At 44.7% G+C, this 115,343-nt stretch carries 102 protein-coding genes and 1 pseudogene (2 of these 103 only partly in view); 49 read left to right on the top strand and 54 right to left on the bottom strand.

Going from position 1 to position 115,343, the window contains the following annotated elements:
- The 4 genes from DRW07_RS11145 to DRW07_RS11130 form a co-directional block, all read right to left on the bottom strand.
- Positions 1-571, bottom strand: partial view of a CobW family GTP-binding protein gene (locus DRW07_RS11145; RefSeq protein ID WP_124027990.1) — the 5' portion only. It extends 446 nt beyond the left edge of the window; only the first 571 of its 1,017 coding nucleotides appear in the window; its start codon is at positions 569-571; the stop codon falls past the left edge of the window.
- Between the two features lie 14 nt (positions 572-585).
- The gene (locus tag DRW07_RS11140; RefSeq protein WP_165870478.1) at positions 586-1,503 is read right to left on the bottom strand and encodes an endonuclease/exonuclease/phosphatase family protein; all 918 of its coding nucleotides are present in this window, start codon (positions 1,501-1,503) and stop codon (positions 586-588) included.
- A gap of 201 nt (positions 1,504-1,704) precedes the next feature.
- Positions 1,705-3,255, bottom strand: coding sequence for an AbgT family transporter (locus DRW07_RS11135; protein WP_124027988.1), 1,551 nt, complete (start codon positions 3,253-3,255; stop codon positions 1,705-1,707).
- Complete coding sequence (locus tag DRW07_RS11130) at positions 3,252-4,802, bottom strand: serine hydrolase (RefSeq protein WP_124027987.1); 1,551 nt, start codon at positions 4,800-4,802, stop codon at positions 3,252-3,254. The genes DRW07_RS11135 and DRW07_RS11130 overlap by 4 nt, the downstream gene beginning before the upstream one ends.
- 103 nt (positions 4,803-4,905) lie before the next feature.
- On the opposite strand from DRW07_RS11130, the gene DRW07_RS11125 reads away from it, so the two are divergent.
- Positions 4,906-5,409, top strand: a complete 504-nt coding sequence (locus tag DRW07_RS11125; RefSeq protein ID WP_124027986.1) for a hypothetical protein — start codon at positions 4,906-4,908, stop codon at positions 5,407-5,409.
- Between the two features lie 5 nt (positions 5,410-5,414).
- On the opposite strand, the gene DRW07_RS11120 is transcribed toward DRW07_RS11125, so the two are convergent.
- Together DRW07_RS11120 and DRW07_RS11115 are read right to left on the bottom strand one after the other, a co-directional pair.
- Positions 5,415-5,609 (bottom strand): hypothetical protein, encoded by a 195-nt coding sequence (locus tag DRW07_RS11120; RefSeq protein WP_124027985.1) that lies wholly within the window; start codon positions 5,607-5,609, stop codon positions 5,415-5,417.
- Between the two features lie 156 nt (positions 5,610-5,765).
- Entirely contained in the window at positions 5,766-7,379 is a 1,614-nt protein-coding gene (locus DRW07_RS11115) for a methyl-accepting chemotaxis protein (protein ID WP_124027984.1), read from the bottom strand.
- Between the two features lie 200 nt (positions 7,380-7,579).
- On the opposite strand from DRW07_RS11115, the gene DRW07_RS11110 reads away from it, so the two are divergent.
- Entirely contained in the window at positions 7,580-8,428 is an 849-nt protein-coding gene (locus DRW07_RS11110) for a DUF3667 domain-containing protein (protein WP_124027983.1), read from the top strand.
- Positions 8,429-8,461: 33 nt separating this feature from the next.
- Here the strand turns inward: DRW07_RS11110 and DRW07_RS11105 are convergent, their stop codons facing one another.
- Positions 8,462-10,756 carry an FdhF/YdeP family oxidoreductase gene (locus tag DRW07_RS11105; RefSeq protein ID WP_124027982.1) on the bottom strand — a complete coding sequence of 765 codons (2,295 nt, stop codon included), beginning with the start codon at positions 10,754-10,756 and terminating at the stop codon, positions 8,462-8,464.
- The gene (fdhD, locus tag DRW07_RS11100) at positions 10,757-11,470 is read right to left on the bottom strand and encodes a formate dehydrogenase accessory sulfurtransferase FdhD (RefSeq protein WP_276310716.1); all 714 of its coding nucleotides are present in this window, start codon (positions 11,468-11,470) and stop codon (positions 10,757-10,759) included.
- A 259-nt stretch (positions 11,471-11,729) separates the two neighbouring features.
- Between fdhD and DRW07_RS11095 the strand changes: the two genes are divergently transcribed.
- The 14 genes from DRW07_RS11095 (at position 11,730) to DRW07_RS11030 (ending at position 22,402) form a co-directional block, all read left to right on the top strand.
- On the top strand, positions 11,730-12,518 hold the full coding sequence (locus DRW07_RS11095) for a substrate-binding periplasmic protein (protein ID WP_124027980.1): 789 nt from the start codon (positions 11,730-11,732) through the stop codon (positions 12,516-12,518).
- 246 nt (positions 12,519-12,764) lie between these two features.
- Positions 12,765-13,052 (top strand): hypothetical protein, encoded by a 288-nt coding sequence (locus tag DRW07_RS11090; RefSeq protein WP_124027979.1) that lies wholly within the window; start codon positions 12,765-12,767, stop codon positions 13,050-13,052.
- Positions 13,053-13,071: 19 nt separating this feature from the next.
- Entirely contained in the window at positions 13,072-13,629 is a 558-nt protein-coding gene (locus tag DRW07_RS11085; protein ID WP_124027978.1) for a CBS domain-containing protein, read from the top strand.
- A gap of 108 nt (positions 13,630-13,737) precedes the next feature.
- The gene (locus DRW07_RS11080; protein ID WP_124027977.1) at positions 13,738-14,034 is read left to right on the top strand and encodes a hypothetical protein; all 297 of its coding nucleotides are present in this window, start codon (positions 13,738-13,740) and stop codon (positions 14,032-14,034) included.
- Positions 14,035-14,242: 208 nt separating this feature from the next.
- Positions 14,243-14,980: a thermostable hemolysin gene (locus tag DRW07_RS11075; RefSeq protein ID WP_124027976.1), complete on the top strand. Its 738-nt coding sequence runs from the start codon at positions 14,243-14,245 to the stop codon at positions 14,978-14,980.
- Positions 14,977-16,416 carry an AMP-binding protein gene (locus DRW07_RS11070; protein ID WP_124027975.1) on the top strand — a complete coding sequence of 480 codons (1,440 nt, stop codon included), beginning with the start codon at positions 14,977-14,979 and terminating at the stop codon, positions 16,414-16,416. The genes DRW07_RS11075 and DRW07_RS11070 overlap by 4 nt, the downstream gene beginning before the upstream one ends.
- Positions 16,417-16,437: 21 nt before the next feature.
- A complete protein-coding gene (locus DRW07_RS11065; RefSeq protein WP_124027974.1) occupies positions 16,438-17,109 on the top strand; it encodes an iron-containing redox enzyme family protein in 672 nt (223 codons plus the stop codon).
- Positions 17,110-17,116: 7 nt separating this feature from the next.
- Positions 17,117-17,920 (top strand): SDR family oxidoreductase, encoded by an 804-nt coding sequence (locus tag DRW07_RS11060; protein WP_124027973.1) that lies wholly within the window; start codon positions 17,117-17,119, stop codon positions 17,918-17,920.
- A 10-nt stretch (positions 17,921-17,930) separates the two neighbouring features.
- Positions 17,931-18,599: a tetratricopeptide repeat protein gene (locus DRW07_RS11055; protein ID WP_124027972.1), complete on the top strand. Its 669-nt coding sequence runs from the start codon at positions 17,931-17,933 to the stop codon at positions 18,597-18,599.
- The gene (locus DRW07_RS11050) at positions 18,599-19,267 is read left to right on the top strand and encodes a response regulator (RefSeq protein ID WP_124027971.1); all 669 of its coding nucleotides are present in this window, start codon (positions 18,599-18,601) and stop codon (positions 19,265-19,267) included. Before DRW07_RS11055 ends, DRW07_RS11050 begins: the two co-directional genes overlap by 1 nt.
- Complete coding sequence (locus DRW07_RS11045) at positions 19,258-20,559, top strand: sensor histidine kinase (RefSeq protein WP_124027970.1); 1,302 nt, start codon at positions 19,258-19,260, stop codon at positions 20,557-20,559. The genes DRW07_RS11050 and DRW07_RS11045 overlap by 10 nt, the downstream gene beginning before the upstream one ends.
- A 39-nt stretch (positions 20,560-20,598) precedes the next feature.
- Positions 20,599-20,922 (top strand): cupredoxin domain-containing protein, encoded by a 324-nt coding sequence (locus tag DRW07_RS11040; protein WP_124028184.1) that lies wholly within the window; start codon positions 20,599-20,601, stop codon positions 20,920-20,922.
- Complete coding sequence (locus tag DRW07_RS11035) at positions 20,919-21,713, top strand: hypothetical protein (protein WP_124027969.1); 795 nt, start codon at positions 20,919-20,921, stop codon at positions 21,711-21,713. The genes DRW07_RS11040 and DRW07_RS11035 overlap by 4 nt, the downstream gene beginning before the upstream one ends.
- Positions 21,710-22,402, top strand: coding sequence for a hypothetical protein (locus tag DRW07_RS11030; RefSeq protein ID WP_124027968.1), 693 nt, complete (start codon positions 21,710-21,712; stop codon positions 22,400-22,402). Before DRW07_RS11035 ends, DRW07_RS11030 begins: the two co-directional genes overlap by 4 nt.
- 20 nt (positions 22,403-22,422) lie before the next feature.
- Here DRW07_RS11030 and DRW07_RS11025 read toward each other — a convergent pair whose 3' ends face one another.
- The 5 genes from DRW07_RS11025 to ggt form a co-directional block, all read right to left on the bottom strand.
- Entirely contained in the window at positions 22,423-23,682 is a 1,260-nt protein-coding gene (locus DRW07_RS11025; RefSeq protein WP_124027967.1) for an NADH:flavin oxidoreductase/NADH oxidase family protein, read from the bottom strand.
- A 196-nt stretch (positions 23,683-23,878) separates the two neighbouring features.
- The gene (locus DRW07_RS11020) at positions 23,879-24,904 is read right to left on the bottom strand and encodes a phytase (protein WP_124027966.1); all 1,026 of its coding nucleotides are present in this window, start codon (positions 24,902-24,904) and stop codon (positions 23,879-23,881) included.
- 1 nt (position 24,905) lies between these two features.
- A complete protein-coding gene (locus tag DRW07_RS11015; RefSeq protein ID WP_124027965.1) occupies positions 24,906-27,419 on the bottom strand; it encodes a TonB-dependent receptor in 2,514 nt (837 codons plus the stop codon).
- Positions 27,420-27,564: 145 nt separating this feature from the next.
- Complete coding sequence (locus DRW07_RS11010; RefSeq protein WP_240630581.1) at positions 27,565-28,458, bottom strand: MipA/OmpV family protein; 894 nt, start codon at positions 28,456-28,458, stop codon at positions 27,565-27,567.
- 42 nt (positions 28,459-28,500) lie between these two features.
- Positions 28,501-30,246, bottom strand: a complete 1,746-nt coding sequence (gene ggt, locus DRW07_RS11005) for a gamma-glutamyltransferase (protein ID WP_124027963.1) — start codon at positions 30,244-30,246, stop codon at positions 28,501-28,503.
- A 253-nt stretch (positions 30,247-30,499) separates the two neighbouring features.
- Between ggt and DRW07_RS11000 the strand changes: the two genes are divergently transcribed.
- Positions 30,500-31,225 carry a CPBP family intramembrane glutamic endopeptidase gene (locus DRW07_RS11000; protein WP_124027962.1) on the top strand — a complete coding sequence of 242 codons (726 nt, stop codon included), beginning with the start codon at positions 30,500-30,502 and terminating at the stop codon, positions 31,223-31,225.
- 100 nt (positions 31,226-31,325) lie between these two features.
- Positions 31,326-31,763: a hypothetical protein gene (locus DRW07_RS10995; protein WP_124027961.1), complete on the top strand. Its 438-nt coding sequence runs from the start codon at positions 31,326-31,328 to the stop codon at positions 31,761-31,763.
- Positions 31,764-31,999: 236 nt separating this feature from the next.
- Here the strand turns inward: DRW07_RS10995 and DRW07_RS10990 are convergent, their stop codons facing one another.
- Entirely contained in the window at positions 32,000-33,169 is a 1,170-nt protein-coding gene (locus tag DRW07_RS10990) for a MerR family transcriptional regulator (protein ID WP_205665391.1), read from the bottom strand.
- Between the two features lie 481 nt (positions 33,170-33,650).
- On the opposite strand from DRW07_RS10990, the gene DRW07_RS18335 reads away from it, so the two are divergent.
- Positions 33,651-33,932 (top strand): hypothetical protein, encoded by a 282-nt coding sequence (locus DRW07_RS18335; RefSeq protein ID WP_165870477.1) that lies wholly within the window; start codon positions 33,651-33,653, stop codon positions 33,930-33,932.
- Positions 33,933-34,152: 220 nt separating this feature from the next.
- On the opposite strand, the gene DRW07_RS10985 is transcribed toward DRW07_RS18335, so the two are convergent.
- The 7 genes and pseudogenes from DRW07_RS10985 to glmU form a co-directional block, all read right to left on the bottom strand.
- Complete coding sequence (locus DRW07_RS10985) at positions 34,153-35,505, bottom strand: alpha/beta fold hydrolase (RefSeq protein WP_124027959.1); 1,353 nt, start codon at positions 35,503-35,505, stop codon at positions 34,153-34,155.
- A 248-nt stretch (positions 35,506-35,753) separates the two neighbouring features.
- Positions 35,754-35,909, bottom strand: a pseudogene (locus DRW07_RS10980) (IS66 family transposase); the annotation flags it as partial.
- A gap of 18 nt (positions 35,910-35,927) precedes the next feature.
- Positions 35,928-37,208, bottom strand: coding sequence for a serine hydrolase domain-containing protein (locus DRW07_RS10975; RefSeq protein WP_124027958.1), 1,281 nt, complete (start codon positions 37,206-37,208; stop codon positions 35,928-35,930).
- Between the two features lie 89 nt (positions 37,209-37,297).
- The gene (locus DRW07_RS10970) at positions 37,298-38,356 is read right to left on the bottom strand and encodes a helix-turn-helix domain-containing protein (RefSeq protein WP_124027957.1); all 1,059 of its coding nucleotides are present in this window, start codon (positions 38,354-38,356) and stop codon (positions 37,298-37,300) included.
- Positions 38,357-39,011: 655 nt separating this feature from the next.
- Positions 39,012-40,844: a glutamine--fructose-6-phosphate transaminase (isomerizing) gene (gene glmS / locus DRW07_RS10965; protein ID WP_124027956.1), complete on the bottom strand. Its 1,833-nt coding sequence runs from the start codon at positions 40,842-40,844 to the stop codon at positions 39,012-39,014.
- A gap of 9 nt (positions 40,845-40,853) precedes the next feature.
- Complete coding sequence (locus DRW07_RS10960; RefSeq protein ID WP_124027955.1) at positions 40,854-41,627, bottom strand: DeoR/GlpR family DNA-binding transcription regulator; 774 nt, start codon at positions 41,625-41,627, stop codon at positions 40,854-40,856.
- A gap of 90 nt (positions 41,628-41,717) precedes the next feature.
- On the bottom strand, positions 41,718-43,076 hold the full coding sequence (gene glmU / locus DRW07_RS10955; RefSeq protein ID WP_124027954.1) for a bifunctional UDP-N-acetylglucosamine diphosphorylase/glucosamine-1-phosphate N-acetyltransferase GlmU: 1,359 nt from the start codon (positions 43,074-43,076) through the stop codon (positions 41,718-41,720).
- Between the two features lie 138 nt (positions 43,077-43,214).
- Here glmU and DRW07_RS10950 point away from each other — a divergent pair, with 138 nt between their 5' ends.
- Entirely contained in the window at positions 43,215-44,678 is a 1,464-nt protein-coding gene (locus DRW07_RS10950) for a sensor domain-containing diguanylate cyclase (protein WP_240630579.1), read from the top strand.
- Here DRW07_RS10950 and DRW07_RS10945 read toward each other — a convergent pair.
- The 3 genes from DRW07_RS10945 to DRW07_RS10935 are packed head-to-tail and all read right to left on the bottom strand — an operon-like array spanning position 44,675 to position 46,825.
- Positions 44,675-45,544, bottom strand: coding sequence for a DMT family transporter (locus DRW07_RS10945; protein ID WP_124027952.1), 870 nt, complete (start codon positions 45,542-45,544; stop codon positions 44,675-44,677). The two genes, DRW07_RS10950 and DRW07_RS10945, sit on opposite strands and share 4 nt — an antisense overlap.
- Before the next feature lie 4 nt (positions 45,545-45,548).
- Positions 45,549-46,013 (bottom strand): methylated-DNA--[protein]-cysteine S-methyltransferase, encoded by a 465-nt coding sequence (locus DRW07_RS10940; RefSeq protein WP_124027951.1) that lies wholly within the window; start codon positions 46,011-46,013, stop codon positions 45,549-45,551.
- Complete coding sequence (locus tag DRW07_RS10935; RefSeq protein ID WP_124027950.1) at positions 46,010-46,825, bottom strand: DNA-3-methyladenine glycosylase 2; 816 nt, start codon at positions 46,823-46,825, stop codon at positions 46,010-46,012. The genes DRW07_RS10940 and DRW07_RS10935 overlap by 4 nt, the downstream gene beginning before the upstream one ends.
- Before the next feature lie 181 nt (positions 46,826-47,006).
- Here DRW07_RS10935 and DRW07_RS10930 point away from each other — a divergent pair, with 181 nt between their 5' ends.
- On the top strand, positions 47,007-48,098 hold the full coding sequence (locus DRW07_RS10930) for a serine hydrolase domain-containing protein (RefSeq protein ID WP_124028183.1): 1,092 nt from the start codon (positions 47,007-47,009) through the stop codon (positions 48,096-48,098).
- Here DRW07_RS10930 and speA read toward each other — a convergent pair.
- The 3 genes from speA to DRW07_RS10915 form a co-directional block, all read right to left on the bottom strand.
- Entirely contained in the window at positions 48,095-50,020 is a 1,926-nt protein-coding gene (gene speA, locus DRW07_RS10925) for a biosynthetic arginine decarboxylase (RefSeq protein WP_124027949.1), read from the bottom strand. The two genes, DRW07_RS10930 and speA, sit on opposite strands and share 4 nt — an antisense overlap.
- A 142-nt stretch (positions 50,021-50,162) precedes the next feature.
- Positions 50,163-50,582: a hypothetical protein gene (locus tag DRW07_RS10920; protein WP_124027948.1), complete on the bottom strand. Its 420-nt coding sequence runs from the start codon at positions 50,580-50,582 to the stop codon at positions 50,163-50,165.
- A gap of 170 nt (positions 50,583-50,752) precedes the next feature.
- The gene (locus tag DRW07_RS10915; RefSeq protein WP_124027947.1) at positions 50,753-51,400 is read right to left on the bottom strand and encodes a pyridoxamine 5'-phosphate oxidase family protein; all 648 of its coding nucleotides are present in this window, start codon (positions 51,398-51,400) and stop codon (positions 50,753-50,755) included.
- Between the two features lie 106 nt (positions 51,401-51,506).
- On the opposite strand from DRW07_RS10915, the gene pdxR reads away from it, so the two are divergent.
- On the top strand, positions 51,507-52,934 hold the full coding sequence (gene pdxR, locus DRW07_RS10910; protein WP_124027946.1) for a MocR-like pyridoxine biosynthesis transcription factor PdxR: 1,428 nt from the start codon (positions 51,507-51,509) through the stop codon (positions 52,932-52,934).
- 123 nt (positions 52,935-53,057) lie between these two features.
- Complete coding sequence (locus DRW07_RS10905) at positions 53,058-54,674, top strand: methyl-accepting chemotaxis protein (RefSeq protein WP_124027945.1); 1,617 nt, start codon at positions 53,058-53,060, stop codon at positions 54,672-54,674.
- 9 nt (positions 54,675-54,683) lie between these two features.
- On the opposite strand, the gene DRW07_RS10900 is transcribed toward DRW07_RS10905, so the two are convergent.
- The 4 genes from DRW07_RS10900 to DRW07_RS10885 all read right to left on the bottom strand — a co-directional run bounded on the left by DRW07_RS10900 (position 54,684) and on the right by DRW07_RS10885 (position 59,349).
- Positions 54,684-56,279, bottom strand: coding sequence for a response regulator (locus tag DRW07_RS10900; protein ID WP_165870476.1), 1,596 nt, complete (start codon positions 56,277-56,279; stop codon positions 54,684-54,686).
- A 484-nt stretch (positions 56,280-56,763) separates the two neighbouring features.
- Positions 56,764-58,410, bottom strand: coding sequence for a chaperonin GroEL (gene groL / locus DRW07_RS10895; protein ID WP_124027943.1), 1,647 nt, complete (start codon positions 58,408-58,410; stop codon positions 56,764-56,766).
- 32 nt (positions 58,411-58,442) lie between these two features.
- Entirely contained in the window at positions 58,443-58,733 is a 291-nt protein-coding gene (locus DRW07_RS10890) for a co-chaperone GroES (protein ID WP_124027942.1), read from the bottom strand.
- A 133-nt stretch (positions 58,734-58,866) separates the two neighbouring features.
- The gene (locus DRW07_RS10885; protein ID WP_124027941.1) at positions 58,867-59,349 is read right to left on the bottom strand and encodes an FxsA family protein; all 483 of its coding nucleotides are present in this window, start codon (positions 59,347-59,349) and stop codon (positions 58,867-58,869) included.
- 259 nt (positions 59,350-59,608) lie between these two features.
- Here DRW07_RS10885 and DRW07_RS10880 point away from each other — a divergent pair, with 259 nt between their 5' ends.
- Positions 59,609-61,411 (top strand): protein-disulfide reductase DsbD, encoded by a 1,803-nt coding sequence (locus DRW07_RS10880; RefSeq protein ID WP_124027940.1) that lies wholly within the window; start codon positions 59,609-59,611, stop codon positions 61,409-61,411.
- A gap of 1 nt (position 61,412) precedes the next feature.
- On the opposite strand, the gene DRW07_RS10875 is transcribed toward DRW07_RS10880, so the two are convergent.
- Positions 61,413-64,220, bottom strand: a complete 2,808-nt coding sequence (locus DRW07_RS10875; protein WP_124027939.1) for a M16 family metallopeptidase — start codon at positions 64,218-64,220, stop codon at positions 61,413-61,415.
- A 151-nt stretch (positions 64,221-64,371) separates the two neighbouring features.
- Here DRW07_RS10875 and DRW07_RS10870 point away from each other — a divergent pair, with 151 nt between their 5' ends.
- From DRW07_RS10870 to DRW07_RS10835, 8 genes are all read left to right on the top strand, one after another.
- On the top strand, positions 64,372-64,794 hold the full coding sequence (locus DRW07_RS10870) for a glycine-rich domain-containing protein (protein ID WP_124027938.1): 423 nt from the start codon (positions 64,372-64,374) through the stop codon (positions 64,792-64,794).
- Between the two features lie 12 nt (positions 64,795-64,806).
- Positions 64,807-65,739, top strand: a complete 933-nt coding sequence (locus DRW07_RS10865; protein WP_124027937.1) for a hypothetical protein — start codon at positions 64,807-64,809, stop codon at positions 65,737-65,739.
- Positions 65,740-65,917: 178 nt separating this feature from the next.
- The gene (gene aroQ, locus DRW07_RS10860) at positions 65,918-66,364 is read left to right on the top strand and encodes a type II 3-dehydroquinate dehydratase (protein WP_124027936.1); all 447 of its coding nucleotides are present in this window, start codon (positions 65,918-65,920) and stop codon (positions 66,362-66,364) included.
- 8 nt (positions 66,365-66,372) lie between these two features.
- Positions 66,373-66,840, top strand: a complete 468-nt coding sequence (gene accB, locus DRW07_RS10855) for an acetyl-CoA carboxylase biotin carboxyl carrier protein (RefSeq protein WP_124027935.1) — start codon at positions 66,373-66,375, stop codon at positions 66,838-66,840.
- An 11-nt stretch (positions 66,841-66,851) separates the two neighbouring features.
- Positions 66,852-68,198 (top strand): acetyl-CoA carboxylase biotin carboxylase subunit, encoded by a 1,347-nt coding sequence (gene accC, locus DRW07_RS10850; RefSeq protein WP_124027934.1) that lies wholly within the window; start codon positions 66,852-66,854, stop codon positions 68,196-68,198.
- A gap of 188 nt (positions 68,199-68,386) precedes the next feature.
- Positions 68,387-69,274, top strand: coding sequence for a glucosamine kinase nucleotide-binding domain-containing protein (locus tag DRW07_RS10845; protein ID WP_124027933.1), 888 nt, complete (start codon positions 68,387-68,389; stop codon positions 69,272-69,274).
- A 22-nt stretch (positions 69,275-69,296) separates the two neighbouring features.
- The gene (ybaK, locus tag DRW07_RS10840; RefSeq protein WP_124027932.1) at positions 69,297-69,770 is read left to right on the top strand and encodes a Cys-tRNA(Pro) deacylase; all 474 of its coding nucleotides are present in this window, start codon (positions 69,297-69,299) and stop codon (positions 69,768-69,770) included.
- Positions 69,771-69,818: 48 nt separating this feature from the next.
- On the top strand, positions 69,819-71,177 hold the full coding sequence (locus DRW07_RS10835) for a M48 family metalloprotease (protein WP_124027931.1): 1,359 nt from the start codon (positions 69,819-69,821) through the stop codon (positions 71,175-71,177).
- 24 nt (positions 71,178-71,201) lie between these two features.
- Here DRW07_RS10835 and DRW07_RS10830 read toward each other — a convergent pair whose 3' ends face one another.
- Together DRW07_RS10830 and DRW07_RS10825 are read right to left on the bottom strand one after the other, a co-directional pair.
- Positions 71,202-74,870, bottom strand: coding sequence for a translocation/assembly module TamB domain-containing protein (locus tag DRW07_RS10830; protein ID WP_124027930.1), 3,669 nt, complete (start codon positions 74,868-74,870; stop codon positions 71,202-71,204).
- Entirely contained in the window at positions 74,867-76,609 is a 1,743-nt protein-coding gene (locus DRW07_RS10825) for an autotransporter assembly complex protein TamA (protein ID WP_240630569.1), read from the bottom strand. The genes DRW07_RS10830 and DRW07_RS10825 overlap by 4 nt, the downstream gene beginning before the upstream one ends.
- Positions 76,610-76,801: 192 nt before the next feature.
- On the opposite strand from DRW07_RS10825, the gene DRW07_RS10820 reads away from it, so the two are divergent.
- A complete protein-coding gene (locus DRW07_RS10820; protein WP_124027929.1) occupies positions 76,802-78,037 on the top strand; it encodes a multidrug effflux MFS transporter in 1,236 nt (411 codons plus the stop codon).
- Positions 78,038-78,165: 128 nt separating this feature from the next.
- A complete protein-coding gene (locus tag DRW07_RS10815) occupies positions 78,166-79,425 on the top strand; it encodes a hypothetical protein (RefSeq protein ID WP_165870475.1) in 1,260 nt (419 codons plus the stop codon).
- 213 nt (positions 79,426-79,638) lie between these two features.
- Here DRW07_RS10815 and DRW07_RS10805 read toward each other — a convergent pair whose 3' ends face one another.
- Both DRW07_RS10805 and DRW07_RS10800 read right to left on the bottom strand, forming a co-directional pair.
- On the bottom strand, positions 79,639-80,322 hold the full coding sequence (locus tag DRW07_RS10805) for a LytR/AlgR family response regulator transcription factor (protein ID WP_124027927.1): 684 nt from the start codon (positions 80,320-80,322) through the stop codon (positions 79,639-79,641).
- Positions 80,316-81,818: a sensor histidine kinase gene (locus tag DRW07_RS10800; protein WP_124027926.1), complete on the bottom strand. Its 1,503-nt coding sequence runs from the start codon at positions 81,816-81,818 to the stop codon at positions 80,316-80,318. The genes DRW07_RS10805 and DRW07_RS10800 overlap by 7 nt, the downstream gene beginning before the upstream one ends.
- Before the next feature lie 222 nt (positions 81,819-82,040).
- Here DRW07_RS10800 and DRW07_RS10795 point away from each other — a divergent pair, with 222 nt between their 5' ends.
- A complete protein-coding gene (locus tag DRW07_RS10795; RefSeq protein WP_124027925.1) occupies positions 82,041-82,901 on the top strand; it encodes an ABC transporter ATP-binding protein in 861 nt (286 codons plus the stop codon).
- Entirely contained in the window at positions 82,898-86,071 is a 3,174-nt protein-coding gene (locus DRW07_RS10790) for a M1 family aminopeptidase (protein WP_124027924.1), read from the top strand. The genes DRW07_RS10795 and DRW07_RS10790 overlap by 4 nt, the downstream gene beginning before the upstream one ends.
- A gap of 376 nt (positions 86,072-86,447) precedes the next feature.
- Here DRW07_RS10790 and DRW07_RS10785 read toward each other — a convergent pair whose 3' ends face one another.
- From DRW07_RS10785 to DRW07_RS10745, 9 genes are all read right to left on the bottom strand, one after another.
- Entirely contained in the window at positions 86,448-86,960 is a 513-nt protein-coding gene (locus tag DRW07_RS10785; RefSeq protein WP_124027923.1) for a sigma-70 family RNA polymerase sigma factor, read from the bottom strand.
- A 188-nt stretch (positions 86,961-87,148) separates the two neighbouring features.
- Positions 87,149-87,703: an acyloxyacyl hydrolase gene (locus tag DRW07_RS10780; RefSeq protein WP_124027922.1), complete on the bottom strand. Its 555-nt coding sequence runs from the start codon at positions 87,701-87,703 to the stop codon at positions 87,149-87,151.
- Between the two features lie 142 nt (positions 87,704-87,845).
- Positions 87,846-88,619 (bottom strand): HvfC/BufC family peptide modification chaperone, encoded by a 774-nt coding sequence (locus tag DRW07_RS10775; protein WP_165870474.1) that lies wholly within the window; start codon positions 88,617-88,619, stop codon positions 87,846-87,848.
- Between the two features lie 11 nt (positions 88,620-88,630).
- Positions 88,631-89,530 carry an MbnB/TglH/ChrH family RiPP precursor modification enzyme gene (locus DRW07_RS10770; RefSeq protein ID WP_124027920.1) on the bottom strand — a complete coding sequence of 300 codons (900 nt, stop codon included), beginning with the start codon at positions 89,528-89,530 and terminating at the stop codon, positions 88,631-88,633.
- Between the two features lie 75 nt (positions 89,531-89,605).
- Positions 89,606-89,893 (bottom strand): BufA1 family periplasmic bufferin-type metallophore, encoded by a 288-nt coding sequence (locus DRW07_RS10765; RefSeq protein WP_124027919.1) that lies wholly within the window; start codon positions 89,891-89,893, stop codon positions 89,606-89,608.
- 2 nt (positions 89,894-89,895) lie between these two features.
- The gene (locus DRW07_RS10760; RefSeq protein WP_124027918.1) at positions 89,896-90,225 is read right to left on the bottom strand and encodes a thioredoxin family protein; all 330 of its coding nucleotides are present in this window, start codon (positions 90,223-90,225) and stop codon (positions 89,896-89,898) included.
- 6 nt (positions 90,226-90,231) lie between these two features.
- Positions 90,232-90,708, bottom strand: coding sequence for a YHS domain-containing (seleno)protein (locus tag DRW07_RS10755; RefSeq protein ID WP_124027917.1), 477 nt, complete (start codon positions 90,706-90,708; stop codon positions 90,232-90,234).
- A gap of 674 nt (positions 90,709-91,382) precedes the next feature.
- Entirely contained in the window at positions 91,383-92,870 is a 1,488-nt protein-coding gene (gene ltrA / locus DRW07_RS10750) for a group II intron reverse transcriptase/maturase (protein ID WP_124027916.1), read from the bottom strand.
- A 607-nt stretch (positions 92,871-93,477) separates the two neighbouring features.
- Entirely contained in the window at positions 93,478-94,158 is a 681-nt protein-coding gene (locus tag DRW07_RS10745; RefSeq protein ID WP_124027915.1) for an FMN-dependent NADH-azoreductase, read from the bottom strand.
- A 130-nt stretch (positions 94,159-94,288) separates the two neighbouring features.
- On the opposite strand from DRW07_RS10745, the gene DRW07_RS10740 reads away from it, so the two are divergent.
- The 3 genes from DRW07_RS10740 (at position 94,289) to DRW07_RS10730 (ending at position 97,130) form a co-directional block, all read left to right on the top strand.
- Complete coding sequence (locus tag DRW07_RS10740) at positions 94,289-95,155, top strand: LysR family transcriptional regulator (protein ID WP_124027914.1); 867 nt, start codon at positions 94,289-94,291, stop codon at positions 95,153-95,155.
- Positions 95,156-95,400: 245 nt separating this feature from the next.
- Entirely contained in the window at positions 95,401-95,694 is a 294-nt protein-coding gene (locus DRW07_RS10735; RefSeq protein ID WP_124027913.1) for a hypothetical protein, read from the top strand.
- Positions 95,695-95,972: 278 nt separating this feature from the next.
- A complete protein-coding gene (locus tag DRW07_RS10730) occupies positions 95,973-97,130 on the top strand; it encodes a serine hydrolase domain-containing protein (protein WP_124027912.1) in 1,158 nt (385 codons plus the stop codon).
- Between the two features lie 140 nt (positions 97,131-97,270).
- Here the strand turns inward: DRW07_RS10730 and DRW07_RS10725 are convergent, their stop codons facing one another.
- Entirely contained in the window at positions 97,271-98,194 is a 924-nt protein-coding gene (locus tag DRW07_RS10725; RefSeq protein ID WP_124027911.1) for a LysR family transcriptional regulator, read from the bottom strand.
- Between the two features lie 109 nt (positions 98,195-98,303).
- On the opposite strand from DRW07_RS10725, the gene DRW07_RS10720 reads away from it, so the two are divergent.
- The 6 genes from DRW07_RS10720 to DRW07_RS10695 all read left to right on the top strand — a co-directional run bounded on the left by DRW07_RS10720 (position 98,304) and on the right by DRW07_RS10695 (position 103,688).
- Positions 98,304-98,846 carry a carboxymuconolactone decarboxylase family protein gene (locus tag DRW07_RS10720; protein ID WP_124027910.1) on the top strand — a complete coding sequence of 181 codons (543 nt, stop codon included), beginning with the start codon at positions 98,304-98,306 and terminating at the stop codon, positions 98,844-98,846.
- A 36-nt stretch (positions 98,847-98,882) separates the two neighbouring features.
- Positions 98,883-99,362 carry a nuclear transport factor 2 family protein gene (locus DRW07_RS10715; RefSeq protein ID WP_124027909.1) on the top strand — a complete coding sequence of 160 codons (480 nt, stop codon included), beginning with the start codon at positions 98,883-98,885 and terminating at the stop codon, positions 99,360-99,362.
- Positions 99,363-100,029: 667 nt separating this feature from the next.
- Positions 100,030-100,887, top strand: a complete 858-nt coding sequence (locus tag DRW07_RS10710) for a helix-turn-helix domain-containing protein (RefSeq protein ID WP_124027908.1) — start codon at positions 100,030-100,032, stop codon at positions 100,885-100,887.
- Between the two features lie 324 nt (positions 100,888-101,211).
- A complete protein-coding gene (locus DRW07_RS10705) occupies positions 101,212-102,084 on the top strand; it encodes an AraC family transcriptional regulator (protein WP_124027907.1) in 873 nt (290 codons plus the stop codon).
- A 112-nt stretch (positions 102,085-102,196) separates the two neighbouring features.
- A complete protein-coding gene (locus tag DRW07_RS10700; RefSeq protein ID WP_124027906.1) occupies positions 102,197-102,670 on the top strand; it encodes a DoxX family protein in 474 nt (157 codons plus the stop codon).
- 19 nt (positions 102,671-102,689) lie between these two features.
- Entirely contained in the window at positions 102,690-103,688 is a 999-nt protein-coding gene (locus DRW07_RS10695; protein WP_124027905.1) for a hypothetical protein, read from the top strand.
- A 65-nt stretch (positions 103,689-103,753) separates the two neighbouring features.
- On the opposite strand, the gene DRW07_RS10690 is transcribed toward DRW07_RS10695, so the two are convergent.
- From DRW07_RS10690 to DRW07_RS10665, 6 genes are all read right to left on the bottom strand, one after another.
- On the bottom strand, positions 103,754-104,347 hold the full coding sequence (locus DRW07_RS10690; RefSeq protein ID WP_124027904.1) for a TetR/AcrR family transcriptional regulator: 594 nt from the start codon (positions 104,345-104,347) through the stop codon (positions 103,754-103,756).
- Positions 104,348-104,578: 231 nt separating this feature from the next.
- The gene (locus DRW07_RS10680) at positions 104,579-105,202 is read right to left on the bottom strand and encodes a TlpA family protein disulfide reductase (RefSeq protein ID WP_124027902.1); all 624 of its coding nucleotides are present in this window, start codon (positions 105,200-105,202) and stop codon (positions 104,579-104,581) included.
- A gap of 451 nt (positions 105,203-105,653) precedes the next feature.
- Complete coding sequence (locus tag DRW07_RS18330; protein ID WP_165870473.1) at positions 105,654-105,830, bottom strand: DUF692 domain-containing protein; 177 nt, start codon at positions 105,828-105,830, stop codon at positions 105,654-105,656.
- 24 nt (positions 105,831-105,854) lie between these two features.
- Complete coding sequence (locus tag DRW07_RS10675; protein ID WP_124027901.1) at positions 105,855-106,142, bottom strand: BufA1 family periplasmic bufferin-type metallophore; 288 nt, start codon at positions 106,140-106,142, stop codon at positions 105,855-105,857.
- A 14-nt stretch (positions 106,143-106,156) separates the two neighbouring features.
- Positions 106,157-106,483, bottom strand: a complete 327-nt coding sequence (locus DRW07_RS10670) for a thioredoxin family protein (RefSeq protein ID WP_124027900.1) — start codon at positions 106,481-106,483, stop codon at positions 106,157-106,159.
- 6 nt (positions 106,484-106,489) lie between these two features.
- A complete protein-coding gene (locus DRW07_RS10665; protein ID WP_124027899.1) occupies positions 106,490-106,966 on the bottom strand; it encodes a YHS domain-containing (seleno)protein in 477 nt (158 codons plus the stop codon).
- 288 nt (positions 106,967-107,254) lie between these two features.
- Between DRW07_RS10665 and DRW07_RS10660 the strand changes: the two genes are divergently transcribed.
- Positions 107,255-108,097: a DMT family transporter gene (locus DRW07_RS10660; protein ID WP_124027898.1), complete on the top strand. Its 843-nt coding sequence runs from the start codon at positions 107,255-107,257 to the stop codon at positions 108,095-108,097.
- 38 nt (positions 108,098-108,135) lie between these two features.
- Here the strand turns inward: DRW07_RS10660 and ccoG are convergent, their stop codons facing one another.
- Complete coding sequence (gene ccoG / locus DRW07_RS10655; RefSeq protein WP_240630567.1) at positions 108,136-109,527, bottom strand: cytochrome c oxidase accessory protein CcoG; 1,392 nt, start codon at positions 109,525-109,527, stop codon at positions 108,136-108,138.
- A 108-nt stretch (positions 109,528-109,635) separates the two neighbouring features.
- Here ccoG and DRW07_RS10650 point away from each other — a divergent pair, with 108 nt between their 5' ends.
- Both DRW07_RS10650 and DRW07_RS10645 read left to right on the top strand, forming a co-directional pair.
- Complete coding sequence (locus tag DRW07_RS10650) at positions 109,636-111,063, top strand: aminotransferase-like domain-containing protein (RefSeq protein ID WP_240630565.1); 1,428 nt, start codon at positions 109,636-109,638, stop codon at positions 111,061-111,063.
- A gap of 259 nt (positions 111,064-111,322) precedes the next feature.
- A complete protein-coding gene (locus DRW07_RS10645; RefSeq protein ID WP_124027896.1) occupies positions 111,323-113,317 on the top strand; it encodes an amidohydrolase family protein in 1,995 nt (664 codons plus the stop codon).
- 49 nt (positions 113,318-113,366) lie between these two features.
- Here DRW07_RS10645 and DRW07_RS10640 read toward each other — a convergent pair whose 3' ends face one another.
- A complete protein-coding gene (locus DRW07_RS10640; protein WP_124028180.1) occupies positions 113,367-115,034 on the bottom strand; it encodes an acyl-CoA dehydrogenase family protein in 1,668 nt (555 codons plus the stop codon).
- 273 nt (positions 115,035-115,307) lie between these two features.
- Between DRW07_RS10640 and DRW07_RS10635 the strand changes: the two genes are divergently transcribed.
- Positions 115,308-115,343 carry the start of a zinc-dependent metalloprotease gene (locus DRW07_RS10635; RefSeq protein ID WP_124028179.1) on the top strand. 2,283 nt of this gene lie beyond the right edge of the window, so 36 of the gene's 2,319 nt are visible here — the first part of the coding sequence; its start codon is at positions 115,308-115,310; the stop codon falls past the right edge of the window.

The raw sequence follows: 115,343 nt of genomic DNA, 5'->3' as shown, positions 1-115,343 counted from the left end.
CGGCCCGTTTTAATGGGGTAGACCGAACACCCTGCTCATCGAGATAAGTACTGATTTCTAGGTCCAAATCATGAAGGTACAAGTCTGATTTAGTTAGGACAATACAATCAGCAATTTGGATTTGTTCAGCAAAGACAGGGTGCTGACGCCATTTAGTGTCATTGAGCTTCCTGGCATCCAACAAGGTTAGGGTTGCTTGGATATCTAACACTCCCTTATATTCATCACGGCAAAGGGTTTGCAATACCTCAGTGGGATGTCCCAGTCCAGTTGGTTCAATGATAAGGCGATCAGGCTTTGCTTCAGTTAACAGCAAATTAAGGGCGATTTGCATAGGTAGCCCTGATGTACAGCACATGCAGCCGCCTGGTACCTCCTTTATATAGATATCCTGTTGTCCGCCTTGACTGACTAGCAACGCGCCGTCTATCCCCACCTCACCAAATTCATTCACGAGCACGGCCCACCGTTCTGAATGGGGTTTATTACTGAGAAGGTGTTGAATAAGCGTGGTTTTTCCGACGCCCAGTGCGCCGGTAATGATATTTGTTGGAATATTTTGTAGAAGCATTTGCCAGTGTTTGCTTATAGAGCCGATTGGGCAAATTCAGTTACAATCGCGCAGTGATCGCTCAACATGGCATCAACCTCCATATTCTTGAACGTTGCTACCATCGGTTTAAAGGACCAGACCGTTTCTGGCATATTACCAGCAAAAATCAAATCGATGGGAGCAGGATAATAGGGGTGACATCCGATGGTTTCCGCATGTGTGTTGATGAGGCTGTTACGGTTGCCGTTGTCATCGCGAAGTATTTGCCGTGTAAGGTGGTTATATGGTGCCGTCAAACGGTGATTAAAATCACCCAGGATCATATAGGGCTTGCCGGTGGCTTCCTGGTCGTCAATCCACTGGTCCAAAATGGGGGCTTGCTTGGCAAATGTCTCGCAGGACTCTCTGTCGCTGCGAGAGTAATTGTCAACAAAGCACCCACTTTTCAAATGAACGTTAAGCAACGTGTACTGGTTGCTATTGTCTGATACCTGAATTTGTAAACCGTAGCGCAAACCTTCCCGTTCAAGCCCAAAGTCGGCTAACCCTTTAACACTGTCTAGACTCAGATCCTTGCGCACCGCAAAGGCGACTTTTTGTTGTGTAGATGGATTCCCATTGTCACGACACTCAAAAGGCTCATTGTCTTTTCTGGTCGACATGACGATGTGCCAGTCTCGTTCTGGAAACAATAAGTTAACGGCCTCTTTTGACCCTACTTCTTGCAGGCCAACAATGTCAGCGTGAAGATTATCTGCATAGGCCTTCATGTCAGCGATTTCTTGTTCTGTTCTCGGTCGGCATCCGCGGTCAATCGGGTAAGCGAGATGTTCTACATTCCACGTGGCGACCCGTAAACTGTTGGGCGCTTTTTGCGTGTCAGCGGCGCTCGAGCCTGAGACAAAAAACAGACTAATCAGGCTTGCGATTGTTGCTGTATGCTTAGACATTCTTAACATCTTATTGTAGCTCCTACGACAAAACGCCTGCTGGGGCCAACAAGCGGTTTATCAAAAAATGTAGCGGTAATTGGGTTACTTCTTTCCTAAATGAACTGTACCAGAAGGGATCACATCTGGTGTACATTCGTCGACAATTTTCACACGTTCAACGCTAACCAGTTAAACCAATATCCTTGATAAATTGAAGGGCTAGAAGCCCAATGGAATACCGATGGCAAAAAAGCCCACCAATAACGCCGTCCAAAAAATCAAAAATGCGATGGAATAAGGCAACATCATAATGATCATGTCGCCAAAGCTGAGGTCAGGCTTGTATTTGCGCATGAAGGCTAAGATAACCCCGGCATACGCCATCATGGGTGTAATAATATTGGTTGAAGAGTCGGCAACACGATATGCAGCGGCAACTAAATCCGGGGTCATCAACGGGTTTACTTGATACAACATAGGGATAAATATAGGGCCTAACAGCATCCACTTTGAGGTCAGCCCGCCAACGATCAAGTTGATAAATGCTGTGGTAAAAACAAAACCGATAATCAGCAGTACGGGAAACTCCTGAAGTCCCAGAGCGGTTAAGAAACTTGCGCCCAAATAGGTGATGTATGTGCCTAAGCCGGAGTAACCCAGCAAGCCCAAAAAGTTATAGCAGAAAAAGGTTAAAACAAGGATATAACCCATGGTATTCATTTGCGCGACCATGGCTTGTACAACATCCATTAGGCTCTTAAATTTTCCACTCGCATAACCAAATGCAACACCCACTACTGTGAAGACAATAGTGATCAAAATGATGACGTTATTTAAAAAGGGTTTAACGGTGGATCCTGCCTCATTCGTGTAGGGAGCAAGAGGTCCAATGGAGAGGCCGATAACGATGGCGAGTGAAACTAAAAGCCCCCAAAAAGCGGCCTTCAACCCCTTTTGCTCTTCGGGTTTCACGGAAAAATCAGACAAGTGTAAATCATCAGGTACCTGATAAGACATGGTTTCCAGTCTGGGGGCCACATAACGTTTCGTGACCCAGCCACCAATCCCCACCAGCATAAAGGTCGAGACAAAAATGAAGTAGTAGTGCATGGTTGCTGGTGTTAGCGTTTGCCCTTCGGCGCTTGTAAAGGGCACACCTTGCGCTTCAGCGAAGACTTTTGCATTGAGACCGATGATTACATCTACTGGCGTTGCGGGTAGTAAATTAGCACTAAATCCTGCTGAAACTCCGGCAAATGCCGCAGCCATTCCAATCAGCGGGTTTTTGCCTAGACCGGCATACAGGAGGCCCGCCAATGGGATCAAAATTAGATACCCTGCATCCGTAGCGATAGAACTCATGATGCCCAAAAAAATGAGCGCAGGCGGTAAAAAACGGGCGCTTAAGTGGGTACCCAGTTTCTTCACAATGGTAGACAAGAGGCCAGAATTTTCTGCCACACCTACACCGAGCATAACAACCAATATCACACCCAAAATGCCATTACCAAAGCCCAGCCAGTTTTGCAGAATCGCATTGTCAAACAGCCAAATAACATTTTCTGTGGCACTCATATCCTTGATGGTGTGCACAATAGGGCTGCCGTCAGCACCCGTTGTTTCAAATGTTAACCCCCCCACAAAGGCAGTTAACACAAATGCTATGACCAGGAACCACATAAATATGATCACGGGGTCGGGTATCTTTTTGCCAATTTTCTCAATAATTACAATGGCTTTACTTTGCGTGGGCGTTGTCTTTTCTGTCATTTTTCTAATTCTTTTATAAATTTCATATCGCGCCATCCATGATTAGTCGGCACGTTTTTTCTGTATGGGTAAAGGGTCGCATGGGTGATATCACGCGAAATATCCACATGAAACTCAATAAATGCGTCCGAAGCGGCGTTTTGGTTGTCCCAACGAATCAGGTATATGTTGTCCTGAAATGGCTCTAGAGTACCCTTCAATGTTGGCATTTTCTCAAATGCAATGCGCAAAGTATCATCACTTTGCACTATGGTGAGCCCACCAAACCAATTGTCAGTGTATTGTCCCATTACAGCGTCGTCGTTAATGGACATCGCAAGCAGCGGTTCTGGCTTGGCTGAAAGGTGTTGGTATTTCTCCTCCTGCTCCTGTTGAAACTCCTCGTATGCTTCAACCCAGTCTCGTATTGGTGCTGGATGCGTAAACATCTTTGTGATGGTTTGCATGACAGCGCCCCGTGCGCCGTAATTTGAGCCGTTATTGAGTACAACTGCACCCAGCTTCAGCTCAGGAATAATCACCACATAGGCTTGGTAGCCTGACAACGTGCCAGTATGAGAGATGTGTCTATACTCGCCGTGATTAGAAATACGCCAGCCTAAGCCATATCCGCGAAAATGCGTGCCATCCCAGGCAATGTCAGTATCATCAATGCTTAGTATGGTATGTGGGCGCCATGCTTTTTCTAACTGCTGTTCACTAAAAGGTAAGGTTTCTGGGGACAGCAAAGCGCTTAACCATTTCGTCATTTGATCTGCTGAACACACCATGCCTCCAGCTGCTGCAGACATCTGGGCCGGACCTGAGATAGCGTTGCGCGGAATAGGATAGAAGGTATTCTCACTTGAGAAACCATATGGCGTGGCGCTGTTGCTTACAACGCTCTTTGGTACCTCTCCTGTAAAACAGTTCATTCCCATTGCTGAAAACAGTCGGTTGTTGACAAACTGCTCGAAGGGCATGCCACTGACTTTTTCAATGAGTTCACCTGCCGTGATATACAGTACGTTGCTGTATCCGTATTGTTGTTGGTAGGCAGCCACGGGTGTTAGAAAGCGCAGTTTTTCTATAACTTCTTGGCGCGTAAAACCACCCGGCTCTGGCCAAATCATGCTGTCCCCAGCGCCACCGGGAAGCCCTGAGTTGTGTGTTAGTAGGTCTTCTATCCTAAAATGCGCCGTGGCGTAATCATCTTTGAGACGAAACTGTGGTAAGTAATCTATAACACGATCTGACCATGCGAGCTTACCTTCGTCTACTAAGATAGACAAAGCTGCTGCAGTAAACGCTTTGCTGGTAGAGGCCAGACGAAAATAGGTATTTGGCGTGACCGCTCGATTGCTCTCAATATCTGCCAGGCCAAAGCCTTTGTTGTAAATCACCTCGCCATTGTGCACAACAGCAACAGCCATACCTGGTGTTTCGAATGTTGCCAGGCTGTCCGTGATAGTTTTATCTAAAAAGGCGGCATTCCACTGATTTGCCAGGGCTAGCGGCGACTGCAATAGTAGGATAAAGAAAAATGTTCGAATTAAAGGAATAGGCATAGTGGGTCTGTTATTTGGCTTTTTTATTTTTCAAGCTACTCTATAGTAAGTCTTACCAAAAAACACCCTACTGGGGCAAGTCAACGTTAGAAAAGCAACATTCATGACCATAGATACGTTAACACAACTGAGCATTACGCTTTCTAATACTAGGTTGGCACCGTCGGATCAGCTCAAGCAAATCTGTCTGTCGGTGGAAGGCATGATAACTGGCGCAGACAGAGTGAGCCTATGGAAATTTACTCACGACAAGTCCGCTATTGAATGCATTGCTCTGTTTGATCAGGGAACATTTTCACTCCCGGAAAACCTTGTTTTAACTCGTGACGCTTTTCCTGAATATTTTGCTGCTATATTGCAGTCTGACTTTGTTCGCGCTTCTGACGCTCGACACCATCCAGACACTCGCTGCTTCAACACCGGCTACTTTGACAAGTTGGACATCTACTCTTTACTTGACTACGTATTCCATCACGAATTTGCTCCTTTCGGCATTATTTGCTGCGAGAGTGTGGGCCGGCAAGTTGAGTGGATGGATAACGATCTTGATTGCTTAAAACGAACGGCACGTATAGTGTCTGTATTCTCATACATGGATAAGTTGTAACAGCCTTAATGGGACATTAAACCTTTGAGTTTTTGCCATTCATTGAGTTTTTGTGGCTCGATGGCGCGCTCACCAAACATCGCTTTATCAAGAAAATGAACCTTGCCGTCTTTGGCAAGCATCGCGTACACGTTATGGTGTTTGTCTACGATACGAACAACGACATTTTGTGGTGGAAGTTTTTCTGAAAATTTCGGCATAGTGTGCATCCTTGTTCAATTGCTCTTATTATTGTGTATGCTATTGGTTAAAAAGTAAACAGTCCGTATTGCTCTCTACGTAATCAGGGGTTTACGTAGACTAATCATTTGTTCAAGCAAACACAGACACAAGGCTCGCGCCATCTAAGCGCTGTATTAAACTTTAAACTTATCAGTCTCTACTTTCAGTGATTCAGAGTATTCCAGCAGCGATTCTGTCTGTTGTTGAGCCTGTCTGGCCACCAACGCTGTCTTTTGTGTTTTATCTGAAATTTCATCCAGGCTCGCGTCTATAGCTTCAGCGGCAGCGAGTTGCTGCGTAGAATCGGCAGCGATAGTTTTACTTTTTTCTGCCACTTCGGTAATGGCATCCAGTAATCCATCAATAGCCGCTGATGCACTTGTGGAACGCTCTACAACTGCGCCACTTGCATTTACACTACTATTAACCGAAGACAGAGCTTGTTGCGCGGCTCTATCCAAGTTTTCAATTAGGTTGTGAATTTCTTTTGTACTTTCCGATGTTCTGCTTGCCAGTTGCCTGACTTCATCTGCAACTACTGCAAAGCCTCTCCCCTGCTCACCAGCTCTTGCAGCCTCTATAGCTGCATTTAATGCCAGCAAGTTTGTTTGTTCTGCTACACCCTGAATAACAGTCAAGACGCCTTCAATACTGGATACTTCTGAGGCAAGCTGCTTAACCGAATCACCCGCGGAGTGAATATTCTGCTCCAGTTGCTGAATAGCGTCGGTCGCATTGTGAGTGAGTGCTTTCGCTTCGTTTCCTGACTTTTCTGCATTGGCCAGTTTTTGGGTGGAATCATTGATGCTTTCAGCGGTATTTTTGAGTCCTATCGTGATTTGACCCACAGCAGTCGATGCTGAACGCGTGTCATTTTCCAGCGAAGAGGTAAGGTGATCTAACTCCACCGACTGTTGTTCAGTATCGCTAACCTGTGAAGCTAGCGATTGACTGACCGAAAGGATTTCCTGTACGACAACTTTCAGCGCCGTTTTCATGTACGTTAAAGAACCGGCGATACTTTCCCGCGGATAGTTGTCTTTGGACGAGGTTAAATCACCCGAGGAGACATCAGACACTATGCTTACCACTTCTTTGACCTCTGCGCCCAAAGAGCCAGCAAGTGTTTTACCAAAGCGGTAAATGGTAGCGGCAATAATAAAGGTGAGTACCAACGATACAGACAATAACCATATTGCAGTAGACCAGTACCTGTCGTTTGATTCTTTGAAACTAATACCTGTACCTACGTACCAGCCCCAGACATCTGATTTTTGAGCAACTGACTTAAGCCCCACGACTTCGCCGTCTCGTTCTGACGTCCAATCGTAAGTCACCATTTCCCCTGGGTTACGCTGTGTTACACGCGCGACAATTTGGCCGATACTCGCACCATTGGCATCTTTAAAGTCATTGAAGCTGGTGCCGTGAAGTTGCGGATCGTGAGGCGCTGCAATGAAATTCAATTTTTCATCGGTTACATAAACATATTCAGAAGGGTGATATTTATTTTCGATCAGTAGCTTGGTTGCAATTTGTTTCGCTTCTGCTTCAGTCAGTTCACCTTGCTGTGCTAGCTGCTCCAGCGCGGAAATTGTGGTAAATGCACTTTTAAAAATTTGTTCAATACGGGCGAAATTGTCTTTCTCACTGGCCGTTTTCAGTACTTGTAGCCCTGTGAAGGAAATTGCAAACAAGGATGCAGCAATAAAAATGTTCAAAGCAAGAATCTTGTGCTGAAGTTTCATACGTCAATGTCCGTTATTCAAGTAAGTTATTACGATTAACAGAAAACCGGTCGCGCTTATTTAAGCCGCTCAGTCCTATTTATTATTTCTGCACCGGCCTTATGACATTAACATAATTTTAACGTTGTTGAATGCTCAAAGATTCCAAGCTAGGCTGAGTGTGTATTGAGGAATAAGCGATTTAATTACAGCGCAGGTAAATGAAAGAAATTACGAAGCAACAGTGTAAAAATTGTGGAGAAAGTCTGATCGGACCCTATTGCAGCGCTTGTGGTGAAAAAGTCCTAAATGATAAAGACAAAACGCTGTTGGCTTTTTGCGGTATGGTGTTTGAGGAACTTACCTCTGTTGATTCGCGTTTTTGGCATACCGTTCGTACCTTGTTAACGACGCCAGGTCAAATTAGCCACGATCAAATGATAGGAAAGCGTATGAGTTATATGCGCCCTATCACTCTGTTTTTTGTTATCAACGTCATTTACTTCTTATTTCCCTTATTTGAAGCATTCAACACGTCATTGCAAACTCAGCTGCAACTCCCATACGCAGAGTGGATTTCTATGCAAGAAAGAATCGATGAGAAATCGTTGACGATGCATGTATCGAATGAGGTGTTTAATATGAAATTTGATCAGTCCTCTAATGCTAACAGCAAACTTATGATTATCTTGATGGTACCTCTGCTAGCGCCATTTTTTGCTTTAGTAGGTATACATCGCCGACATGGCATGCTACATCATGTTAACTTGTCACTCGAATACACCCTATTCACCTTGCTGGTTAATACGGTGATATTAGGATATGTGATTCACGGAATTGCTTGGGGTATCAACAAACTTGGCTTCAGCGCAGCATTTATCAATGAAGTCACTATCAGTGCTGTCGCAGCCGTTATCGCCTTTCTCTTTTTACTGCTGGCCACGAGACGTTTTTATCACTTCGGATTATGGCGAGCAGCAATTTGTTCATTGTTTCTCGTTGCTGCTACGTCTTTCACCCTGTTTTTATATCGGCTTATTCTGTTTGAAGTGACCATGCTCTCGATCTAGTGAGTAGGCTCTTGGCATGCAACTATACATGGACTAGGTCACGTTGATATCTATGGCCTGCGGATCATTTTGCGCTTTGGTCAGTACAACAGCAATAGACTTAGATGTGGGTGTACTGGAGTGATCCCCTATGCTGTCTATTGGCACTAAGGGATTAGTCTCTGGATAATAAGCTGCCAGATTACCCCTGGGGATGTCGTAAAACACCAGTGTAAAACCAGTGACTTGCCGGGTGATATTGTCATGCCAAATGGAGGTGATAGTCACTTTGTCTGACGCGTTCAATTTGAGTCGCTTTGCGTCAGTTTCATTGATAAAGAGTACCTTTCGATTACCCTGAATACCTCTATATCTATCGTTCAGACCATAAACTGTGGTGTTATACTGATCATGTGAACGCATACTTTGCAGCGTAAAAACGGGCGACTTTTGTTTTGCAATTTTTTCGCGAACAATGAGAGGGTAGACTGATTCAGGTAAAGGGTTGACGCTAAACATCGCCTTTTTTGTATCAGTAAGCCATTTACACTGCGCTGCACTATTGCCCAAATAGAAACCGCCAGGTTGCTCGATTTTTTTATTAAAGTCGCTAAATCCAAACACAGTGTCTGCAATAAGACTTCGGATACGCTGATTATCAGAGGCGATGTGTTGCCAGTTTATAGGAGCGTTACCTAAGGTTGCATTCGCAATTCCTGCAACAATGGCGACCTCTGATAGTAGGTGCTTACTTACTGGTTTGGATTTTCCCTGAGAAGCATGCACCATACTAAAGGTGTCTTCTACAGTGATTTTTTGTTCTCCGCGAGGTGTTTTGTCAATTTCAGTCCGTCCAAGACAAGGCAAAATCAATGCACACTCAGATACTTGCAAATGGCTGCGGTTGAGTTTAGTGCTGATTTGTACATTTAATTCGGCGCTGGCTAGTGCCTTGTGAGTAAAGGTGCTATCAGAGACGGCCGCTGCAATATTGCCACCTAAACAAATGATTACCTTACTGTGTTTCTTGTGCAGAGCGTGAATGGCCTGATAAACGTTGTGCCCAGGCTGAGTGGGGAATGGCTGCGAAAATCTGGCTTTGAGCTTATCAATGAAATCAGCGGGTGGCTGCTCATTGATACCCATGGTTCGATTTCCTTGCACATTACTGTGCCCCCTAACGGGGCAAAGACCTGCTCCTTGTCGACCAATTTGACCGAATAGCAAATGCAGATTGACAATTTCTCTGATAGTGGCCACAGAGTGTTTATGTTGTGTGATGCCCATCGCCCAGGTGCTAATAACATTTTTACCGCCAGCAAAAAGTTGCGCGGCTTTTGCGATCTCGTCCCTGTGCAGACCGGATTGGTCAAATATGTGTGACCAATCCGTTGCTTTCACCTGAGCAATATAGTCGTCTATTCCCTGAGTATGTTGCTCTATAAAAGCAAGATCACAGGGAGTTTCTTGTTCGAGTAGATATTTCACCATGCCTCTTACTACAGCCATGTCTCCGCCCAGCTTAGGAGAAAAATAGGCGTGGCTGATGGTGGTGGCTGCGTCTGTTAGCAGCTCTGATGGCACCTGAGGGCTAGCGAAGCGCTGCAGACCAACTTCTTTTAAGTTGTTAAACGCAATAATTTTGCACCCTCGGCGCGATGCTTTTCTCAATGTATTCAACATGCGTGGGTGGTTGCTTCCAGGATTTTGCCCAAAGACAAAAATGCAATCAGCATGGTCAAAATCTGCAAGAGTAACAGTGCCTTTGCCCACACCAATGGATTGTTTAAGTGCTACACCACTTGCTTCGTGACACATATTAGAGCAATCGGGAAAGTTATTTGTACCAAATGTTCTGCCAAACAACTGATATAAAAACGCCACTTCATTGCTGGCGCGCCCTGAGGTGTAAAATTCTGCTTCATCAGGTGTATTGAGGGCATTGAGTTTCTTGCCAATCAATGCAAAAGCGTCATCCCACGTGATTGGCTCATAGTGGTCAGTACTTTTATTATATTTTAAGGGTTCCGACAGCCTGCCCTGATATTCGAGCCAATAATCATTCTGTCGATTAAGGTAGCTCACTGAGTGCTTGGCAAAAAATTCAGCGCCAATTGTCTTGTTTGTTGCTTCCCATGCAATGGCCTTAGCGCCATTCTCACAAAATTGAAATACGCCTTCGGCACTATCTCCCCAGGCACATCCAGGGCAGTCAAATCCGTTGTCTTTGTTAACCCTGAGCAGATTTTTTACATTGTCTTTTACTTTACGGCTTTCTACCAATCGCGCCAGGGTGGAGGTTACAGAGGGGAAACCGCCGGCTCTTTTTGCTTTTTTGTTTATTGCCATTTAGTGTGCCTCCGCTATTTGATAAGGCCTATCCACCTTGGGAATGTGAAACAGATGCAGGTTGTGCTCACGTGCGGTGTCTACGGCTAACTGAGTTGGTGAAGCTAGCGTGATCAAACTAACAACTCCACATAGAATGGCTTTTTGAACAATTTCGACACTGCATCTGCTGGTGACTAACAAGTTCGCCGTCTCTGGTGACCAACCTTGTTTAAGTGCGTATCCAACAAGTTTATCAACCGCATTGTGTCTGCCAATGTCTTCCCTGCAGGCCAGGATATTGGCTTCCTCATTAATCCAAAATGCCGCATGCATGGCGCCACTGTACTGCGCGCGTTGTTGCCAATGCGGAAGCTGATCTTTCAATGCTTCGATATCAGCAATCGACAGGCATTTTCGCGTGGGAAGGAGCGGTAGCTCTGGAAAGGCTTCATCAATAGCAGTTTTACCGCACAGGCCACAACCTGACGTTCCCCGTAATTGACGCTGCCTGATACGCAAGCTTTCAAGCTGACGATTAGCTAGTGTTACATCAACCACTATGCCTTTGGGCACGGGCGTTATTTGCACATCATGGATTTGATTCTTATTACTAATCACGCCTTCTGATAGTAACAAACCATAGACAAAATCGTCTAAATCATAGGGGCTTGCAAGCATAACGACAAAGCTGATGCCGTTAAGCGCAATGGCAATGGGTGTTTCGTTTACCAGTTGCCTTTTGGTAATTAATTTGTGGTCGGGCGAATTGATTAAAGTTGTCCTTAGAAATAACGGGATAATAATAGCCTGCTCTATTACACAGCGTAATCTTAAGATAAGTAATCTGCCAGAATTCTGTTACCTCGTCCCATGCTTCAAAAACATTACACTGTTCGTTTTGATAAAAAGCAGAAGGCCTTTCATTTATTAGCAAATATCGAATGGAGTTGTCTATACTTCAAACGATGATAAGTGTAGGCGGTACATCGCAATGGTCCGTTTTGTTTATTTAATATTAATGCTAATCCTGCCGAATGCCTGTGCGTCTGCTGCGCCGCCCAAAACAGTCAAAGTTTGCATGATGGACTCTGAACTTTTTCCTTTATGGAGAAAGCCAGGTCAAGAAGACAAAATTAACCCGGGAATTAATATTGAGCTACAAAAGCAAATAATGGATGCCGTTAAATTGCAAATAGAGTGGGTCAGAGCCCCTTTTCCTCGCTGTCTCGTTATGCTCCGACACAATGAGGTTGATTTGTTTAACGCGGCAAGTTATAGCCCAGACAGAGAGCTCTATGGCGTATATCCAAAAGATAATGGACAAATCGATATAACCAAGAGATTAAAAACCGATAGTTATTATGCCTATGTCAGAAGAAAAGCTTCACTAACATGGAGCAGCGACAACTTCGTACCAAGTCCATCAAAACCCATAGCCATTGAAATTGGCGCATCAATTCGCAGTAAGCTCAACGATTTAAACATTCCTATTTATGAGGTGAGCCGTGTTGAACAGGCTTTTGGAATGTTGGAGAAAGGCAGAGTGAGTGCGGTGGTCACTAATCAATTTAATGGTTATATCTATCAGTCTGACGATATCATTGAGCTCAACCCTGCGGTACAAAGTAAATTCTATTACTTGATTAGCTCCCATCAATTTAATAATGAATATCCAGTGTTAATGCGACAGATATGGTCGCAATCTGAACAAGTAAGAAAAGAGTCATTTAAACGCCTGCTTGATAAATATGCTGGTTTGACGAGTTGGCATGAAAACTAGTGTTTCATCATATGACGCCTTTAAACTACTCTTTGCCCAACTAAGTTGGGTTCATCATCACAAGGGCGGAGTAAGCGTTCCGTTGTGTAAAAACTATCGAATGTATGGGCGACTATTGCTCCCCCCATTCGGGGATGAGAATGCCAGCTACCTCCTAACATTTAATTCGTTTACTAGAGCGTTAGAATTCATTGAACTTTGGAGATTCAAACCCATAATAATAGTATCGGAATGCGAGTTTGGCTCATGAAACTGTATCTCATTTTCTTTTTATTTGTTTTCCTTGGTCAGCTTGGTTTTAATGCTTTGGCGGAAGATGTTGCTAGCCAAGGCTACATTCTCGAACACTGCGATACGCCTTTAACGACTATCGATGATAATAGTGACGATGAGCCTCTCGTGTCAGTTTTTTGTCTGACAACATCGTTCTACTCAACCCTTCCCTCGGCACTTGTTGAGCACTTTGTTGCGAAAACAGACTGTCAACCTTCAATTAGGGGCCCACCCCGATTCCTCAAGAACCTAACTTTTTAACAAACTTGAGGAAAGATAAATGAAAGAGCTAAAACTAAACCAGATAGGTGATATCCGGGCTTTTGTGACACCGTCTGAGTTTTCTGAACTAACACTAAAGTCTTCTGCATTACTTTTTTTTACTGACTTCAGCAAAGTCAGGCCACTTATTATCGAGTCAGGCGTTTCTGCACTTGAAACGATACATTTGATGAAAAAAGCACATGTAAAACTAAAACTTGTAGTTGATGAGAATGAACAACTTGTGGGTATTGTCAGTGCTGATGACTTAATCGAAAGAAAATTCGTGCAAAAGCTGGGTGATGGTACCAAACGACACGAACTTTCAATTAGTGATTTTATGACACCAAGAGAAAAACTAACGGTGTTGGAATTTAGTGACGTTGAAAAAGCGAATATTGGCGCTGTGATTGGAACCCTACGAAACTCTGGCAAACAACATTGTTTGGTTATTGACTCTGATAAGAAGGTGATAAGAGGGTTGTTTTCTGTGAGTGATATTTCAAGAAAGTTGAAAGTAGATATAGATATTTTAGACCAACCTAGCTTTGCCAAACTCGCTAACAGCTTGGAATAGCCTGCCATAAAAAGAGCAAGGCTGACTCTCTTCAGCTTTGCTCAAAAAAAACTGAATGCGGCAACGCCGCTTTGAATAGACAGACCGATTATCGAAGGTACAAGTAATATGCAGGAAATACTTTACAACTTTGCAGCATCACGCATGGCTGATCAGCTAATGCTGTATTTTTTACTCACTTCACATCTTTGCATGATGTTGAATTTATCCAAATGGCAAAAACCGCGAGGAGATAAAACTACTTTCGCAGTAGCTAGTACATTGTCCGCACTGAGCACAGTAGGGACCATCCAATTAATGGGTTTTCAATCCGTATTGCTCAAACATGAAATTGGCATGTTAATGGCGATTGCGCTTAGTGTGCTGTTTACATTTTCTATCCCTCGGCTTAGACAGATAAGTTAATCAGGAACGACGAAATCTTGCGGCCTGCAACACTCTCTATGGAAATATACTATGAGACACTGTTGCAGGCTTTGTTTATTTGACGCCTTATGATTTTTTTGTCATTGATATCCGATTCCGTTAGCGCACATATATATTTTTCTAATCTTAAGTTTTTCCTAAGTTTTGATGTTTACAGTAAGGTCATAACTTACGTGGAAGAACTAAGATGCAGTTATCTCTAAACCGTAATCCCGATACAGTAAAAACTACTAAAACGTGTATCTACAACGTATTGTCATTTCCTTTCGACAGACATCAAAACTTGTCCAAAAAGTTCCACTATGACATTGACTTGTACCCCAAGTCTCATGCGGAACGCGCGGTCACTGAAGCCTTTATCGTTAATGGGTTCAACAGTGCGTATGGAGCAGAAATTTCTATAACTATGCCCCTTTTGGTGGCAATTAAAAAAGGTACTTTCAGCGCCGCATTAGGCTTACGGTTTGCATCAGCACCATTATTTGTCGAGCAGTACTTAGACAAATCAGTCGATGAGGTCCTTTATCAAACCACTGCTGAAGCACCAAGAAAACAGATTGTTGAAGTAGGTCACCTTTACAGTAGTCATGCCAGGTTCGCACTTCCTCTACTACTCTCAACAGGGATTTCACTTTTTTCTATTGGCCAAAAAACCATCGTGTTTTGTGCGACGAATCACGTAAGAAAGCTAATATCAGGTGCTGGTATACCGCTTGTAGTGCTGTGTTCAGCAGAACAACAAAAACTTACAGATACTCACGAAAAATGGGGACGTTACTATGAAACCACTCCTCAGGTTATTGCGATTTCAACGTCCGACATTATGCGGGCTGTTGTTACAAGTAACCTCTATCTAGAGCTGTTTCGAACAATGAGTACACGCATACAGTTATTGTCGAGTCAGCTTGCTATGGGGTTGTCATGAACAGCTATTTGGCGAAGTTGAAAGAAGTGCCAGGAGCAAGTGTTGCACTTATTTGCGGGCAATCTCAGCTTACTTACACAGAGTTGCTTAGCAAAGTAAACCAGTTCTCAAACTGGTTACTTGATAAACGTGTTCGTTCGCTTGCCTTACTGGCACAAAATTCAATTGAGTGGGTCATTGTTGATCTGGCTTGCCAGCAAGCGGGCATATTACTAACGCCTGTGCCGTTGTTCTTTAGCGAAGACCAAGTTAACCGTGTTTTAGCGTCGGTCAAGCCCGATCTAATACTGAGTGATACAAAATTAGGCTTTACACTCACATGTATCTCATCTGACTTGAATCTCAATGTGTACCAACTACCACAACGAGTGTTTGCTGATGTGCCAAGTCAGACTGCAAAAGTCACTTATACATCTGGCTCATCGGGTGCCCCCAAAGGCGTGTGCTTGAGCTTGAATAATCAGTGGTGTGTGGCGTCTTCTCTGGTTGACGTAATCAACATTTCTTGCCCCAAGCACTTGTGTCTACTTCCTTTACCGACCTTGTTAGAAAACATTGCGGGTGTTTATTCACCTTTACTTGCAGGTGGAACAGTTATATTGCCGAGTGACGATGAGAGGGGCTTCAGTGGTAGCAGCTTAACGCAACCTCACAAATTACTTGCATGTATTACCAGATACCAACCTACCACCTTGATTTGTGTTCCCGAATTATTACAAGTTCTTGTAAGTGCGTGTAGTAAAGGTTGGTCGCCACCTCAAAGCTTAACCTTTATTGCTGTTGGTGGAAGCAAAGTTTCTCCGCGCTTATTGCAAAAAGCGAAGGCATTTGGGCTACCTGTTTATCAGGGATATGGATTATCTGAGTGTGCATCTGTGGTCAGCCTGTGTAACTCCTTAGATGATAATAGAAGTTGTGGGGCAGTATTACCTCACCTTTCTTTGGAGGTTATAAACGAAGAAATAATTGTCAATGGCAATGCGTTTTTAGGCTATTTGGAAGACCGTGCAAGTTGGGGAATACAACGGATTGAAACGGGTGATCTGGGAAGTCTTGAAAATGGAAAGCTACAAATTCATGGGCGAAGAAAAAATACCATAATTACTTCTTATGGACGTAATGTGTCACCAGAATGGGTAGAGGCAGAATTACTTGCTACAGGTGCATTCATACAAGCCGTTGTGTTGGGTGATGCTAAACCGTTCTGTACTGCAATTTTGGTTCCTGCCAATCCAACTGCATCTGAAAAACAATTGAGTGCGATAGTCGAGAGCGTGAATATTACTCTGCCTGATTACGCCAGAGTGCAAAGGCCTATCATCCTGTGTTCACTCATGACCCCACAGCAAGGCTTGTATACAGACAATATGCGCCCCAAGCGGACGCAAATTCATCACCATTTTTTAAAAAAAATTGAAGAGGTTTATTCACTTTAGGGTGAAAAGGAGTATATCAATATGAATTTATACCAACGATTACTAAATGAAACCTGTGAACAGCGCGACTACTTACTGAGCGCACCTATCATAGAGCGCTGCTTTAGAGGTGAAATCGCCATTGCTGATTATGTTGCATTTCTTACTCAGGCATATCATCACGTCAAGCATACAGTGCCTTTATTGATGGCAGTAGGAGCAAGACTTCCTGAGCAAAAAGAATGGCTCAGGGAGGCGGTAGCTGAATATATTGAAGAAGAAATCGGTCATCAGGAATGGGTATTAAATGACATAGAAGCATGTGGGTTTGACAAAGAGGCAGCCCGTAACAGCACCCCCAACTTTGCTACAGAATTGATGGTTTCTTACGCATACGACCTAGTTAATCGCGTTAATCCACTTGGCTTTTTCGGTATGGTTCACGTGCTTGAAGGCACGAGCATTGCGATGGCAGACAACGCGGCTAAGAGCATTCAGACTACGCTTGGTCTTCCCAAACAGGCCTTTAGCTATCTTACTTCACATGGTGCATTGGATATTGAACACGTTCAATTTTTCCAAGACTTAATGGCAAAGATAACCTGTTTAGATGAGCAGGACGTTATCGTTGATTCAGCGAAAAAGTTCTATGTGCTTTATGGCGATATCTTTAGAACGTTAAACAGTGCACCTTCCTATCCTAAGGCAGCCTAAGGTGGTCATGATGAAAACATGTTTAGTCACAGGGGCATCTGGAGGCATAGGCCAAGCAATTGCTGAAGCCCTTTATAAACAAGGCTGCAGGGTGTTATTGCAAGGCAGGAACGTTAGCAAACTCAGCCTGTTAAAACAGAAACTAGGCGAACGCGCTGACATGCTAGTCGGCGACATTAATCTTCAATCAGATCGCGAGACCATTCTGGAAAAACTTCGCTCTTACGAAAGCATAGACCTACTGGTCAATGCAGCAGGTGTCTCGGAATTTGCGGCATTTGAAAGCTTGCAAGAGTCAAGGGTTGCCGAACTTGTCACCACTAACTTGCTCTCTCCTATCCTGTTTATCCAAGCATTTGTAAAAATGCAAAGCAATAGTAAAAGTAGTCAGCAAATTACCATAGTGAACGTTGGTTCAGCATTTGGTTACATCGGCTATCCGGGATTTTCAGTGTATGCGGCGAGTAAATTTGGTTTACGTGGGTTTACAGAAAGCTTGCGCCGTGAATTTTCGGATTCCCGCTTTTCGTTCGCTTATTTTGCTCCTCGGGCAACGCAAACAGAAATCAATTCTTCACAAGTTAATAATTTAAACAAAGCGTTGGGAAATGCCGTGGACTCGCCCTTTTTTGTAGCCGAGCAATTTATACAGTTTCTAAAAAAACACAAAGGTGAGGCCACCATTGGCTGGCCTGAAAAGCTATTTATTCGAGTGAATAATCTATTACCTGCTGTTGTTGATTCAGCAATTAAATCGAAATTACCGGTTATTAAGCAATTCATGAGTGCAAAGCCCGCTCATGTTAAATGAGGAAGAATTTATGAAACTATATTCACTAATCAATACCTTACTGATAGTCCCTTTAATGACTTTCTCTGTGTTTGCAGGTGCTCAGTCGCACTTTGATACAAGTCTATTGGAAATACAGCATGATTGGGCGAAAGTAAACTATACCTTAAACGACAGCGACCAGATAAAAGGGTTTGAAAACTTGCTAAAGAATGCCAAGGCATTTGTCGAAGACTATCCAGACAGGGCTGAACCTCTTGTGTGGTATGGCATTATTGAGTCTAGTTATGCGGGTGCTAAGGGTGGTATTGGCGCTCTATCAAATGCCAAGGAGGCCAAAAAAGCACTAGAGAAAGCACTTAAAATCGATGAATTGGTATTGGAAGGTTCAGCCTACACTAGCTTGGGTATTCTTTATCACAAAGTACCTGGATGGCCTATCTCCTTTGGCGATGATGACGATGCGCGTCTGCTTCTAGAAAAAGCAATAAGCGTAAACCCTACTGGTATAGACTCCAATTACTTTTACGGGGAATTCCTATTTGATGAGCGTGAATATGACAAGGCCAAAGTGCACCTCACACGAGCATTAAATGCGCCACCTCGGCCAACAAGAAAACTTGCTGATGAATCAAGGCGTGCCGAAATAAACGCATTGATGCTAAAGTTAGATGAGAAGCTTAGTAAGAAAAAAACATAATGAAAATTCTTCTTGTTGAAGACGACACCCCACTTGCTCAAGGACTAAAACAGTCCCTAAAGCGCGAAAAACATGTGGTTGACTGGGTGTCGTCGGGCAATAAAGCCATAGCAAGCGTATATCCTGAAGAGACTGACATGGTGATTCTCGACTTAGGATTACCTGACATAGACGGTATTCAGGTTCTAAAAAGTATAAAATCTCGCTATCCGCAGATTCCAGTGCTCATTCTTACAGCTCGTGGCGGTATCGAGAGCAAAGTAGAGGGTTTAGATCTTGGTGCAGACGACTATTTACCCAAACCGTTTAATATGGAAGAGCTATTTGCTCGCATGCGCGTTATTGAAAGAAGGCTAGGAACGGGGGCAACATCAGTCATTGAGGTGGGTGAAGTTGTTTTGGACACCAAAGCTAACCTCATTTTTTCTAACGGCACAGAAATAAAGCTATCGAGTAAAGAATATATGATTGCACGTACTCTGATAGAAAATGCAGGACGAATTCAGTCCAAGGCTAACCTAGAGAGTAAGCTGTATGAATGGGGAGAAGAGGTAAGCAGTAATACCATTGAAGTACATGTGCATAATATGCGAAAGAAACTCCCTAAAGGCTTTGTGCAAACGGTCAGAGGCGTCGGCTACATTGTGAGAAAACCTGAGTGTCGATAAAGAAGCAGCTGATAAGCCTTATCATATCGTCCGTTATTTTAGCCATATTTTTTGCTGCGTTGCATGGTTATCGCAATAGCCTCAAGCAACTTGAAAGTGTATTTGATAAAGAATTAAAAAGCGTAGCGCATGTGATATTTAACCTTGCTTCATCAACGCAAAACATGCCAATAAAAACGCAAAGTGACATACTTTTTCAGGTGACCCGGGGCGGAAAACTAGAAAGCGCCAGTCACAATGCACCATCGGAGAGCATAGGTGGCTCTTCAAATGGCCTAGGGATTGTCACCTTTTATGGTCAGCGTTGGCGAACCTATACAAAATCTGAAGATGGCGTCTCTGTTACGGTCGCACAACCAATGACATCACGTCTGAAATCTGCTGAAGACATATTGTTAGTCACTATCTTACCCATGGTCGTTGTTGTTCCTATTATAGGCTTACTTATTTACTACATTATTCAAACGAGTCTTAGCGGACTGTTTAAGTTGTCCAGACAACTCAGAATAAGAAACTCACAGGATCTAAGTGAAATTAACATTGGCCCTGTAGCCAGTGAATTAGCCCCAGTTATTGACCGGATGAATAACTTGTTAACGCGACTTGCTTCCGCGTTTGAACGTGAAAAACAAATAAGTGCCAATGCTGCCCATGAGTTGAGAACGCCAATCAGTGTTTTGAGTTTGACTGCTCATAATATTGAACAGGAGTTTCGCAATGGCAGTCTGGGGACAAACCTGATCGACGAACTAAAGAACAATATTCAACGTCAAGCACATGTTATTGAGCAAATTATTGCACTGTATAGATATAACCCAGAACAGTTTAATCAATCGTTAGATACGGTTGATATTACACAGGTTTTGCAGGACGTGATCAGCAACAAATTTGAGCAGATTGATGCAAATAGGCAGACTATAGAGCTGAAAGGTGACACAGAAATAGTTCGGGGTGATTACTTTGCTCTGTACACGCTATTTGAAAATATCATAAGCAATTCAATCAAATACAGTGGTAGCGGAACTCACATCCTCGTGCAAACCCATCTCCACGAACAGCAATTTCAAGTGAGCATTGAAGACTCCGGTGTTGGTATTACAGAGGCTGAAATAACCCGTATATTTGAACGTTTTTATCGAACACACAATAACAACATGCAAACGAAAGGTTCTGGGCTTGGGCTATCTATTGCAAAACACATCGTTGATTTACATGGTGGAAGCATACAGTGCACTCAAGCTGCGTTAGGTGGTTTGAAGACAATCGTTGTCTTACCACTTGCAAGGAAATAAGCCGTGGCCAATCAACTCAAACAATTTCATTTAGTCGGCATACTATTTGTTGTTTTGTCGTTAACGAATGCTGTTAAGGCTGCAGAGACAAAAACGTACCATTTGGTGTTGGAAAACCATGTGTTTTTTCCTTCAGAGGTCACTATACCTGCAAACCAAAAAGTAAAACTCATCATAACTAACAAAGATGCTTCCCCAGAAGAGTTTGACAGTTTTGACCTCAACCGAGAAAGGGTGGTGTTTGCGGGTAAACAGGCAAAGATATTTATTGGGCCTTTGCCTCCAGGTAAGTATGAGTTTTTTGGTGAGTTCCATCCTGAATCTGCCAGAGGCATTGTGATTGTGAAAGAGGTAACTCAATGATTTCAAATACAGTCGTTGTGTTGCTAAGAGACATGCTGCCCTTATTTATACTCATAGCTTACTTGTCATCTATTGGTGTTATGCAGTCTTTAGACAAAAAGTGGCTGAAGCTAACGCTATTCGCGGCGGTGACGTCGGTAGTAGCGTTTTACTTTAATTTTGAGTTAATAGCAGAAAGCTTTGAAGGCAGAGGATATGAAATTGTCTCCTCTCTCATTCTATGCCTCTTTTTTATTTGCTGTGCCAGCGTATCCATTTTCAGTGGCATGCTCCCGAGTACGTATCAAAAGTGGTTATTAGCTGTTGGCATTGTGTTGTTGGTAACATTAAAAGCCACTGAATTCATGGTCTACTTTGGCGTATTTATCCAACAAAGCGGTGACTTAATCAGTATTTGTTTAGGCTTTCTGATGGGTATTTCAATATGCATCAGTTTTCACCTGTTGTACCGCTTTTTTCTAACAGAGTTGATAGCACACAATAAAATCAAAACTGTTTATATGCTGTGGTTTGCTTTCATCACTGGACAAATTGTACAGATACCTGAGCGATTATCTCAAGTAGACATAATTGATCTCGGTAAGCCTTTGTTCAATCTGAGCGAATTTGTTAGGGACAGCTCTGAATATGGCCATGTACTCAATGCTCTGTTGGGTTATGAATCGTCACCAACGACAACGTTTATTGGCGCGTACCTATGCAGCTTTTTCCTTTTGCTTGTTATCTCTGGTGCAGCAGCACGGAATGCAGGCTTGCCGATTTCGCAATATTTTTCGGGAGAGAGTAAATGAAATATTTGCTACTTTTCATTAACTTACTGGCCTGCATGATAGCAAGGGCAGATGGCATGGTAGTCGATAAAGTCTATCACCCATACGTGACAGCAAATGAGCGAGAATTTGAATGGCGCTTGATGACCAGTCAAACCGATAATAGTAATTTACTTACTCAGAGGTTTGGCTACGGACATGCTGTTTTAGAAAATGTTGCGTTAGAAATTTATGCGATTGGCACACGCGATGAAAACAATAATTTTGAGTTGTCGGCATTTGAAGTTGAGTCCCGATGGATGTTAACGCAACAAGGAGAGTTTTGGGCCGATTGGGGGCTTGTATTAGAATTTGAAAAGCAAAAGGCCCAAGACAACTTCGAAGCATCTGCGGGCATTTTATTCGAAAAAGAGTTTGGCCGAACCAGCCTGACTATGAACTTGTTTGCCATTCGAGAATGGGGAGAATCCTTAGACAGTGAGTGGGAGTCAGAATTTAGGCTTCAATATCGATATCGGTATTTGCCAGAGATCCAGCCATCTATTGAAATTTATGCCGGAGAAGACTTTATAGGTATAGGGCCGGGTTTTATGGGCGTTTATCGCATCGATCGACAAGAGCAAATTAAATGGGACGCAGGTTTTATTACTGAGGTCGCGCACTCTGGAAAAAACCATACTTTCCGATTTGCCATCGAGTATGAGTTCTAGCAAAAAACAAAAACTTCAGCTTAGCGCTGGTTCAATTCTCTTTTGAATTGTCTTTGGTAGCGTTTAGTCAATTGGGCGCTCCTCACCTGATCTTTCACCAATGCTAAAAGGGGAGACGCGTTTAACGATGCTGGTTTATCCCGGCTGACACGCCTCAAGTTTTGTTTTACCAAAGCCATTGTCGCCAGCCCCGCGAGTGTTTTGTCTTTCCAGGTTACCACGGGTATATAACCGACTAGGTGCGGATCATCCTCCCAACGACGAGGCAAGTCTGGTGTAGAGGCCAAAGCGCTTGCTAAACCCACTAAATCTACACCACTTTCAATGACCTTATTGGCAACCGGCAATCTGCGTATTCCTCCAGTTGTCATAATGGGCATTTTTGCTGTTTTGGCAATATTTTCTGCAAATTCCAAAAAGTAGGCTTCGCGTGCTAGTGTGCGACCATCTGCGGTTCTGCCCTGCATGGCGGGTGCTTCATAACTACCGCCTGATAACTCAACAAAATCCACATTAAGATTACCCAACATATTGATGACCGTGGCGGCGTCTTCAATGTCAAACCCGCCTCGTTGAAAATCTGCTGAATTTAGTTTTACCGCTACGGCAAAATCATCGCCACAGGCTGTGCGAATTCCGCGCACTATTTCAAGTAGCAATGCCGCGCGATGACTGAGTGTACCACCCCACTCATCTGTACGTTTATTGGTGAGTGGCGACAGAAACTGGGCGAGTAAATACCCATGAGCGGCGTGTACTTGAACACCGTCAAATCCGGCCTTTTTTGCTTGTTTGGCGGTGGTGATGAAACGTTCTATTAGGTCGTGTATTTCTTCTATCGTCATGGGTTTCGGACGAGAAAACAAGCCTGAATGTTTACCCATTTTTAGTGGCACATCTGAAGGGGACAAGACCTTTCCACCCATTTTCTTAAACACCTGACGCCCAGGATGGTTTATTTGCATAATTGCCAATGTATTGTTTTGCTTTGCTTTTTTTGCCAGTTCCTGAAAAGGTGCAAGATCTGTGTCGCGCTCCAGGGCTAAGCCTCCGGGGCCCGTCATTGCCAAATGGTCGATCATAACGTTACCGGTTAAAATCATCCCAACCCCGCCGCGTGCCCAAGCATGATATAGGGTGAATAACTGTTGTCCTGGCAACTGATTATCCTCTGCTAGATTTTCCTCCATGGCAGCTTTCACCAGTCGATTTTTCACTACTTTACCGCAAGGCAATGTGAAAGACTGGAAAGCCGCAGAGTCGTTAGCGCTGTTTGTCATGATGAAAATCCTATAGGAGCAATGAGTGTGAGCATTAATGCGTGCTACTGGAAACGCTGGGTGTTGTCCCTTTATAAACAATACCATCCTAGACGATGTCAGGGGAAAGATAGTGTCTACTAAAAATGGGACTGTGTCACAGGTAAGGAAAAAGCGAGCAAGCTAAGAAGCTTGCTCGTTGTAATAAAAAAGGAGGCTATAAATCGATAGGAACAAGTTTAAAGTTTTGCTTTCCATCGTCATTAAAGCCGTCTTGTGCCACAAAAAGGCCATTGGGGAAACCAGGAAGGCTCGTATTTGTAACATCAATTCCGTCGGTTTCTTGTGCGCCATCTACCTGTGTATTAGCAACCACCCTAAAGCGGGATTTAAACGTATAAGGAGGCGTTGCTTCATAGACGGCGAAGCTGTCGTTCCCCTGTGAAGAGGCGATAAGCAGAGGTGCTGAGGAATGAAATAATGTCAGCCCTTCAATGTCGGCAACGATACCGTTATTACTTCCCACTTTATCAATTAGAAGCGGTTGAGTGAGTTTGTCGGCTGCACCGTCAAATACCCAAATGCCGTACTCTTCCTCTCCCACAAAAAGTCGATTGCGCTTATCATCTGCAACGCAGCCTTCTAATTGAGAAGAAAGCTGATAGCTGTCAGTCATAACAAGGTCGAGTGACTGTTTTTGTTCACGTAATTCATATTGCTCAATCAAGCCCGTCTTGTATGTCACAAATGCAAAAAGCTTGTTGTTAAAGTGCGCGAGGCAAAAACCATAAGGTTCAGTATTCACTGTGAACTTGTCGATAAACTCGATGCCAGTTTCGTCGATGCGTATCCAGCCAACAGTATTGTCTGCACGATCAGAAAATGCGCCGACATCTATAGGCTTTCCGTTTAACGTCATGCCTTGCCTGATATCAACATTATTCGGCAGACCGTGTTGTAGGAATTGGATCTGCTCACCTTGTAAGTTATATACAGCTAATCCTGACTTTTTGTTGGTGCCAATTACAAAGCTTTTGGATTTATCTGTGGGATGCACCCAAATAGCTGGGTCGTCAGCTGCATCGCCACTTGTAGACACGGGTGTAGTTTCTACAGATGCATTGAGCGCGGTGACTGAGCTGGCGTCTTTGTATTGTAGCGCATCTCTATTTAACGACTCACATGCGGGTAGCATTGTGATGACAGAAGCAATTAACACGCTATGAATGATAAACTTTTTCATTTTAGAAATTTACCTCAACACCGAATCTGCCCGTCCATGAATAAGTTTCATATTGCAGAAGGCGGGGGCGACCGGGCCCTTTTTGGTATGCAACATAATCGGTATCGTTAATGTTTGCGAACTTAACAAATACCTGTATTTGTTCACTCACATCATAACTCGCGGTGACGTCCATTTTCGTTTGATCCTCCACCCATCTGTCTTCCAAGGCATCACCGCCGAGTTCATCCAGATAGTCGTCGCGGTATGAATAAGTAAAGCGGGTACTGAATGGGCCACTTTCGTAGCCCACAGTTGCGTTATAGGTAGTTTCGGATGTGGACGGAAGCACAATGGTTCTGTCTGATAAATCTGCTTCCGAGTCGGTATAGGTATAGTTAAAGACTAAAATTAGTCCTGATTCAAACGCTTGGTTATAGGCAAATTCAAAGCCGACTACCGTCGCCGTCTCACCGTTTTGCGGGATCACCGCCTCTTCAAATGCAACGCCGTTATAGACGCCATTGTAGGGGGCATCATCAGGCCCAAACTCTTGATCGACAATAAAGTTGTCAATGTCTTTGTAGAATATCCCGGCTTGCACCACCGCGCCTTCGTCGAAGTAATATTCCAAACTAATGTCTAGATTGTTGGCCTCATAGGGGGCTAAGTCTGGGTTACCAGCCTCAATCTCAAAATCTTCATTGGTTTCCAAAAACGGCGCAAGTTTGCCCAGTTTAGGGCGAACAATCGATTGATACACGCCGCCACGCAGCAATACGTCGTCTTGCAGTTCGTATTTAAACGCAACTGAAGGAAGCAAGTTGGAATAGTCTTTATCAAAACGTCGGCTTTCTACGGATTCTGAATCACTGTCTACATAGTTGCCACTAGATGCTGTATCTGTCTGCTCATATCTGAATCCCCCAATAACAAGGAATTTGTCAGTTTCATAACCCGCTTGAACAAACAGGGCTAGTACATCCTCTTCAACGATGAAATCATCCAATTGCGAGTCAACAATCAGGCGTTCTACATCACCAAAACTATTCAAATTTGCATTGTTAAATGCGCGAGTAGCAGCTAAATCCGGTAGTGGTCCCAGATCAAACAGGGTGTAAGTTTGCTGGCCAACAACTTGTGCGAGTGTGTATGTGTCAAAGTCGCTATATTCGACAATTTCAACATCAACCTCTTTGTCTTTTTGGCGATATTTACCGCCAAATTTGATTTCAAATTCTGCACCATTGTTGAAAACAAATTCCCTTTCTGCATCAAATTGAAGGGTAACTTCTTCTTCCTGAGCAGTTCCATCAACAAACTCAACTTTGTTTAACTCATAGATACTTGGGTCATTAAAATCAAAGTTTTCAGAGGTCACTGAGAACGGAGAAAACGTTAAGTCGCTGTAGTCAAAAGTAACGGCTAAATCGCCAGCTTCGTCGAAATCACGTCTGAAGCGAGTGGGATCTTGTGTTTTATATTCATTTTCTGATGCTTCGGCATAGCTGGCAGCATACTCAAATTCCCAACCGTTGTTTAGCTCTGTCTCCCCACCTACTTCAAACGTTTTGATGACCTGAGATTCAAATCGATCTTTTAAACCTCGACGAACAGAAATTTCACCGTCAGCAGAGTCAAAGGTAACCGTTTCACCAGAAAACGCGCTGGGGGCTTCATCCATTTCAAATACCAAGCGACGACGATTTTCGAAGTCATCAAACTTTGAATAAAGTGTGCGTAAAAATAACTCCGTTGTTTCCGAAGCGCTAAAATCAAGCGATAAGGAGATACCCGTGCGCTCGCGCTCAACGTCATAATCTCTATATTCAACCGCATCTGCGTACACTGTCCCACCGTCGGTCTGATCCCAGCCGTCCATTTCTAGGTTATCTGTGGCCGTCTTGCGTTCAGACACTTTAAATCCGCCCGCAATTGCTAGCTTGTCGGTGAGCTTCCGAGAAAAATCAATGCCGTATTCTGGTGAGTATTTTTCGTTGAGGTCGTTATAGCTGGCAATGGCTTGCACGTTAATGAAGTCTTCGCGATTGTTGCCACTTATCGTGTTGATGCGAACCGTTGCGCCTATGGTGTCTGCGTCCATTTCTGGGATCAGGGTTTTAATCACTTCAATTGACTCAACCAATTCAGAAGGAATGACATCCAGTGCCACCGCTCGTGTATCGCCCTCAGGCGCAGGTAGTCTAAGGCCATTCAAGGTTGCTGCATTCAGCTCAGGATCTAAACCGCGAACGGAAATAAACCGTCCCTCTCCCTGATCGTCTAGCACGTTAACGCCGGGCAAACGCCTTACAGCTTCTGCTACGTTTTGGTCAGGTAAATTACCAATAGTCGCGTTAGTGACTACGCTATTAACGGTATCTGCAGCACGCTGAGTTGCTATCGCACTTGTTAGCATGCCTCTTTGCCCAACTACCTTAATGACTTCGGCGTCGTCTTCTGTTTGAGACTCTTGTGCAATCAGCGGCATTGATAGACTAGCGACTGAAATAGCGAGAAGTGTTTTCTTAAACATCTGGTTTCCTTAACGTTTGCTTGCGCTTTTTTTAGATGCGGAACGCTAACGTCAAAAGATGAATGTTTAATTTCACTATTCTTTAGCTTTTGTGAACGTTTTAAGTCACTAAGTCAGTTTTGAATGATTGTTTACATGAGCAAGGCTAAAAACTGGCTTTGGCTTCGCTTTGATGTATACGCCAAACAAAGCCTGCGGCCAGACTATATGTGGTATCTCTTTCAAACAGCGGGCTGTTTTCATTGGCCGCACCACTGTGGTTTCTAACGGTACCACCTAAAAAGGCACGGATATTGTCAGATAACTGGAAAGAGAAGGCTACACTTAGTTCAGAGCCTAAGTATCCAGACCTGGCATCATATTCAGGCCGAATGTCAGTGACAAAGGCAGCATCAACTTGGTAGAAATAGTCATGCAAATCTTCTGACGCAAAGGTCGAAGACAATCGCACTGTCATGGCAGTGTTTTCACCCCAGTAACCTCGTTGTTGCCACTGCAACTCGGGTTCGAACAAGTAACCCTGATGCTCAAAGCTTCTAAAATCAGTGCTTATTACTGAACGTGCCTGCAATCGCAAATTTAGACGGCCCGTGGCGCCCTGGTTATTACGAGTTTGATGGACGAGATACACAACCTGAGGCCCTAATTCCAACAAATAATCGAGCTCTGGCATACCTGCTCGCGCAGAGTTTTCGTCGGTATCTGCGGCAAATGCACCGCCCACAGAAATATCTAGCTCCCAGCGATCATCTTCAGCAACAACGGCCCTAGCGCCACCACCGCCGCCGAGACGAAAAACGTCACCGCGATAGATAATATAAGGCGCAGCCAGAGCAATGAAGTTTCGCTCAGATGAAGCGGGATAGTTAGGCACTTCTCCTACCCCACCGCCCACGCCAAATTCCCACAATGGTTGGGTCTCATCAGCGGCTTCAAAACCTGTGATATTTCGATCAGGCGCGTTTTTGGGAGGGCTTGCAGCATGTGCACTGCCACACACTAGTAATAGACATCCTAGCTTTTGAATCACTTTGTGCATCTTCATTCCCTTGTATTCATTATTGTAGTGAGCTGTGGCTCATTATTTAGCCGGTACGGTACCGGCTCCCGGTCTTCTCGGATCAGACACACCGTAAAAGTAGCCGTTGTGATACATGATCGCTTGCACACTGCCCATGGTAGATGACATCTTAATTGACTGGCCATAAGACTCCAGTATCTTCAAGGTGTCAGGGCTAAACCCAGGCTCCATTTCGAGCCGATCGGGTAGCCATTGATGGTGGATTCTTGGTGCATGTATCGCCTGCGCAATACCCATATCATGGTCTATGATGTTCACTACGGTCTGTAGCACCGTTGTGATGATTCGGCTACCGCCAGGGCTTCCTAAGACAACATAAGGCTTATTGTCTTTCAATATCATAGTTGGCGTCATTGAGCTAAGTGGGCGTTTAGTTGGCTGAATCGCGTTGGCTTCTCCACCAATCAATCCAAAGCCATTTGGAACTCCTGGTTTGGAAGAAAAATCATCCATTTCATTGTTCATCAATATGCCGGTGCCAGGGATGACGACTCCTGAACCGTATGAAAAGTTGAGTGTGTAGGTGTTCGACACGGCGTTACCAAACTTATCCATTACAGAGAAATGCGTCGTGTCTGGACTTTCATACGGCGCTGGATTTCCCGGTTTAATTTGGCTTGATGGTGTTGCTTTATCAACACTGATCTTGTTGGTTAATTTCTTTGCATACGCTTTATCGGTTAACCCTTTAATGGGAACATCAAAGTGATCGGGGTCGCCCAAATATTCGCTTCTATCGGCATATGCCAGCTTCATCACTTCTGTCATTAAATGGATATTTCTAGCACTGCCAAATCCGTTTTCTTTAATGGGATAATGCTCCAACATGTTCAGCATTTGTGCGATGTGAACGCCGCCTGAGCTAGTGGGAGGCATAGAAACGATGTGATAACCTCGATAGTGAGTGCTAACTACTTCTCGTTCTGCGACCTTATAGTTAGCGAGATCGTCCAAGGTGATAAGGCCTCCCTTCGCTTTCATATCGTTTGCAATAAGCTCAGCAGTTTTACCTGTGTAAAATTCTTTTGGGCCATACTTAGCAAGGCGCTTCAGCGTATTTGCCAGATCAGACTGAACAAATGTTTCACCCACTTCATAGTTTGAACCGTCTTCTTTATAAAAGATGTCAGCGGTAGCTGGGTAAGCGGTAAGTCGCCCTCGTCTTTTCTTTAAGTTATCTGCTAGATCATAAGAAACCAGAATGCCCTCTTCCGCTAACCTTATCGCAGGCTTTACTACGTCTTCCCAGCTCATGGTGCCATACTTTTCCAACGCATAAGCAAGCCCTGCTACCGTGCCCGGCACGCCTGACGACAAATAGCTGAACCTCGCCTTTTGATTGTCTACATTACCCTCATCATCCAGAAACATATCGCGGGAAGCGGCACGAGGTGCCATTTCTCTGTAGTCAATCGCGATGGTTTCACCTGTTTCAGCCAGGTGTACCAGCATAAAGCCGCCACCTCCCAAGTTGCCTGCTCTGGGTAAGGTAACCGCCAGTGATATACCAGTTGCAACGGCTGCATCCACTGCATTGCCGCCTTTAGAGAGTATTTCCGCGCCAATTTGACTGGATAGCATGCGCTGGCTCGAGACCATGCCTTGTTTGCCAATGACAGGATGATGGATAGCGTCATATCGAATGATTGCTGAGTTGTCGTTGTCTTGATTTTGCGCAAAAAGCGACAGTGGTAGCAGGGAAAAAATGGTCGCGATAAGTATCGCCGTTCTAGTGCTTCTGGGCATGAATTGACTCTTTTTGTTCATCTATTGACCTTCCCCAAGCCGAACGCAACGCGGAGCGAGCAGCAGGCTTGAAGTAAAACTGACGTTTAGATTCAGGCTAACAAACTACGCACTAAATGTCTGCTAATCACGGTTTTCATGTGGCTCAGAAAGTCACTTTTACCGCTAAATCTGCGTGGTATTTCAGGTGAATTATTGATGTTTTTCTATTATTGTCTGATCCGTTGTTTACCACCCTATTTCAGAGACACGCATGATTAACGTAAATCCAGTGATAATTGAAAGCCTGATTTTATTTGCTTTTTGTGGACTCGGCGCCATAGTTTCCCGCGGCAAGGTTGATTGGAAGTGGATCGGCCTGGCAGTACTCACTTATGCTGCTCATAAGTTCATAACCTTTGCTGCAATGCACCCATTAATTATTGACCTACTTCCCGGTCGCTATAATTGGGAAGGAAAAATACTTGGCTCAGTCTTTGTGTTGGTCATTGGTTTACTTGTTTGTAAAGGGAACGCAGCAGCGTTTGGTTGGACACTAAAACAAAATGGCCCGGCAGTGAAAGCGGGTTATACCGTTGCCGCGTTTACCTTCATTGCAACAGCCATGTTTATGTACTGGTACTTTCCTGGTACTCAATCAGCACCCACTGCCGATTGGCTTTATCAAATGACTATGCCAAGCATAGACGAAGAACTTCTCTATAGGGGCGTAATGCTACTGATGTTAACACGCGCTTTTAAACCTTCTTTTACTTTGGTAGGCGCTCCATTTGGAATAGCCGTCATTATTTCGATTTTGATGTTTTATGCTACCCATATTGTGGGTGTGTCAGCCGATTGGACGGTTACAGTAAATTGGTTAAACATCATTTCATTGTTTTACGGAATGCTTTGGGTATACGTGCGAGTAGCCACGGGCAGTTTGCTGTTGCCAATATTGCTGCATTCTTGGGCAAATACCGCGAATTATATTTTATAAGGAAGGCTGTGAAGAGTATTCGGCGTCAATAAAGCTGTGCTAGTCTCGCCTCTCAGAGCAGTTCTACAGTCAAACGTAAGCAGTATCTCAGGAGTGTAGTTTGGAGCCAGATGGAATTTTAATATCAATTTTTCGCTACTTTTATAAAAAGAGAAAAGCGGGACCCTTAGAGCCAAAGAAACCTTTGGTTAAATGGCTTCCAAAATATGTCGTTCGCGTTCCGCTAGGGACAAAGGTTACCTCAAGTAGCAAACCTGTTGATGAATTAGAGAGTATGCTTGAAAGCTTTGGTTTTACATTCAAATATGCAACAAAAACCCAGCTCTATTTTACTAGAGGAAAAAGCTGGGGAGACTTTTCGATAAGCTTGATACGTATACACCTGATTTTCGACACGCCATTAGTTGAGAATACACTAATGACAATTGAAATGGCTGATATGTGTTTTGTCGATACAGGCGACCTATGGAAGCTTTCGACTGAATTATCAACATATTTCTCGGAACAAGCTGATTTGAATACCCTTCCCGCTAGCTGATACCTATTTTCGCGTTGCTTTTTTGCGAAAAATGGCAGTTAGCGGTCATTGGAATATGGCAGGTATTGGTAGGCTTAGAGCGAGTAGCGGATCGTCACCAGATCTGCTGAAGACAAGGAGCGGACATTTTACTTTCTGCTTCGCTACTTCAGGTTTGCGCCATTTAGAGATGTTCGAATAATTGCAGTTAGGTTGCTTACCTATTGACTAAGCAACCACCCATTGCATAATTTAAATTAAAGCTTTTTAGCAATAAAAAACTGATAACCAAACTCACCTAAATGAGACTTATAAAGGTTTACTTCATGTTGGATGTCACTTACAGCCTGTGAATTTCCCATCATACGTGTTACCTCATTTAATCGCTCTTGAAGTGGCTCGTAATAGTCTTTCCATGCTTGTTCTGAAACAGTAAATGTGTGTTCAAGTTCATAACCAGCTTTTTCAATTTGTGATTTACGAGTTTCAACAGTCTGTATGTCGGGATAGTCACTTTTCCAGTGGTTGATAGACTTCTTACTAGGCTTGTTTGTCAACCAAACTAAGTCACTAAATACAAGCACACCACCATCTTTTAATAAAGGTTTCCATTTGGAGAGTGCCTTCTCAATTCCCATTATGTATGCCGATGCTTCCGCCCAGATAACATCAAATTTATCTGTACCAAAATTTAGTTCCGTCATACTGACGCACTTTGTTTTAACTCTGTTATTCAAGTTATATAGCTTCAACTTGCGTTCCAACTTATCTAAGGCTAATTCCTCATTATCTGTTGCAACAATTTCAGCATTCGATAGCTTGGCAATAACTATGGTCGAGTTACCTTTACCACAACCAACTTCCAAAATTCTTTTAGGGTTCTGGTTGAGCAACTTAAACGCTTTGGTAGTGTCATATTCGCTGTTAGGCCCCCAAGACTCAAGCGTTTCGAAAACCTTCATAAAGTCTTGCATATAATTATCATGTTCGTTCATATCTTTTGATAACCAATTCAGTCTGAGGGCTTGCTTTTCATCAAACCCTTGAATTTTTAACCAGTCTATATGTGCATCAGGCGCTATTTCACTTAGCGTTTCATGCCACGGTTTACTTGATCGATTACCTAAGATTGAAGACAACAAAGCTAAAGATTTTTCCTTTTGCTTAATCTCATTTTCAAGCTCGTCATATCGCAAGCGAAGTACAGATTTATCTAACTTACTTTCAATACATGATTGGCATTCAGCTAAAGTAAGTCCAGCGCTTTGTAATTGCTGAATCAATCGGATTCGTTGCACATCTCTATCGCTATATACCCGATATCCATTTTCCAACCTTTTTCCATTGATTAAATTAATCTTTTCGTAATAAAGCAAAGCTGTTCTTGATAAACCGACTAATGAAGCCAGCTCAGAGATACGATACACATAAAACCCCATGCATTTAAAATGCGATATTTAATGTAAACTATAAAGCAGTAGACAGGTCAAGGCGTGATTTTATATTTTGAGGTAAAAGGTATTTCCTTTAAAGAAGATCACGAGCGAAGAAGATATAGCATGAACGTCTCCTGATCGCTCAATACGGAACCTGACCTACCTTATTGCCAACTTCCGCTTTACGTACATATGAGACACCTGCCTTCGCAGGTGTGACGATCTGCAAATGGCACAAAGTAGCACTCCAAAATCATAGAGTCTGTCTCTAATTCGGTCGGTAACACTTTGTCTCTGAGTGTCGTCAGGATTTCAGCTTTTCAGACTTTCAGTTTTTCAGTGACCTTTCCCCCGTAAACAGCACCAGTAAGTCAAGTGAAGTTTAAACTCGTGACCGGCCAGCATTATTCTTATACTCTATGCGTTTATCGGTTTTGCAATTACGACTGACCTGGAATTTGAAAGCAAGTTGGTGTTTGCAAACTACCTGATGCTTTTTGTTATCATGCCTTCCTTGTGCGGTTATGGATTGTGGCTGAGGAAAAAAACTGCAATAGCTGTCTCTTTGGTATTGTTTATTTTTATGAGCGTAAGACGTGTGGGCGAGGGAGCAATGCTCCTACATATTGCTCCCATTACTTTCTCCTTGCCCATTGGAGATTTTGCAAACGGCCAAGGTTATCTGATTGATGTTTTCGCCATCATTATGGTCATATACATAGGGTGGTTATTCAAAACTGTTTTTAAAAAATAGACACACCGACGATTGCTCTGAAACAATCTTATTCTGAATACACTCCGGTTTTGGTTCTGAGCAACGTTTAATTTTGGCATTCTGCAATGGCAAAAATACCAGAAATAAGGGTTGAGCTACTTTTAATGTCGGCAAAAATATTAGCCACCATATTAGCGGAGCTGAGCACGGCCTAATTATGAAGCTCGCTTGCCTGCATGGCGGCTAGATACCCAAGGCACTATTGTCTTGATGCTAGGTGCAGATTCAAGCTATCTTCGCGACACTTTGTTTCTAGTGCCTGTTGTTTGACAAACTTGCTCGCTAAAGTCCAAAAACAATTAGGCGCAACCAAGCCAATGTAATGCGGCGCATTAACAATCTGCACCATGCGAATGTCACCCGACGGCTTGAGCTGTTCAACATGTTTAATTGCACCTTTAACATGTGTTTTAGGACCCAAGGTGCCGTGCAACACCAGTGTCGGGGGGATATTGGTCGGTAGTTTCGCAAAGTAGATGTCTCGTTGATAAGTAGGCATACTGTTTCCTGCCAGTAGTTTTGGTAACGGACTGGTAAAGAGCAATGGTTTTTCTTCTTCGGTCACAGCCTCTTTGCTTAAATCAGTGCGCAAATTGTTTTCAGATGAAGATATCACCTGTACCAGCGGGATAGAGCTACCAAAATTTTTATATCCTTTATCAAACTTGCTGTAGAACTGTTGTAAATCATCAAGGGTTTGCTTAAGTAGCGACACATCGTTGTTAGCAAGCCCTTTCACCAGCGGAGAAATTCGCGTTCTTAAATGCGGCACATCTAACAGAGAACCCAGTACATTAGATAGGGGGGCTGATTGCAAACCGTCAGCATAGTCAGACAACATAGGCCTGGCATTTAAAAGTTCTGACAAAATCTGCCCGATTGGCTTATCTGTCTTACAAAGAGGATCGCTGTCGCAACTCTTCAGCAGTTGGTTACCGATATCATTAACAATAAAAGAGCGTTGACTTAATTCATAAGTCGTATCGTTTTGCAGCGGCACCAAGGAATCCAGGATAACTCCGTCAATCTGTCCTTGTGAAAATTGCAACAGTCTTAATATCAGCTGAGTACCGTAGGACACACCGTAAATATAGGTTTTTCCGCGCTCATTCATCGTATTAATCAGCAAGGCTAAATCTTTTGCTGCGTTACTAATAGTGAAAGACTGCACATATGACTGATTTGCAAACATATGGCCAAAGCAACTTCCCCATTCTTCACCAACCAGCGCTTTCCCACCTAAAGAATCACTGGATTCTTCAGGACATATACTCGAAGAAAAGCCTGTCCCCCGGTGGTCTGGTATCAAAATATCGAGAGTAGGAAAAGTACGTTGAAATACGTCGATATTGCTATAAAAGGACGCGCCTGATTCACCTGGACCGCCAGCAATCAGCCAAATGCTTCCTTGCCGTGTTTTACGCGCAGGAAATTTGCGTACAAATAACTCAATGGATGCCTGATTATCGGCCTCCAAATGATTAAGAGGTACATCTATTGTCGTGCACAACGAATGTTGAAGCTCCGGGTGTTGCTGGTTGTCCTCACACATAGCGAACACCGATGATGAATTTGCGTTTGCGTTTGAACAAATGCTAAACAGAGATAAATACAACAAATAAGCGAAAGGTTTTACAATTAATTGTGTCAATGTGAATAGTCCTTAATTAGTTCAATGAAGCCAAAAAGCTTCTGCCCCCCTCAACAGTCTGCTCTTTCGTCAGTAACAGTTACACCTTGCTCGATTTAACATTTCAGGTCGACAGGTCTTTAACTTTTTCAGGTGATGCTTTAAAAAACCGCACTGGCATTAACGCCACTTTTTGCGTTGTTGAACAGCCAATGTTTTCTGCCTATAACGAAGGGGTTGATGACACGCTCTGCCCGGTTGTAATCAATAGCAAGATTGCCATCATCGGCATAGCGGATCAGTTTGTGCCATTGATTAAGGCAGTAGCAAAGCATCAGACAGAATCACTCCATCTCATTCATGAGCTTATTACGATGTCGCAAAAATAGTTTAACTAGGTCGTAAGACACTTTGGCAAATTCCCAAAAGTCGTCTGTTTTGGCATTGATATTCACAGCAACTGCCATGTTGTATTGTGGAATAACCATCAACCAACTCTGTGCGCCTCGTGAAACACCTCCGTGATTGGCGTGAAATAGTGTACCAATGTCTTTGCCGAAGTCAGATTCTCTCACTCGCCAACCCAGTGCATAATTTTGTTCATTTACTTCGCCATTATTTAACGCTTGCGGCGTCCAGAACTGTTCGCGTGTTCGGGGGCTTATAAACTCTGAAGAATTAAAACCAATACCCAACCTAACTAAGTCCGATGAAGTGGAGATAAACCCGCCACCTGCCAGACGATGGCTGAGATCGACTTCACGCCATTCAGCTACTCGTCTTTCATCATAATCCGGGTGCCAATAGAATGTTACCAGGTCAGGAGTTTGAGTTTCGCGGAGTTCAACGGACGGCTCAGGTAATGTGTATTGCAAATCCAAAGGGTTTAACACTTGTGTTTGCATTAGCTGTTGATAGGGTTTGTTTGCTGCTTCTTGCATTACTGCGCTGAGCAATACTGTGCCTAAACTGGAATATTCGAAATTTTCGCCCGGTGCAAACAAGGTCTCGCTGGAATCGAATAGCGAGACACTATCAGCAACATTCTCGTAATGAGTATCGAGACTGATGATACGCACCATGCCTCGCCAGTCATCATTTTGATTGTAATGGGGAATGCCTGCGGTATGTGATGCCAGATGGCGAGGGGTGATATTCTGCCAGGCAGGATTGAGTTTCCCAATTTGGTAATCTGAGATTGGGGTATCCAGGTCGATGCTTCCCGCATCAACCATGCGGGCCAACAAACTTGCATTTAGCGCTTTGGAAGTGCTGCCAATCCGAAATAGAGAGCGGGTGCTCATGGGTTTGTCTTGAGCAATATCTGCCCAGCCGGAAGCGCCAGCCCAGACCAGTTGTCCGTCTATAGCTACCGCTGCGGAAATGCCGGGACTGTTGATGTTACTGCGATGGGTCGCAAGCATGGCTAAAGCAGTCTCAGCTGCTCCCGAGTACGACTTTACACTTAGGTGCTGTACTTGCGGTTCGTCATCAGGGATCTCAACGTAATCCTTGCCCAGCATCGGTACAACATGTCGGTGAGCATAAAACTCATAGAAGGGAGAAACCGAGCTACAACCTACCATAAAAACCGACAAAAACGTGACTGCGAAAAACTTCCTCATGTAATAACTCCAAAAAGATGTTAGGTATTTTGGAGCGAGAAATTACAGACTGCTTACTTGCGTTTCTAATCGATTTTAAAAAAGCCTGATCATTTTTGAAATTGCGCAGAAAAACTTTGCCGATACTGAGTTGGTGTCATGCCATTGAGTTCTTTGAAAGCACGATTAAAAGGAGCAATGGAGTTGTAACCCGCCTCTAACGCCAAAGTGAGGATTGGAGTATTTTTGTATTTAGGGTCTTTGAGCTTTTCACATACCAAAGGAATACGGTAGCTATTTAAAAACTGCGAAAAGTTTTCAAAGCCCATTTCCTGATTGATAAGTACACGCAGCTGATGAGTTGGTATTTGCATAGCATCAGCGAGCTTAGCGATAGTCATTCCATTTTGGGTAAAAAAGTCGTGTTGCATGGTGTTTACTAACTTTAAAACCAGCGGATGGTTAGAGGGTGCCTTTTTATCTTCTTGTAGTTTTGAGCGCTTTTCCTCTCTATGTAATGTCTGATTTAGGCTCTTGTAGGCAAACAATAGAGCCAGGAAAAAAATCAGCAATGCATTGCTCAAGCTAAATATCCAATGGTCTTTTAACGAGCGAAAGAATATTTCGACAATGGTCAGTAGTAGCATGTAAATACTAACAAGCGTAATTGTCACCTTTCTCACATCGCGGCGACTGGCGACTAGGTCATCATCGAAGTCACGTATCGCATCAACGACAATTGCAACCAGAATAACAAACCCCAAAACATCATGAACATCGCGGAAAACGCCTCGGCCTCTCTCGACAATGAAAAAGTACGTGATCCATATCAACCAGGGTATCAATAGCACTTTTGTCCAGCGTGGTAGTGCGCTTAACAATGAGTGATTGTGTATTTTATGCCAATAAACAGCGAGAAGGGCATAAACAGTACAGTTAGTAAGTAGTAATAGCGGCGGGCGCAACCAGCCGTAATGCTCATTTTCAATTGGCGCTGTCAGTAACACGTAAGCGATAACACAGCAGATAAGTGAAATAATCGCCGCTAGGTTCTGGCGATTACCAAAACGCATTGTGAAAGCAAAAAATAGTGCTAAAGCTCCTACGCTGGCAAAGCGGAAAAAGATATCAAGCATTTGAACGTTTGATAATACAATACTGCTGTTCATACAAATAGAACTAAGGCTACTTAAACTGATGGTAAGTTAGCAAAGTAGCACCGAAAAAAATAGATTGAGCTTACTTACAATGAGTTACCGTGAATTTAATATTCAATCGCTAACAAATGATCTTGTGTTCGTAGAGCAATAATTTGAAAAGCAAAACTCGAGGCAGGAACGATTACCCAGGAAAAATTCGATAATATCGAAAAAGAGGCAGCCAAAGGCTTTTATCTCAATCCAATATCTAAAACTGATATCGCAACGTCTAAAGATGGGTTTATTCTCAATTTTAAGGTTTCTGATCTTGCCCCGAACTAGCACTACTCCTTCGATGGGATGTTTCATAATCCGTAACGAAACGAGAATGATCGCTATATGCGAAAAACAAAGAAAAAATGTGACACTACGCAGTGACTGCAAAGTTGCCCTGTGCAGATAATCAAGTCATAAGCACTCAGTGAAGGGGAATCGCTCTATTCAACACTTCACTCTGCAAATCCCCGAACGGCTGCAATACGTACAGAGCTGACCCAGAATAAAGCCGCTTCCAATGTTCTCTTGACCCTAGACGAAATATCTTAGCATCGTGCAAAGTAAGACTGCTTCCACTGGTGTGAGATTTTTTATTAATCTACGGAACGATCGAAAGCAGCCCTGGGGCTTACTCCACGGTCACACTTTTCGCAAGATTTCTTGGTTGGTCAACGTCTGTGCCCTTTATCAGGGCAACATAGTAAGACAACAGCTGTAACGGGAGTGTGTATACAATCGGTGCTATCGGGCCTTCGCAGTGAGGCACATTAATTACCCGCATGGTGTCGTCGCTTTCAAACTGCGCATCGCTATCAGCAAACACGTACATGATACCGCCTCTGGCACGCACCTCTTCCACATTGGATTTGAGTTTTTCCAACAATTCATTATTAGGCGCTACCACAATTACCGGCATTTCGTCATCAATTAGAGCCAGCGGGCCGTGTTTGAGTTCACCAGACGCATAAGCTTCGGCGTGAATGTAGGAGATTTCTTTAAGTTTAAGTGCCCCTTCCATGGCGATGGGATATTGGTCACCACGACCCAAAAAGAGACTGTGGTTTTTGTCGGCAAACTCTTCTGCCAAGTCTTCAATACCTTGGGTGATGGCCAGCGTTTCTTCGAGTTTTGCTGGCAAACTTTGCAACGCCTCACTGATGGTGTTTTTATCCGCGTCACTCATATTGTGATGCTGGCCAAGCGCCAGTGTTAACAATAGAAAGCCTGTTAATTGCGTAGTAAAAGCTTTTGTTGAAGCAACCCCAATTTCCGCACCTGCACGTGTCATAAAGGCAAGGTCCGATTCGCGGACCAGTGAGGAGCCCGGCACATTACAAATGGTCAAGCTGGCGGTGTAGCCAATTTCCTTGGCTAGGCGCAGCGCTGCCAATGTATCGGCTGTTTCACCAGACTGGGAAATGGTGATCAGTAAGCTATTCGGCGTGACTACGGATTTGCGATAACGAAATTCAGAGGCTATCTCAACATTACAAGTCACGCCTGCGTATTGCTCTAACCAATAACGTGCGGTCATACCGGCGTGATAGCTAGTGCCGCACGCAACAATCTGTACGTGTTTTATCGTGGCGAAGATGTCGTCTGCACCTTTGCCAAATATGTCGGCAGACAAGGTGTTGCCAACCAGTCGGTTTTGCAGTGTATTGCGCACTACAGTCGGTTGCTCATGGATTTCTTTGAGCATGTAATGACGATAGCCACCTTTGTCACCGGCGTCATGTTCAACATTTGATTCAATAATTTCACGCTCAACCGGATTGCCATCTTTATCATAAATCGCAATCGTTCTGCGGGTGATTTCTGCCACATCGCCTTCTTCTAAAAAGATAAAGCGGCGCGTAACCGGTAACAGTGCCATTTGATCAGAAGCAATAAAGTTTTCGCCTAAACCCAGTCCAATTACCAGAGGGCTACCAGACCGTGCGACAACCACTTTGGAGGGATCCTGTTTGTCCATGATCACAGTGCCGTAAGCACCATGAAAGGTTTTTACCGCTTTTTGCACTGCTTGAAGTAAAGACTCACTTCCGTCCATAAGTTTATGAACTGTGTGGGCAATGGTTTCCGTATCCGTATCACTTTCAAAGTGATACCCGTCTGCCGACAGCGACTCTCGTAGTGCTTGATAGTTTTCAATAATGCCATTGTGAACAACGGCAATTCTTTCTGATGAATAGTGCGGGTGGGCATTGGCTTCGGTCACACCACCGTGGGTAGCCCAGCGCGTATGGGCAATGCCGGTAGAGCCGAGAGCTTCTGAATCGGCGAGCGCATCTGCAAGTGCCTGTACTTTGCCAGTGCGACGGGTACGCGTTAGCGTGCCGTTAGGTTGAAGCAGTGCCACGCCTGCGGAATCATAGCCCCTGTATTCAAGACGTTTGAGTCCTTCTAGCAATATCTCTACAACATTTCGTTCTGCTACTGCACCTACAATGCCGCACATAGCCTTCTCCTAATCAACCTTGTTGGGGGCGCAGATAACGTCAACGCCTTGTTTTATTAATGCTTGTTTGGCCGACTCATCGATATTTTGGTCGGTTACAAGTACGTCAATGTCTGACCATGGCAGTTCGACATTGGGAATTTTTCGTTCCAATTTCTCAGATTCAGCCATGACAATGACTTGATTTGACACCTTCGCCATAGCCCGGCAAAGGTTGGTTAATTCATTAAATGTAGTTGTTCCGCGGTTAATATCTAACCCGGCTGCACCTAAAAAGGCTTGGTCAAAGTTATAAGCCTTGAGCATCTGCTCCGCCATCTGGCCCTGGAAGGAATGCGACTGCGCGTCCCAGGTGCCGCCTGTTAATAGCACGGTAGGTTCATTTTCTCTTTCTATTAGTGTATTGGCCACGTGCAAGGAATTGGTCATCACCAATAAACCAAGCTTATTGTTAAGCTCGGGCAATAGGGCGGCTGTGGTGCTTCCGCTGTCTATAACAATGCGGTTATGGTCGCGGATCAATGACGCCGCAGCACGTGCGATGCTTTGCTTACGAAGTGAAAGTTTTTCAGTTGATAGTTCAGAAGCTGAAGTAGGTAAGGGCACTGCACCGCCATACTTCCTCAGTAAAAGGCCGCTATTCTCAAGTTCGGCTAAATCCTTGCGAATAGTGACTTCTGACGTTTCAAATGCTTTAGACAGCGCATCGACTGCTACCTCACCTTGTTGGTGTAGTTGCTCTATGATGGCGCGACGACGTTGCTGTGTATTGCGTTTTTGCACAAAAAAGACGCTATTAAATTTCAGTTCGAAATCAAATATAGCGTCTATGTTACGATTTGCAAGTATTGTTTTCGATGCGAAAGTATTCGCCTAGTTCTTTTTGGGTTTTATCCAGCCCTGAATGTTTCGCTGTTTGGCCCTTGCAACAGCAAGATCTTCTTCTGGCACATTCTTATTAATGGTGGAGCCTGCTCCGACAGTGGCACCTTTACCAATTTCAACGGGTGCAACCAGAGAACTGTTAGATCCAATAAACACATCTTCACCAATTATGGTTTTTGATTTGTTTACGCCATCATAATTGCAGGTGATCGTGCCTGCCCCAATATTAGTTCTGGCGCCCACTTCTGCATCGCCTAAATAGGTAAAATGGTTGGCTTTTGCGCCTTCACCAAGTACTGCTTTTTTCATTTCTACAAAGTTACCGACTTTGGCCCCATCTTTAAGCACGGCGCCAGGACGCAATCGGGCGAAAGGGCCTACCGAGCAGTTTTTCGCGACTGAGGCGTCCTCCACAATGCTATTAGCTTCAATTCTGGAGCCCGCTTTTATGGCGCAGTTGCGCAAAATACAGTTCGGACCCACATAGACATTGTCGCCTAAGGCTACCTTCCCTTCTACAACAACGTTAACGTCGAGCGTCACATCGATCCCTGTTTTAAGCTCGCCTCTTAAATAGAATCTGTGCGGATCGGCCAGGGTTACGCCTTCCATCATCAAGCGCTCAGCTTCACGCTGCTGTAAGGCACATTCAAGGCGGGAGAGTTGCACGCGATTATTCACGCCTTCTACTTCAACAGCCGTATCGGGCTGTGCGCTTTGTATACGTTTTCCCTCGTTGGCAGCCATGGAGATAACATCTGTTAAATAGTATTCACCTTGCGCATTATCATTTGAAAGTGCACCCAGCCAACGTTTGAGGTCACCGGCATTCATCATCATCATGCCGGTATTTATTTCAGTGATAGCACGCTCTTGTTCTGTGGCATCTTTGTGCTCAACAATGCCTGTGATGTTCTCACCGTCTCTGATAATTCTACCCATGCCGGTGGGATCGGCTAAGTTAACCGTCAATAGTGCAATATCTGCAGTTTGTTTAACGTCGCGTAATCGTTGTAGAGTGGTTGCTTGAATTAGTGGGGCATCGCCCACCAAAACCAGCACATCTTCTCCATCCTGAAGGTCATTTTGAGCCTGCATGACAGCATGCCCTGTTCCCAGTTGCTCTGCTTGTAAACACCAATTGATATTGTCTCCAGAAATCGTTGCTTTGAGCTGTTCTGCGCCGTGTCCATAAACCAGATGTACCGATCTTGGCGACAGACTGGAGACAGTATTGATAATGCGTTGCACCATAGGAACCCCTCCTATAGGGTGCAATACCTTGGGTAATGAAGACTTCATCCGTGTGCCTTTACCTGCGGCCAGAATTACCACTGAAAACATAATCGCTACTCTTTGATAAAAAACGTTGGGCTATTTAGGATGAAAGTGTACCTATTGCATGCGGCGTTGTCAGTTACTGAATCAATTCTATCATTGCGAACACCGCCCAAACTTTGTTCACATCCGAGCGACTTCTCGTGTATGATCTTCGGAAAGATTTTCACTTCTCAGGATGAGTTTAGTTTGAGTGCGTTCAGAACACTGCACCGCAGCGTATTAGTGTTGTTTGCTGTGGTCATTATTGCCATAGTCACTTTGGTTCACTTCAGTATTTCCAAAATGGTCGCAGAGCAAGCGCGTGCTCAACAAAGTTCGATGTCACCTGCTATCGCGCTGATCGTGGAACAACTCCTCAAGCCACTGCACATCTCCGAAGCCCTCGGCAAATCCCGCGAATTGATAGACATCATGAATGCTGATGAGATTGACGAAGCGCAGGTTTTTGGCGTACTCGGGCGCATGCAAGAAGAGTTTGGTATGACCTTCTTTGTGGCTAACGAAAACAACCGCATGCAATACAACTCAGATGGTACTTCCCTTGAGCTGATTGAGGGTGAAGTCAGCTGGTATTTTAAATACAAAGAAATCGATGACGACGAAGTGGCAGACATTGGTAAATGGGAAGATCCTCACTTTTACATAGACCTGAAAATGTACAACGACAACGGTCGCTTCTTGGGCTTTTTTGGCATTGGGAAAAGCCTGGCCAGCTTTATTGAAATTTTTGAAAAATATAAAGCAAGTTATGGCTATGACTTTCTATTTGTCGACCCTGAAGGCAAAATTATGTTGTCTTCCGATCCCAATCTAATGGCTGATTCTTCGGCATTTCACTCACTCGCTGATCTCGCGTGGTTTCAGGCCCTGCCCGAAGACATTCAGTCACAGGAATCACTCAACAATCAATTGGTCACCATTAATAACAAAGATCATCTGGTTGCGGAAGTTGAGCTGGAGCAGTTTGACTGGACGGTATACCTCATTAGTCCTCTTGACCAACGCCAAACAGAAATATCAAACGGTTTCATCTTTAGTGTTGTTACCTTACTAATTACCGTGTTTGCCCTGTTTATTATGATCTACAACTTGCTTTACTACTACAGAAAAGGGGTGAAGCAAACCATAGTTGTGAATGCCGTAAATCAAATGCTGGACAAGCGACAAACCATTGCCGCATATAATCGGTTAAGCGGCAGTGTTGACAGTATGAGCATTATTCTGGTTGATATTGATCACTTCGCCAAAATCAATGATACCTATGGACGCAGCGCCGGTGATGAAGTCCTGTTAAAAGTGTCTCGGTACTTAAAAGAGCAGTTGATTGATGATCAGTTAATGGGGCGTTGGAGTAGTGACGTCTTTATTATTTTGTTACCTAAGATTGGCCCTACAGAGGCCACCAAAATGGCCAATAACTTCAGGCATGGCATCGCAACCTTGCCAGTTTCTAAACACTATCCCGATCTCACGTTAACCGCATCGTTTGGCGTGTCATATTCTGGCACTACAAGACCGATTTTAGAGGTGACGGCGCATGCAGAAGATGCCTTATATCAGGCTCGCCGAGACGGAAGAAACAAGGTGTGTGTTCAGCTTATTGACTAGTTTTTTTTAGGTCCGATGAACCCGGTTGTTAGCATAACGCCTAGCAAAATTAAGCCACCCCCAGCTAAGGTTTGAAGCGACAGCCGTTCGTTCAAAAGCGCAACGCCCCATGCTATTCCAAATAGGGGAACCAGGTAGCCAACGGTAATCGCTTTAGCCGGACCGGCTTTGCCAATTAAATAGAAATACAGAAGATACGCTATCCCGGTACCAAATACTGCAAGCGTTATAGCACTGCCCCACGCAGCCGAACTGGGCATAGTGTCTGGCCAGTCAGTCAGGGCGGCAGGGAACAGAAATACACTGGCTGCAAATTGGCTCCCCGCTGCCAATGCAATAGGGTTGATATCAGTTAATGACTTCTTGATGTAGCAGGCTGAAATGCCGTAGCACGTGGTGGCACCCAAAGCGGTAAGTACGGGCAATAAAGTCACCGTGTCTAATTGGGTTTGTTGAAGACTAAGCGTGATAACGCCAGCAAATCCAATAAGAAGCCCAAGTATGCCTAAGATTGGTAATTTGTCTCTTAGCCATACCCAAGCCACTATCGCAGCAAACATGGGGGCGGTCGCATTCAAAATCGCGTTTACCCCAGCTTCCAGATGCAGGCTGCTGTAATTGAATAAGACAAAGGGGATCGCCGTGTTAACCAGGCCAATTACGGCCACACTGCGCCAGTGTGCGATGATGGCTCGTGTAGTTTTGGCGTAGATAACAAACGGAAATAATACCAACGCGGCCAATACTGTACGTATCAGCACTAAGGTATAGATACCAAACTCTGGCGCCGCTATGCGCATAAACATAAACGAGGCACCCCATATAGCGGCCAGTGAGAATAACGCCAATATTTGTATAGCCTGCATAACCTTATGTTCTTCTTTGTTCCAGCGCCAATAGCTGTTGCTTTTTGTCTATTCCCCCAGCGTACCCTGTTAAGGTGCCATTTTTTCCAATAACGCGGTGGCAGGGAACGACAATGGCTATCGGATTTTTGCCATTGGCCGCGCCTACAGCACGCACAGCCTTGGGATTCCCTATCTCTGTTGCTATGTCGCTATAGCTAGCAAGGCTACCGTACTCTATCGACAACAACGCCTGCCATACTTGCTTCTGAAAGGGTGTGCCAGCTGCTTCCAGTGGCAGAGTAAACGCGTGTCGGTGGCCTGTAAAATACTCAGATAATTGGTCAATGGCCAGTGTCGTCAGCGCATTTGCGTTTACCTTTGATGGAGGGTGGTCAACAAAGGTGACGGCGGTAATGGCATCGCAAGAGGCACTGACCTGTACAAGCCCAAGGGGAGATGTATAGCAATCGGTAAAGGTGGCATTCATTGTTCACGCTCCATATAGTCATGCCATAGTGTGAGTGTTAAATAGCTTCGCCAAGGTTTGGCGGCATCAGCATTAATGGGGTATCGCTCGCACTGACGTAGAATGGCTAGATCTTTTTCTAACCACACATCCGGATCGCCTAGCCCACGAAGTGCAATATACTGGCATGTCCACGGACCTATACCTTTAATTGCCAATAAAGCAGAAAGGTCACCTGCGCACACTTGTGCTTCGATATTAGGGTTACGCATAGCTTCAGCAAAGTGTAATAAAGTGCGTTTGCGCATTGCAGGCATTCCAATCTTATCGACAACCTCTTCGGTAATATCATAAGGAGTGGGGAAGCCAATAAGTGGCTTTTGTTGTCTTACTAGGTCGACCAGCAATTTAGTTCTGTTAATGGCCGCACTTACACTGACCTGTTGCCCGAAAATGGCCCGGCAACCTGCTTCAAAGGGTGTCCATACACCGGGCAACCGTATTCCGCGCGTGTTCGCCGTCACTTTTAACCCTGCGTTGTTTAACCCTTCTTCTATTTGAAACCAGTCGGCGTTGCAATCGAGAACCCGCGTTAACGTGTCCAGTATGGGGTTAATAAAATGGGGTGACTCAACGTCAACATTAATCGCGAACCCGTTTTTGTCAGCCTGATGTGTTGCGGTAACGTTAGCGGGTAGCCCCTCACAATTGAGAGTGATCTGATAACTATCATTGGTAACAGATTCAATACCAGGGATACATCTGCTGGCAATAAACTCGCGCAGCGGCGCCCACTGGTAGGGTGGCCGATAAGATAAAAAGCTTGTTGTCATAGGGGTCTATAGCGCCAATTATGTGTGATGCCACTGTGTTGATGATAACACTAAAAAATTACTATAGTTGCACCTGCTCTGTACCACGCACATAATACGGGCTGACTGAACAACACAGGCTGCCTTTTTGTTTTCTCGTTTTACCACACTCTTTCTGTTTGTCATTGCTTCGGCGGTTTTCATGGGGGGCGCTACTGCCCAGACCAGCGCCATTCCGAGCTGGTTCAAAAACTATGAACGCTATGTGTCAGAACAGGCCAGAAGATATAACATCCCTGGCTATGCGCTGGTTTTTTATCAAAAAGGTCAGTCGCCTATTGTTGTCACTTACGGTAGAACACACAGAGGGGGTAAGCGTGTCAGTCCTGATACGGTGTTCAGGTTAGCCTCAGTATCAAAAACCTTTACGGGTGTGTTGATGGCGAAATGGACAACCGGGCACAGTCTTTCCTGGGAAACCCCCGTTAGCGATATGCTGAAGGATCAGGATTGGTCGAAGAGCAAGTTTGCCAACATGACGCTAGCGGATATTGTAGGGCAGTCAAGCGGCTTTATGCCCAATGCGTACGACAATTTGATAGAAGCCGATTACACGTTAAAGCGCGTGCTGGATGATATGGCTGATCTCGATCTGCTGTGCGACCCTGGGGTTTGCTATACCTATCAGAATGCCTTATTCGGGGTTATTTCAGATTACTTTTTTTACGAAGATACGTCTTACCACAGAGAAATGCACGAACTGGTGTTTGCACCATTGGCAATGGATACCGCGAGTGTGGGGAAAGCAGGTCTTCAATCATCAAAAAGCTGGGCAAGACCACATGCAGCTGTAACTCGAAGCAGGTGGCGGGAGGTTCAGGTAGACAGCAACTACTACCGATTTGCGCCTGCCGCAGGTGTCAATGCCAGCATTAATGACATGACGAGTTATTTACAAGCACTACTAGGTGAAGTGCCAAATGTGGTGTCCACTGACATAGTTAATTTGATCACTACACCTAGGGTCACGACAACCCGAGAAAAATATCGCAGAGGATGGCGACCGCACATCAAAAGCGCACACTACGGATTGGGCTGGCGCATTTATGATTTTAACGGGCACACGCTCAATTATCATGGAGGCTGGGTCCGCGGCTATCGGGCAGACGTCGCCTTCTCGCAAGAACATGGCGTGGGCTTTGCCATGCTGATGAACGCCGAATCAAATATGATCAATTCGGCGACAGCAGAATTTTGGAAACGCTATTTCGACAACTTGCCTGCTGAGGATTAATCCGTCTTTAGGTAGGTATAGCCGCTGAGGCAGTTTTCGTAAAAATCTGTCCATTTCACGCCTTCCCGAGGTTTAATTTTACCCGCAGATATTTGTTTATCGATGAGGCGCTTTACGTCTGTTGCCATGGCTTTGGGGTTGTATTGCATGATGTGAAGCACATCTTCAACCGACGAGCCTTTCACCACTTCTTCTATATAGAAGTCCTCTGGATCATCATCGTAACTAAAAATATGCACTTCGTTTAGCCGACCAAATAGATTGTGCATATCACCCATGACATCCTGGTAGGCGCCAGTTAAAAATAGGCCGGCATAATAGTGCTCACCTTTCTTTAACGGATGCATAGGGAGTACGTTAGTGATCTCTCTGCCAACGGCGAATTTATCAATTTTGCCATCACTATCGCATGTGATATCCACTAAAGAGCAATTTACAGTGGGCGGTTCATCCATTCGCATTAGTGGCACCACGGGTAGCAACTGGTCAATGGCCCAAGTATCAGCCGCAGATTGAAATACAGAGAAATTGCACAAATACTGCGATGACAGGCGATAATCTAACTCCAGAAGGTCTTCTGGCACGAAGTCCACGTCGGCGTAAAACGCTTTAAGCTTCACCATGATCTGCCAGTACAAGGTTTCAATTTTTCCAAGCTCTTCAAGGTTAAGCACCCGCAATTTAAAGGCATCTAAAGCTTGTTCCTTGTACTGTGAGGCATCGTTGTAAAGCTCTTGCTTGTTTGGGGCGCCGTCGAAATTTTCCAGCATTTCTCGCATGTTTTTAGTGAAGAAGTGCTCACCATCAACCACAGATGTATCAAGCTCAGCGCTGTTTGAACGGATTTCGCCGACAATTTCCATAATCACACAACTGTGGTGTGCGGTGATGGCACGTCCGCTTTCGCTGACGAGTGTGGGATGAGGTACTTTTTCCATATCGCACACTTCTTTCATGCCATACACGATATCTGCGATATATTCGTGCATGGTGTAGTTGCGCGAAGAGTCGTTAGTTGAATTGGAGCCGTCGTAATCAATACCCAGGCCACCACCAACATCAACATAGTCCAGCTCAAACCCCATTTTATGCAGGTCAGCATAAATTCTTGCACCTTCGGTGATAGCTTCTTTAATCGCTCTGATGTCAGTAAGCTGACTGCCAATGTGAAAATGCAATAATTTAAGGCAATGACTCATGCCCTCTTGTTCGAGGTGTCGGGCTGTCTTAATAATTTCCGCGATGGTTAAGCCAAATTTCGCTCTTTCACCCGCAGAGCCTTCCCATTTGCCACGACCTTTCACCGTCATTTTGGCTCGTACACCAATAATAGGCTCTATACCCAACTGTTTTGAGGCTTTGATTAACAAGAGCAACTCAGAGTACTTCTCGACCACCACAACCATGCGACGGCCCAGCATTCTGCCCAATAGTGCAAGACGCATAAATTCTTCGTCTTTGTATCCATTGAGAATGGTCAGCGAATCTTCATTGGTGTTCATAGCCAGTGCGGCCAGCAACTCTGCTTTTGACCCCGCTTCCAGCCCATACCCATAGGGTGTGCCAGCATCAACAATTTCTTCAACTACTTCTCGCATTTGGTTGACTTTAATGGGGTAAACCCCGTTGTAGCTGCCCTGATAGCCCGCTTCTTCAATTATTTGGTTAAACAGCTTATTTAAATTTTCAACTTGTGCGCGCAACACATCGTGAAAACGCACGACAACAGGCAACTGAATACCTTCTTCTTTAATGTCGTTTATGACCGATTTAAAGTCGATTTGAATAGAAGGGTCATTGGGGTCAGGCGTGACTTTTACATTACCGTTGTCACCAATGCGAAAATAGCCACCACCCCATCGCGATACGCCATAGGTTTTTTCGGCTTCTTCAATAGACCAGGAAGTAATATTTGGCTGCATGCTCAATGCGTTGTCTCCAAATTGAAATTGCGGCGATTATAGTGTGATATGCGTTAGCATTGAAATACTCAATGATAGCGGGTTGCGGTTTTTTTGCCGAGTAATATGCGGTGGAAAGTATTCAGTCCAGCCATAATCGATATTAGTCGTTAGCGTCCAGCCAGGCGCTTACTTTTTCCCAGTGTCGCTCATCACAGAGCTTATGGCGAATAATATCCCACGCCTGTGCTTTGTCTGTGAGACGATGCAAAGGGAAAGACACATGTTCGAAATAAGGGAGCAGATATTCAGATTCTGATAGATTATCGGCCAACCAGTATTCAGCGCGTTGACTGCGTCTGTCCAGCACTAAGTCTTTTTTCAGGGGCGTGTCTTTTACATCCTGGCTTATTTTTAGCCCACGCATATCCACAAATACATTAAACGGTTTGCCACGTGCTGCTTTGAAGGTTTGACTGACATCTCCCAGATACGCGATATCCAAAGCAAGACTCCACTCTCCTGACGTTCGTAACAGGATAAGGTTGTCGACTTTTTCTATACTGTAAAAACCCGCTGACATCGCCTGCTGCTACTCCTTTTAGGGTAAGCTACCTGAATGTGGCTACTCTGCTCAAAAAATAAGCGGCGCAGACTAACACAAAGAATGCTTAAAAAAAGAATAGCCTGTTGAATATGCGATGAAAAGCTTGCTTTTGGCTTTTAATAACCGAATAGAAGCTGTACCTGTGATCAGATGCCATAAACTTTGTGCTGGAAGAGATGGGGCAGAGTTGGTAATGGATATGCGCTTACCTCGGTTATTTCAGCAATATTCAAGTGCTTTTGGATGGGCATAACACCGGACCAGACAGGCCAATCTAAATCACTGGCGTCATCGTTGGCACCTTCAGCTCTATGTTTAATTGAAAATTCATCGATAGGGATCCATGCCACAGCGGTTACCATGAGTTCCTTTTCGGTAATAGGCCGAAGCTGAGACCATCTACCAGGGCTGACTTTTTCTACAAAGTTTTTCAATTGATGAGACTTCTCCACTTCACATGTTACTAGCGAAGGCTGACCGAACAGTGTGACAGAGCGATAATTAACCGAGTGGTGAAAAGCACTTTTTGCTAACACTAAGCCGTCTAACTGGCTAATGTTAATGCACACATCGTCATGCTTGCTCCCTATGACATTGAACGCCCTCGCATGGCCATGCCAATATAGCTTGTTTTCATCACGCCAGTGGCATGTAGGCGTTACTATAGGGTGGTCATTACGGATTTGAGCAACGTGGCATAACAAGCTGTCATCAATAATCTGATGGGCAAGTTGTCTATCACGCGCAGCGCGCCTGCGGCCGCGTTGTACGTCTGTTCTAGGTTTATTGGCCATGTGCTTCTCACATATTTGGGTTGTTCGGTGTATGCTAGTCTTTGTTGGTTCCTTTAAAAATATCCAGAAATAAGAAAAATATAGATGCCAGATTCCACCTTCCACCTTGTTGAGTGTTGTTATTGATCAAGCAGCGCAGACTCCCAAGTATCAACAGCTGCAAAATCAAATAGAGTCATTGATCCAAGATGGTCGTTTAACCTCGGAGCAAAAATTACCGTCATCTCGAGAATTAGCTGAAGTACTGAATATTTCGCGCACCAGTGTGTTAAAAGCACTAGATAACCTGATCGCAGAAGGCGTACTTATCAGCCAACCTAAGCGCGGTGTTTTTGTGGCGAAACATCAGCCTACGTTGTCGGCTTGTAAAGTTGAATCAGCCAGTGCGATACAGCCAGCCATTTCGGCCAATGTGGTGCTCGACTCGGGTGCGGATACGCGCGTTTTCCCGCACAAAGTTTGGAGTAAATGCATGAGGCGGGCTTGGATAAAGCCAGAACAGGGCGTTATGGAAGGTGTCTACAGTGACGGTATTCCAGCATTAAAAGACCAAATATGCCGTTATTTAATGCAATTAAGAGGGTTACATTGCCAAGCATCCCAAATCACTATTACCGCTGGTAATCGGGATGCATTGTCTATTTTGCATCATGCGTTGCTGTCAGACTGCGTACACCAGGTTTTTTTGGAGCAAACAAGTTATCCCCAAATTCCTTCACTAATGCAGTTTTTGCAGAGTCCCACGTCAATACTTAAGCTGGATGGTCAGGGCGCTGTATTACCCGAGCAAATCCATAAGGGGCGGAATCTAGCGATACTGACACCCTGCCGCCAATATCCAACAGGGATAAGCATGAGTTCCGAGCGGCGACAGGCTTGGTTGGGCTTTCTCAGTAAATGTAAAAAAGAGGGACAACCTTTTTGGTGTATTGAAGATGACTACGACAATGAATTTGTCTATCAGGGACGCGTTAATGTGCCTTTAATGCAACAAGATACATCATCAAGTCTGTTCTTCGTGGGTAGTTTTTCTAAAGTTATGTTTCGCGGTCTGCGTTTGGGCTTTATTGTTGCGCCAAAGAACCTGTCTGAACAGGTTAAAGCCAGTCAAAAAGTGTTGGGGTTATCCTGTAGTTCGGCGGTGCAGCCTGTCTTAGCAGAATTCATGGAGTCGGGCGCATTTACGTCGCATCTACGAAAAATGCGTCGGCACTATCTCAGTAAACGGAATGCGCTTTTGTCTTTGCTGAAGCCCTTGGCGCCTTTCTATCGGTGGGAGTCAGTGTTTGGCGGCATGCACCTGTGTCTAAGACTAAAAAGGCGTTATTGGTATTTAGAGTCCGCTATAGCCGCAGAGGCAAAGTACCAAGGGTTTTCTCTGACCACCCTGTCCAGTCATTATATAAGCGATGATAAACAATATGGATTTTTAGTCGGGTTTTCACAGCCTGACGTTTCCACGCTCGAACAGGGAATAGCTTGTATTTTAGCGGCAACGCGCATTTGTATAGAGCGCAACTCACGGTCATGTTAATCAATGCCCCGACTTAGCCAATTAAGGAACAACTAGGTTCCTGTCACAGAATCTTCATATGGTCGAGTTATCATTGAGCCTATTTGGTTGTATCAGCAACTTGGTCTCGGATAACAAAACTGTATGCAATTCAATGTACTCACAAAACTGATTGCCTTGGCGGCAGTGCCTCTTTTTGTAAGTCTTGTAGTTTTTGCCATTGGTGGCTTTGCCCTTACCAATGTTGCAGAAAAAACGGAAAGCATTACAGAAGATCGCTTAGTGGTGATAACACAACTCTCGCGGTTGTCTGATATTTACTCGCGACAAGTTGTGGACTTGGCACATAAAACAAAAGCGCAGATGTTGTTTTGGGATGAATCTCAAGCGCAGATCGATGATGCCGTTGCAAAAATCAATGACGCCTGGTCTGCCTACAAAGCAAGGCCGTTAAGTGCACAAGAGCAGGCGTTGCTGGCAGAAAATGAAGCCGCATTTGAGCAGGCAGATGCCACGATAGCTAAACTTCAAGGTTTTATTCAGGAACAGTCCAGTTACAGCATGGGTAGCTTTATCGACCTTCAACTTTATCCTGGCATTGAACCTATAATAAGCCTTATCTCGCAGTTAAACGGGCTTCAAGAAGAGCTGGCAATGCAGGATAAGTTAGAGGCCGAAGCCTTGAGTCAATCCAGCTTGCAAGGTATGGCCGGGTTCTTGGCCGTGGCTGTGGCGCTAACCGTGGCGCTGGCTTGGTGGCTGGTAACGGGCATTAACCAGCGCGTCAATAAAATACGCACAGTAATTACCCAAATTGAAAAAGATCGTAATCTTTCATTGGAAATGAACCTGCCACAAGGGGACGAGTTTGGTGATATTGGTCGTCGTTTTGACCGCATGATGTTAAGTCTTAAGGCGTTAATTTCAAACATTCAAGCGAAGGGTGCTAATGTTGAAATGATTGCAAAGACAGTTGACCAAGTAAGCCAGAACAGCGAGTCGCAGGCATTAGCCCAACGTGCTGAACTCGACCGGTTTATAACAAGCTTGGATGCCGTCAGTCACTCAGCAAAAGTGGTGGTTAATGGTGTGAGCAAGACCAGCGAAGTGACAAGACAAGCAGAAAAAACCGCGACTAGCGGTAATGAAACTGTTATTCAAACGGTTGAATCTATAATGGAAGTGAATCAAATCGTAAAAAATGCTGCGGGTAACGTCGAGGAACTGAGAAGTAGCTCCGATGAGATTGGCACTGTGATAGAAGTGATAAAGTCTATTGCTGAGCAAACCAACCTTTTGGCACTCAATGCCGCTATTGAAGCCGCAAGGGCGGGTGAGCAAGGCCGAGGTTTTGCCGTAGTAGCAGATGAGGTGCGTCAACTTGCCAGTCGTACTGCCACATCAACTCAGGAAATTTATCAAATTATTGAGAAAATCCAGTCGGGCACTCAGTCGGCGTTTGAGGCTATGCAGCAAGCAGAAAAAGCCGTGTTAGCGTCAGTTGATCAAGCAAAGGTTTCTGGTGAAGCGTTAGACAAAATTACCGGTGACTTCAATGTGATTGTTACGCAATCAGAAGAGATGCAACTTGCTGTTAATGAGCAGATTTCGGCTTTTTCGGTCATGCAGGAAAATGTGAAACGATTTGAAGGACTGTTAGATGAGGGGGCGTCTTTAACAAGAGAAGGTACACAGGCCAGTAAGCAGATATCAACCGAAACTACGGCAATGAATGAGGAATTATCGGCGTATAAGGCATAATACACGAAGTTAAAGGCGCTTTTTTAAGTCCTCTATGAGAGCCTTTTGGCTATTGTCTAATGGCGCACACTCCAATAGCTCAAACAACTCAGCAATACTGGTTTCCATGTAATAAGGGAGCTTTGTGACAATGAGTGCAGACAGCAGGTTAAGGACATTATCAGCCGAATGCGGTGTCGCTCGATATGCACGATAAAACAAACGCAGCGCCATTGCTGGGTATCGGTTTTCTAGCATATGTTTGCCTAATCTGCTTAGCATGCCTGCGCGAGCCTCTTTTCCTATATGGCTTTCAATGAACAGGTCATAGGCGAGGTAATTCACTGCCATTTCAGGTGAAATCTCAACATCCGCAAGTACGGCACACAATGCTGCCATATGACTAAAGGCTGCATCAGCATCGCCTACATGCACACAAATAATAAACAAAAGTATTCGTTTTGATGGTTCTATATTGATGGTCATTTCAGCAAGGTCGTTCACTTGCGCATGCGCTGCGGCGAGATTGTCCTGATACTTATTGCTGATCACATCTATCGCAAGTGAGAAATACGGTATGAAACTGTCAAAATCATTACCCGGATCATAAAGGCTTTTCTCTTGACAGCTTTCATGAAACAACGAGAGCACAACGTTATCTTCAATGTGTTTATCTCGCTTGTGCAGCAACTGCATAAAGCATAGAAACAGTATGTTTATAGTGATTAAGCTTCGGTAATAATGGTTTTCAGGTGATTCGATTTTCTTTTTTTGTAAATAATTAACCGCTGGTGTGAACCCCTCTGTAAGAAAGATAAGGGTTGATTTGAGCAACACTTCAGGAGGATGCAGTGAAGATTCGTCTAATTCACAGATATTCGTATAGGCTGACGTATAGCGCTTCTCCATTACGCATTGCAAAAGATAATAATAACGTTGTTGCGACAACAGCGTTTTTTGGTTTTTTGCGGTCTTTATGGTTTGTTGCAAAGGGAGGTGTTGACCGAAATAGAAATAGTAGTGCATTTGTGCCATGAGCCTTAACGTAGGATCATGAATCTTATCGACTATATTAAAAATCAGCGTCGGCCTTCTTAATTTCATTAACAGCTTGCTTTGTAACAGCTTTACACTGTCTGCAGTGTCCTTAATATTGATGCTCGTGGGGAGATTTTTTACCAACTTGACCAGTTTGATGTCCGTCTCTTCATTGAGTTGAGAAAAGGTACGCTTGCCAACTAAACACACCGCTCGGCATGTTTGAATAGATCGAGTAAGTTGCTCTACTGCAAAACGCTTGTCTATTAGGTCACATTTTTGTCCGAGCAATGGGAAATCTGTTCTAATACGTGTTGGCTCATGAGCGATAAAAATAACTTTAGCCCATTGATGGAGTTTTTTTAGCCTCGCTAAATGTCGAATGAGGTCGATTCCTGCGTAGTTATTTTCAAGCTCCGTCGCCATGATAATAATGTCTGCATTGACGACGTCAGTACGTTTTAAAAGGGCAGACCCATTTGCATAGCAGGTGATGTCATTGACTTCTAGATCGATCAGAAGGCGTCGAACTAAGGCGCGAGTATCGGTGTTGCTCTCAACAACAATGGCTTTCAATTTCTCGCTCAAGACATTAACCCTATTTACCCCATTGTTAAGAAACTTAGTGGTGAGTGAGGTAAAGATCCAGATGAATCTTGATTAGCACAAAAAATTTATCCATCTAACAATGATATGCGCTTTCTGCAAATTTTAGCTATTGTGTATTCTAATTTATAAAAGCTATCAATAAGATTAATTTTAACTGATTTATTTGTGATTACGTTTTCATGATACTGGTCATGAATCGGGAACGCAGTATCCCAAAACATGATAGAGGAATAAAAGTGAAGCAATTAATAAAGGTTATAACGTTTAAAAGAAGAAATGTGATGAACCAGCAAGTCTTTCGGTGTAATTACAGTGATAACTATTATGGTGATCAATGCTGTACACCAATATCTAAAATAGGCCAGTGAAAGAGACTAGGCGTGCTTAGTGCAACAAAAAAGCCCGAACACATGTTCGGGCTTTTGAATAAGACCTAGTCGAGAAGACCAGATAGGAGGTTGGCTTACATCATGCCGCCCATACCGCCCATACCGCCCATGCCGCCCATGTCAGGCATCGCAGGCGCTTCTTCTTTAGGTAGTTCAGCAACCATAGCTTCAGTCGTGATCATCAAGCTTGCGATTGAAGATGCAAACTGTAGCGCACTACGGGTTACTTTAGTTGGATCAAGAATACCCATTTCCAGCATGTCACCGTAAGTGTCGTTACCTGCGTTGTAGCCGTAATTACCTTCGCCGCCTTTCACGTTGTTAGTCACAACAGAGGCTTCGGCACCTGCGTTAGACGCGATTTGACGCAGTGGCGCTTCCATTGCACGAAGTGCAAGTTTAACACCGTGAGTCTGGTCTTCGTTGTCACCAGCAAGGTCTGTAATCTTGGCAGCAACGCGAACTAGCGCAACACCACCACCTGCAACAACGCCTTCTTCTACCGCAGCGCGTGTCGCGTGAAGTGCATCTTCAACACGTGCTTTCTTCTCTTTCATTTCAACTTCGGTCGCGGCACCAACTTTGATTACTGCAACACCGCCAGCTAGTTTAGCCATGCGCTCTTGAAGTTTTTCTTTGTCGTAGTCAGAGGTAGACTCTTCAATTTGTGCGCGAATTTGAGCAACACGACCTTGGATTGCTTCTTCTTCGCCCGCACCGTCAACAACCGTAGTGGCGTCTTTGTTGATGACAACACGCTTAGCAGTACCTAGGTCTTCAAGCTCAACTTTTTCTAGCTCAAGGCCGATTTCTTCTGAAATCACAGTACCGCCAGTTAGAATAGCGATGTCTTGTAGCATAGCTTTACGACGGTCACCAAAACCAGGCGCCTTCACTGCTGCTACTTTAACGATTCCGCGCATGTTGTTAACAACCAATGTTGCAAGCGCTTCACCTTCAACGTCTTCGGCAATGATAAGAAGAGGCTTAGATGACTTAGCAACCGCTTCTAGTGTTGGAAGCAATTCACGGATGTTAGAGATTTTCTTGTCAACAAGAAGGATATACGGGCTGTCTAGTTCAACAGTGCCTGTTTCCTGATTGTTGATGAAGTAAGGCGAAAGGTAACCGCGATCAAATTCCATACCTTCAACAACGTCAAGTTCGTTTTGAAGTGCTTGGCCTTCTTCTACAGTAATAACACCTTCAGTGCCTACACGCTCCATTGCCTCAGCAATGATGTCACCCACTTCTTTGTCAGAGTTAGCAGAAATAGTACCTACTTGGGCAATCGCTTTGTTGTCAGTGCAAGGCGTAGACAGTGCTTTCAATTCTTCTACTGCCGCGGTAACCGCTTTATCGATACCACGCTTAAGGTCCATTGGGTTCATGCCTGCTGCAACAGACTTCAAACCTTCAGTGACGATAGCTTGTGCTAATACCGTTGCTGTTGTTGTTCCGTCACCGGCTTCGTCATTGGCTTTAGAAGCTACTTCTTTCACCATTTGCGCGCCCATGTTCTCAAACTTGTCTTCAAGCTCGATTTCTTTAGCCACAGACACACCATCTTTAGTGATGGTAGGTGCGCCAAAAGACTTATCCAGAACAACATTACGGCCTTTAGGACCCAAAGTTACTTTAACTGCATTTGCTAGTACGTTGACGCCTTTAAGCATTTTTGTGCGAGCGTCATCACCAAAACGGACTTCTTTAGCTGCCATTTTTGTATTCCTCTAATTCGTTACGGTTAGACTTATTCAACAATCGCTAGGATGTCGCTTTCGCTTAAGATAAGCACTTCTTCGCCGTCCAGCTTTTCGGTTTTTACGCCGTAGCCGTCGTTGAAAATAACGGTGTCGCCAACTTTAACGTCAAGAGGCTTAACGTCGCCGTTTTCCAAAACGCGGCCATTGCCAACAGCAATGACTTCACCACGGGTTGATTTTTCAGCCGCTGAGCCAGTCAGTACGATGCCACCAGCTGATTTGCTTTCTTGCTCATCACGCTTAATGATGACTCGATCGTGTAAAGGACGAATTGCCATTTTCAAATCTCCTGAAAATTCCAATGTCTAATTAAGTGTGGTGCGCTGCACTATGCAGCACACCGGTTTCTGATTTCTGCGAGGTTAAATGGGGTATTCCCGTACTAATCTCAAGGGTAAAAAGTGAAAAAAATTAGTTTTTTTCGTTTTTATCGTCAATTGTGGGCGTTTCATGGTTGCGAAACTCCCCTTCAAACACATCACCGTCGTTTGAATCTTGGCGATATGACTGATATTGCGAATAACTGTGCTGAGTCACAATATGACCAGATAAACGCTTGGAAACGGCTTTAGCAATCGCTTTTCTTGTGGGGGGGATCACCAATAAAAAGCCCACCACATCGGTCATAAAGCCGGGTGTCACTAACAATACCCCAGCCACTAGCAAACAGGCCCCTTCAAACAATTCTTGGCCAGGCATTTGCTGTTGTTGCAGTTTGTTTTGTGCAGCTTGCATAGTGGCCAGACCTTCGCGCTTGACTAAAAATGCACCCACGGCAGCTGTTATTAATACTAATGCGATGGTATTCCAGCCGCCAATTTCGCCTCCCACATGAATAAGTAACGCAATTTCTGCAACGGGTATAATGGCAAATAATAAAAATAAAATAGGCAAGGTAATGTCTCGTTAACAGTGTGGTTCACGAGGAAAAGCTCAGAAGAGAAGTGTTTTACAAATCTGAGACGCCGTAAACACGTCCGTGTGGGCTCTGCTTCGGCATCCATGCCTCAGAAGCTCAAATTTGTAAAACACTTCTCTTCTAATCTTTTCCTCTTTATTCGGCGTTTCATAGAATAATTGAGGCCATTTGAAAGTTTCTCAAGTATAACTAGGTCAATAACGACATCTTTGCAGCAGTAGAAAGGTTTTTTAGGTGGTTAAGCAGTCTGTATTTTCATTATTTGTGTTGTTGCTTTTGGGCAGCCTCTCGGTTTTTAGTTATGCGCAAATTGGCAGTAATAGTTTATCTGATCCCTTCAGCGAAGAGCCGCAGTTTCTGCAGGTTGATGAAGCCTTTAAGTTTGATTTTGAGCAAAAGGGCGACCAGCTTACCGTTAAGTTTGATATTGCTGACGGCTACTACCTGTATAAAAAGCAATTCAGGGTAACCGTAAAAGGAGCCACCCTTGGCGAACCTGTTTACCCCGATACTTTCGTGCAAATTGAAGATGAGTTCTTTGGTATTTCCGATGTCTTTTATCAAGGCGTGCAAATTACTTATCCCATCACAGAATCCAAAAAAGACGCTACGGTGGCTTTTCGTTTTCAAGGCTGTGCAGACGCGGGACTGTGCTATCCACCTACAATAAAGCAAATCTACTTAAATGAAGTATCGACAGGCGACTCGACAGAGAGTGCATCGTCGGGCGCCCGGTCGCAGCAGTTTGATCTTGCAGATAAACTGGCCGGCGAAGAAAGCCTGTGGATTGCGTTGGCCGCATTCTTAGGCTTGGGTATCTTACTTGGTTTTACGCCCTGTGTTTTTCCTATGTACCCCATCCTCTCCGGTATTGTGATAGGTCAGGGCAAAGAAGTTAAAACCAGCAAAGCCTTCACGTTGTCTTTTGTGTACGTACAGGGGATGGCGATTACGTATTCGCTACTTGGTTTGGTGGTCGCGTCTGCTGGGGTGCAATTTCAGGCTGCGCTCCAGAATCCGATTTTGTTGTCAGTTTTTATCATTGTTTTTGTCTTGTTGGCGCTGGCTATGTTCGGTGCCTATGAGTTGCAGTTACCGTCTTCCTGGCAGGAGCGTTTAAACAACCTGAGCAACAATCAAAAACGCGGCAATATGGTCGGTGTGTTTGTGATGGGCATATTGTCTGGCTTGATTGCCTCACCATGCACGACAGCCCCACTCACCGCTATTCTTTTATATATCGCGCAATCCGGTGACATGGTGCTGGGCTTCTTTGCCTTGTACGTACTCAGTATTGGTATGGGTATACCGCTTATTATCTTTGGTATCACCGGCGGCAAACTACTACCCAAGGCTGGAAACTGGATGAACGTAGTGAAAGCGACGTTTGGTTTTATGATGCTGGCAGTGGCTATCTTCTTCATCGAGCGTATGTGGATTAGCGAATACAGTTTATTGCTCTATGCTGGCTTAGGGTTGGGCATGTTCACCTACTACTTTGTCATGAATGCGAATAGTGCAACCACATTCTGGAAGGGCGTGCGCACTTTGCTTATCTTCCTAGGCTTATTTAGCAGTGCCATGCTGGCGTACCGCGTTATATTTCCGCCACAGGTGGTAGCTGTGGCAGCGTCTGGTGACAGCGCAGCTACGCTCAACAAAAAGGGGCATCCTGAATTTATCATTGTAAAGAATCTGGCTGATTTGAAAGAAAAAGTTGCTGCAGCCAATGCGCAAGGACAATCGGTAATGGTCGACTTATATGCAGACTGGTGTGTGGCATGTAAAGAGTTTGAGAAATATACGTTTCCAGACCCTGCTGTTCTAGCTGCTTTGTCCAATACGGCGTGGATGCAAATCGATCTCACCCACAACACACCTGAGGGTTTGGCTTTTCAAGAACACTTCAGTATTTTTGGACTCCCCACTATTTTGTTTTTTGACGAACAAGGCAACGAATTAACGCAGTCTAGAATAACCGGATTTATGCGTGCCGAGCCCTTTGCTCAGCACGTTGAAGCGGCGTTGAATCAGTAAGTTAGTCTTCTTCTGTCGCTGGCAGCATCACAGCGGTAAATACATTGTTTGTGTTAAAATACCGCTTTGCTGCCTGATGTACCTTTTCCGCTGTTAACGATTGAGTGATTTGCTGATACATTGCCAGCGTCTGAGGTGTGTAATCTGGCGTAGTGAATTGGTGCAAATGACCAGCCCAGAAGGCATTACTCTCTAGCTGTGCTTCCCGGCTTTTCAGTCGCGTTTCTATGTGGTTGTTTATGTAGTGATCCTGCGGTGGTTGTTCGGCTAACAGGGCCGCTATGCGCTGTACTTCCTTAACCAGTTCGTCTACCCGTTGTGGATCACAGGTAAATGAGACCTTAATGCTATAATTTGCCTGTGGGATTCTATTTAATCCGGGTGTGACGTTTACCCCGTAAACACCGCCTTTTTCTTCTCGCAAAGATTCGCGCAGCAATGTACTAAATACATCTGACATGGCATAAAATGTCGCTGATTCCTCATGGCTCCATTCGCTTTTGCCAAACCACTCCAAATTGACGGTCGCTTTTTCGGCCTGGCCATTATTGACCGACACGTTTTGTGCCCCCAATACGCGCAGGTCTGGTGTCTCTCGCCATTGTTCTCTTTTTTCGGAAAAGGGCAGGCTGGCAATATATTGTTCAATCAATGGCGCCATGGCTTCGAGGTCCAGGTTGCCGACAAAGGCAAACACAAAGTCGCCCGCATTGGCAAAGCGCTGTTTGTAAAGTGCGACGTTTTCTTCCAATTCAAATTGTGTGACAAGATCTGGCGTTAAGGCAAAGTTTCTGGGCGATGTTTTGAATTTTGCTTTTCTAATGGCTTCGCTGTAAGCCCAATGGGGCGCGTTGACTCTTTGCTCAAGAGAAGGTTTTACTCTGGAGATAAAGGTATTAAACGCTTTCTCGTCTTTTCTGGGCGAGGTAAATACGGCATGTAGCATAAGTAAGCTATGTTCTATGTCGTTCACAGATGAAAAACCTGATACCGATTCGGTGTGGGATGAAATTCGCGGGCGCAAACTGAAGGCCTTGCCTGCGTTAAACTTGGTTAATTCGGTCTGCCCAAAATTGCCAAACCCCATTTGCTGCACAAGGCTAGTGGCCATAAACACGCGTGACAGTTTGTCGTCATCAACAAGTGATTGGCCACCAAAGCTTCTGGCAGAGATCACAATTTCATCATTCTTGTGCTGCGTTTGCTTCAGCCAGACCCTTGCACCATTGCTCAGTGTCCATAAGTGCGCATCCAGTGACTCCTTATACTCTTTTCGCACAATGCTGCCAGGCTTAGGTAACGCATCCAGTATAGATTGTTCCAGAATGTCATCCTGATAGGCCTGTTGTTGCTTAGTCTTTGCCGCTTGCCAGAGCGTCGTGAGTGCTTCCTTCGAAGGCAAGGACTCTTTGCTGCGCTCTGGTGCTGACACGGTAATAACTTTGCCTCGCTCTGAAAGCCACTCTGTTACTACATGGTTGACGTCTGCTACGCTAATTGACGGAATTTGCTTGGCGGCAATAGCGTAGTTTTGTGTCGGAGAGAGCAGCGGCGCATTGTTCAATACATGGGCAACAACTTGATTGGCATAACTCGCTGAAGGTAGTTTGTCTTCTTCTGATACAGCGCGTTCAAACGCCTTTAACATGTTGGTTTTGCTTCTTTCCAACTCACTAAGCGTAAAGCCATGGTTGGCTGCCTGATAAATAGTATCAAGCGTCTTAGATATACCAGAGGTAATGTCTTCAGGTTTAAGCAACATAAAGGCAGTCCATTGATCAATACCACCAAACAAACTGTTGTAAGACGTACCGGCTCGTATAACAGGTAATTGCCCTTCTTGTGTGGCCTGAGTGAGCCGTGCGTTGATCATTTGTGTAACTAAGCCGTATACCCACCGGGTTTTCAGATCATTTTTCGTCGCTCTGCTCAATGCGGGTTTTCTTATATTGAACAAAGCGCGAATAGCGGTAAGTTCAGGGTCCGTTTCAATACTGATTAAAGGCGACTCATTCACAGTGATAGCATAATGTGGGCGACTGACCGGCTCCGGGCTGGCTGCTATCAACCCGAAATATTGATGGATTAGTGCCTTGATATAGCGGCTATCAAAATCGCCAACGGCCACAACTGTCATGCGCTCTGGCCGGTACCATGTCTTATAAAAGCGGATCAAATCGGCGTGGCTGCCATTCTCAATATTATTCGAAGTGCCTATGGGTAAACGCTCGGCATATCTGGACTGGTTAAAAATAACCGGTATTTGCTTGTCTCGGATCCGTTGGTTGGCGCTCTGCCCACGACGCCACTCTTCAAGCACTACACCTCGCTCTTTGTCTATTTCTTCAGGCTCAAAACTCACCTTGTGTGCCCAGTTTTCAAGTATGCGAATGCCCTTTTTCAAATCAGCGTGGTTCTGAGAGGGGAGCGTTAGTTTGTAGACAGTTTCATTGAAGCTGGTGTAAGCATTTAAATGCGCACCAAATCGCATACCCACGGACTGCATGTAGTCAATAATTTCCTGCTTGGCAAAGTCCTCGGTACCATTAAAAGCCATGTGCTCCACAAAGTGAGCGAATCCGCGTTGGCTTTCTTCTTCAGGTGTTGAGCCAACATCAACAATCAAGCGTAATTCTGCGCGATTACTGGGTTTTTGGTGTTGTTTGATGAAATAGCGTATGCCGTTTTCTAGTGTGCCAGTTTGTATGTGTTCGGACGTGGGCAATGCCTCGTTGGCGTGAAGAGGCGTCGGGATAGCACCAATAACAATAGAGAAGAATAGGCATTTAAAAACGCGGTGAGACAACATCCAGAGTCCTTTGGCGGATAAATTACAGGGGATTGATTGTAAACAGCTTAAGACAGTGTGGCTACATGACGGCAACCTTTACTTACATAACGCATTCGACACAGACGTAAGAGTTGATATATTTTTAAACAGCGTGACAAGGAGTGCAACGGTGCAAAAAGCCATTAACAAGCAAACAGCAACGTGGGCGAAAATACTGATGCAGGAAAACCCTATGCTGTCTGCAAAAATTGTGTCCAACGTTGAATCAATAAATCAGCACAATGTTCATCATGCACTGACAGAAGTGGTTAGATTCTTATGGCTTTGTGCCAAGCATGAACATGTATTGACACCCTCAGTAATCGTCGATAATTGCTGGCATGAGTTTATTTTATTTACACGTACCTATGCCGTGTTTTGTTCAACAACTCTGGGTACCTTTATTCATCATCAGCCCAGTGCCAATGAGGGCGATAACCAAAGACAGTATCTGATGACGCGTGAACTTTACCAGCAAACATTTGGTCCAATGAACCAGGTTTTCTGGCCTGCACTCGAGCAAGTAGCAGCTTGTGGCACTTGCGAAGACTAGAAGGAATCTTGTATGTACCTGTATAAACGTATCGATATTCGGTTAACTAAAAACTACACCGAACTACTCAGGCGCCCGTCTAAAGTCTTTAATAAAATTAAATCACTATTTAGTGGTGAAATGACACCTACCCAGCAAAAGCAAGCGGATGTGATGCTTAGCGTTATTCAACGCCTAAATGTGGCTTTACGCCGTTCTGGTTTTACGCGTCTGGCAAGTATTTCTGTAAATAACGTCTTGGTATTTGACTGTGCTACGCAAGAAACCACATTGGAGCAAAGCAATGCAACCCTCGTTGAGGGCTTTAACAGTGGCGATTTTAAACAGCTGGATCAGATCCAACTGGTAATAGACGGCGAAGACCAAGCTCTGCATTACCTGCTTAACGTGAGCATTGACAGAAAACCAAAACATCATGACACACCGGTATGTATTGCCATGTATGGATTTGTAAAAGCGTTTGGCAAACAAAATACTGAATCGGATAACGTGTTTTCACAGCGGGTTAAGGCGCTAATGGCTGAGCAATGGGGCACAGAAGCACAAATTCAACAACAGCTGGATGCGTTAGAAAACCAGTTTGAACAGTTGGTTACCAGATTGTCTGATCAGATAGCCGAGCACTTTCCTTCAGGCATTGAGGTGTCTGATACACAGAAACGAAAGCGCAATAGGGAAATGAGCAGTCAACATCAATCGCATAAAGACCGCTATGACGCAGTGTATAGTTATTTGCCACTTTTTTACTTATACACAGAGGGCGTGTATGCCGAGGGTGAAGATCCCTTTGTGCTAGACAGTGCTTCTTCCAATTGGGATCGCAATACGAACGTAACTGTTGGGACGGCAGACGACAACAGCTGGGCTGACGCCATAGAGGTCAGTGACGGTGGCAGCAGTGCAGGTTGCGGAAGTGGTTGTGGCGGTGGCTGTGGTGGAGGGTAAACTTCGCTGATAAGACCAGTATTTTGCTGCGATCTTACGGCTTTTCGTTATACTTCCTGACAGAATATGTGAAATTTGATTAAGAAGTGTTTTTTTTAATCAATTTGCTCGCAATTGCAGCGAATGTTTGTTGGAATAGCGAATAAGTGGTTTTTTCGCGGATTTTGTCAGCACGTTTATGAATATTTTAATACTTAATGGGCCTAACCTGAACTTGTTGGGCAGCAGAGAGCCTGATAAATATGGTTCAGTGACACTAGACGATATTCTTGCGCGTCTGGAAACCTTATCAGCGCAGCAGAGTATTTCTTTGTCGCACGTTCAGTCAAATGCTGAGCACGTCCTTATTGATACCATCCACAACGCTGCCGGTACAGTTGATGCAATTATATTTAATCCAGCGGCATTCACACACACCAGCGTTGCCCTACGTGATGCACTGCTAGCGGTTCAGATTCCGTTTTACGAGGTACACCTCAGTAATGTGCATCAGCGTGAGGCATTTCGCCATCATTCTTACTTCTCCGATATTGCAGCGGGTGTCATTGTAGGTTTGGGCCCATTGGGCTACGAGCTGGCGCTGACTGCTGCAATTGTAAAACACAATGAATTACAACAAGGCTAAGACAGAAAATGGACATACGTAAAATTAAAAAGCTCATTGAGCTTGTCGAAGAATCTGGCATCTCAGAATTAGAAATTACAGAAGGTGAAGAGTCGGTTCGCATCAATCGGGGTGCCCCTGCGGGCTCAGCGCCTATGCCGATGCACTATGCCGCAGCACCAGCTCCAGCGCCAGTTCCCACACCGGCTGCGCCCGTTGCACCTGCTGCAACTGACGAGCCTGCAGCGAGTGATATCCCAGCGGGTCATGTGGTGAAATCGCCTATGGTGGGCACCTTCTATCGCGCCTCTTCGCCTACTGCTAAAGCATTTGTTGATGTAGGCCAGAAAGTCAATGTGGGCGATACCCTTTGCATTGTCGAAGCTATGAAAATGATGAACCAAATTGAAGCAGACAAAGCGGGCGTGGTGAAAGCGATTCTGGTAGATAACCAAGATGCGGTTGAGTTTGACCAGCCTCTCTTTGTTATCGAATAAGTGGCATCGCCATGTTAGATAAAGTATTGATCGCCAACAGAGGCGAAATAGCACTAAGGATCTTACGGGCTTGTAAGGAACTTGGCATTAAGACAGTGGCAGTGCATTCAACGGCAGACAGAGCGTTGAAGCATGTTCTGCTGGCAGATGAGTCAATTTGTATCGGCAATGCCTCTGCTACTGAAAGTTATTTGAATATTCCGCGTATCATTGCAGCGGCAGAAGTGACTAATTCAGTGGCTATTCATCCCGGCTATGGATTTTTGGCAGAAAATGCAGAGTTTGCTGACGCAGTTGAACAAAGTGGCTTTATTTTTATTGGTCCAAAAGGTGAAACCATCAATTTGATGGGCGACAAAGTGTCGGCCATTAATGCTATGAAAAAGGCGGGTGTGCCTTGTGTGCCTGGGTCAGACGGTCCGCTCACTGAAGATACCGAACGCAATAAAAGCATAGCGAAGCGTATCGGTTACCCCATTATTGTCAAAGCAGCAGGTGGTGGCGGTGGACGCGGCATGCGCGTAGTTCGCAGTGAAGACGAACTGGAATCCGCGATTGCGACGACCAAAGCTGAAGCTGGAGCCGCTTTTGGTAACGACATGGTTTACATGGAAAAATTCCTTGAAAATCCACGCCACGTCGAAATTCAGATTATTGCAGACGGTCAGGGCAATGCTATTCACTTGGGAGAACGTGACTGCTCTATGCAGCGCCGTCACCAAAAAGTGGTTGAAGAGGCGCCTGCACCTGGTGTGACTGAAGAAATGCGTAACCGTATTGGTGAACGATGCTGTAGGGCCTGTGTAGAAATCGGCTATCGCGGTGCGGGTACGTTCGAGTTTCTCTATGAGAACGGCGAGTTCTATTTTATAGAAATGAATACCCGTATTCAGGTTGAGCACCCCGTTTCAGAAATGATAACCGGCGTTGACTTAATTAAAGAGCAATTGCGCATCGCCGCCGGGCAACCATTGTCACTTGATCAGTCTCAAGTGAAAATTCGAGGCCATGCGATAGAGTGTCGTATCAATGCAGAAGATCCAGAGACCTTTATTCCTAGCCCAGGAAACATTTCTATGTTTCATGCGCCTGGTGGTCTAGGAGTTCGCTGGGACTCTCATGTCTATGAGGGTTACAGCGTACCACCCTATTATGACTCAATGATCGGTAAACTCATTAGCTATGGCGAAAGCCGTGACGAAGCCATTGCACGTATGCGTCATGCACTTGAAGAGCTGGTTATTGAGGGGATCAAGACTAACGTTCCTCTGCAACGCCAAATTATGGCCGATGAAAACTTCTTCAATGGTGGTACTAATATCCACTATCTTGAGAAGAAGCTCGGTATCAACCACTAACACAACAAAGGCGCTATTCAGCGCCTTTTTTATTGGCACCTTTCATTACAACTGACCGGTTTATTTAAACCAATCTGAATGTAATAGTGACAGCGTAAAGCCGTGAGTGAAACTTATACTCTGGCATTCACTATTGGGTAACGATAAAGTAGTGATTAGCGAAGTGAGAGAGACTGTAAGGATTGTAGGTGACAGTATTTTTTTTGGGGGTTGATGGTGGAGGGTCAAATACCCGAGCCAGATTAGAGGACGCCAAGGGCAATCTGCTGGGTGTTGGACTGGCAGGACCATCAAACCTGGTCAGAGGAATACCTGCGGCCAAAGCCGCTATCATGGATGCGACGTCAGCAGCATTGCAACAAGCATCGCTTTCTTCGTCACAGTTGTCCAGTATACACGCCTGCATTGGTGTAGCAGGGGCAAATGTAGACAGTTACGCCAGTCAGCTGAATGCTTGGCAGCATCCTTTTCATAGCCTCCAGGTGACGACAGATTTACACGTTGCCTTAGTGGGGTCTCATGGTGGTGGGGAAGGTGCTGTGATTATCACAGGCACGGGGTTTTGTGGCGGTATTTCACTCAACGGCGATTATTGTGAAGTAGGTGGCCACGGGTTGTTAATGGGCGACGGAGGAAGTGGTGCCCTGCTAGGCCTTCGTGCAGTGCGGCATACATTAGAAACGCTAGACGGTGTTGTGCCAACCTCTGATCTTGCGCAAGCTGTGTGTAAGAAGCTGGGTTGTAATACTGCTGCGGAAATGGTGTCAGCGAGTATTGAGCAGCCCCCAGTCTATTTTGCAGCTCTGGCACCCACAGTGTTTGAGTGGGCAAAGCTGGAAGACGAAACCGCGCTGGAGATCGTCCACAAAGCGGCTCGCTTTACCGCAAATTATGCGCGTTTACTCCTTAATAAACGGCCCCAACGCTTCAGTGTTATAGGTGGTATTGCAGAAAGCTTGTTACCTTATTTACCTGAAGACTTACAAAAGCAATGCGCCCCTGCCTTGTGCACGCCTGTTGAAGGTGCTGTACTTTTGGCCCGCCGCAAACATCAATCATTTGCCGCTAACATGTAATTCAGTACTTTAGAGTTACAGAATGACGCCGGCAATCGTTACACTGCAAAAAGCAAAAGTGACATTTCATGTGCATACTTACGCACATAACCCCTCTGAGCCGTCTTATGGTGTAGAAGCTGCAGAAAAGCTTGGCCTATCTCACGCTCAGGTCTTTAAAACACTCTTGGTGTCATTGGACAATGATCGCTTGGCGGTAGGTATTATTCCTGTCACCTCTATGCTTAATATGAAGAAGGTGGCCAAGGTGTTAGGCGCCAAAAAAGTCATGATGGCTGATAAAAGCCTTGCTGAGCGCACAACCGGTTATGTACTCGGGGGGATAAGCCCACTGGGGCAGAAGAAGTCATTGGTGACGGTAATCGACAGCTCTGCCGGTAACTTCCCAAGCATTTTTGTCAGCGGCGGCCGCAGAGGCCTAGAGATAGAACTGGCTCCCGATATTCTACTTCAACTGGTTAAAGGTCGTTTTGCCGATATTTGTCAGCAGTCTTGAGAGAAGCTGTTACTATAAAATAATCGATAGAATAAAGGGGAATAGCGAATGACATCGTTTAAGGACCACACCAAAAATCAAATTAACCGACGAGAGTTTTTATGGCTAATGGGGTGTGCAGGGACTGCAGCCATGGTTACCCCACTAACAGGTTGTATGAGTACCGACCCCGTCACTGGTGAGCGCGGTTTTGTATTAATGTCAGAGCAGCAGGAAATTGCCATAGACAAACAGCAATCGCCACATCAATTTTCATCTGACTATGGCGTGAGTCAGGATACAGCACTGAACCAATATTTGAACTCAGTCGGTCAGCGTATTGCAGCGATTTCTCACCGTCCACATATGCCCTATAATTTTCAAGTGGTTAATGCGACCTATGTCAATGCCTATGCATTCCCTGGAGGCAGTATAGCCGCGACGCGGGGCATTCTACTGGAAATGGAAAATGAGGCCGAGCTAGCGGCGCTAATTGGGCATGAAGTTGCCCATGTCAATGCTCGTCATACGGCTGAGCGTGCTACTCGCAGTCAGCTTGCTGGTATGCTTGCCAGTGCTGCCACCGTGCTCACAGCGCAATCTGAGTACAATCAATATACAGATATCGTCAATACGCTTGGTGGTATGGGGGCTGGTGCTCTGCTGTCACGTTATAGCCGAGACAATGAGCGGGAGGCTGACAGTCTTGGTGTAGAGTATATGGTCAAGTCGGGGCAAAATCCGCAAGGCATGGTTGGACTGATGGAAATGCTTAATGGCACTAAACAACGAGAACCCAATATCATTGAGCAAATGTTTTCTTCACACCCAATGAGCTCAGAGCGCTACCAAACAGCCGTTGCTCAGGTTAACAGCCAATATGGTGCGGAAAAAAAGCGCTCGTTCAACAAAGACAGATACATGGACTCCACGGCCAAAGTACGCCGGATCAAGGAAACTATTAAAGGCATTCAGGCAGCTGAAAATGAGATGAACAAGGGTAACTTTTCTGCTGCGGAGTCGCATTTTGAGTCCGCATTGAAGCGAGCACCCAACGATTACTGTGGATTGGTAATGAGTGCAAAATGCCAGCTTACACAAGAAAAACTGGCTCAGGCCGAACGCTTATTAGAGAAAGCTAAATCGGTCTATCCTCAAGAAGCGCAAGCGGTTCATTTGAGTGGCGTAACTAAACTAAAGCTGGGGAAAAATGAAAGTGCATTTAACGAGTTCCGGCGCTATGAAGAGAGAATGCCCGGTAACCCTAACTCCGTATTTTTTCAAGGTTTCTCACTTGATCGTATGCAAGAAAAAGAACGAGCTGCCACTGAATACATGCGTTTTTTGAAGCAGGTTAATCAAGGCGAACAGGCAAAGCATGCCTATGCCCGTTTAACTGAATGGGGATACATAAAACCGCAAGGTTAACGCATCTAATAAAAAGAACCGGCGCTACTTCGCCGGTTCGGTTTCTAGTTCTCCAACAGCAAACTCGTAATACATATCAACAGCCAGGCTAATACCTCGAACGGCCTCAATGTAAAGTTTAGGAATAATCTGGTAACGCAGCGCGATTTCAGTTTCATTGTCGAATACGCCTACGCCGTATCGCAAGGTGAGGTTTTTAGCGATACGGCCGCTAACGGCAACTTGCGTATTGTCGCCCTGACCAACGGTTGTCAGGGATAGATCTTCTATACCCAGTGCCTCACCTACGCCTGAGGTGAAGGTGCCTGAACTGGCTAAACCAAACCCCAGTAAAGCGGTCTGAAATGCTGTCTCATCCTCACTTGAACTCGCGTTAAGATTACCGCTGCCGCTTAACAGATAGAGCAGGTTTTGGTTCTGATCCATGGCTGGTTCGGAAAATAGTTCGACGGTGGGGCCTGTAGCTGCACCGTCTATTCGTACGCCCGCAACAACACCATCTTCTGTGAGTTGGGGATCTCTAATGGCTTCCACAAACAAAAAAGGTTGAGAAAGCGGGCCATTAAACTGTACTTCCCCCGTCCGTATTAACAGGTTTTGACCATAAGCCTGATAGCGACCATTGAGAATTTGTAAATCACCGTATCCCACAACAGAAGGTTGATTGAGAATTTGTAAGCCCCCGTGTAAATCGGCGGTTAGACCAAACGCATCAACTTTTACTTCTCCGGCTTTACGCTCGTCCAAGGTTATCAAGACATCCGCATTAATGGCTTTAATTGGATCTGTCTCAGGCGGCTCGCCACGCAAATAAACATCTTCTGACGGTGAAACTGCGCTGGCTGGCAGACTGTCAATCTTGATCCTGGCGTAAGGTACATCAACCTGACCCGATACCATTACGGAGTCAGGCAATATAGTGGCATTGAGATTGGGTGACAACGTGAGCTTAGATTTCTCGTGCGTCAGCGCAATGTCATTTGCTTCAAGCGCTAAGTTAACAATGGGGGTATCTGACCAGTCAATCAAGCCCGAGATTTCACCCTGTCCCTCCCCGATATTTAGACTTCCTTCAATACTGGCGCTAAGCCCGTTAAATACCAGTTCCTGTTCCCAATTAGTGAGCTGAAGCGGGGACTGCTCTACTTCAACATTACCGTTTTTAAGTGTAAAGGCCCCTTCAATATTTGGTTTTCGCACACCGCCTGTCAGTAAGAGCTGACCATTGATACTTCCGCTCAGTTGATGAATAGAAGGTGACAAATCTGTAATGGGATCGAGGGTTATGTTAGAAAGAAACAGTTCCACCTGATTGGTGCTGTCGTTTGGGTTCGTAATATTAGTGTGTACTTTAGCGCTCGCTTTGCCCAACTCAGGACTGCTAAAATCAAGTGTTGCATCTAGTGTATTTCCATCAAGTACAAGTTCAGACTGCAAATTCTCCAAGGTAAGTATTACCGGATTCTCTTCTGCAAACGTCCAGGTAGACGGATTGATGCTGGCAGAAGCCGTAGCTGTCATTTTACCCGACGAGTCATAGCCACCTTGACCCAACAACTGCAATCGCGCCGAGTCTGAAACCTGTGAAAGGTTTGGTACAAATGGCTTAGCCCAAGCGCCAACCGGTAATGCTGATATTTCAAATTGTGCAGATGCTTGCTTTGCCTTGTAATACGCTTGCTCAATGCAAGCTTTCGCTGGGTCTGCGTCAAGTAACCAGCAGTGAGCACCGACATTAACGTGACCATTGTCAGTGTGAAGCGTTAAAGCTGCCGGTGCTTGTAAATACCACTGCGTATTTTTAATTCGCAGCAGTGACTGACTTAATTGCCCACGCCATGCATCATTCTCGTATCCGCCATTTAATGCCGCCTGCAAACTGGCATCCGAGGCTGAAAAAGCGATGTTCAAAACATGATCAAAGGCATTGCCTTCGGCGGCAAAAGAGGCTTCAAGTGTACCTTGCTGTGCCAGTTCAGGTGACAGGCTGTCGGGGATCACTATGTTCTTAGCCATAATATGGGCATCAAATGCAGGGTTTTGCCATTCCCCAGCAATATTGACGTCTCCCTGTATTGTGCCTTCAACACCCGCAACAAATGTTGCGATATCCTGAACTGCCAGATTGAGTTTTGCATTAATAAAGCGCTGATTCAAAACCTGCGCAGTAATACCAACAGTATTATTGGTATTGTTTTGAGACAAGGTTAGCGTAGCGACGCCTAAGTCATTACCTTGCGAGTAAGCCGCCTGTCCAAGCAGTGTCGCTTTGCTATTGGCCTGAGTAATTTGGGCATTGATATCACCCAGCAAAACCTCTATGCCATTTGGACGTTGCTGCAATACGTATTGCCACTCCGCTTGAGGTAGAGACAACTCCTGCCAAGGCTGAGGTGTTTGATTGCCTTGCAGTAATCGCGTAAGGGTTATTCCTTTCGCTTTGGTAAACCCAGTCCCGCTAAGGCCGTCTACAAAATTTACTTTTCCTCGGGTCGAAATGTCGCCCCCAAGTAGTTTCGCATCGAGGTGGTTGACTAAAAAGCTTCTGTCTGTCAGAACAAAGTCGACCAATAAACGAATATCGCCCAAGGTTGATTCTTTCAGCCCAGATTCAAGTTGCATGCTGTAGTTGGCTATCTCGCCCTGAACGACCAGCTCACCCGCTTGCAGTGATTCGACGGACGCATAACCAACGGGTTGCGCGGGCCAGTTTAACCTACCCTGTATAGGTAAGGTGTCACTTAGTATATTCAGTTTGAGTGTGGCGTTACCATCTACGAGCCCTGCAAGTTCGATGTCAAAATCCAGATTCGCCAGTGAACCCTTCAGCTGTAACTCTGAGGATTGTTGGGTGTTTTCATCAATGTTTGCAGATGCAGACAGCCAAGCATCAATACGATAGTCATCGCGCAAAGCAATTTCACCTGATGTGGATGCCTGCCCTTGTGTATGTTGTATCGTTAAGGCTTGCCAACTGATGGTTTCACCCTTCGCACGCAATGCCGAACTTGCGATTAAATCGACCGATTGCTGCGAAGTGGCGGCTTCATAGTACAGGTTTTGAATATTGAGATCATTGATGTCAACGGCAATAGGCAGGCTAACTGTTGGCAGGCTCGGCGCTGTATATTGTATGCCTGCAAAGGGCGTCTCTGGCGCAGGCAAAGAAGCATCCTTTATGGCAATATCACGCAACTGCAATTGACTGATTGACACCGTGTCTTGCATCGTCAATGCCGTAGTCAAGGTACTGATTTCAACTGAATAGGGTGATGAGGCCAGCTGGATCTCAGTGACCTTAATCCTGCCAATGACTAACCTTACTGGCAGCTCGATATTTGTATTTGGTACACTGTCATCTTCAGCGTCGGCATCCGTGTTGCTGAGTGTGATAACGGGCCGAGACACGGTTACGGATTCAATACAAATGTTGTCCGCGTCAATACAGGACCAATCCAGATTGAGAGTCGTTGTCTCAATTCGCACCTCGGTACCCGGCTGACGATAGCGAATACCTGAAAGTGACAAGTTCCCCAATAAACTGCCTGACATCTTCTCTACGGACAGTCCTTCAACAAATTTGTTTGCTGACCATTTCATCAACGGCGTTGCCAAAGGGCTAACGATGAACGCACTCAAAGAACCAATGACCGCCGTCATTATCAAGATAATATATGCCAGCCGTTTACTCATAATTCTGGCCCCAGGGCGAAATGGAAACGAAAACTGCTGTCGTCGACATTTGACTTGCCAAAAGCAAAGTAGAAGCGAACTGGACCAACAGGCGTTATCCAGTGAAAGCCGAATCCTGTTCCACGGGAGATACCCTCATCAAAGTTATTGGTTGCTGTGCCTGCGTCAAAAAATAGGGCGACCCGCCAATTTTCGTAAATTGGATAGGTGTATTCAATACTGGCAACTGCAAGGTACTGGCCGCCAGAAAGGGTGCGTGTTGTGTTGCCATCTATTGTTTGCTCTTCAAACGGCGAAATAGAATTCAAGGCAAAGCCCCTAACCGTTTGGTCTCCGCCAACAAAAAAACGCATGGTAGAAGGCACCCTGTCGAAATTATTCGTGGATATTGCGCCTGCTTCGCCCCGGAGTTTGAATCTGTGCTTACCTAAGCTGTGGATCCACGTTGTTCGGGCAGTCGCTTTGAGTAAATCAATATCCGATAATAAGGCTTCACTACCAACTTGTAACGACGTGCTAAAGTATAAACCTTGATTGATATTAATGGTCTCGCCTCGGTCAATATAAGTAAGCGACGCGCCGGGCATAAGCAGATCTGTCGTTTGAGCCGGTTGCAAACCCTGCGTAAAGTTTTCCCGTTCAAAGGTCAGTGACACACTCTTTTGCCAGTTCGACGCTTCTTCGCGCCAAAAACGCCTGGCTGACACCGACAAGGTATCGCTCTTGGTATTGCTATTTTCTGTGTCATCGAGGAACTTATAACCAATACCAATGCTGGCATAGTCATCGTTAACATTCTGCATGGGAATGCGATAGTTGGATGAAATGGACTGCTCTCGCTGTGAAGCATATAAATCTGCACTAATCGAGTGACCGCGTCTTGTTGCCCATGGACGTTGCCATTGTAGCGGAATACGCAGGCCCTCATCACTGGAGGCACCTATACCCACATTAAACAAATCTTTAGGTTTGTGGGTCAGTGTAATTTCTATCGGCACATGCCTGTCTATTGCCTTTTGCACGACGGGACGGGCAATCACCCTTTGGTAATAACCCGTTTGATTGAGTCTGCGGTTGAAACTAGTCAGCTTCTCCGCACTGTATTTATCTCCTTTTTTAAACGGCTTGATGCGCTCGACGATGGCGACCGACCTTGCATCGCCTTTGATAACAACATCGCCGAAATAATATTGAGGGCCACTTTGTGCGATTAGCAAAATGTTGGCTGCTTGTTCTTCCCTTACCAGGTCAAGTCGACTCGCTTGCCAGGCAAAATCAAAAAAACCATGAGTGAGTGCGTAACTAAACATGGCTGATTTGAAGTCTTCATATTTGGGCTGATATAGCACATCTCCGACTTTGAGGGGAAAGTTGTTAAAAACGTCTCTAAACCCCTTATCTTCTCGGCCTTCACCAATAATTTCCCGTGTCAGGTTTGTCACAACAAGCGGAGAATTGAGTGTTACCGTGACGCTCAGCTTGTTATTCACCACATAAAGTGCGGATTCGCTGTTGTAGTATCCGTAGGGTTGAACGGCCTTATTTATTGCGTCTTGTATTTGTCGCTGCCAAAAAGCGTCATTAACGTTTTCCATGTCAATATTAAGCGCACCAAGATGGACGGCAATATTGTTGCGAATGTCACTGTTCTCCACGCCTTTTATTGTCAGCGCATGCACGCGTGCAGAAAAAGCAAAAATACACAGAGACGTCAGCAGGAAAAGAATGTGTAAGCGCACGATGGTTAAATGGCTACCCTTTGTTGGCCGAGATTCGGCAGATACCTGTATGAGGGCTTAGAGTACCTGAACCGCAATTTTTCTCCATGACTGAAATGAATAATTTGTGTCAAAGTATGAGTACAAGGTATTAGGGCAATACATAATGGCTCGAACAGCGTATACTTTGCGCCCAATTTTCAGGCCAGTACTATGCAAGCAAACGTTAAAAAAGCAGTCGCTCCTACCCTATCTATGCCCGAGTTTGTCACACTTATGGCATTTTTAACGTCGCTAGTCGCGCTGAGCATTGACGCCATTCTGCCCGCATTAGATGTGATCGGCGCTGAGCTTAATGCAACAAGCACACAACAAACCCATCTGAGCGTGTCTTTATTTTTTGCCGGCATGGCGGTAGGACAACTCTTTTTTGGTCCATTTGCAGATGCCAAGGGGCGAGTGCCTGCGATAGCCTTGGGTCTGCTCATTTTTTTGCTGGGTTCAGTCATGTGTATGCTGGCCTCAACCATGGAAATGCTTTTACTGGGTCGTTTGGTGCAGGCCTTTGGTGTGTCTGGGCCGCGCATCGCATCGCTGGCGGTTATCCGTGACTTGTATGCGGGTAATGCAATGGCTCGCGTCATGTCTTTTATTATGATGGTATTCATACTAGTGCCCATGCTGGCGCCCATAGTGGGTAAGCTAATGTTAGACCTTCACTCCTGGGAGGCGATATTCGCGATGTTTATGGTGGTGGGGCTAATTGGCGGTGGCTGGTTTTATCTGAGGCAGCCTGAAACCTTGGTTGCTGAGCATCGTCAGCCCTTTTCCTGGAAAAAGCTCGGTTACTCAGCCCGCTTTGTCCTCACACACCGCCAAGTGATGAATTATACCATTGCAATGGGCTGCATTTTTGGTGCCTTCCTGGCATATATCAGTGCGTCGCAAACTATTTTCCAAGGCTATTATGGCGCAGGTGAAGCCTTTCCTTATATTTTTGCCACATTGGCGTTTTCTATTGGTCTGGCCTCCTATTTTAATGGCAGAATGGTCATGCGATTTGGCATGCATGCATTGGTGAAGCATGCATTGCGCGGAGCAATTAGTTTTGCGGTGATACTGTTAGCGCTTTTATTAGTTTGTGATGGCTTACCACCCTTACTCGCCCTCATAGCCGTGTTATTTGTGGGCTTCTTTTTTGTGGGGATTTTGTTTGGCAACATGAATGCCATGGCGATGGAACCGTTAGGTCATATTGCCGGATTAGGCGCAGCCTTGATTGGTTCATTGTCTAGCATGATCGCTGTACCCGTTGCTGTGCTCATAGATAGCTTTCTTGTTGATAATGTGTATCCGATTGGTGTGGGCTTTCTGGTGTTTTTTAGTGTGGCCAAAATCAATATAAAAATGGCCGGTCTGCCACATAAGGTTCACATACAAAAAAGCTAAATTTATATTGAAACTACACTAGGTAATACCCTAATTCATCAAACGTATTCGACAGTTTGGCTGAGGCTTATCTCGCCTCTGAGAATAGACATAAAGCATAAGTATTGTAAAAGTCGACTGATGTTTACATGTCCACTCAGCTTTTCCGTACCATTAGCCATCATATCTATGCATTCATTGCTTATCGGTTGGCCTACATAGGTGAATCACCGAGGCCTAAATTTCGGAGTATTAATGTGTTCAAGTATTCAGTGGTAGTTTTCTTATTATCATGGTTTGCGACCAATGTAAGCGCCGAAGAAACGCGTTGCTTTAGCAAAATTACGGGTGTTATTTCTCCGTTTCTTGAATATAACCCTCGAGGAGAAATTTCCTGCAGCGAAAGTGACCAATACAGTCACTATAAGGTAGTGTATTTGGCAAATGGCAGACTTTCGGAAATGCGATACTTCAGAAAAGCCGAAGCATCTAGTCGAGCTTATTATGAAGCACACAGAGTCAGCTATGAGTATCGCGCAGACGGCTATTCCAGAAAATACTATGATATCGAAGGTAAACCCACTTCCATGTGGCGCCATTACTACGGTGGTGGTGATATTCATGAAGAGCACTACAAGCATACAAAAATTGGAACTGAGCTAAGCTTGTTCAATAGCGCAGGAGAGGCCATTACTACCCAACATGGTCACAACCAATTTGTAAAAAAGACTATCAATAAAAACGCTTTCACCCAGAGACAGTTTGATGATAAGGGTTCACCTGTTGGTTTGATGGGGGACTTTATGCCATTTACTCACAGTATGATAACGACTGACAAACGTGGATATTTGTACCAGGTTTTGAATCTCGATGACTCTGGAGAAAAGGCATTACATCCAGTCGCTGGTTATGCCGAGTTTCGCTTAGATTTTGATGATTTCGGCAATGAGTTAGGATGGAGTCATCGAGATGAAGCCGGAGAACTTATTAATTTGCCACAATCTTCTACACAAGCAGGGCATGCCAAGTGGGTGTACAAGATGACGTGGTACAACCGTGAATTAGGGCTGATCCGCAGTTACACCCAGCAATATTATGATGAGCATGGCCAAAGAGTTTGGCTCAATGGCGAATTTGCTTCAACATATGTATTCGACCAACTTGGTAATCTTACTTCCCTAGAATACTTAGACGACCAAAATCAACTGCTTTTACACCCCCAGCATGGGCATGCAATACAAAGGCTTCATCGCAATTCAAATCATAGAGTTCACGAGATTTTATACTTGAATACGAATGGTCAACTCATAGAAAACGGGGTCGCGCAACAGCGATATGTGTACGGAGAAGATGGCAGTCTAAAAGAAATCAAACATCTCACACATACCGGTGAGGAAGTTATTCAATGAGGCTGGCACTAGTGAGATAAATCGCAATACTCTACATATCATTAACCTGGTCCCGAGCCAGTCAGTAATGATGGAAGTACTTGAAATAGAAGACAGTAAGGTAGCCGTTATTCGAAAATATCATGAATGATGTTTGACGGTGAGGCCCTAACGTTAAGGAGTCTTGACGCTACAAAAAGATGCTAATTTTCAACGTTAGGATGCAAATTGAAGTTAAAACAAATCATTTAGGGTTTGTTTATACACTTTACCCAGTTTTATCCGTTTCTCACCTTTAAGACGGATATGCTCTGAGTCGACTCCAATTACAACTGCCGTATTCACAACAAATGATTTGTGAACCTGAATGAATTGCTCATCAGGAAGCTCTGCAACAAGTTGTTTCAAGGTACTGTTTACTAACAACATTGTGTCGTTTTGCCACAGTTTTACATAGTTACCGTACGCTTCAAGATATAAGATGGAGTTAATATCGATCTTGCGTTTTTCTCGGTCAACTTTCACAACAATTGATGGATTACTGGGCGCATTTGGAATGGACTTTTGGCATCGTTTTCTCACCTTATCAAGGGCTTGAGATAAGCGCGCTTCGCTAACAGGTTTAACAAGATAGTCAGTGACATCAAGTTCATAACCTTCCAACGCGTATTCCTGATAAGCACTGACGATGATGACCTGAGGCTTGTTGTGAAGCACGCGTAGCATTTCCATTCCTGTCAGCACAGGCATATTAATATCCAAAAAAATGAGGTCAACTGAATGCTCGGCCAACCAATGCAGGGCTTCTGTGGCGTGAAAGCAATGGCCGGCAACCTCAATATCGGGGTGTTTACGTATATGGTGTTTTATCACCTCATGAGCAAGCGGTTCATCGTCGATAATCAGTGCTTTCAACATTCTTTCAGCTCCATTTCGAGATACGTGACCCATTTATCGTCAATGCGTTGTGAAGTAAGTGCGTGATTATCGGGAAACAGCAGTTGCAACCGTCGTCTCAAGTTTGCCAGTCCAATACCCGGTTGGGTGTGCGGCCTTGTGTTAGGTAAGTCATTTTTACAGCAAAATATAAGACGTCCTTCATTCACCTGTATGTTTACTTCTATATGAATTAGGTGATCACTGGGCTCTACGCCGTGTTTGAACGCATTCTCCAGCACTATAATCAACAACAATGGCGGCAGTGCCCAACGCGCTGTTTTATCAGGAAGTGATATCTGTACCTGACATTTACCACCGCTTCGAATTTGCTGCAAAGCAAGGTAATCGTTCAGATAGTCCAGCTCCTGTTGCAGGGGCACCTCGTTTTTACTGCCTTCATAAACTGTGTAACGTAGCAAGTTGGCGAGGCGCATGATCATATCAGGCGCATGTTCAGATTTGGTTAGCGTTAGCGCATATAGGTTGTTCAGGGTGTTAAATAAAAAGTGCGGATTAATTTGCTGTTGCAGTAATTTCAGCTCTGTCTCGATTTGATGTTGGGCAATTTGCGCCATCTGTCGGTCCTGGAATTGACGCTCAAACGCTAATATTGCCGGAGTAGTGACGGCCATCAAAGCAAAGCACACCTGAAAATTCAGTGTATCGAAAGGATTATAATTCTCTGAAGGCAGAAACGTCCAAGTATCTAAATTCATCGGCAACAGCAAAACAACGTTGGCCAGAATAGGCGTCAGCACGATAATTGCGATAAAACTCGAGGCACAAAAAGCATACACACCATGATGCGTCAGGATTTTGCGTATTAGCACGTAGCGGTTAACGCCATATACGCAAAGTACCGTGGAACCGATAACCATAAACTGCCACAAGTAGTCTATAAAACTACCAAATTGAGTCACAATTCTTCCTAAATCAATTCTGAGCGCAATAGGTTGGTTGTTAACTGCGTCTGGCGTTGAGTTGAAAACAGCGGCGATACCCAAAGCCCAAAGTACAGTCAGTGTCACAATTACGCCATCTAATGACAGTAGTTTCGACAACAGTGACATGTTATCGCTTCGCTTTTTCTTAACCAGGTAATGGGGGATTTGATAGCCAAGACTGGCCATTGCAATTAATAGCCAGCCTTCAAAAGAAAGTAACGTCCACTGAGAAAAACTGACATTGTTTTCTGTAAAGATATTCCACACTAGTGAATACAACATAAAGGTAGCCAGCCAACCTGACCATGCTTTAATGCCACTGTTATGGACTAGCCAAAGATGTGCGGCAAATAAAGGTAATGTTTCTAACGTAAGCTGAAGAACAGTGATAACGAAAAAAACACCGTCGCTACTCTGCTGCATTAGCATGAACTCGGTTGACAAAAACAACACCGCAGCAAGCAATGCAAGCTGAGGGACAAGATGCTTACTTATCTGCGCAATAAGCGGATGTTTGGAAACTTGAGACATGGATATACCTGATTAATGATAAGCATTATGCTGCCAGAAAGTTAATCTTGTGTCTCTGCCTGGGTGACGAAACCCTATTTTTCACTGACAAACGTCACGTGTCATGCCAATTCTCCTCTTTTAATCAGTTTGTCATGAAACAGATATCTTTCATCACTGTTTTATTGAGTGAGCACAACACTCCGTTTAGCGTTGCACCAGACGAGAAAAAGGAGCGATTAGATGCTTAGTGTAAAGCATGTTAACAAAACCTACAGCGATGGTACTCATGCACTGCGCGATATAAACCTTGAATTGCCAAACGGTATGGTGGGTTTGCTGGGCCCCAATGGCGCCGGTAAGTCTACCCTAATGCGCACATTGGCGTGCATTCAGTCGCCAGATAGTGGAGAAATGACATTTGCCGGAATCAATGTATTGGATAATCCTATGGCTATTCGAAAGCAGCTCGGCTATCTACCGCAGGATTTTGGTGTCTATCCTTATATGAGCTGTCGTTCATTGCTTAAGCATATGGCTGTACTCAAAGGCGTGAATGACAAGTCAGTTCAGCGGCAACACATTGACTCATTGCTTGAGTTAACCAACCTGTCTCATGTGGCCGACAAGCATGTGTCTACGTTCTCGGGAGGTATGCGTCAGCGATTTGGCATTGCCCAGGCACTCTTAGGCGACCCTAAACTGGTCATTATGGATGAGCCTACAGCTGGCCTCGACCCAGCAGAAAGAGACCGCTTGCACAACCTATTAGTTAGCATTAGTCAGGACAAGTTAATCTTACTTTCAACACACATTGTTGAAGATGTAGAAAACCTGTGTCAGCACGTGACGCTCATCAATAGCGGGCAGGTTGTGGAAAGTAACCCCATCGACAAACTCATCGCTCCTTTGTGCAAAAACCTTTGGCAGTCGGATAAACCACCTGGCGATCATGGGCTTTTACTCAACAAGTCCTATCATCATGGCAAACCCAGCTTTCGCTTTTTTAGCGAGCAGTCTCCACATTTCGACGCTCAGCCCGCAGAGGCAACACTCCAAGACAGATATTTTTTTGAACTGGCAAAACAAGGTACTTCAGCATGATGTTTCGCTCTGAATGGGCGCTACTTATGCGTCAACCACTCGTTTGGGTGTCTGTAGTGTTACTCCCCGGCTTTGCTTTTTTGTTAGCCATGGGAACGCATCGTGATGAGGCCATCGCCAGTCAGCAACTGCAGATGCTTGAAATGACACTATTATTGATGGTCTTACCCATAATGTGTGGCGCATTGTCGCCGATCAGTTTTTTACGCGACCAAACCTACAACATGCGCGAGTTAATTGAGGCGTCGCCGGTCTCAGTCGCATTGCGCTATCTGGTCCGACTCGGTGTCGTGGCTAGCTTTGCATTGGTCATGGTTATCATCGGTTACGCCACCCTCTCTTGGGCTGTTGTCAGTAAGCTTAACGTTGAATATGCGTTCTTCTCGTCAACGCTGTGGATGTTGGCTGTATTGGCAGTTCCATCAATTTTGTTTTTAACATCTCTCGCGCTGTGGGTGTGTCGTCGTTTTCCCAATCGACCAGTAGTGTATGCCTTATTCGCTGCAGTGTGGCTGGGCTATATGACACTGGCAAGTATGACCGGCTCCCCTATTATGGCGGGAAGTGCTGTAGCGAATGAGGGGCTGTTGTATGGCATGAAGCTACTGGATCCTTATGGTATTACCGCAATTCTGGCTCAGTACAAGGTCGGATATACTGAGGTTACCCTCGATGTGTATGTGATTTTCAATAGACTCCTGTATGTGCTGTTAGCAGCTTTGCTTACAATAAGCGCATTGCGTTGTTCACCGGCTGCCATATCTTCTACAAATGCCAACACAAAGGGCATTAACAAAACAGACCCCAATAACAAGACGGTTGAAATTAGTAGGGTTGCACCCCGTATTCGTTTTTCTAGCGGGCTTCAACAAATTTGCGCTTTTCATCTTACAGGGCTACTCAATGATCATCTTACTAAGCTCTTGTTAATTGCCTGGTCACTAGTGATTTTCTCTGAATCTGTCGCAGGAATAGATTTCGCTGAACCACTTTCAGTGTTACTGCCTTCCAGTGTAGACGCGTTTAACCGAGTGGCATGGGATGTTATGCCAGTGATGGGCACAGCCTTGCTATTACTTTGGTCATGGCAAATGTGCTGGCGAGGTAAGCAATGTGGCTTTGCCGAATTTATTGGTACGACACCGGTTTCTTCTTTCGCTTTGGCATTAGGACAGTTCCTAGCGTTACTGGGAATGCTTGCGATACTCATGTTGTTGTCGGCGGCCGGTGTCTTTGCCGCAGAAATCTTCGCAAACAGTCAGATTCTACCAATGCACTATGTGGCTCAACTTGGATTCACATTTATCCAGTTAGCACTCATGGGAGCAATATTTATCGCCATCCACACATGGAGCACCAAGCAGCTTGTGGCGGGCGGGGTCATTGCGTTCATTTTGCTGGTTAAGCTGTCTCCACTAACTGGTATTCTGGAAATCGCTCACCCACTTTGGGACATTGCTGGAACGCCGCTACAAGCACCCGACCGGTTCTGGGGTTATCAGGCAAGCCTTTCAAGTTACCTTCCGTTTACACTGTTCTGGCTCATCACAGTTTGTGCATTGTTTCTGGTTGCGGTGAATTATTCACATCGCGGAACAGGAATAGCAAATTCAGCCATACGTTGGATTACTATGCCGTCACTAGTTCTGATAGTGGTAAGTGTTGTCAGTGGCATAGTGCTGCACATTTCTCTACACAATGAGCATCCCATGATGTCATCAGCAGACAGAGCAGCATGGCGAGCCGATTATGAAAGAAACTATCTGCACTGGGCTGATGTTGCACAGCCTGTTGTCACGGCGCTCGATAACAAGGTAGCACTTTTTCCTGAACAAGGTTTCGCTGAGTTTGATTTCACAATGACATTGACCAATCAGACTGATCAGGCTATTGATTCTATCCTGATTGGTGGTTACAGCACTGTGAAATACTCGTCTGTTTCACTCCACAATGCAGAGTTAACGGAACACAGTGAGCGCCTCAACCAATACGTATTCTCTCTCTCTACTCCCCTCATGCCTGGGCAAAACACCTCATTGCATGTCAGTCTTAGGCAAGAGCGACGGACGTTGTGGCCTGCCAGCATGCATCACATCATTCACTCTGGATTCACTTATCTAAGAGGAATACCCATGATGCCAGTGGTTGGCTTTAATCATGGCTATCGATTGAGAAATAACGAGCGTCGAGCAGACAATGGGCTTGCAGAAATGAAGTACATAAAGCCGTCTTCACTGTCTTTTGAACATTCTATCCAAGAGGCAAGGTACGACAGAGTGTCTATGCGCACAGTCATCTCCACACAAGCCGGTCATACAGCATTGACGCAGGGGGCGTTAGTCGATTCTTGGCAACAGAACGGTCGACACTACTTTGAATATGAAACCGCTGAACGCATCAGTAATATTCCGACCTGGATCTCTGTACCCTTTGCATCGCAATCAGACCAAGTGGGTGATGTGTCGTTATTGGTATATTCGCCAATGAAAACAGATGCCTCGCAGATTAATTTATTGGCAATGAAAGACACCGTTGAATGGCTGTCAGAAAATATTCATGCATACAGAGGTAAGCGCCTAAGTATGGTAGCAACGCCTAACATTGGCTCTACGGGCTACGCGCTTCCACAACTCATGTTGATTAATCACAAGGTTGGCTTTAGGGCTTTTCCTGCAGAAGATGCTGGTTTTGACCAACGTTACAGACGGGCAGTACACGAAACCGCCCACCAGTGGTTTGGACATGATATTGGCAATGGTGTACTGGAAGATGGGGCGTTTCTTATCGAATCTATGGCCAAATATGTGGAACTGGTGATGATTGAAAAACGCTACGGAAAAGCTGCCAAAGATGCCTTAGTTGACTATGAGTATCGACGTTATCAAATGGGACGAGCACGCAGTAAACAACCCACTGAAGCGCTGGTAAATGCTACAGATAGTTTTGATCAGTATTCGAGAGCCACAATTGTATTCGACAAGTTGCGAGAAATGCTGGGCGATGAGGTGATTGTTAGCAGTTTACAACAACTCTGGCAGCAGCATGGATACCCTCAACGACCTGCAACGTCTATGGACTTTGTCCGTATTTTAAAAGACAAAGTTCAGGACCAAGATAGAGATGCTATAGAAAAACTACTATTGGGTACCGATGTGCGCGACTGGCTTTGAGTTTCACTCTTTGCTCTAGGCTGTATTCGCTCATAGTCCATCTGATAATGTCGATAATAAGCTTGTTACTTCATTGGGTAGATCGCTATAAGCTCAGTCTTGGCAGTCTGCTCAACCGATAAAGCAGTCGTTGCACATATAGCAATTCTTATTGGCAAAAAATTAATGAATGGGGCTCTAAATTTGTTCGTGTTACCGTCCTTGGTATAGTGAGGAAGTACAAAGGGTTCGATGTTTTTTTACAAGATAGTGAGAGAGAGTTGTTCAGACGTATCTATTTACTAGGGCAGCGCTAGAAGTAGTGCAGAGCAAATAAGGTGCCTGTCTAAGTTTCAGAGAAGTGGACAGTTGCAGAGAGTTACTTCAAAAAAATTGCTCAGATTGCTTGCATATATTCGTCTTGATACGTTGGTTTAATTTTGATTTTCAAAAGTGCTCGAGCACGAAAAAGTCGAGTCATTACAGTATTTTTATTTAAGGCGAGCAGGTGAGCGATTTCATCGCAATTGAAGCCAAACATAACTTGTAGCATCAAAGGTTCACTGTATTTTGGCGCCAGTTGGCTAATTGCTTTACGGATTTGAATAACTTCTATGTTTCTGTCTTGATCATCGGTTCCAACCACTGACATCTCGTCCAAATCGAACATATCAAAACGCTTGCGTTCAAACCTGCGAGCATTCTCTCGTCGTAAAATTGTAATCAGCCATGACTTTACTACTTTCTTGTCTTTCAAGCTGTCCAATGCGCGCCAAGCTCGAAAAAAAGTTTCTTGTAAAACATCTTCTGCGGTAGCTTTGTCTTTTGTGAGAAATAGTGCATAACGATATAAATCAGCATGTAGATCATGGACTAAAGTCTCGAACCAATTGTTTTTTTCTTTAATCATTTTAATGTACTTAAGGTTATGTGTTATTAAAATGATAAGGGCTAAAAAATAACAAATTTACCAATTAATCCAGATTTAGAGACACAAATACTGTTTTACTAAATTGATATTTTTTTATCTTCACGTTGCCCAAAAGTGGAAAAACAGGATTTACTTTCCACCGTTAACGTAGTGCAAATTTGTCTCCTCTAATATGCTTTTGAATATGAGAAACTGATGAAGTCCAAACCTGGATTTGGTCTTTTAAATCCAGCGTTTGAATAATGAAAATATCGCAGCGCCAAAGAATGGGATAGTTGCTCTCCAAATCGATATCCTATCCCTAATCGGTCTTCAAACTGATAATGTGTACTCACATTTTTACCGGCAAATTGCGTATCATCTAATAACGATATACCGATACCCGCTTCTGCGTATATCTCACCATGAGTGCACCTACAAAGGGTGTATTGCAGGATAGGGGAAAGTGAAACAACAAAGTTTGAGTCATAGTGCTCAGGCGAGCCGTATTTCCAAAAGTTTACACTGCTTTCCACGTAAACTGCCAAGTTTGGACTTGCTTTATCAAGCTGAAATGCATTGTGGCGATAGGCTAATTTAATGCCTTCTACATCGCCCTCTCCCCTCAAGTAGTCTATAGACAGCTCTCTAGCGTGTAACTGCACAATTTGCATGGATAAAATCAGAAGTATCTTTATCAAACGGATTAAATAGTCAAAGGTTCGCTGTTTAAAATTGGACATGATCACTATTTCATATGGGTGAGTTAGAGGAGCATGATGTCGTACTTACCCTATGAGAATTTACCCATTCGTACTTTCTTTGTGACAAAAAAAACGGCGAATAAACATTCGCCGCGAAAGCCGGAGGAGGGGCCTTGAAAAATTAATCTAATCTGGTCAACCATGATTTACTGATGGCTTCAGACAGCCACGACGCAAAGTTGAATGTAGGGTAAAGATCTAGTAGTGACGCAACCGATATACCTTCTTGCATACCTAGCATCCAATTGAGTTTTTCTTCTGTCAGAACTTCGACTTTAGCCACTCCATTGTGCTGATACGCTATGCAATGTTCAGCTTTGTCTATGTTGCTCATGATGGCTTTCAAAACACTTTTGTCAGGCAATTGCCCTGAGTCAACTACACGATGAGCTTGCCATATTTGATGTTGTGGATAGGCGCTGGGTAGTAATGAAACAGAGGACGATAAAATGCAGTAAATGTCTTCAAGGTCACTTTTCGATAATCTTTGCAGTGAGTCACCATCAAAACTTAACACTTCACTCCGTGAAGCAATATGAAAGGCCCACTCTAAATTGGCGATATCGGGTAGATACGGATAGCTTTCATACAATTCGCTATTAAATAAGCAAGTGGCTAGTTTGTCGCCCCACTCGGCCCAATCACCACTTGCAGGTTTATCCATATCAAGTAATCGTCGCGTTAAAACATACAACGCGTGCTCACCAACCATACTTTCTATAACTGGGTAGCTGATTGATAAACTTCGAAGCGCAGTCATCAGCAAATTGTTTTGATAAATCGAGAGAGCGTTCTTTTGAAGCGCCGTCGACTGAGAGAAGCTGAATATCTCATTAAGCAGAAACTGCTGATAATTAGTATCTGATGAAGTGTTTTGTATTGTACGTTTTTTCACTTGTATCCCTCTCATGGTATCGCCTTTCTTAGGCTTACCCCGGCTGCCTTTCGAATGTCTCTCGCCTTGCCTGCTTCTTTTAAGAGAACATCCCAAGTCGGAAGGTCGTTATCCCACTCAATTAGCGTTGCCGCTTTAGGAAAATGTTGAATGGCAAGAGTATAAAGCTGCCAACACTGTTCAGATACTGGCTGACTGTGATCGTCTATGATGATGTCGCCCATTTGCGGTAATGAACTCCCTGCGAGGTGCAATTCATTAATGTGCCCTTGTGGTAGATACGATAGCCATTTCAGTGCATTTACTGTGATATCTTGCACTTTTTGATTGTGCATATTCACCAGAATATTATTGAGGTCAACTAACAAACCACATTGAGTTCGATGTGCTACCTCAGCCAAGAATTCCGCTTCTGCGAAGATATTGTTGGAAAAAGAAAAATAGGTAACCACATTTTCCACTAACAGTTGGCGACCGATAGCTTGCTGGACTCGGTCTATATTAGATACAGTGGCGTTCAAAGTTTGGGTATCGAATTTCAGTGGTAATAAATCGCCAGCGTGAAGCGGCTTACCGCTGTCATCGCCCCAGGTAAAACACGCATGGTCAGAGATATAGATTGGGTTCACATCGTTATCAAGCTGAGTAAACCTATTTAGATATCTTTCATTTACTCCTGCTAAAGAGCCCAACCCCATTGAAGTACCGTGAATACTCACCGGATAGAGGCTTCTTATTTCCTCAAGTAGGTGCCTACTAGGCCCTCCTTGAGCGAAGAAGTTTTCCGCGTGAAGCTCAACGAAATCAATGGAACATGTCTTCTGAGCCAATGCTTGAGTATAGTGCTCGTGTCTTAGCCCTACTCCAATACATCCGTGCTCACAGTCTTGAGGGTAGTGTGTTGAATTCATGACATACTCCATTGAAAATATTACTAGCGTCACAGCTGTGAACGCTATTTATACATACGTTAAGATTGATAATGCTTAACCTTTTTTCTTAGCTGCTTCGTAACGTTCTTTGGCTTCAGCTTTCAGCATTCCTCCCATAGTCTCGCACGAGCCTTTGGCTACAAGCTTCCATTCACCTGGGTCTTTATCAACAGTAGATTGACCCGCACAAGAGTGTGTACCCGCTAGGTTGCCACAGTCATTTTGACCCGCAGCAGCTATTCCGTAACACTTCTCTTTACCAGCAGCTTGTACAGGCGCCGTTACCGCTGTTGTCAACGCCATTGCCAACGCGGCCGCTGCAATTGTTTGTCGTTTATTCATAACTATTCCTCTTTATATTCAACTCGGGATTTAACCCAGTTATCTAGTTCGTTGTAACTCAGGGCACCAACGTGGGTGCCTAGCTGTTTATTGCGCTCAAGTAATACCAATGTTGGAACGGCTCTAATGCCAAATACTTGTGCCAATTCAAAATCTTCCTCAGCATCAAGCTTTATTACGCGTAGTTGAGAAGCGTTGGCGCTTTCGAACATTTGAATCACAGGTGACATCTGTTTGCACGGACCACACCATTGAGCACTAAACCAGAGCATGACGACTGGCTCAGAAAACTCATGGCCATTCGTTGTGATGCGATCGATAGTTGTCGGCATATTGAATTAGTCCTCTGCGTTAGTTTCTTCTACTGAAAGTGCTTCGATGCCGTCCCAAACGCGGTAAGCGGTTTTTAGGTTTCCAGGCACATCTTCCATCCACTTTTTCTGAACAGCTGCGTTCAAATTCAAGAACAACTTGTCGTCTTTGATTAGGAAAGCCGCTGGGTCGACGTCTAGCTTCTTGTTCAATGCAACACCCATTGCGCAGTAACCACCAAATTGTGGCGCGTATTTCTCTGGTGATGCTTTGAACATGTCGCGATTTTTTTCGCTAGAGAAGCGGTAGATTGCACCGTCATGAGTAGCGGTATACATTGCTTTACCTTCTACAGGCATACTTTTAACAAAGTAAGCCACAGGGTCATAACCGTGGATAGCCACATCGTTTTCACCTAAATTAACTGATGATGCAAAACTCAAACTGCTAAACAAAATAGATGTTGCTAGACCGGCAATTTTAAATGCGTTGCGAAGTTTCATAATTATTCCTCATTAAATATTTTAGTGACGTTTGCGAGCGCGTTGGTGTTTCGCTCTCTAAGTAATAAAGTAATGAATTTCGAATCTGGTCAGGAAACCGATACACTGTAAAAAGAAGCAAATCGTCCAAGTCTAAAATTTGTTCAGAAAATTACTGATTGCGGTCTTATGTGGATGAATGTGGAAAACAATACAGAGAGAAATCACTTATTAAACGGCATTTCTTTGCCGTTTTAACAGTGCGTTGCTGTCCGCTAACGCTATTTCATAGAATTGAAAAATAAGAAACGGCACTATTTTTTACCACCAAGCGCCTATTTTTTTAATTATTCTTCTTTTGCAAATAGTGCTCAAAAAACTTTTGGTCTAATTGCTCTCTTGTGCGCAGAAAATTTCATACAAACACGCCACGACAAGGCATTTCTAAAATAGCTCTTAATCAGTGGAACAACGCTCAATAGTTTATTGTTAATACACTGTCATTAGATACTTTTGAAATAATAAATCGCTGATGCCGGTTTAAAGCTGGCGTCAGGCGATGAGTCATTTCATTATCGAATTCGAGGAGCGCCTCGAACATCGTATTAACTAATGACAGTTAGTCGGATAAGAGAGCGATATTTCTACCGCTCCCTCTCCTAAGAACCGTGCGTGCAAGTTTCCCTGCACACGGCTCAAGCTCTCATAAGGCCCAGATAAAACGACCCACTAGCTTGCTCCAGATGTGACATATTCGTTGCTCTTTTATCAAAATAATCAAACCACTCGGCATCGTACGGAGTTGCCACGGATATGACTTGCCGGTGTCTGCGTATAGGAATGTCAGCGGCCTTTTTCAACCACACGATACGTTTTTCACCGTTCTTAGTAGTGTAAGGCGCAATTAACATCCACTGTCGCATACCACGATGGGTATAGTATTTCCGGTAGAGCCATGCAGCTGACTTCTTTGGATGCTTACGCTTAATCATTCGATGAAAAGCACGGAATATTGCAGAATCAACATTATCAAAGACTTTCTTAGCCACAACATGACGGTAGTAATTTGCCCAGCCTACAATCTTTCGATTAACTGAACTGAGCAGTCTCGCCATGGGCATTGAAATTCCCTTTTTGATAACTAACCTGATAGACTCAAGAAACGATTTAATACTACTTTTACTTGGTTTAATGAGCAGCTTTTGACCATACTTGCGCACATTAAATCCAAGAAAATCGAATCCCTTTGTTATTGAGGTAATCAAGGTCTTTTCTTCGGACATTGTTAACCCTCGCTCAAACAGGAAAGCCATTACCGCTGGTTTTATTGTATTCTCCAACAACTCTTTGGAGTTGGCAGTGATCACAAAATCATCAGCATATCTAATCAAATGGACTTTTTGAGTTGGCTTAGTCATTGATTTAAGCATCGCCTCCATACCATCTAAAGCACCATTCGATAAGCAAGGCGATATTATACCGCCTTGTGGCGTTCCTGCTGTCGTTGGAAACAAACGTCCTTTATCCATAAATCCTGCCTTTAGCCACTGATTCAACACTCTTTTCTCTAGCTGTAAGTGTTGATTCAACCATGTATGGCTAATATTGTCGAAGCATCCCTTAATATCGCCTTCGAGGATCCACTGAGCTGATGTTTTCTGAGCTAATACGTTGAAGCATCTCTCAATCGCATCGGCGGCTGAACGCTTAGGCCGGAAACCATAAGAATGGTGATCCGCTGTCACTTCAGCTACTGGCTCGTAAGCGAATAGAAAGAGAGCCTGCATTGCTCGGTCATACATTGTTGGGATCCCCAAAGGGCGCTTCTTGCCGTTCTTTTTCGGAATGTAGACGCGCCTCAATGGTTGTGAACGATAATTTCGACATGAAAGCGTTTTAGCTGCTTCCCACTTCTGTTTTGCATTTATCCACACAATGCCGTCAATACCTGGCGTATTGCGTCCCTGATTTTCAGTGACACGTTTAATCGCCAGTAGTTTCGCTTGATGAGATCGTGTTAGTAAATGCTGTAGCGCTTGGACTTTACCCCAGCGCTCAGCTCTAGCTGATTTAGCGATACGCATTTGGAGTCGGCGAACGTCAGCGTCAACTCGTTTCCAATTGATGGACGACCAGTTGTTCGACGGTGAGGCTGCACCACCATGCATGAGCGCAGGTGTCATTTGCTTTTCCTCATTAACTCGATTCTCCGCATTCTCTCGCTATTGAGAACCAGTCGGACGTAGGCACTCTTTCGAGTCAGGTGATTGGCACCTTATGTTGAGCATTACAGTCAACCTTTCGCTTTTTCCGACCTCCCATTCCCGCATAGCCATTGTTTACCCTTGCGGTTAAACTACCTTTCGGAGCTATACGGGGTTTCCACGTTTCGTTCCTATGACTCGATGGGTTAGGTCTCTCGTTTACACCGGCGATGCTTATACTCACGATATCCCATCTGTGAAAGGATATTCCTGATCGCTTACCTTTTGGTTGAAGCTTGTCAGCCGTTTTAGCTTCTTAACAGTTACGATGCTTATCGAGATTCGCATTTGCTGACCTTACCATCATCCCTAGCGCCATCACCGCTCACGGCTAGCAGTTTCGATGCTACCCTCACAGGTTACACCTACGAAGTGACGTGGCTACATTGTCCTCAGCGCTTTGCACCTCAACGTTACCGTTAACGCACAGCTGAGTAGGGAACTACTGGTGAGACAGTAGGTTTAACATCCAATCCCTTGGATTAAACAATCACAGGAGCAACATCGTGTCGCACCAAAGAATCTGTTACAGGCTTTCGCTTGTTTTCTCTGCGATGACGGCGGCCAATGCCTTAGTTTGAGACTTAGCGGTTTGTAATGATTGTTCATGACGCCGATCACCGAACTCTTGATACTCTGATTTTATTTCGTATATCTTTTCTACTCCCAAATATTTACTCAGTGTACGCAAATGCGGTACTAAATGGCTGGCAGTTTCATTAATCTCACCCTTTTCAAACCCAAACTCTCCGCTTGAAGTAATAATTACTAGCGTTTTACTCGACAATAAGGGCGCTAAAGGCTTATCTCCCCGGGCTAAATCAAAATCGAAGGTTTTATTGATTCGTATAATCTGATCAAACCACGCTTTGAGCTGTGCTGGCATACCGTAGTTATACATGGGTGACGAGATCACAATAACGTCGGCACGTGAAACCTCTGCTATGAGCTCATCTGACAACGCAAGCGTTTGTCGTTGCATAGCAGTGCGTTGTGCCTCGGGTGTGAATACGGCGCCTATCCAGTCCTGGGTGATGAACTGAGGAGGGTTAACTCCTACATCGCGGTGAATGTATTCATCTATATTAGTCACACTATGTAAGTGCGAGATAAACAAGCTTGCTAGCGCTTTAGAAATGGAATTGTGCTCAGTGTTGTCATTTGTAATCGCTCTTACGCTTGAATCTATATGCAATATAACGGTCATTTTGGTTTCTGCCTCTGGTTAAAATTGCATAGATTGTTATGGACTAACGTGCATGCGACAAACATAGAAAAATGATGCAGAAGTGAGTTAAATTCATCTATAGTGAGGCTGTAGAGGGAGGATAGTTACCATGCAAGTGTCTTTACCTGCACTTAAAGTGTTCGAGTCAGCTGCCCGCTTAGGCAGTTTTAAAGCCGCTGCCAGCGAGCTTTCTATTTCTCCGACTGCGGTTTCTCACCACATCAAAAATCTTGAACATCGGTTGAACGTTGCACTTTTTGTGCGCGCGACCAGACACGTTAGCCTCACCGAATGTGGAAAAGAACTTGCGGCGGCCACGTCTAAGGGGTTTGCTACAATTGAAGCTGCCATTGACAAGATTTCAGCAAAAGGGTCACAGGTTGATATCACTGCCACCTCGTCTTTTGCTGCATTGGTGCTTGTTCCTGCCCTAAATACCTTCTCCTCTCTACACCCTGAAATTAAGGTAAACATCACCAGCGGTGAGAGTATTGACCCGAACAGCTTTGCACTTCCGATCCGTTATGGTGATGAGAGAAAACAAGCCAAGGAAGACATAATCGCTCGTGATCATTTTAACCTTTATTGTTCGCCAACTACTGCTAACACCTTCCACAAAACCCCCAAACCACGCATTTATACAACACAGTGGAAAAACGAGGCGCTTCCTTCAGTACCCTTAAGGGCATGGTTAGAACGCAATCAGTTACAAGAAGCAGAGCTTAATGTTACTTTTTTCGACCAAGAACTTTTTGGTATCCAACAAGCTTTGCAACAAAACGCTTTTGTTTTTTGCTCGAGTACGCTAACGCAGGGATATGTAAAGTCGGGTATTCTATGTGAGTTAAATACATTGCCCGTCAGTTCAGCGCTTTGCTATTACATCAAAGACAAAGTGGAGAAAACCACGCGACACACATTTGTCTTTGTTGAATGGCTGGAATTGCTGCTGAACCCTAACCGTCATAGCTCCTAGCGTGCTGACCTTCTGACAGTGCGCAATTTAGCCGAAAATACACATTTTAAAACCATTCATTCAAATCTTGGTGTTCTACGTTGGTATATTCTACTGCCTGTGACATAGTTATTTGCTATCGAGATTACGCATTAACATTCATGGTTGTGTCTTTGTATTGGTAACTAACTAGCCGCGAACAAGGTTTGCTTGCTGTTGAACTAATAAGAGTTAATCACTATTAAGCTATTTTCAAGGAATTCACTATGCATACTGAACAGCGAAACGCACTAATTACAGCAAGTTGGGAACTTCATGCACAAATAGAAGACGCGTACACTCAGTTCGCAGCCAAACGCGGTGACGCAGAATGGCTTGAAAAGCAAAGGTTTCTTTTAGCCGACATGGCGCTACATTTGTTTCAAACAGTAATAGCCGACGGGCCAATGCAAACGGCAAAGTTACAAAACAACCTTTATTCAATTTTGACCATTTGTCATCAATTCTTTCCTCATGTCAACCTGAGTGATTCAGCTCAGCAGCTTTTGTCCACGGAATAAGGTAAGTATCTTACTGGATGATATTGTGGCTTCAGCTGGGACCTTGTAAATGAGCTGCGACAGGTCATCAAGACGTCTACATGATCACCATTGAACCTAGACCTGTTAAGTAATCTGGGTCAATGGCACAGCTTGGTTAACATATAAATCGGAGGCTGCAAAGTTTGTCCCTTTTGTGTCCCCCAATAAAAGATAAATGCGTCTTACCTTAGTTCATGACTCGAACGCGCGCCCTCGAGCATAACAGTGAAAGGTCTTAAGTGGAGAAGTGCATCATCATGAAAACTGCAATTAATAATGCCCTACTAGTCGGATTTTTCCTGCTAAATATATTGTTAATTGGCTCGGTATATAGTGCGTCTGACGAGGATTTTTCCTGGGTAAAAAACGAACTAACACAAGCAGATTTCTCAGGTTTATTAATTGTTGCCAAAGAACGTCAGGTTATTTTAAGGGCGTCTTTTGGCTACGCTAACAGGGAAGAAAAGCTGCCATTTAATAATGAAACGGTTTTTGATATTGGTTCCATCACTAAACAATTTCTTGCTACTGCTATCTTAAAGCTATCTGAAGATGGAACACTTTCACTGCACAACAATTTGGCGACTTTCTTTGATAACGTCCCACAAGACAAAACCGGTATAACCGTGCACCATCTTCTTACTCATACTTCAGGATTACCAACCAATCTCTCTGGTCATAAGCTTTATGACATTGTTCCATATGAAGCGCTTCCACGCCTTGCATTCAAAGAAACATTAGCTTCAACACCAGGCGAAATCTATCAGTACTCAAATGTGGGCTACAGCTTGCTGGCCAGAATATTAGAAAAGGTATCTGGTCAAAATTGGGAAGCGTTTTTAATCGAAAATGTATTTAAACCGTCAGGCATGCTTCATACGGGTTATCGATTGTTAGAATACAGACCTCAGCTCTTAGCGGTTAACTATGGGGCAGACCAGACCGCATTTCAGAAATTTTTCTCTATTGAACCTAAAAGCCGAAGTGTCGGACATTCGTTAGCGCACTTGTATCAAACACCGGGACAACGCTGGATGGAGGGTGCTGGAGGTCTTATGTCCACCATAGACGATATGTACCGTTGGTACCTAGCTCTGAGTGCTCAAACCATCGTTAACAAAGCGTCATGGAATGCAATCTTTACTCCCCACATAAGAGAAGGCAAGCACTCACACTATGGTTATGGATGGGCAATATCTGTTGACGAACAGGGCCGCAGGCTTATCGCCCACAATGGATCAAACGGCTATTCTTTTGCGGATTTCAAATATTATCCAGAGGAGGATATATTTATTTTTGTAGCCACAAATGACATTGACAACTATCCAGAGGACACGTTCAAACGGCTCAGTAAAGTGGTATTTGGGAGCAACAAAAGCAAGCCACATTCAACGGTTATCCGGGACACCCAATGAGAATGACCCACCACTTTCAAAAACCGGAGAGCGCTATTAGAACTAGGTCGAAAACTGGTCGCGTTTCCGCAAACTTCAGTCATTTATGAACGACCGAATGTAAATTCAGGGCGTTTAGTTTGATAGTGGTCAATTAAACCTCAGGTAAAAGAAGACCATTCCTGGCTGAATTGCTCAAAACGTGCCTGCATTCTGGGCGTGATGAAGTCGATAAAGCTTCGTTGCTTAAGGGGTAAAACCGGTTGTTGGATATACAGCAGATTGACTGGCCAAGATGAAGGTGCAAAGCGCTGCAAGACCAACTTTAATTCACCACTAAGCAACCATGGTAAAGCCTGATAAGAAAGGACTCTGGCAATGCCAAGACCCTCTCTGGCCGCTTGTATGGATACATCAATGGAATTTGCCCGAACCCTTGAGAATACAGAGGTCAGAATTTCCTTGCCGTCGTCATTGAAACGCCACTGGCTGGCAGAGTCTAACCCTTCGAATGTAATACACTGATGCATCTCCAGATCGGCTGGCTCGGTGGGTACACCATGTTTGGCTAAATATTGCGGACTGGCACAAAGTATTTTCTGCACACTGCCAAGAGATTTGGCAACTAATTCACTGTCAGGTAAATCACCTACTCTGAATGCAACATCAACGACATCTTCATACATATGGAGGTTTTGATCAGTCAGTAGCAGCTTTACACTCACATCGGCATAGAGGTGAAGATACTCCGTTAACAATGGAAAGACATGCATTCTCCCCATGATATGCGGAGCGGTGACGGTAAGGCATCCTTTCGGCTCACGATACTCTCCTTTCGCATCGCGTTCGATCTCGGTCACCATGGACAAGACTTCCCGACAGGATTGCAGGTACTTTCTTCCCGCATCAGTCAGCACTAAATTGCGCGTTGAGCGTCGCACTAGCTGCACACCAAGGTAGTCCTCTAACTCCTTTACCTGCCTGCTTACAGTAGTCTGAGGCTTGTTCAATTTTCTGGCCGCCGCGGAAAAACTACCGCACTCCATTACCGTGCTGAACATGGCCATGGCATTGAGTCGATCCACGTATTCCTCCAAAAAATGACTAGGTGCTAGGCGTATTTACCCACTACACGGAGATATGTAACGAGCATACATTGACCCTGCGTTAAATACACTTACTGAGGAATAATTTATGTCACGTTTAACTTTCCCTGCAACTATTCAAGATGCACCTGAACAATCTCAATCTATGCTAGAAGCCGTTGAGCAGCAGTTGGGGGTTGTCCCCAACCTGTTCCGCTTGGTTTCTATTAATCCGGCAGCGCTGGAAGGTTATCTTGGTTTATCCGGCGCCTTGGGCAAAGGTTCATTGTCAGTTGCACTGCGAGAAGGTATTGCGCTTGCAGTCGCTGAAGTAAACAAATGCGAATATTGCCTGTCTGCGCATACCTATCTGGCTAAGGCACTGGCAAAACTGGATGAGGCAGAAATCACCGCCAACCGCAAAGCATTGTCAAAAGACGAAAAAACACGTCAGGCACTGCAGTTTGCCATTGATGTTTCACTCAAGCGCGGACAAGTCTCGGATGCTTCTGTTGCCAACATCAAAGCCGCGGGCTTTGGCGATTCAGAGATCATTGAAATTATTCTGAATGTAACGCTGAACATCTGGACAAATGCCGTCAACAACGTTGCTCAGACCGAGGTTGACTTTCCACTGGTGCAGCCCTTCTAAAGACCGGAAGCATTCTTACCTATTAGGAAATTTCTCATGCATGCAATAGAAGAATATCGCCCACCGACTCCCCCTTTTACGCGCGAAACGGCGGAAAAAAAAGTGCGGTTGGCTGAGGATGGTTGGAACTCTCGTGAGCCCAACCGTGTAGCCCAGGCTTACAGCATAGGCACGCGTTGGCGCAATCGTACGGAGTTCATTGAAGGTCGGGAGCAGGCCCGTTTGTTTCTGCAGCGAAAGTGGTCCAAGGAACTGGAATATAGACTCATTAAGGAGTTATGGGCCTTCACCGAAGACCGAATAGCCGTCCGTTATGCCTATGAGTGGAAAGATGATTCGGGCAACTGGTTTCGTTCTTACGGCAATGAAAACTGGGAGTTCGATGATCAGGGATTAATGGTCAACCGGTATGCCTGTCTCAATGACTTACCCATTGAAGAATCTGAACGTCTATTCAGATGGCCAAAGGGACGTCGGCCGGAAGATCATCCTGGCCTGAGCGAGTTAGGTTTGTAACTCAAATGCATCTTTATCGCGTGTCCCGGTAAAGGTGCATTCACCCAACTAGGTGTTAACTCTACCTCAGCCAGCAAAAATTCTTACTATTAAAACTGGACAAAGTACACAGATCTGTCTACCTTTTATCTATGGTATACAGATCTGTATACCAAGACCCTGAAAAAGTATCAGCTCTATGGGTGCTTTTTTGGAATTTGGTCGTCGATGTCACTGTTTTTGTTACTTATTTTATCCCGAGATAGAAAGAGGCTTGCTATGCACAATTTAAATGGAATCCTGAATCTGTATTCGTTTGCGATAACCGTCAATAGTAGCGGTGAATTTGCTCGAGTCAGGCATTTAGATCAATCAGGAAACTGCATTTACTCGATTTCGGTCAAGCCGGCAAAGAAGCTTGCATGACTTCATCTCTTAGACGGTAAAAAAGAAAAATAGATGAATAAAACTCAACTGCAAATGCTTTTTACTCGTTTGTTATCAACCCTGCCAAGGATAAAAATGACGGTGGAGTTTAACCAACAGAGACACTCAAGATGAGTGCAATTTTACCTGTAGGTTCAAGCGTGCGAGCAATTGCAGATGCACACTCCGAGAACGACTCCATTTCAAAAAAGGTGTCATTGCTTTGGTTACTTGTTTTGTCTTGAGATAAAAGAGGCTTGCTATGCATAATTTAAACGGGATTCTAAATCAGCATTCGTTTGCGACAACCGTCAATTACAGCGGAGAATTTGCAGGTGTCAGGCATTTTGGTCAATCAGGACAACTGCATTTACTCGAGTCTGGTCAAGTACGAATAGTACGCCAGGGAGGGAGTGAAATTTTACTCGACAGACCTTCCATGGTTTTACTTCCAGTTGCAGTGAAACATAGAGTTGAAAGTCTTGGTGAACAGCCCGCAAGGATGATCAGCGCCAGCATTTCATTTTGTGAAACACGATCATCACTTCTGATCGACGCACTGCCCCAAACGATTTATTTCCAGTTAAGCCCTGATTGCTCTGTATCATGTACCGCGAGATGGCTGCTACACGAGGTTTTTGAACAACGGTTTGCAAGGCAGGAAATGTTGGACAAATTGGGTGAAGTTTTTATTCTTCAGATTCTACGCCACGTCACAGAGCAGGGCACGCTTCAACAAGGTAAGTTGTTGGCTATCAATCATCCACAACTATCTAAAGTCATTGACAAAATTCATTGTCATCCAGCCGAAAACTGGACCCTGGATAACCTTGCGCAGCTGGCTGCAATGTCTAGATCCAAGTTTGCAGAATGCTTTAAGGCATTGGTCGGACAAACACCAATCGACTATATCACTGATGTCAGAATTGCAGCAGCGCAGAAACTGCTCAAACATAACAAGCCTGTTAATTTGGTTGCCGGTGCAGTTGGTTACGAACATGGCTCAGCTCTGGCCCGCATTTTTAAGAAAAAACTCGGTGTTTCTCCCCGAGAGTGGTTAAAACAGACCAACGAGGATCGAGAGGGTATGCTCAGTATAGGTTTTGGAAGGTTCGGTTAAATGAGCGGAAATCCAGTGAATTTAGCCTGTGTTTGCCAGAGGATATGTCAACGCTGAAAGATTTCTTAGGGTGATTCTGTCTTTAGCATTGATTCGGCTGTAACTGAATACTTTAGGTTTTGAACAAAGGAGTAATGGTTGCATTTCACTAAGACTCAAACGTTACTGTGAATTATTAAGAATTAAGTTTTATTCCGAGGTGGCAGACGCTGCCATCGATTACCTAGTTGTATTACTGAGCGCTTATCGCGTCAGCTCAAATTCCTTCTCGATTTGGAATGCTCAGTCTGGATCAAATCTATTAACTAAATATAAGGCTCAAACGTGGACAATATCGCCAACATTCTGCGCAGAATCTCTATAAAAGCTGAGGTGTTCTTCAGTGGAAAACTCTGCGGCATTCAAACATTTGATAGTAAAGACAAAGGACATCTGCATCTCTTACGAGCAGGAACCCTTACCATACTGATGAACAATGGTCAGAAAATTGTAGCGACCGGACCTTCCCTGATCTTTATACCTAGTCCTCATGAGCATCGAATACTCTCTGACCAATCTTCCACCGCCCAACTCGTCTGTGCCACAGTCAACATTGATACAGTTCATCGTTCACTGCTGCTCGATGCGCTTCCTAGTATCTTCTGTCTGTCTTTAGATGAACTTCGCGATTTCGGCAGAACGGCTGAATGGTTATTTGAAGAAGCGTTTGGCCATTCCATTGCAAGACAGGTGATAATAGACAAGTTAAGTGAAATCTTTCTCCTTCAGTTGCTCAGATATTCGCTGGAGAGAAATATCGTAAAAAGTGGCACTCTGGCGGCTCTTACACACCCCATGCTTGCTAAAGTGATCAGTGCCATGCATGAACATCCTGAAGTTAATTGGACGGTAGAATCACTTGCCGACATGGCAGCTATGTCGCGCTCTAAATTTGCAGCAACGTTCAAGTCTGTGATTGGGCTGACGCCCAATGACTACTTAACTGACATACGTATTTCACTTGCCCAGGACATGTTACTGGAAGACAAACCTGTAAACCTCGTTGCCAATCAGGTTGGTTACGAGCATGGTTCGGCATTAGCCAGAATATTCCGCAAAAAACTGGGTTTATCCCCTAGAGAATGGCTTAAGTCGTTGCAAAAGGAAGATTTTAAAACACCTTTTCAGAGCCTTGCGGACTCTACAATCGAACACTAACAGTTGTAAAGAAAAGACCATCTGTTTCATTTGTGCCTCCTCATGCAGATACATTAATCCCTGTAGTAATTAATGCATACAAATTAAACATTTCTACTGAGGTAAACGACAAATGAAACTTTTAGCTATAAATTTGATAAAACTTGTTGATGTCATGTCATCAACGCTCTCGCCATTGCAACCAGTACTGTCAGTGGCCGGACGGATATATGTCTCGTGGGTCTTCTTTGCCTCCGGACTGACTAAAATCGCAGACTGGGAATCTACCCTGTTTTTGTTCGAGTATGAGTATCAGGTACCTTTGCTGAACTTTGTTTTGGCTGCGTATCTCGCAACGATAGCAGAACTACTTGCCCCAGTTCTGCTGTTCTTTGGATTTGCGAGTCGCTTGAGTGCCATCGTGCTCGGAGTAGTTAATGTTGTAGCAGTAATAAGTCTGGAAGAAATTGCACCAGCCGCTTTGTACGGCCATGTCATTTGGGGGCTTATCCTACTTCACGTTACCTTTTGGGGCGCAGGCAAGTTGTCTGGAGACCATTTGCTAAGAAAACAATTAACAAACTTTCTTCCTGCTCGTCAGGCTTAAAAGTTAATATTGAACTGTCATGAATATTGATCTAAATGATGGTGAATGGCCAATTCAACATGCCCCCCTCATACCTTTGGAAGAGGGGGGATACTGCATTCCACAGCACTATTTGCGTTACACCCACTCCAAATCGACGATTGAAAAAATCGTGGCTGAATGCAGTTTCGATGACCATTTTTTGTTTTTTGTCGGAGAGGATGCAGGAAGCTTGTATTTGCAAGTTGGTATTGTCGGATACGACACATACAAACGTGAAGCAAAACTTGGTAATAAAAAGATCGTATATGGCCGCAAGTGGCGAGTAGACCTCCACACCTCGACATCCGAGGTTATTCAGACATTGTTCCTTGCTGTCAAAAAGGCCCGGGAACACGAAGTCAGGGAGTTGTTAAAGCTACAATTTCGCGAAAAGTGGAGTGCTCCTTTCAGTACACATCAGGATTTACCCTTAATTGCCAAGTATGCCGACCACTTGTATCACTCGTGTACGCCACTATCAATCAACGGATTCAGGCGACAGGCGGCAGAATTATTTAAAAACCTGATATATGACGAGGCAGCACTGAGCTTGATCAATATTGAACAACGCAATAATGGACAAGTCCTGGTTGACGTAAAGCTGGAGCACAATGATAACAGCACGCTTGTGCTTCACGGACAGCAGGAATTTACACTTTTGCTTCCCGCCACCTGCACTAATGCCTTATTGCACGCACTGATGGAAAATCTTGTGGCGGCAAGTAACGCCTATGTTGCCGAACGTTTTCGCTTCCGAGGGGTAAACCGATTCAGTCACAGTATATCAGTAACTCAGCTCGCCTCATTATCAATACAGACCCGAGCGCATCAAAACATACCCGGTTTGAAGCAGAACCTGAAAAAGCTAAATGCCGAAGTCGACCAATTGCGCGTGCCGCAAGTGACTGGACAGCAAGTCCATAGTGTTGTCGAAAAACTGACTGAGCTTGGCCAACTGGATGGATTCTATCCTGCACTGGAGGCAGAGAATGAATAAATTTGCTGGCATAAATGCTGTCACTCGCAAGTTTCACCCTGCGACGGTATAGAGTAACAACGGCTCTAAGTATTGGATTCCTCATTGTTCAATAGTATCTCAGCAATGCTCTTTGCGATGAGCGCCGCATCTGAAATATTTGTTGTATGCGCATTTACAATGGCTCCATCGGCCAGAATTGCTAGTTGTTCCGCCAATGCTCTGGAATTGACCGGTTTTACAGGCACAAGCAGCTCTTCGAGAAGCTGGATTACCAGCTTTTTATGCAGTGCACATACTGCATGGATGGGATCTTCCTTCCGCAGGTATTCAGCAGAGGCATTGATAAACATACAGCCAGAAAACTGACGGGATCGGGTCCATTCATCAATAACATCAAAAAATGCCAGTACCCCAGCAAAGCGCTTTTCGCCTGGCTGTTTTGGCTCAAATTTCCGGATCCCTGCCTTAATCATGTCGATAAACTCCTGGTCACGCCTGTGTAACGTGGCAATAACCAACTCATCCTTCGACTTGAAGTGATTATACAAGGTTCTTTTTGCAACACCCGCGTGCTCCAGAACCGCATCTATCCCGGTTCCCTTGATACCCTCGCGATAAAACAATTTTTGCGCGACTTCTACCAGATGATCTCGCTTGCTAGTGCGTTTTTGTGTCATAACCTTCCTCGTCTGTATACAGATCAGTATACACAAAATTTCCCGCTGTGAATTAACACTATTACGACGCTTTGGTTCTGCTGCCGTACATAAATACCGTGAAGGGAATGCAATATCCAAAAATGGCTTTAATTGGATGAAAATCGGCCTGGCCAAACAGGACTTCATATTGGTTGATACATAGCAAAACTGTTCCAACAAGCAATGCTATTTTTGCACCCTGTCGTACTCTTAAAAAGAATGAATTAGACAACATACATTCTCACCTTTCGATTGCTCAAGGGTGTTCTCTTGCAACACCGGAACGGAAAGTGCCCGCTCAATGCCTTCCGGATACTGATGACTCCGATACATAATTTCACCATCCGTAGAAAAAATAATGAAAACGGGAGTGCCGAAAACATGAAAAGTTGAACTGATTTCACTGTCAGTATCGAACATGACCGGGAAGGTCATATTGTACTCAGACATGTACGCTCGCATTTTCTCTACTGAGTCGTTAATGCCCACATTAATTGCAAGTACATCAATGTAGCCTGAAAACTGCTGATGCAGTGCGACCACTCTGGGTGTAGCCTTTTTGCAGTAGGGGCACCAGCTCGCCCAGAAATACAAAAATATGGGTCTTTGTGTTTCCTGCAAACGATCATTGAAGTAAAAATCGCCACCCTTTTCAGGTGTAAACAAAAAGTCAGGTCCTATTCGTTCTGATTCGGAAACTGACTGTGCAGTTACAGGTTTCGAGTAAGAGATTATGAGAGCGATTAAAATGTTGATTAACGCTATAAGGTAAGGGTTTTTGATCATGGTAAATATTCTCGCAATTTCAGCTTTATCTTCATCAACTGGGGTCAAAATGGATTTCTTTAAAATAACTAATTACGCTCACCATACTTAGCGCACATGCTTTATATTGAAACTGATAGTCCAGCGCAAAATTTACCTATTGGTGGTAACCTAAAAACAGGCGGTATTCGGGATGTGGCGTCAAAGAGAATGTATATAGACCTACGAAGATTAAAAGAACCGTGTCAACCAGTTATTCCGGAGCGGTGTTGATAACCAATTGGCAAAATCAAAACCGGGATACTCATCTAGCAAGGCGGCAACGCTCATCCCCTCAGAGACCCCTTGCATCCACAGGCAGTCGTTTTCACTTGATGTTGTTAATTGCGGACTAAGACCTTTCTGCCTAACGAGACGGTTAGATCTGACTTTGCGGCTATTCATAACGTTCTCCTAAGCTTGACTGTCCGACTCTTCACCGCATTAGCTTTTTCCAGCAACGCTAACGACGGATGAAACCTCATGAACACCTAACTACCACATCACCTTGTGTAAAAAAGTGTTCTGCATGAACTTCTACAAGGTCTACGGAAAGCGATGTTTGCTGCAACACGTCGGTGTAGTATTCATGACGCGACACCATACCTACTGCACGGTGTTTTACGATCGATTGCACTGATTTTTTTGCAACAAACATCGGTATTCTCCAGGTTAAGATCTATTAGCTTTTGTTCGCTTTACTTTCGTTGTAGCGTTTTTTAGCTTCATCTTTGAGCATTCCGCCCATGGTTTTGCATGTTCCTTTGGCCACCAATTTCCATTCACCAGGGTCTTTATCAACAGTTGATTGACCTGCACATGAATGGGTACCAGCAAGGTTTCCGCAATCGTTCTGACCTGCCGCAGCTACCCCATAGCACTTTTCCTTGCCGCCTGCCTGTACGGGCGCTGTTAGGCTTGACAGAGCTACTGCTAATGCTGCAGCGGCAATTGCATGTTTACGATTCATATTTCAATCCTCATTTAGGTTACAGGAGGTAAATTCGCCTCTAGCCATTGGCTGAGTTCGAGGTAATTTCCGAGTCCGACGTGAGAACCCAAGGTTTTCTCGTGACTGAGCAAAACCAGCGTCGGAACTGCTCTAATGCCAAATCGTTGTGCCAATTCAATTTCGACATCTGCATCAACTTTTAATACTCTTGCAGATCCTGCAAAAGTTTGGGTCAGCATGTTGATGACGGGTTCAAGTTGTTTACACGGACCGCACCATTCAGCACTAAACCAGAGAATCAGCAGAGGTTCAGGATAGCTATGGCCATTACCCAGCAGCCCTTGGACGCTTGTTTTCATTGTGTCTTACTCCTCCGCATTAGCTTCAGCGACGGTCAGGCCTTCGATACCATCCCACACGCGATAGGCTGTTTTCAGGTTGCCAGGTACATCTTCCATCCACTTTTTCTGAACGGCTTTATTCAAGTTTAGATAAAGCTTGTTGTCTTTGATGTAGAAGGCATCAGGATCGACATCGAGTTTTTTATTTAAAGCAACACCCATTGCACAGTAGCCGCCAAACTGAGGAGCGTACTTTTCCGTATTAGCCTTGAACATGTCGCGATTTTCAGCACTGGAAAAGCGGTAAATTGCTCCTTCATGGGTCGCCGTATACATTGCTTTTCCTTCGACAGCACTGTTTTGGGTGAAGTAAGCAACAGGGTCATAGCCATGAATTGCCACATCGTTCTCACTCAGGTTGACTGAAGAGGCAAACGTCAGGCTACTAAAAAGTAGCGAAGTAGCGAAACCTGCTAATTTTAATGCTTTTGAAATATTCATATTTATTCCTCAGAAAGTTAAATCAAGTTAATTAATAGAAATCAGAAGGGAAATAGTATTGCTGCACTTCCTGATGCATAAGGTATGGAATATCAAAAGGAGACAGGAAACAGATACACCAGGAATTAGTGCTATTCGTCCAGCAAGAAAAAAAGGTTTAAATAAGCCTGCTGATGTGTGAGTGGGGATTTATACTGTCCAGGCACTAAAGAGCTGAAAATCTATGACTATGCATACCCACAAATTGCTCCGCCAATACTTTTACTTTCAGGAGTAACAACAAACTATATGTCCAACACCAAGTTATTTTTACTGACCGCTGTTGCTATGGTGATGTTTGCATTGAACTCACTCTTGTGTCGGCTTGCATTCAATGAAACTGAGATTGACCAGAATAGCTTCACGGCACTGCGACTATTGTCAGGCGCTTTGTTCATGTTGTTGATACATCAATCACGTTCAGCTGATAACAAATTGGCAGGTAACTGGTGGTCGTCTTTTGCGCTATTTGTATACGCCGCTGGTTTTTCATTTGCCTATGTTCATCTGGACGCAGCAACCGGAGCTTTGCTTTTATTCGGTGCGGTTCAACTCAGCCTGATCATCTATGGTGTAAAGCAAGGAGAAAGACCCAATAAGGTACAGCTGATGGGGTTGACTGTAGCGGCATCGGGGGTTGTTATGCTGATCTTACCCGGCGCGACTTCGCCGCCATGGATAGCCAGTATATTGATGATAGTCGCGGGTATAGCCTGGGCTGTGTACACCCTCAGAGGCAAACAAGAAGTATCTCCAGCTGCGGCAACCAAGGGTAATTTTGTGCGGACAATCCCAATGCTTGTAATACTCCTTTTGGTGATGCACCAAGAGCTGCACTGGGATTCACAGGGGGCAATTTACGCGTTGGTTTCTGGGGCCTTGGCCTCCGGGTTTGGTTATATGATCTGGTATAAGGCTCTTCCTTACCATACCGCCATAAGTGCTGCTGTGGTGCAACTTACGGTTCCCCCCATCACCGCCTTTGGCGGCGTGTTTTTACTTAAAGAACATATGCCGCTTAACCTTATTGTGCTGAGCTTTATTATTCTTGGTGGGGTAGGCTTGTTCATTCTGTTCAAAAGGCACGCTTGATTGACCAGCCTGAAGCCCTTGCAACGGCTGATGTCAAATTACCAGGCTCCGGGACCGGCATAAAATGTTGAATGTTTTGTGATAGCCTCGCCTGTTTGCAGGTCTTCCACGACAAATTCAATAATTTGTTTTTCCGGATACTCTATGCCGGAAAAAGACACTGGCAGTGGAGTCATCAGGTACTCACCAGGTTGGACTTGAAACTCTGTTCTTGTTTCAATTGTAAAATCGGCATCGTCACTTAGCAAAACTGCGTATTTTTTTAGATGCTGTGTCTTGTTGAGCGTCTTGAGCAAAAAGGTGTTTTCAATGTGCCCAGAAGTGTTGACGCGGTACAAAGCTTGCCTGTCCCTGAGTAGGTTCACTTCAAATGACTGTCGATTTAGTCCCCAAACGATTATAGAAACACCGGTTGCCAGTATGAGTAAAGCGTAGCCAAGATTGGCCCTGTTGAATGACACTTCCGAAGTGGATTGTTTGGTGTACCGTATCAACCCTTTTGGATAATTGAACTTGACCATAGTTTCATCGCAGGCATCAACGCATAGTCCACAGTTGATACATTCGTATTGCAAGCCCTCACGAATATCTATACCAACCGGACAGACCTGAACACATAGATTGCAATCCACACAGTCGCCTTGCCCCTCTGATTTAGCCACAGTACGCTTTCTCGGACCTCTGCTCTCGCCTCTTGAAGCATCATACGCTACCAACTTGGTTGTAACGTCAAGCATGGCAGATTGGAAACGGGAATAGGGACAGGCATGCTGACACATTTTTTCTCTTAGCCAGCCTGCATTTATGTAGGTACAGACCGCGAAAAACAAAACCCAGCCGGCAATTACTGGCGATATATCCGCGGTAAAAAAGTCAGAATAGAGAACGCGCGCTGGCTCGAAATAGGACATAAATGTTAATGATGTGAATAATGAAAGCATCAGCCATAGCGTGTGCTTGGTAATTTTTTTCGCTAGCTTTTTCCTGTTCCAAGATTGGTTGTCCATTGCTTTGCTCTGATGATGAGAGCCTTCCACCCGGCGCTCCACCCAGTTAAACATGAGGGTCCAAATGGTCTGCGGACAAGCATAACCACACCACACACGGCCATATCGTTTCGACACAAAAAACAGCGTAAATGCTGCCAATATAAATATCAGTGCGATGATCATTAAGTCCTGGGGAAACAGGGAGAAATGGAAAAGGTCTATGCGTTGTGTTGCAACATCGATCAGAATTGCCTGTGCACCATTGTGCCGAATAAACGGCAATAACAAGAAACCTGCAACAAGCACAAAGTTCAGCCAACGCCGGATACGTTGAAATTTACCGAATTGCTCCCTGATGTAGATTTTGTCTGAAGACGTCATTCCCGCCGAAGCTGGCGCCTGATAGATCACATTCTGCTTTGCTACCCACGAACTTTTCACTACGCACTCCTCGTTGTCCCGATGGGTGCAAAGTGTAAGCAGAACAACTGTTATTAACAGATACAGTTATTTAACTTTTAATAGGTACAGTTTGCTATAGTAAGGGCCATGAATGAATACAAGTACCAAAGCCTGGCCAAGAGACTGATTAATAAGATCGAACAAGGTCTATTACAAAGCGGCGACCGACTGCCATCTATCAGGCAACTCAGCAGCCAGTATAAGTTGGCAAAAGTCTCTGTGCAGCATGCTCTGCATTATCTTGAAGCGAGGGGTATGGTCGAAGCCCGGCCTCGCTCGGGCTATTACGTTACGGCAGTAATAAGACAGACTCAGCCGAAGCTTGATTCAAAGTTTGAAGATAAACCTGGCCTGGTTGAAGTGCCGAACATTTTTCATCAAATTATGTCAAAAGGGGCCGCATTCGACTTATGTCCGTTGGCTCCTTTGCACGACCATATGCCGCACACTCAGTTCCTCCATCGTTTTATCAGCAGAGCACAACGGCAAGACAGCAGAAGAAATGCCGTGTATTACTCGCCTCCAGAAGGCGATCTACGACTTCGAAAGCAGATTCAAAACCATTACAAAACGCGCAACTGTGCTTTGCATGAAGATCAAGTCTGCATTACCTCAGGTTGTCAGAATAGCCTGTTTATCGCGCTGATGGCTTGTTGCAATCCCGGAGATACTATTGCTATTGAGAGTCCGGCTTTTTACGGGGTTTTGCAGATTGCGCAACAACTCAGACTGAAAGTCATTGAAGTGTCCTGTTCAGCCATCACCGGACTTAACGCTGATGATCTTGAAAAAATCATTGCCAAGTGGCCAGTGAAAGCATGTGTGGTAACACCCAGCTACGCGACACCCACTGGTGCATGTATGCCGTACCACGAAAAGCAAAAGCTTGCAGATCTGGCTGAAAAGCACAACATCTATCTCATTGAGGACGACATATATGGTGATCTGGGTTTTACCCTGCTACCCGAGCCACTGAAACGTTTCGACAGGCGAGGCAACGTGATTCTTTGCGGTTCGTTTTCCAAATCCCTGTCTCGGGATTTGCGTGTCGGCTGGATAAGTGGAGGTTCACTGCATGACAAAGTCATACATCTGAAGCTGGTCAATCAATTATCTTGTGGTCAGGCAGTGCAAACCGGATTGGCAAGTTTTCTTTCTGAAGGTCACTACAGGCGCCACCTCAACAGATATCGACAACAGCTCCGGCAAAGACGTGACAACCTTGTTCAGGCACTGGTGCAAACATTTGGCAGTGAAGTCAGTTATACTGTCCCTGAGGGAGGACTGGCATTATGGGTCGAATTGCCACCAAATCTCGATACTCACAAAATGTATCTGCCATTGCTTGCAAAAGGCATAAACATTACACCCGGCGTACTTTTCTCCAGTCAGAGACGCTATCTAAATTACCTTCGACTAAGTTTTGCGCATACTCTGGACAAGCACAGGAAAAATGCACTGAGCACTATTAAGCAGCATATCGATGGATTGTATATGTCTCCCAAAAGTGATTAATGAGTGCTGTCTATATTTCTTCATTTAACCACCCGTTTAATTTCCTTAACGTAATTGATATTAAAAGATTAGCCAAAAAGGTATCCCGGTTTTACTGATCAATATACTCTGGCACTGAGTCAGGTAAAAATATGTTCTGCGCAAATTGTTTTGTTAACACCATGCAATTTAATGCTCCACCTTCTCATTGGTCTATTCACACACATGTTGCTACTATGGTTGTACAAAATGCCAGCAAGACAACCAATTGAGAAAAATAATGAAAATAACAACCACTATTCTGGCCCTGCTTTTTGCTACTAGCCTCTGTGCTAAGCCGTTACAACTCGACTACGTTATTTATGACCCTGTAGGTGAGTCAGGTAATCAGCAAATTATCATAGATGGCAGCAGTATTACCTCCTCCTTATATCAAACCTGGAACAATCGGGTGGTGGATTATAAAGAAACGACTGAAGTCGATGAAATGGGGCAAGTTATATCGTTTCAGGTAAAAGGTACATCGGCATTTGGTGCCCAGATAGAGGAAGTTTATCGCTGTGATGCTGGAACGGCGAGTTGGAAGAGTACTGCTGAATCAGGTAGTACCCCTTCTGACTGTAAAACTTATTATCTGCCCTTAGACTCCGCCGGTGGCGCGACCATGTTGTTGAATAAAGCTGCTATTGATAAGGGATCTGTCGACCTTTTGCCTTCGGGTGCATTAACCGCCACAAAACTTAATCAGGTTGAGCTTGTTGAAGGCGACAAACGGGCCAATTTAACGTTGTATGCATTCAGTGGTACCGGATTCAACCCCTCTTTTGTTTGGGTCGATGAAGAGGGCTTGCGCTTTGCGACTTATTGGTCGAGTGGCGGTTCGTTACGCCAAGGGTGGGACCGTAAACACCTTGAAACGCTTGGGGAAATCGAGAAAGCCGCAGAGCAGCAGTACTATGAAGAGCTTGCTGCCAAGATGGCAGTGCCTATTGAGTCTGAGCTTCTATTAAAAAATGTTGCGATTGTCGATGTAAAGACGGGCGTTCGAACAGAGGGACGCGATGTATTACTTGCTGATGGAAAAATTACCGCAATAGGAAGCAATCTTAGCTCCACAGATGCCAGAATTATCGATGCCAAAGGGCAGACTCTAATACCCGGTATGTGGGAAATGCATGGCCATCTCAGCATCGGGCAGGGGATCATGAATATTGCTGCTGGCGTTACAAGTGTTCGCGATATTGGTAATGAGCACGAAAATATCATGCGTGTAGAAGACTTGTTCGAGAACAATACCATTATTGGACCCACTGTTTATCGCTCGGGGTTCATTGATAAGCTCAGTCCTTACGCATCTAAATCCAGCAAAACAGCGGAATCCTTGGACGAGGCGTTGGCCCATGTTGACTGGTTTGCCGACCGCGGCTACGGCCAAATAAAACTTTACAGCTCCATAGAACCTGAGTGGGTGAAACCCCTTGCTGAACGTGCGCACGCCAGAGGTATGCGTATTAGTGGCCACATACCCGCATTTATGACGGCGGAAGAAGCAGTAAAGGCCGGATATGATGAAATTCAGCATATGAATATGCTGTTCCTTAATTTCCTAGAGAAAAATATCGATACACGAACCAAGCTGCGCTTCACCATACCTGGTACAGAAGGCGGCAATCTTGACCTTACCAGTCAAGAAGTGAAGGACTTCGTTGCACTGATGAAAGAAAAAGGGACCGTGGTTGATCCGACTATTACCATTATCAACTATGCCTTCAACGCTAAAGCCGGCGTTAGCAATATTGCATTCAATGACGTTGCAGCGCATTTGCCTCCTTCAATACAACGTGGCATTCGCCAGGGTATGTTGCGCATAGAAGAGCATGAGCGGGAGGCATATAGTGCATCAGCGGCCAATATGAACCGAATGATCAAAGTGCTCCATGATGCAGGCGTACAGGTCATCCCTGGCACTGATTTTTACAATGGCATTGCCTATCATTCAGAGCTTAAGTCGTACGTGGCGGCGGGTATCTCTGAGGCCGATGTGTTAAGACTTGCCACCTTGGACGCATCAAGTGTGGTGAAAGCTGAAAAAATGACAGGTTCGATTGAGGTGGGCAAAGCGGCCGATCTGGTGCTCATTGATGGTAACCCGTTAGAAGACTTCTCGGTTATCCGACGAACAACGCTCGTGATTAAAGGCCAACAGATGTATCAACCTGATCGTTTGTGGCAATCAATCGGTGTGCAACCGTTTGCCAAATCGATTGAATTGTAGCCACTTAACTTGATGAGTCACAAACATGGAAGTTGTGATACATCTATACTTATATTGAGGCGCTATTCAGCTTGGGGTGTGCGCGTTTAATGAGTGCTAGGCAATCGATATCTTCTGGCAAAGTACCGTACATAGCGCCACTTTTATTGACGATCCTTGCTGCTATAAACGCGTCTGCGACCCATTTTTCGCCGTAAAGTAACAACGTTGCTGCTTGCCACAATATCGCCAATGACTCCATCACTGCTCGGGCTCTATATTCCAGTGATTTCGCATCGAATAGCTGAGGCTCAACAGTGTTCAAGTAGTCATCAAAGGCTTTATTGATACCTGACGCCTTTTTGAGCTCCGCCAGAAAAGCGACTAGAGACTGTGGCTCTTTTACCATTGCACGCAAAACGTCTAAGCACTGAACATTGCCTGAGCCTTCCCAAATGGCATTAACTGGGGCTTCAGTGTAAAGTCGAGATAACACATTGTCTTTGATTAAGCCAACGGCACCAATGCACTCCATAGCTTCATAGGTTAGCTGGGGCGCCCGCTTGCATATCCAATACTTACCAATTGCAGTAGTCAGACGAACAAAATCGTCTTCCTTATTATCTAGGGCCTTAGCGACACGCATAGCGATAGCCAAGGCCGCTTCAGCTTCAAGAGCTAGGTCTGCCAATACATTTTGCATAAGCGGCTGCTCGTGCAAATTTTTGCCAAAAGCGCAACGCCCAGCTGTGTGGTGTATCGCTTGCTGAACAGCAAGTCCCATAATGGAAGACGAACCCACCATACAATCGAAACGCGTCATTGAGACCATTTCCAGTATAGTCTTAATGCCTTTACCCTGCTCTCCAACCTGCCAGGCAAATGCGCCTCGGAACTCCACTTCGGAGGAGGCGTTTGAAATGTTGCCAACCTTGTCTTTCAAACGTTGGATTTGCATGGGGTTCTTACTGCCATCAGGTTTCCAACGAGGCATTAAAAAGCAAGTGATGCCTATTTCTGTATGTGCTGTGACAAGAAAAGCGTCACACATGGGTGCTGAGCAAAACCACTTATGACCGATAATTTCCCATGTAGGTATACCCTCGCTGTCTTCACCTAAGGGTTTAGCAATACTCGTGTTTGCTCGTACATCAGAGCCGCCCTGTTTTTCCGTCATTGCCATGCCAATAGTCACGCCTTCTTTCTCAAAAAAAGGCACGTTTCGTTCATCATATTGGTTTGATAACAATTTCGGGAGCCACTTTTTTGCCAATGCGGGCTGGTGTTTTATCGCAGGAACAGCGGAGAACGTCATGGTAAGGGGGCAGCCAGAGCCAGGGTCGGCTTGGGTATGTAAATACTCAATCCCAGCTCTTACTACATGTGCGCCGAGATCGTTGTTTTTCCAAGGTAGCCAAGTGTGCCCTGCCTCAATGGCACTTTTCATCAACAAATGATAACTGGGATGAAAGGTCACTAAATCAACGCGATGGCCAAATCGGTCATGCGAAGAAAACTCTGGTTTAACGGCATTGGCATCAAAGCCTGCTTCCAGCAATTCACCACCTACTTTTTCACCGTAATTGCAAAGTGATGTTTGCCCCCATTCGCCACCGAAAGCAGTGACCCAGTACCTTAGCACTTCATTACTTGAATAGGCGTTGTAATTAGCTAACGGGGTTGGCTGATTGAGTACCTGATGAGTGTGGCAGTAATCTGGCGTAAACTTGTTTGGCATGGCGTCACGTTTTTCTGTACCGATAATATATTGGTTAATATGCCGTTGATTGACCGTAATGTGTAGCCCATTAAGCTGCAAATAAGAAGCAAACACTCTCGTAAAGGCTATTGGATTTTCTCTGTTTCCGACGCCAAACTTTTGCTACGGTGTTACCTAAACCTTATCGCCTTGATATTTGGAGGGTATGTGAAAAAACTTTCGGGCTTGTTGTTTTTACTGCTACTTTCACCGCTCGCGCTGGCACAAAGTATTGCTGAATTTACGGATGGAATGCGTAAACAAGAAGGACTCATTCCAATCTTTTAC

This window comes from Paralteromonas sediminis (assembly GCF_003820355.1).
GTDB classification, from domain to species: Bacteria; Pseudomonadota; Gammaproteobacteria; order Enterobacterales; family Alteromonadaceae; genus Alteromonas_F; species Alteromonas_F sediminis.
This window is presented reverse-complemented; position numbering and strand designations above follow the sequence as displayed.

What these genes read in the sequence shown, in the direction of transcription:
- DRW07_RS11140 (WP_165870478.1), bottom strand. Translation starts at nt 1,503, where the DNA reads ATGTCTAAGCATACAGCAACAATCGCAAGCCTGATTAGTCTGTTTTTT.
- DRW07_RS11135 (WP_124027988.1), bottom strand. Translation starts at nt 3,255, where the DNA reads ATGACAGAAAAGACAACGCCCACGCAAAGTAAAGCCATTGTAATTATT.
- DRW07_RS11130 (WP_124027987.1), bottom strand. Translation starts at nt 4,802, where the DNA reads ATGCCTATTCCTTTAATTCGAACATTTTTCTTTATCCTACTATTGCAG.
- DRW07_RS11125 (WP_124027986.1), top strand. Translation starts at nt 4,906, where the DNA reads ATGACCATAGATACGTTAACACAACTGAGCATTACGCTTTCTAATACT.
- DRW07_RS11120 (WP_124027985.1), bottom strand. Translation starts at nt 5,609, where the DNA reads ATGCCGAAATTTTCAGAAAAACTTCCACCACAAAATGTCGTTGTTCGT.
- DRW07_RS11115 (WP_124027984.1), bottom strand. Translation starts at nt 7,379, where the DNA reads ATGAAACTTCAGCACAAGATTCTTGCTTTGAACATTTTTATTGCTGCA.
- DRW07_RS11110 (WP_124027983.1), top strand. Translation starts at nt 7,580, where the DNA reads ATGAAAGAAATTACGAAGCAACAGTGTAAAAATTGTGGAGAAAGTCTG.
- DRW07_RS11105 (WP_124027982.1), bottom strand. Translation starts at nt 10,756, where the DNA reads ATGGCAATAAACAAAAAAGCAAAAAGAGCCGGCGGTTTCCCCTCTGTA.
- DRW07_RS11095 (WP_124027980.1), top strand. Translation starts at nt 11,730, where the DNA reads ATGGTCCGTTTTGTTTATTTAATATTAATGCTAATCCTGCCGAATGCC.
- DRW07_RS11090 (WP_124027979.1), top strand. Translation starts at nt 12,765, where the DNA reads ATGAAACTGTATCTCATTTTCTTTTTATTTGTTTTCCTTGGTCAGCTT.
- DRW07_RS11085 (WP_124027978.1), top strand. Translation starts at nt 13,072, where the DNA reads ATGAAAGAGCTAAAACTAAACCAGATAGGTGATATCCGGGCTTTTGTG.
- DRW07_RS11080 (WP_124027977.1), top strand. Translation starts at nt 13,738, where the DNA reads ATGCAGGAAATACTTTACAACTTTGCAGCATCACGCATGGCTGATCAG.
- DRW07_RS11075 (WP_124027976.1), top strand. Translation starts at nt 14,243, where the DNA reads ATGCAGTTATCTCTAAACCGTAATCCCGATACAGTAAAAACTACTAAA.
- DRW07_RS11070 (WP_124027975.1), top strand. Translation starts at nt 14,977, where the DNA reads ATGAACAGCTATTTGGCGAAGTTGAAAGAAGTGCCAGGAGCAAGTGTT.
- DRW07_RS11065 (WP_124027974.1), top strand. Translation starts at nt 16,438, where the DNA reads ATGAATTTATACCAACGATTACTAAATGAAACCTGTGAACAGCGCGAC.
- DRW07_RS11060 (WP_124027973.1), top strand. Translation starts at nt 17,117, where the DNA reads ATGATGAAAACATGTTTAGTCACAGGGGCATCTGGAGGCATAGGCCAA.
- DRW07_RS11055 (WP_124027972.1), top strand. Translation starts at nt 17,931, where the DNA reads ATGAAACTATATTCACTAATCAATACCTTACTGATAGTCCCTTTAATG.
- DRW07_RS11050 (WP_124027971.1), top strand. Translation starts at nt 18,599, where the DNA reads ATGAAAATTCTTCTTGTTGAAGACGACACCCCACTTGCTCAAGGACTA.
- DRW07_RS11035 (WP_124027969.1), top strand. Translation starts at nt 20,919, where the DNA reads ATGATTTCAAATACAGTCGTTGTGTTGCTAAGAGACATGCTGCCCTTA.
- DRW07_RS11030 (WP_124027968.1), top strand. Translation starts at nt 21,710, where the DNA reads ATGAAATATTTGCTACTTTTCATTAACTTACTGGCCTGCATGATAGCA.
- DRW07_RS11025 (WP_124027967.1), bottom strand. Translation starts at nt 23,682, where the DNA reads ATGACAAACAGCGCTAACGACTCTGCGGCTTTCCAGTCTTTCACATTG.
- DRW07_RS11020 (WP_124027966.1), bottom strand. Translation starts at nt 24,904, where the DNA reads ATGAAAAAGTTTATCATTCATAGCGTGTTAATTGCTTCTGTCATCACA.
- DRW07_RS11015 (WP_124027965.1), bottom strand. Translation starts at nt 27,419, where the DNA reads ATGTTTAAGAAAACACTTCTCGCTATTTCAGTCGCTAGTCTATCAATG.
- DRW07_RS11010 (WP_240630581.1), bottom strand. Translation starts at nt 28,458, where the DNA reads ATGCACAAAGTGATTCAAAAGCTAGGATGTCTATTACTAGTGTGTGGC.
- ggt (WP_124027963.1), bottom strand. Translation starts at nt 30,246, where the DNA reads ATGCCCAGAAGCACTAGAACGGCGATACTTATCGCGACCATTTTTTCC.
- DRW07_RS11000 (WP_124027962.1), top strand. Translation starts at nt 30,500, where the DNA reads ATGATTAACGTAAATCCAGTGATAATTGAAAGCCTGATTTTATTTGCT.
- DRW07_RS10985 (WP_124027959.1), bottom strand. Translation starts at nt 35,505, where the DNA reads ATGTGTGAGGACAACCAGCAACACCCGGAGCTTCAACATTCGTTGTGC.
- DRW07_RS10975 (WP_124027958.1), bottom strand. Translation starts at nt 37,208, where the DNA reads ATGAGGAAGTTTTTCGCAGTCACGTTTTTGTCGGTTTTTATGGTAGGT.
- DRW07_RS10970 (WP_124027957.1), bottom strand. Translation starts at nt 38,356, where the DNA reads ATGAACAGCAGTATTGTATTATCAAACGTTCAAATGCTTGATATCTTT.
- glmS (WP_124027956.1), bottom strand. Translation starts at nt 40,844, where the DNA reads ATGTGCGGCATTGTAGGTGCAGTAGCAGAACGAAATGTTGTAGAGATA.
- DRW07_RS10950 (WP_240630579.1), top strand. Translation starts at nt 43,215, where the DNA reads ATGATCTTCGGAAAGATTTTCACTTCTCAGGATGAGTTTAGTTTGAGT.
- DRW07_RS10945 (WP_124027952.1), bottom strand. Translation starts at nt 45,544, where the DNA reads ATGCAGGCTATACAAATATTGGCGTTATTCTCACTGGCCGCTATATGG.
- DRW07_RS10940 (WP_124027951.1), bottom strand. Translation starts at nt 46,013, where the DNA reads ATGAATGCCACCTTTACCGATTGCTATACATCTCCCCTTGGGCTTGTA.
- DRW07_RS10935 (WP_124027950.1), bottom strand. Translation starts at nt 46,825, where the DNA reads ATGACAACAAGCTTTTTATCTTATCGGCCACCCTACCAGTGGGCGCCG.
- DRW07_RS10930 (WP_124028183.1), top strand. Translation starts at nt 47,007, where the DNA reads ATGGGGGGCGCTACTGCCCAGACCAGCGCCATTCCGAGCTGGTTCAAA.
- speA (WP_124027949.1), bottom strand. Translation starts at nt 50,020, where the DNA reads ATGCAGCCAAATATTACTTCCTGGTCTATTGAAGAAGCCGAAAAAACC.
- DRW07_RS10920 (WP_124027948.1), bottom strand. Translation starts at nt 50,582, where the DNA reads ATGTCAGCGGGTTTTTACAGTATAGAAAAAGTCGACAACCTTATCCTG.
- DRW07_RS10915 (WP_124027947.1), bottom strand. Translation starts at nt 51,400, where the DNA reads ATGGCCAATAAACCTAGAACAGACGTACAACGCGGCCGCAGGCGCGCT.
- DRW07_RS10905 (WP_124027945.1), top strand. Translation starts at nt 53,058, where the DNA reads ATGCAATTCAATGTACTCACAAAACTGATTGCCTTGGCGGCAGTGCCT.
- groL (WP_124027943.1), bottom strand. Translation starts at nt 58,410, where the DNA reads ATGGCAGCTAAAGAAGTCCGTTTTGGTGATGACGCTCGCACAAAAATG.
- DRW07_RS10890 (WP_124027942.1), bottom strand. Translation starts at nt 58,733, where the DNA reads ATGGCAATTCGTCCTTTACACGATCGAGTCATCATTAAGCGTGATGAG.
- DRW07_RS10875 (WP_124027939.1), bottom strand. Translation starts at nt 64,220, where the DNA reads ATGTTGTCTCACCGCGTTTTTAAATGCCTATTCTTCTCTATTGTTATT.
- DRW07_RS10865 (WP_124027937.1), top strand. Translation starts at nt 64,807, where the DNA reads ATGTACCTGTATAAACGTATCGATATTCGGTTAACTAAAAACTACACC.
- aroQ (WP_124027936.1), top strand. Translation starts at nt 65,918, where the DNA reads ATGAATATTTTAATACTTAATGGGCCTAACCTGAACTTGTTGGGCAGC.
- accB (WP_124027935.1), top strand. Translation starts at nt 66,373, where the DNA reads ATGGACATACGTAAAATTAAAAAGCTCATTGAGCTTGTCGAAGAATCT.
- accC (WP_124027934.1), top strand. Translation starts at nt 66,852, where the DNA reads ATGTTAGATAAAGTATTGATCGCCAACAGAGGCGAAATAGCACTAAGG.
- ybaK (WP_124027932.1), top strand. Translation starts at nt 69,297, where the DNA reads ATGACGCCGGCAATCGTTACACTGCAAAAAGCAAAAGTGACATTTCAT.
- DRW07_RS10835 (WP_124027931.1), top strand. Translation starts at nt 69,819, where the DNA reads ATGACATCGTTTAAGGACCACACCAAAAATCAAATTAACCGACGAGAG.
- DRW07_RS10830 (WP_124027930.1), bottom strand. Translation starts at nt 74,870, where the DNA reads ATGAGTAAACGGCTGGCATATATTATCTTGATAATGACGGCGGTCATT.
- DRW07_RS10820 (WP_124027929.1), top strand. Translation starts at nt 76,802, where the DNA reads ATGCAAGCAAACGTTAAAAAAGCAGTCGCTCCTACCCTATCTATGCCC.
- DRW07_RS10815 (WP_165870475.1), top strand. Translation starts at nt 78,166, where the DNA reads ATGTCCACTCAGCTTTTCCGTACCATTAGCCATCATATCTATGCATTC.
- DRW07_RS10805 (WP_124027927.1), bottom strand. Translation starts at nt 80,322, where the DNA reads ATGTTGAAAGCACTGATTATCGACGATGAACCGCTTGCTCATGAGGTG.
- DRW07_RS10800 (WP_124027926.1), bottom strand. Translation starts at nt 81,818, where the DNA reads ATGTCTCAAGTTTCCAAACATCCGCTTATTGCGCAGATAAGTAAGCAT.
- DRW07_RS10795 (WP_124027925.1), top strand. Translation starts at nt 82,041, where the DNA reads ATGCTTAGTGTAAAGCATGTTAACAAAACCTACAGCGATGGTACTCAT.
- DRW07_RS10790 (WP_124027924.1), top strand. Translation starts at nt 82,898, where the DNA reads ATGATGTTTCGCTCTGAATGGGCGCTACTTATGCGTCAACCACTCGTT.
- DRW07_RS10785 (WP_124027923.1), bottom strand. Translation starts at nt 86,960, where the DNA reads ATGATTAAAGAAAAAAACAATTGGTTCGAGACTTTAGTCCATGATCTA.
- DRW07_RS10780 (WP_124027922.1), bottom strand. Translation starts at nt 87,703, where the DNA reads ATGTCCAATTTTAAACAGCGAACCTTTGACTATTTAATCCGTTTGATA.
- DRW07_RS10770 (WP_124027920.1), bottom strand. Translation starts at nt 89,530, where the DNA reads ATGAATTCAACACACTACCCTCAAGACTGTGAGCACGGATGTATTGGA.
- DRW07_RS10765 (WP_124027919.1), bottom strand. Translation starts at nt 89,893, where the DNA reads ATGAATAAACGACAAACAATTGCAGCGGCCGCGTTGGCAATGGCGTTG.
- DRW07_RS10760 (WP_124027918.1), bottom strand. Translation starts at nt 90,225, where the DNA reads ATGCCGACAACTATCGATCGCATCACAACGAATGGCCATGAGTTTTCT.
- DRW07_RS10755 (WP_124027917.1), bottom strand. Translation starts at nt 90,708, where the DNA reads ATGAAACTTCGCAACGCATTTAAAATTGCCGGTCTAGCAACATCTATT.
- ltrA (WP_124027916.1), bottom strand. Translation starts at nt 92,870, where the DNA reads ATGACACCTGCGCTCATGCATGGTGGTGCAGCCTCACCGTCGAACAAC.
- DRW07_RS10745 (WP_124027915.1), bottom strand. Translation starts at nt 94,158, where the DNA reads ATGACCGTTATATTGCATATAGATTCAAGCGTAAGAGCGATTACAAAT.
- DRW07_RS10740 (WP_124027914.1), top strand. Translation starts at nt 94,289, where the DNA reads ATGCAAGTGTCTTTACCTGCACTTAAAGTGTTCGAGTCAGCTGCCCGC.
- DRW07_RS10735 (WP_124027913.1), top strand. Translation starts at nt 95,401, where the DNA reads ATGCATACTGAACAGCGAAACGCACTAATTACAGCAAGTTGGGAACTT.
- DRW07_RS10730 (WP_124027912.1), top strand. Translation starts at nt 95,973, where the DNA reads ATGAAAACTGCAATTAATAATGCCCTACTAGTCGGATTTTTCCTGCTA.
- DRW07_RS10720 (WP_124027910.1), top strand. Translation starts at nt 98,304, where the DNA reads ATGTCACGTTTAACTTTCCCTGCAACTATTCAAGATGCACCTGAACAA.
- DRW07_RS10715 (WP_124027909.1), top strand. Translation starts at nt 98,883, where the DNA reads ATGCATGCAATAGAAGAATATCGCCCACCGACTCCCCCTTTTACGCGC.
- DRW07_RS10710 (WP_124027908.1), top strand. Translation starts at nt 100,030, where the DNA reads ATGCATAATTTAAACGGGATTCTAAATCAGCATTCGTTTGCGACAACC.
- DRW07_RS10700 (WP_124027906.1), top strand. Translation starts at nt 102,197, where the DNA reads ATGAAACTTTTAGCTATAAATTTGATAAAACTTGTTGATGTCATGTCA.
- DRW07_RS10695 (WP_124027905.1), top strand. Translation starts at nt 102,690, where the DNA reads ATGAATATTGATCTAAATGATGGTGAATGGCCAATTCAACATGCCCCC.
- DRW07_RS10690 (WP_124027904.1), bottom strand. Translation starts at nt 104,347, where the DNA reads ATGACACAAAAACGCACTAGCAAGCGAGATCATCTGGTAGAAGTCGCG.
- DRW07_RS18330 (WP_165870473.1), bottom strand. Translation starts at nt 105,830, where the DNA reads ATGTTTGTTGCAAAAAAATCAGTGCAATCGATCGTAAAACACCGTGCA.
- DRW07_RS10675 (WP_124027901.1), bottom strand. Translation starts at nt 106,142, where the DNA reads ATGAATCGTAAACATGCAATTGCCGCTGCAGCATTAGCAGTAGCTCTG.
- DRW07_RS10670 (WP_124027900.1), bottom strand. Translation starts at nt 106,483, where the DNA reads ATGAAAACAAGCGTCCAAGGGCTGCTGGGTAATGGCCATAGCTATCCT.
- DRW07_RS10665 (WP_124027899.1), bottom strand. Translation starts at nt 106,966, where the DNA reads ATGAATATTTCAAAAGCATTAAAATTAGCAGGTTTCGCTACTTCGCTA.
- DRW07_RS10660 (WP_124027898.1), top strand. Translation starts at nt 107,255, where the DNA reads ATGTCCAACACCAAGTTATTTTTACTGACCGCTGTTGCTATGGTGATG.
- DRW07_RS10650 (WP_240630565.1), top strand. Translation starts at nt 109,636, where the DNA reads ATGAATGAATACAAGTACCAAAGCCTGGCCAAGAGACTGATTAATAAG.
- DRW07_RS10645 (WP_124027896.1), top strand. Translation starts at nt 111,323, where the DNA reads ATGAAAATAACAACCACTATTCTGGCCCTGCTTTTTGCTACTAGCCTC.
- DRW07_RS10640 (WP_124028180.1), bottom strand. Translation starts at nt 115,034, where the DNA reads ATGCCAAACAAGTTTACGCCAGATTACTGCCACACTCATCAGGTACTC.